Raw genomic sequence first — 115,343 nt, 5'->3', positions numbered from 1 at the left:
GAGGTGCTCAACCGGCAGCGTGAGGTCATCTACGGCGAGCGTCGCCGGGTCCTGGAGGGCGAGGATCTGCAGGACCAGATCCGCCACTTCATGGACGACACGATCGACGACTACATCCGCCAGGAGACCGCCGAGGGCTTCGCGGAGGAGTGGGACCTGGACCGGCTGTGGGGCGCGTTCAAGCAGCTCTACCCGGTGAAGGTCACCGTCGACGAGCTGGAGGAGGCGGCCGGCGACCGGGCCGGGATCACGGCCGAGTTCATCGGCGAGTCCATCAAGGACGACATCCACGAGCAGTACGACGAGCGCGAGAAGCAGCTCGGCTCGGACATCATGCGTGAGCTGGAGCGGCGTGTGGTGCTGTCCGTCCTGGACCGCAAGTGGCGCGAGCACCTCTACGAGATGGACTACCTCCAGGAGGGCATCGGCCTCCGTGCCATGGCGCAGAAGGACCCGCTGGTCGAGTACCAGCGCGAGGGCTTCGACATGTTCAACGCCATGATGGAGGGCATCAAGGAGGAGTCCGTCGGCTACCTGTTCAACCTGGAGGTTCAGGTTGAGCAGCAGGTCGAGGAGGTGCCGGTGCAGGACGAGGCCGAGCGGACCTCGCTGGCCAAGGAGGACGTCGTGCCGGCGGCGCGTCCGGAGATCCGGGCCAAGGGGCTCGAAGCCCCGCAGCGTCCGGACCGGCTGCACTTCTCCGCTCCCACGGTGGACGGGGAGGGTGGGGTCGTCGAGGGCGACTTCTCCAACGGTGACGGTACGGCCGGGTCCGAGTCCGACGGGCTGACCAGGGCGGAGCGGCGCAAGGCCCAGAAGAATGGTGGGGGCGGGCGGCGCCGTAAGAAGTAGCCGGTGCGGGAGGCGCGGGTGCCGGTGACGTCGGTGGACGTCGTTGCGGTGGTCGGGCTGTAGTTGGGTTGTAGCCGGGGTCGGGCGCGTGGTTTGGGCGTCCGGCCCCGGCGTTTTGGGTTTTGGGCCTGTGGGGGCGCGGGGGCCGTGGGGCGCGTGCGGGTGGGGTGCTTGGGAGTTGGGGTGGTGGGGTTTCTTGGCGTGGGTGGGTGGGTGGGCCGCTGCGCGGGGCCTGCCCCTCTCCGCCCCTTCCCGAAACCGGGGCGCTGCCCCGGACCCCGCCCCTCAAACGCCGGAGGGGCTGGGGGTGTACGCGGGGCTCTGCCCCCGGACCGCTGCTCCTCGATCGCCTGAGGGGCTGAGAGGGGCGGCGAGGGGCGGTGGGCCAGAAAGGGTCGGGGACGGGGATGGGGAAGCGGGGAGGGGCTGAGACGGGGCCGGAGGGGCTGGGAGGGGGCTAGAGAGGACGGAGGCTGCTGGGTGGGAGTCGGGGAGGGCTGAGGCGGGCCGGAGAGCTGAGAGGGGCCTGGAGAGGCCGAGAGGGCGAGACGGGGGCAGGAGGGGGAGAGCCGGTGTGGCTGGGTAGGGGGAGTGGAAAGAGGGCTGGGGAGAGGAATGTGGCTCGGGGGTCCCGTTGGCTTCGTTGCTTGAGCGCCATCGGGCTGGAAGAGGCTGGAACGGGGTCCGGGGGCGGGTCCGCTCTTGACGAGCTCGCCGCAGCTTCGGTTCCGTTTCGTGCTGCCCCCGATCCTGCCCCGGCCCTGCCCCGGCCTGTTCCGTAAGTTCTGCGTTCCGCAAGTTCTGCCTGCGCCGCGGCGTCCGGCACGCACGCTCGCATGCCGGACCGCATGCCGGACGCCGCGGCACTCCGTTTCCCGGGCGGGCGCGCTAGCGGGTTGGGGCTGTTTGTAGGTGTTCGTCGCCGAGTTCCACCGCTGAGCAGCGCCAGCGGAGGTCGGTGCCCTGTTCCAGGCGGAAGGCCATTGCCCGTACCTGTTCGCCCGCCGCGATGCTTGCGCAGGCCTCCACCACCCCGGGAGCCGGTTGGGTGCCGTGGCACATGCGGATGACGGGGCGGGCGCCGCGGGCCCTGAGGGGGGTGCGCGGGGCCAGTTCGGCCAGCTGGTCGTAGGCCTCGCCGATGGTGTGTCCGAGCATCCAGTGCACCGGGCGCTGGCCGCTGAGGACCGCCAGGAGGCGCTCGGCGAACCAGTGGTGCGGGCGGACGCGCCGGGGAGTCCGGGCGCGCTGCGGTGGTACGGCTTCGGGCCTGTGCTGGTCGCGTCGTCCAGTGGGCCGGGTCCTGTTCGTGCTCATCGATCATCGCCCCCGTGCTTCAGAGGCCCGGCCGAATACCGGGCGGTAACTTCTGCTGGGGACCTTCTACGGCGACGGTCGCGGCGGCCGCAAGCGGCGGCGGGGTGCCGGGAGCGATCGGGAGGAATCACCTATCCGGGTGATGCGCCCGCTGCCGGGCGGGGCGTGAGACGGGCGCAGGGAGGGTGAGGGTCGGTTGCCGGGTGGACGGCGGGGTATCGGTGCACGTGACCCCAAAGGGGGACGTCGCACGTATCCTGAGGGCGTTTCCGACTACGAAAGCGACCCGGCCATGCGCGTGTACGTCCCCCTGACCCTGTCCGGTCTCGCAGCGGCGCACCGGGCGGGCGAAATCGGCCCCGGCCCGCTCACCGCGTACGCGGTGACCCCCGCGCTGCGTGAGTGGTACGTCTCGGACGACATCGAGGAACTGGAGTACGCGGCGCTCAACCGGGCCGCCTCCGCCTCGCTGCGCATGATCGCGCAGAACCCCGACGCGGTGCGCAGGCGCGTCGTCGTGGCCGTCGAGGTGCCGGACGGCGCGGCCGTCGCCGACCCGGACCACAGCTTCGACCCGTCCTCGCTCGGCGAGGTGCGGATCGCTTCCCCCGTGGCGCTCGCCAAGGCCGCCGCGGTGCATGTCGACGCGGACGACGCGGAGAAGGACGTCACGGCGGCGGCCGCGGCGCTGGGGGCGGCGGACCTCGGTGACGACGACGCGCGGTTCACCGTGGATGGTGCCGAGGACCACGAGCTGCTGTGGTTCGGCATCCAGGAAATTCCGAACCTGATCGGCTGAAGGGGAGAGGCCGGAGCGGACCGGGAGCGGACGGGGCCGGCTTCGAACGGGTGTCGGAGGCGGCGGGTACTTTCTATGCATGGGGACGCATGGGAAGCACCGCACTCATCTGGTCTGGGACTGGAACGGCACACTGCTCGACGACAACGACGCGGTCGTCGGCGCGACGAACGCCGCGTTCGGCGAGGTCGGCCTGAAGCCGATCACGCTTGAGCAGTACCGCGAGATGTACTGCATCCCGATCCCCCGCTTCTACGAACGGCTGATGGGCAGGCTGCCCACGGAGGCCGAGTGGGAGCGGATGGACGGGATCTTCCACCGGTACTACACCGAGCAGCGGGCCGCCTGCGGGCTCACCGAAGGTGCCGAGGAGCTTCTCACGCAGTGGCAGCTGGCCGGGCGCAGCCAGTCGCTCCTGAGCATGTACGGGCACGACCAGCTGGTCCCCGTGGTGCGGGGGTACGGCATCGAGCGGCGCTTCGTGCGGGTCGACGGGCGTACCGGGCCTTCCGGCGGCAGCAAGGCCCGGCACATGGAGCGGCACATCGCCGCCCTGGACGGGATATCCGCCGAGCACACGGTGGTCATCGGCGATGCGGTGGACGACGCCGTGGCCGCGGCCCATGTCGGTGCGAAGGCCGTGCTCTACACCGGCGGATCGCACAGCAGGGCCAGTCTGGAGGCGGCCGGGGTGCCGGTGGTGGACAGCCTGGCCGAGGCCGCGCAGCTCGCCGAGCAGATGGCCGGATAGCAGCGATCCGGTGGCAGCGATCCGATAGTGGTGATCCGAGGTGGCGATCCGATAGCGGTGATCGGGTGGCAGCCATCGAACCGGGGGTGGAGGGTGAAGAGGGCGAGCGAGGCGGCCGGACGGGTCAGGTGGTGACCGGGGCCTTTGTGCGGAGGATCTTCAGGAATTCGCGCATCCACGCCGAGTGGTCCGGCCACGCCCGGGACGAGACCAGAGTGCCGTCGACCACCGCCTCGTGGTCCTCGAAGGTGGCGCCCGCCGTCTGCATGTCGAGCTCCAGCGCGGGGTAGGCGGTGACATGCCGGCCGGCCAGCGCGCCGACCGCGGCCGTCATCAGCGGGCCGTGGCAGATCTGGGCCACCGGCCGGTCCGAGTCGAAGAAGGCCTTGAGGATCTTGCGCAGCTCGGCGTCGTTGCGCAGGTACTCGGGCGCCCGGCCTCCCGGGACGACCAGCGCCACGTAGTCCCCGGCGTCGACCTCGGAGAAGGCCAGGTCGGCGGGCCAGGTGTAGCCGGGCTTCTCGGTGTACGTGTCGAAGCCGGGCTCGAAGTCGTGGACCACGAAGCGGAGCGTCTTGCGGGCGGGGGCCGCGATGTGGACGTCGTAACCCTCCTCGCGCAGCCGCTGGTACGGATAGAGGACTTCCAGGGACTCGGCGGCGTCGCCGGTGACGATCAGGATCTTCGGTGCCATGGCGGGGCTCCCACGGTTCGTCGGCCTGTTCCGACTACCAGAGTGCGGCAACACGGACCCGCGCGCTGTCCAGAGTGTCAAAGTTCGGGTCCATCTTTTTACACAAACGGCTCGTGACGGTCACGGGGTGGGGCGATATAGCCTGGACCCCGTGATCAGCGCGATACGCCTCGGGGGCAGCGAAGCCCCCGGCCTGCGCCCGGAGTGCCACAGCACCCGGGCCGTCGCTGATTCCCACAGCCCGGTCCGACTGCCAAAAATGGCCAATATGGTCCCGGGCGTCTCTCATAGCGGCATAGCGTCGACTCAGACCGGAAACCCCGTGTCGTGGCGGTACGTCGTCTTTTTCACCTACGTCTCGCAACGGCGCGTGACAGGAGCCAGAGGACATGCAGACCAAGCTGGACGAAGCCAAGGCCGAGCTGCTCGCACGGGCCGCCAAGGTAGCTGACAACAGCCCGGGCGGTGGTGTCGGTGGCCCGGGAGGTACCTCCCGGGTGCGTGTTGCGGCCGCCGGGGCCGAGCAGGAGCGTCCCGGACAGGACGTGCTCCTCTCCTACCTCCAGCGCTACTACCTGCACACCGCTCCGGAGGACATCGCGGGCCGCGACCCCGTGGACGTCTTCGGTGCCGCCTCCTCCCACTACCGCCTCGCCGAGACGCGCCCGCAGGGCACGGCGAACGTCCGGGTGCACACCCCGACCGTCGAGGAGAACGGCTGGACGTGCAGCCACACGGTCGTCGAGGTCGTCACCGACGACATGCCGTTCCTGGTCGACTCCGTCACCAATGAGCTCTCCCGGCAGGGGCGCGGCATCCACGTCGTGATCCACCCGCAGGTCGTCGTACGCCGCGACGTCACCGGCGAGCTCATCGAGGTCCTCTCCGAGGGCAACGGCATCGCGGCGGGCTTGCAGGGCCGCAAGGGCGGCGCGGGCGCCAGGGACGCGAAGAACGAACTGCCGCACGACGCGCTCGTCGAGTCCTGGATCCACGTCGAGATCGACCGCGAGACCGACCGCGCCGACCTTCAGCAGATCGCCGCCGACCTGCTGCGCGTGCTGTCCGACGTACGGGAGACCGTCGAGGACTGGGACAAGATGCGTGACGCCGCGCTGCGCATCGCCGACGACCTGCCCGGTGAGCCGCTCGACGACCTCGCCGACGAAGAGGTGAACGAGGCCAGGGAGCTGCTGCGCTGGCTCGCCGCCGATCACTTCACCTTCCTCGGCTACCGCGAGTACGAGCTGAAGGACACCGACTCGCTGGCCGCCGTCCCCGGCACCGGCCTCGGCATCCTGCGCTCCGACCCGCACCACAGCGTCGACGAGACGCACCCCGTCAGCCCGTCCTTCGACCGGCTGCCCGCCGACGCACGGGCCAAGGCCCGTGAGCGCAAGCTCCTCGTCCTCACCAAGGCCAACAGCCGGTCGACCGTCCACCGCCCCAGCTACCTCGACTACGTCGGCGTGAAGAAGTTCGACGCGGACGGCAACGTCATCGGTGAGCGCCGTTTCCTCGGACTGTTCTCCTCCGCCGCCTACACCGAGTCCGTGCGCCGGGTGCCGGTCATCCGCCGCAAGGTCGCCGAGGTGCTGGAGGGCGCGGGCTTCTCGCCCAACAGCCACGACGGCCGCGACCTGGTGCAGATCCTGGAGACGTACCCGCGCGACGAGCTCTTCCAGACGCCCGTCGACCAGCTGCGCTCCGTCGTCACCTCCGTGCTGTACCTCCAGGAGCGCCGCCGGCTGCGGCTCTACCTGCGCCAGGACGAGTACGGGCGCTACTACTCCGCGATCGTCTACCTGCCGCGCGACCGCTACACCACCGGTGTGCGACTCCGCCTGATCGACATCCTCAAGGAGGAACTGGGCGGCACCAGCGTCGACTTCACCGCCTGGAACACCGAGTCGATCCTCTCCCGGCTGCACTTCGTCGTCCGCGTCGCGCCCGGCACCGAGCTGCCCGACCTCACCGACGCCGAGGCCGACCGCATCGAGGCCCGGCTCGTCGAGGCCGCCCGCTCCTGGGCCGACGGCTTCCAGGAGGCGCTGGGCGCCGAGTGCGGCGAGGAGCGCGCCGCCGAGCTGCTGCGCCAGTACGGCCACTCGTTCCCCGAGGGCTACAAGGCCGACCACACGCCGCGCTCCGCCGTGGCCGACCTGGTCCATCTCGAAGCGCTCAAGCAGGACGAGACCGACTTCGCCCTCAGCCTGTACGAGCCGGTCGGCGCCGCCCCCGGCGAGCGCCGCTTCAAGATCTACCGGACCGGTGAGCAGGTCTCCCTCTCCGCCGTGCTCCCGGCCCTCCAGCGGCTCGGCGTCGAGGTCGTCGACGAGCGTCCGTACGAGCTGCGCTGCGCGGACCGTACGCACGCCTGGATCTACGACTTCGGGCTCCGGATGCCGCAGACCAACGGCAACGGCAACTATCTCGCCGACGACGCCCGCGACCGCTTCCAGGACGCCTTCGCCGCCGTGTGGACCGGTGAGGCCGAGAACGACGGCTTCAACTCGCTGGTGCTGGGCGCCGGTCTGAGCTGGCGCCAGGCGATGGTGCTGCGCGCGTACGCGAAGTACCTGCGCCAGGCCGGGTCGACGTTCAGCCAGGACTACATGGAGAGCACGCTCCGCAACAACGTCCACACCACCCGGCTGCTGGTCTCGCTCTTCGAGGCCCGGATGTCCCCGGAGCGGCAGAACGCCGGCACCGAGCTGACCGACGGCCTCCTCGAAGAGCTGGACGGGGCCCTGGACCAGGTCGCCTCGCTCGACGAGGACCGCATCCTGCGGTCCTTCCTCACCGTCATCAAGGCCACCCTGCGCACCAACTTCTTCCAGAGCGCAAGCGAGGGAAGCGACAAGAGGGGGCAGCGGGCGAACAGCGGCAAGCCGCATTCGTACGTCTCGATGAAGTTCGACCCGCAGTCCATCCCGGATCTGCCGGCGCCCCGCCCGGCCTTCGAGATCTGGGTCTACTCGCCGCGCGTCGAGGGCGTGCACCTGCGCTTCGGCAAGGTCGCCCGAGGCGGTCTGCGCTGGTCGGACCGGCGCGAGGACTTCCGTACGGAGATCCTCGGCCTGGTCAAGGCGCAGATGGTGAAGAACACCGTCATCGTGCCGGTCGGCGCCAAGGGCGGATTCGTCGCCAAGCAGCTCCCGGACCCGGCCGTCGACCGTGACGCCTGGATGGCCGAGGGCATCGCCTCGTACCGCACCTTCATCTCGGCGCTGCTCGACATCACCGACAACATGGTGGCCGGCGAGGTCGTGCCGCCCAAGGACGTCGTCCGGCACGACGAGGACGACACCTACCTGGTCGTCGCCGCCGACAAGGGCACCGCGAGCTTCTCCGACATCGCCAACGAGGTCGCTGTCTCGTACGGCTTCTGGCTCGGCGACGCCTTCGCCTCCGGCGGCTCCGCGGGCTACGACCACAAGGGCATGGGCATCACCGCCCGCGGCGCCTGGGAGTCCGTCAAGCGGCACTTCCGCGAGCTGGGCCACGACACCCAGACCGAGGACTTCACCGTCGTCGGCGTCGGTGACATGTCCGGTGACGTGTTCGGCAACGGCATGCTGCTCTCCGAGCACATCCGGCTCGTCGCGGCCTTCGACCACCGGCACATCTTCATCGACCCGACCCCGGACGCCGCCACCTCGTACGCCGAGCGGCGCCGCCTGTTCGACCTGCCGCGCAGCTCCTGGGCCGACTACAACAAGGGCCTGCTCTCCGCAGGCGGCGGCATCCATTCGCGCAGCGCCAAGTCCATCCCGATCAACGCGCACGTCCGCGAGGCGCTCGGCATCGAGCCGGGTGTCACCAAGATGACGCCCGCCGAGCTGATGCAGACCATCCTCAAGGCCCCCGTGGACCTGCTGTGGAACGGCGGCATCGGTACGTACATCAAGTCCTCCGCCGAGTCGAACGCGGACGTCGGCGACAAGGCCAACGACGCGATCCGCGTCAACGGCGAGGACCTGCGGGCCAAGGTCGTCGGCGAGGGCGGCAACCTCGGCGCCACCCAGCTCGGCCGGATCGAGTTCGCCCGGGGCGGCGGCCGGATCAACACCGACGCGATCGACAACAGCGCCGGTGTGGACACCTCCGACCACGAGGTGAACATCAAGATCCTGCTCAACGGCCTGGTCCGGGACGGCGACATGACCGTCAAGCAGCGCAACAAGCTGCTCGCCGAGATGACCGACGAGATCGGCCGTCTCGTCCTGCGCAACAACTACGCGCAGAACGTCGCACTCGCCAACGCCACGTCCCAGTCTTCCTCGCTGCTCCACGCCCACCAGCGCTTCATGCGCCGGCTGGGCCGTGACGGGGACCTCGACCGCGGGCTGGAGTTCCTGCCCAACGACCGCCAGATCCGTGAGCTGCTCAACGGCGGCAAGGGGCTCAGCCAGCCCGAGCTGGCCGTGCTGCTCGCGTACACGAAGATCACCGCGGCCCGGGAGCTGATCCGGACCAGCCTGCCGGACGACGAGCACCTGCAGAAGCTGCTGCACGCCTACTTCCCGCAGCAACTGCGCGAGCAGTTCCCCGAGGCGGTCGACGGACACGCGCTGCGGCGCGAGATCATCACCACGGTCCTGGTCAACGACACCGTGAACAGCGGTGGTTCGACCTTCCTGCACCGGCTGCGGGAAGAGACCGGTGCCTCGATCGAGGAGATCGTGCGGGCGCAGTTCGCGGCCCGCGAGATCTTCGGCCTCGGCCAGGTGTGGGACGCCGTCGAGGCGCTCGACAACCAGGTCGCCGCCGATGTGCAGACCCGGATCCGGCTGCACTCGCGCCGGCTCGTCGAGCGCGGTTCGCGCTGGCTGCTCGGCAACCGGCCGCAGCCGCTGGAGATCGCCGGGACGATCGACTTCTTCAAGGCGGGCGTCGACCAGGTCTGGGCCGAGCTGCCCAAGATGCTGATGGGCGCCGACCTGGAGTGGTACCAGTCGATCCTGGACGAGCTCACCGAGGCGGGCGTCCCGGGCGAGCTCGCCCAGCGGGTCGCCGGATTCTCCTCCGCCTTCCCGGCGCTGGACATCGTGGCGATCGCGGAGCGCACGGGCAAGGACCCGCTCTCCGTCGCCGAGGTGTACTACGACCTCGCGGACCGGCTGGGCATCACCCAGCTGATGGACCGGATCATCGAGCTGCCGCGGGCCGACCGCTGGCAGTCCATGGCCCGCGCCTCCATCCGCGAGGACCTGTACGCCGCGCACGCCGCACTCACCGCGGATGTGCTGTCGGCGGGCAACGGGACCTCGGCGCCGCAGGAGCGGTTCGAGGCGTGGGAGGAGAAGAACGCGGCGATCCTGACGCGGTCCCGCTCCACCCTTGAGGAGATCCGGGGGTCGGACGCCTTCGACCTGGCGAATCTGTCGGTCGCGATGCGGACGATGCGCACGCTGCTCCGTACGCACGCCTAGCCGGTCGGGAGGGGAGGCGGTCGCCGGGTCTTCCGGTGGCCGCCTCCCCTTCCTGTTGCCGCAAGATGCGCGGCCCCGTTGCCGCAAGGTGCGCGGCCCCCGGCGTCAGTACATGCGGGTTTCGCCCGCCGCGTCCGGCGGGGGCGGTTGGCGGCGCTGCCATTCCTGGGCCAGTTCGGTCGGGAAGCGGCGGCCGCTGCGGGCCAGGACCACGCCCTCGACCAGTTCGATTTCGTCCCCGCCGTGGTACTGCCGCTCGGCCGCGCCGAGCTTCTTCCACGGGCCCGGACCCGATGTCCCGGCCGTCGGGCGCCACCGGGTGCCGTAGGTGCTGTGGTCGCGTACGTGGACGATGCCGCCGGTCACCCGCAGCTCGACATGGGCGCGGCTGAGGCCGGCGGTGCGGCGCTCCGGCGGATCACCTTCAGAGCCACGGGCCAGCCGCCCCGGGTGTGCGAGAGATAGACGGTGCCCATCCCGCCCTCGCCCACCCGGGCCCGCAGGGCGTAGCCGGAGATCTCCCGCTTCTTGCCGGAGGTGAACTTCTCGTACGCCGCCGCGCCCTACTTCTTGCCGGAGGTGAACTTCTCGTACGCCGCCACGACCTCGTCCGCCGGACCGTCCATCCGCAGTGTTCCCGCCTCCAGCCAGATCGCCCGGTCGCAGGTCTCGGTGATCGACTTGTTGCTGTGGCTGACCAGGAAGACCGTGCCGGCCTCCTTGCGCAGCTCGATGATCCGTTCCTTGCTGCGCCGCTGGAACCTGGCGTCGCCGGTGGACAGCGCCTCGTCGATCAGGAGGACGTCGTGGCTCTTGGCGGCCGCGATCGAGAAGCGCAGCCGGGCGCCCATGCCGGAGGAGTACGTGCGCATCGGCAGGGTGATGAAGTCGCCCTTCTCGTTGATGCCGGAGAAGTCGACGATCCCCTCGTAGCGCTCGCGGATCTGGGCGCGCGTCATGCCCATCGCGAGGCCGCCGAGCACCACGTTGCGCTCGCCGGTCAGATCGCTCATCAGCGCGGCGTTCACCCCGAGCAGCGAGGGCTGGCCCTGGGTGTGCACCCGGCCCTTCGTGGCGGGCAGCAGACCGGCGATGGCCTTGAGCAGGGTCGACTTCCCCGAGCCGTTGGAGCCGATCAGGCCGATGGCCTCGCCCTTGTACGCCGCGAAGCTCACCCCCTTCACGGCGTGCACCTCGCGCACCCCGGGGGCCTGCCGGCGCGAGACGAGCCGGCTCAGCGCCGAGGTGGCGCTGCCCTTTCCGGTGCGGGCGCCGTTGACCTTGTACGTGATGTGGACATCGTCCACGACGACGGTCGGTACCCGCTCGTTGTTGTCAGCCATGTCGTCAGCCACGTCCGTACCGCTCCTCCGCCTGCCAGAAGTACACGAATCCGCCGACCCCGCACACCAGCGCCCAGCCCGCGGCGATCGCCCACACATGCGGCGGGAGGTGGGACGCGCCGAAGCTGTCGATGAGCGCGAACCGCATCAGATCGATGAAGACGGCGGCCGGATTGCACTCCAGCATCACCATCACGTAGTGCGGAACCCGGTCGCCCTTGAGCATCGTGTCCACGCTCCACATGACCCCGGACGCGTACATCCAGGTGCGCAGGATGAACGGCATCAGCTGGGCGATGTCCGGCGTCCGGGCGGCCAGCCGCGCCACCACCATGGAGACACCGGTGTTGAACACGGCCTGCAGGAGCAGCGCCGGGACGGCCAGCAGCCAGGACGGCTTGGGGAACTGCCCGAACCCCACCAGGATCAGCACCAGCGCGCCCAGCGAGAACAGCAGCTGCTGGAGCTGTTGCAGGGCCAGGGCGATCGGCAGCGAGGCGCGCGGGAAGTGCAGCGCCCGGACGAGCCCCAGATTGCCGCTGATCGCACGGGTGCCCGCGGTGATCGAGCTGCTGGTGAAGGTCCAGATGAAGACGCCGGTGACGAGGAACGGCACGAAGTCCTCGACGTTGCGCTTGGTGTTCATCAGGACGCCGAAGATGAAGTAGTAGACCGTCGCGTTCAGCAGCGGCGTCATGATCTGCCAGATCTGGCCGAGCTTCGCCTGGCTGTACTGGGCGGTCAGCTTGGCGGTGGCGAACGCCGTGATGAAGTGCCGGCGTCCCCACAGCTGCCGGATGTACGCCACCAGCGAGGGCCGGGCCCCGCTCATCGTCAGTCCGTGCCGGGCGGCGAGCGCGGCGAGCTCGCCCGGTGCGTACACCGGGAAGGGCGCACCGGCAGGGGTGTCGGCCGGGGCCGCTGGGGTTGCTGTCTGGCTCACCACGATCGCTTTCGACGGGAGGGCAGGAATGCGAAGACCGACGGAACGGGACCGTATCGTCGCAACGCCGAGGGTAGGACGCATTCACGTCGCAACGCAACCGTTTCGTCGTTACGGACTATGATTCGGCCATGACCACCGACCCGGGAACCCGCCGCCGTGTCCCCGCCGGAGCCGCCGTGCTGCGCGAGGACGTCACCGATGCGATTCGCGGCGCCGTCTTCGAGGAGCTGGCCGCGGTGGGCTTCGCCCGGATGTCGATGGAGGGGATCGCGCGGCGTGCGGGCGTCGGCAAGACCGCCGTGTACCGCCGCTGGAAGTCCAAGCTGGCCCTGGTCCTCGACCTGGTGTCCGCCGTCGCGGTCCAGGGCATGCCGGCTCCGGCCACCGGTTCGCTGTACGGGGACGTCCGGGCCGTGCTCGAACTCGCCTCCTACGCCCTGCGCCACCCCGTCGCCTCGCAGGTCATCCCGGACCTCTTGGTCGAGGCGGCCCGCAATCCGGAGATCTCCGACACGATCAAGGCCGCCCTGCTGGACCCGCAGCAGGGCATCGCCGCCGTGGTCGTACGGGACGCCGTGGCCCGCGGCGAGCTGCCCGAGGGCAGCGACCCGGACCGGGCGCTGGACCTGATCGTCGGCCCGCTCTACTGGCGGCTCGCCGTCGTCCGCGCCCCGCTGCCCAAGGGCTACCTCGACGACCTGGCGACCTCCGCGGTCGCCGCCCTCGAAGCGGCCTGAGGGACAGCCTTCAGCCTTCGGCCAGCAGCCGGTCCGCGACCCGGGCGGCCGCCCCGCCGTCGTCCAGGTCGCAGAAGTCCCGGCGGAAGCTCTCGTACGCCGCCGCGTGCCGGGCCGACGAGGCGTCCAGGGTGCCCGTGTCCCGCAGGTACACCGCGATCTCGTCCGCGTCGGCGAGCAGCGGGCCCGGCGCCCGGGTCTCGAAGTCCAGGCAGAAACCGCGCACCGTGTCGCGGTAGTGCTCCAGGTCGTAGGTGTGGAAGAGCATCGGGCGGCCCGTGTGCGCGAAGTCGAACATCAGGCCCGCGTAGTCCGTGACCAGCACATCGGCGATCAGCAGCAGCTCCGCGGTGTCCGGGTGCGCCGACACGTCGCGTACGCCCGGCCGCTGCGGCACGCTCCCGGTCACCCGGGGATGGCGGCGCACCAGCACCGTGTGGACGTCACCGATGGACCGCGCCAGTGCGGCCGGGTCCAGCGCGGGGTCCCAGCGGTAGCGGGGCCGCTCGTCGGTGCCGCAGGGATGGGCCAGCTGGTCGCGGTAGGTCGGCGCGTACAGCACGACCCGGCGGCCGTCCGGGATGCCGAGCCTGTGCCGTACCCGCTCCGCGGTCTTGGCGCGGTCGGCCGAGAAGAGCAGATCGTTGGCGGGGGAGCCCGCCTCCAGGACCTCGCCCCGGTACCCGAGCGCGCGCCGCAGCAGCGGGGTGGAGTGGCTGCTGGGGGAGACCAGGACGGACCACTGGGCCGAGCGGTGCGCCAGCGTGGCGAGCTGCTGGTGGTCGGCGTACAGGGTGCCGTCCAGGTCCGTGCCGAAGCGGCCGAGCGGGGTGCCGTGCCAGGTCTGCACGACGGTCTGGCCGGGGCGGCGCTCGAACCACTCGGGCAGCTGCTCGGCGGTGACGATGCGGCGGGACCGCGCCAGCGCCTCGTGCCAGGCGGCGCTGTGCTCGACGACCGGGACGGCGGTGGGCGGGACGTGTCCGTGGACTCCGTCGGTGACCCAGAGATGCTCCGACTCCACCCCCCGGCACAGGAGTTCGGCGTGGACGGCGCGCGGCGAGTCGCCGCCCGTGTAGAGGACCGCGTCCCGCAGCGGCATCGCGCGCCGGGCCGGATAGTACCTGGCGCGCAGTTCGGCCCGGCGGTACGCGCCGCGTTCGGCGAGTGCGAGCACCGGTCCGGCCAGTACGGTCAGCCGGTCGCCGGACCGGCGGTCCAGGGCGAACTCCCGGCCGGGCACGGGGGCCGCGGCGACCGGGACGCTCCGGCGAAGCGGCAGCCGGGCGGCGAGCGAGGTCAGCACCCGGACCGGCCGGCCGCCCAGATAGGCCTCCCAGCGGCCCTCGTGCAGCCCGGCCGCCACCGAGGGCGCCAGGAACGCGGAGAAGCGGCACCCCCCGCCGCCCCCTTCGCGTGCCTCGCCGCGCGCTCCCCCCGCGCGCCGCTCGTCGTGGGTGACGGGCACCGACACCGTCTCGCGCAGCGCCTCGTGCCGCAGGACGAGGCGGTCCGGGCCCTTGTCCTGCCGTACGCCCGTACCGGCGCCGGTCACCCCCTCCACCCGCAGCGCACCGTCCGGCGTCCACACGGCCCCGTCCACGAACGGCTGCCCGCTCAGGTCCAGCACCAGCTCGCCCGCCGCATCGGCCACGACCGGCGGAGCCGACTCCCCGGCCGCCGCGAGCGGTACCCGGGATCCGTCGGCCATGACCAGCCGCGCCCGCCATCGCCCGCCGGGCTCCGGCTCGACCTCGCGCGGCGCCCGGTGCGGCGCCGGTGGCGCGGCCGCCATCCCGGCGAGATCGGCGAGCGGGATCCGTACCGTGAAGCGGCCGTCCGGCCGGCACTCGACGGGATGGCCGAACTCCTGGTCCACCACCCCTTCGCAGGTCAGCACCAGGGCCTTCGGCCGGGCACCCCCGTACAGCCTGCCGGTCAGCTCCAGGTCCTCGCCGAAGCGATGGGTCTCGCAACGGGCGGGCAGCTGCACCAGGGTCAGCCGGAGCCGCCCGCCCCGGTAGTCGAGCACCGCCCGCCGTCCGTCGCCCAGGTCGTGGACGAGCGGCTGGACGGCCCCCGCCTCCACGGCGCGCACCGCCACCCGGCGGACCGTGCCCTGGGCGGCCACCATCATGCCCACCAGCCAGCCGCCGGGCCGCAGTCGGCGCGGGTCGAGGGTCATCTCGAAGCCGGAATGGTCGTAACCGTGCACCTGCTGGCCGGAGTCGACGGTCGCCTCGGGCGCGGGCACGCCGCGTACCGGCACCGTCCGCAGCTGCTGTCCGCCGGCCGCCCGCACCATGCCCACCTTCAGCGAGTGGCGCGGCGTCGCGGCCGGCAGATTGCGGATGTACGCGTAACCGCGCAGCCGCAGCTTCCCGTCGTCGCTCCACCGCGCCTCCAGCAGCCGTGCCACGGCCGGGAGATCGGCACGGGCCAGGCGGGTGGTGTCCGGGATGCCGGGGAAACCGGCCTGCCGCCGCCCCGGCACGCCGCCGACCATGAACGTCCCGGCGCCGTTGGCCCGTTCGAAGGCGAGCACCTCCAGCAGCTCCGGAAGCCGGCGTTCCTTCACCAGCCGCCACTTGATCCGCAGCTCCGCCGGCAGCTCGTGGGCCACGGCCCGGTCCGCGCGGCCCGCCCCGTCCATCCGCTCCATCCGGTCCAGGAACGCCCCGGCGTCCGCCATGAACGCCTCCCGGTACCCGGGCCCGCCCAGGGCGAGCCCCTCCAGGAAGTACACGAAGTCGTCGCGCAGGCACGAGAGGTCGTAGCGGCGCCGCGCACCGCCGTTCGCCACTCCGCCCCGGCCCGCCAGGAACGCGCTGACCTGCTCGCACGCCGCGATCCGGTCCCGTACGCCGGTCACGTCCGTACGACGCCGGGTGATCGAACCCTCCCGCACCCGCCAGTAGTAGACGTGCTCGTGCAGCACGTCCACCGAGCCGGCGAGGTAGTGCGCCGGGATCATCACCGGGGTGTCCTCGTAGAGCTTCCCCTCCGGGAAGGTGAAGGCGTGCCGGTCCCAGAAGGAGCGCCGGAACACCTTGTTCCAGGCGACCCGGTCGGCGAGCAGCCGCGGATCGCGGCTGATGTGGGTGCGCGCCCGGGTGCCGGTCAGCCACCGGTACTGCCAGGCCTGCTGGCGACCCTGCTCGTTCAGCCGCCACACATTGCCGGTCGCGAGGTCGGAGCCGGTCGACTCCAGCGAGGCCAGCATCCGCGCGTAGGCGTCGTGGACGACGATGTCGTCGCTGTCGACGAACGCCAGGTACGGCACGTCCGGCCTGGTGTGCCGCACCCCCGTGTTGCGGGCCGCGCTCAGCCCCCCGTTGGGGCGGCGCACGAAGCGGAAGCGGCGGTCGCGGGCGGCGAAGTCCTCGGCGATGGCCGTACTGCCGTCCGTCGAGCCGTCGTCCACGAGGACCACCTCGATGTCGGTGACCGACTGCCCGGCCACCGAGCGCAGGCAGTCCTCCAGATAGTCCTCGACGTTGTGGACCGGGACGACGACACTGAGGCGCGGCTTCATGCCCGGTCAACCGGGGCGGACGCCCCGGGTCACCGGGACTGCCCCGAACGGGTGAACACCGGTTCGGCGCACGGTGACGGCGCGATTACCCTCGGCTGCCATGCTTCTCAGTGTCGTCGTGCCCGTCCACCGGGTTCAGGGCTACCTCCGGGCGACCGTCGAGTCCGTGCTCGACCAGGTTCCCGGTGAGCCGGAGCTGCTCGTCGTGGACGACGGGTCCCGGGACGGCAGCGCGCGGATCGCGGCCGAGTTCGCGCGGCGCGACCCCCGGGTCAAGGTGATCACCCTTCCCGAGCACCTCGGCGCGGGCCCGGCCCGCAACGCCGGAGCGGCCGCGGCGCGCGGACGGTATCTGCTCTTCCTCGACGGCGACGACCTGCTGCGACCGGGCACGCTGGCGGCGATCTCCGGCCGGCTGACCACGAGCGATCCGGACGTCCTCCTGCTCGGACACGACCGCGTCGACTGGTGGGGCGAGGTCTCGGCCCCGCAGCCTGCGGGGTCCGGCCCCGCGGCCGACGGCCTCTCCACCGCCGTCCCGCGGCTCTTCCGCCGCGCCTTCTGGAGCCGGCAGGGGCTCCGCTTCACCGACGGCCCCTACGCGGACGTGCTCCCCGTCCACCGGGCCACCCTCCTCGCCGCCGACGCCGGCACGCTCGACACCCTCGACCGGGTCTGCGTCCGCCACCGGGTCCGCCGCTCCGGCACCCCCGCCACCACGCCGGGCCGCCACCACTTCGCGATCCTGGACGCGTACCGGCGGCTGCTCGCCGAGACCGGCGACGACCCCCGGATCCGGGCGGCGCGCACCCGCCATCTGCTCGCCGTCCTCGACGACCCCGGCCGGATCGCCCCCGGCGACCGCGCCGCCTTCCACCGCGCCGCCGAACTCCCCGGCAGCTACACCGCCCATCGCGTCCGGGAGGCCGCCGGGACCGGCCGCACCCGCACCCGGGCCGCCCTGGTCCGCGGCAGGAGAACGCTCCGGGCCGGCCTCACCCGCGCCGTCTACCGCACCGACCTGCTGCGCCCGCTGGACCCGAACCTCGCGGTGTACGGCGCCTACTGGAACCGCGGGGTCGCCTGCAACCCGGCCGCGATCCACGCCAAGGCCCTCGAACTCGCCCCGCACGTCCAGGGCGTCTGGGCCGTCTCCTCCCGGCACCGCGACCGCCTGCCGTCCGGCACCCCGTACGTCATCGAGGGGTCCCTCGCCTACTGGCGGGTCATGGCCACCGCCACGTACCTGATCAACAACTCCAGCTTCCCCGGCGGCTTCACCAAGCGCCCCGGCCAGTGCTACCTCCAGACCCACCACGGCACCCCGCTGAAGACCATGGGCCTGGACCAGCGCGGCTACCCGGCCCTCACCAACGGCATCAGCTTCGAGAAGATCGTCGCCCATGCCGACCAATGGGACTTCTCCCTCTCCGCCAACCCCCACACCACCGAGATCTGGGACCGGGTCTACCCCTCCGGGTACGAGCATCTGAACCTCGGCTACCCGCGCAACGACATCTTCTTCACCGCCACCCCCGAGCGGACCGCCGCGATCCGGCGGGAACTCTCCCTCGACCCCGACCGGACCGTGCTTCTGTACGCGCCCACCCACCGCGACTACCGCAAGGGCTTCGTCCCCCAGCTCCACCTGGAACGCCTGGCCCGCGAACTCGGCCCGCAGTACGTGGTGCTGGTCCGCGCGCACTACTTCTACGGCGGCTCGGCCCGGCCGGCCGGAGCCCGGGTGGTGGACGTGACGGAACATCCCTCCGTCGAGGAACTCTGCCTGGTCTCCGACGCGTTGATCACCGACTACTCGTCGCTGATGTTCGACTACGCCTGCCTGGACCGTCCGATCATCAGCCACGCCCCGGACTGGGCCGCCTACCGGGCCTCGCGCGGCACCTACTTCGACCTGCTCTCGGGACGCCCCGGCGACACCCCGGGCGCCGTCGCCACCACCGAGGACGAGCTGCTGGAGCTGTTCAGGACCGGCGAGTGGCGCTCGGCGCGGACGGCCCGGCTGCGGGCGGCGTTCCGGGAGCGCTTCTGCCCGTACGACGACGGGCACGCGGCCGAGCGCGTGGTGCGCCGGCTGTTCCTGGGCGAGACGGAGATCCCGATCGGGACGGAGTTCTCGGGCGACGCGGAGCGGGGCCGGCCGGCAACCGGGGCGCAGTCGATGTCACCCGTTCGGGAGAGACCGCGACCGGTGACCCCCGGCCCGTCACGGGGTTGAGCCATACGGCCAACCAGGCCCCGATGAACGGACGTGCTCAACATGTCGCCACGGCTCAGTGTCGTCGTACCCGTCCACAACGTCGAGCTCTACCTGACGGACTGCCTGAAGTCCCTCGCGGAGCAGACCATGGCCGACCTGGAGGTGGTGATGGTCGACGACGGGTCCACCGACGACAGCGCGGCCCTGGCCGCCGAGTTCGTCGAACAGGACAGCAGGTTCCGGCTGGTGAGCCAGGAGAACGGCGGGCTCGGCCACGCCCGCAACACCGGGGTCCGCAACTGCGACCCGGGCGCCCGTCATCTCGCCTTCGTCGACAGCGACGACGTGCTCCCGCCCCGCGCGTACGAACTCCTCGCCGGCGCCCTGGACGAGACCGGCTCGGACCTCGCGTCCGGCAATGTGCTGCGGCTGCGGACCGGCGGCCGGCTCCAGCAGTCGCCCAACTTCCGCAAGCCCATGGCGACCACCCGGCTGCGCACCCACATCTCCCGGGACTGGGACCTGGCCGCCGACCGGATCGCCTGCAACAAGGTCTTCCGCCGGTCCTTCTGGGACGAGCACGCCTTCGCCTTCCCGGTCGGCGCCCTCTACGAGGACATCCCGGTCGTCCTGCCCGCCCACTTCCTGGCCCGCTCCGTCGACGTGCTGAAGGACGCCGTCTACCACTGGCGCGACCGGCCGGGCTCGATCACCACCCGCCGCGCCGTCGTCCGCGGCGTCCAGGACCGGGTCTCGCACGTGCTGGGCGTCTCCGCCTTCCTCGACGAGCACCGCAGCGCCGACGACAAACGTCGGTACGAGTCGCATGTGCTCGCCAACGACCTCTGGTACTTCATGGAGGCGCTGCCCGACGGCGACGAGGAGTACCGGCGCGCCTTCGCCACGTACGCCAACGAGTTCACCGACCAGGTCGACCCGGCCGTCCTCGACGCGCTGCCGCTGCGGCTGCGGCTGATGTGGCATCTCGTGCGCGAACGGCGGACCGACGAACTGCTGGACCTGATCGCCTTCGACAAGGCCGAGCCGGGCGCGTTCGCGGTACGGGGCGTGCGCCGCCGCAGCGCCTCCTTCCCGGCCGTCACCCGGCCGGTGCCGCGCCCGGTGCTGCGGGTGAGCGACCGGGACCTGCCGCTCACCGCCCGGCTGCGGGACGCCTACTGGCAGGGCGGCAAGCTGCACCTCAAGGGGTACGCGTACATCCGCAACCTGCCCGCCGGCTCGCGCGCCGCCGAGTTCCGGGCCGGCTGGCTGCGGGCCGGGCGTCGGCACGTGGTGCCGCTGCGGCTGCGTACGGTCGACGAGCCGGAGGCCACCGCCCGGTCCCGGCAGAGCCTGCACGACTACGACCGGTCGGGCTTCGAGACCGTCGTCGACCCGGCCAGGCTCCGCATCGGTGCGGGCGGCAGCCTCGAACGGCTCACCTGGCGCCCGGAGATCGGCATCGCCGGACATGGCATGCTGCGCCGCTCCGAGCTCTCCACGGACGAGGCGGCCGCTCCGCCGCCCGTGCACCGCCCCGACGGCGATCACCGGATCGTGCCCGCCTTCGACGGCGGCAAGCTGGTGCTGCACGCCGAGCGGATCGACGCCCGCTTCGAGACGCACCGCGCGGGCGACACCGGCGACGGGTCCGCCGCCGTGGTCATCGACGGGATGATCCGCGACCGCCTCGGCAAGGGGCCGCTGCGCCTCGCGCTCACCCACCGTCCCTCCGGCACCTCCTTCGACTGTCCGGTGACGGTGCACGAGGGGGCCGTGCCCTCGGCGGCGGGATGGCGGCGGTTCACCGCGGACGTCCCGCTTGGCGCCTTCGCCGAAGCCCGGCCGGACACGGCACGGGGGGCGGGGCGCGCCCAGGTCCCGTACAGCCTGCACCTCGTCGGACCGGACGGGCGCCGGACGCCGGTCGACGTGCCGGGGCCGGTGCTGCCGGGCCGCTACCCGCTGGCCGGGAGCGGCGACGAACGGCGCGAACTCGGTCTCACCACCAGCTCCCGCGGCAATCTGCTGATCAGCGACCGCACGGTACAGCCCGCCGTCGGCCTGGCGACCTGGACGGAGGACGGACAGCTCCTCCTGGAGGGCGGCTTCCCCGGCCTCCCGGAACGGCCCGTCGAGCTGGTGGCCAGGCACAGCGGACACGGCGAGGAGGCCGTCCTCCCCCTCACCCTCTCCGGGGCCGCCGACGCCCGGCGGTTCAGGGCCGCGCTCCGGCCGGACGCCGTCGAGGGACCCGGCGGGAAACTGCCGCTGGGCCAGGGGAACTGGTACCTCTTCCTCCGCGAGCAGGGCGCCCGGGACGAGACGGACGACGCCCCGCTGCGCATCCCGGCCGCCCTCCACCGCACCCTGCCCGCCGCCCGCACTCTCGCCGGCCGGACGTACATCGTCGAGCGGCGCTTCCACGACCAGTTGCTGATCAACTGCGCGTCGGTGCTCACCGCCGGGGAACGCGGCCCGCGCGGCAAGCGGCTGCTGCGCGACGGGTACCGGACCCGGCGCACCGCACCGCTGCGCGACACGGTGCTGTACAGCAGCTTCGACGGCCGCCAGTACTCCGACTCGCCGCGCGCGATCCACGAGGAGGTGGTCCGGCGGGGCGCCGAGCTGGAGCATCTGTGGGTGGTGCGCGACCAGCAGGCCCGGATCCCGGCGGGCGCCACGGCCGTCGAGCACGGCTCCGCCGCCTGGCACGAGGCGCTGGCCCGCAGCCGGTACGTCGTCACCAACACCCAGCTCCCGGAGTGGTTCGAGCGGCGCGAGGGCCAGTGCGTCGTCCAGACCTGGCACGGCACCCCGCTCAAGCGCATCGGTCTCGACCTCGCGGGTACCGCGCGGGCCAACGCCTCCTACATCGCCACCATCGAGCAGCGCGCCCGCCAGTGGAGCTTCCTGGTCTCCCCGAACAGCTTCTCCACCCCCGTCCTGAGGCGCTCGTTCGGCTACCGGGGCGAGGTCCTGGAGTGCGGCTACCCGCGCAACGACCTGTTCCACGCCCCGGACCGGGCCAAGGTCGCCGCAGCGGTACGGGAGCGGCTCGCCGTCCCCGAGGGCAGGCGGATCGTGCTGTACGCGCCGACCTGGCGCGAGGACCAGCCGCGCGGCGGTGGCCGCTACGCCCTCGGCCTGCAACTCGACCTGGCCGCCGCCGAACGTGAACTCGGCCCGGACACCGTCCTGTTGGTGCGCCGCCACTACCTGGTGACCGACCGTCTCCCGGACAGCGGCAGCGGCTTCGTCCGGGACGTCTCGCGCTACGGGGACGTCGGCGAACTGATGCTGATCAGCGACGCCCTGGTCACCGACTACTCCTCGCTGATGTTCGACTTCGCCCAGACCGGCCGCCCGATGCTCTTCCACACCCACGACCTGGCGCACTACCGCGACACCCTGCGCGGCTTCTGCTTCGACTTCGAGACCCGCGCCCCCGGCCCGCTGATCCCCGGTTCCACCGGACTCGTCGAGGCGCTGCGCGACCCGGAGCGGGCCACCGCGGGACACGCGCAGGCGTACAAGGCATTCCGCCGGGACTTCTGCGACCTGGACGACGGGCACGCGGCGGCGGGCGTGGTCGACCGAATGCTGTAATCCGTGCCGCCCGGCCGGTGCCGCCCCGGCCGGGCGAAGGGACCGGAGTCACCGCGCCCTCCCTGGACCGTTCGAGTGATTCAAGGGTGCGAATGTTTGCGCGAATATGCAGCGCATTCAAGTAATGGTCCATACAAGTGCGGTCATCGTTGCGTTGCTCAGCGTCTTCTGGTTGCTACGTTCTGCTTTCATGGGTATCCGAATGCGATGCGAAACCTGGGACGTGCCACGCGCAAGGGCGGCGGTGCTCATTGCCGCGGCCGCGGGTCTTCTCACCCGAATGCTGATCGCGGCGAATATGCCGGGCCCGGCCGACGTGCGAATCTTTCATGGTTTCGCAAAGGCGATCGTGCGTTACGGGCCCATTCGGATTTACGAACAGCCGCTGCCGGGACTGCCCGTCTACAACCACCCGCCACTGGCCGGCTGGATGCTTCTCGGCCTCAATGAACTCTCCGAACTCGGCATCCCGTTCGGAACGCTGATCAGATCGCCCGCCTCGATCGCCGACTTCTTCTGCGCGCTCATCGTGTTCGAGATCGTGCGCCGGCGCGCTTCCCTCGGTGCCGCCGTCGCCTGCGGTGCGGGCGTGGCCGTCAGCCCCGTGCTGATCGCCACCTCCGGCTATCACGGCAACACCGACGCGGTCGCCATCACCTTCGCCCTGGCCGCCGCCCATCTGCTCGTCGACCGGAAGGCGCCGCTGGCCGCCGGGGTGGCCGCCGCGCTCTCGATCAGCATCAAGTTCATCCCCGTGGTGGTGATCCCGGCACTGTTCCTCGTCGCGCTGCGGGCGGGCCGGCCGGCGTTCGTCCGCTTCTCCGCCGGGTTCGCCGCCCTGGTCGCCCTCGTCTGGGGGCCGGTCCTGGTGGCCGTGCCGGAGAACCTCAAGGAGAACGTCCTGGAGTACGCGGGCGGCGGCTACCGGCTCTGGGGGCTCGTCCGCTTCGCCGACATGTTCGGCCTGCCGCAGTCCTTCATCACCTACATCGAGGGCGACGGCCACTTCTTCTTCGTACTGGCCTGCGTGGCGGCCGGGGTCTGGCTCGCCTGGCTGCGGCCCGCGCAGCTGCCCGTCGTCGTCGCCGTCACGATGAGCCTCCTGCTGCTGCTCTCCACCGCGTCCGCGCTGCAGTACCTGACCTGGGCCGCCGCCGGGCTGTTCGTCGTCGGGTTCTGGGAGGGCGCCGCGTACAGCTGCCTGCTCGGCCTGGTGGCGGTCCTCGGCTACCAGGGACGCTCCGCCGTGCGCTGGAGCGAAACGGTGCTGCACCTCGGCGAGGCCGGCTGGGTGGTTCTCGCCGTGGGTCTCGCCGACGGAATCCGCAAGATCCTCGCCACCCGGTCGGACCCGCCCGGACAGCCCCCCGTCGAGGGGACCCCGCTCATGGCGCCCCGCACCTCTCAGCCCACCGGTTCCGCCGTCAACTGACCGCCCCCGAGCACCGAGCACCGAGCACCGAGCACCAAGCACCGAGCGCAACTGGAGAACGCCCCGTGAAGGAAAGCCCGAGCCCCAGGATCGGCATCCTGGTGGTCGCGTACAACGCCGAGACGACGCTGGAGAGGACCCTCGACCGCATTCCGGAGGGCTTCCGGTCCAAGGTCGCCGAAGTCCTCATTCTCGACGACGCGAGCCATGACGCGACCTTCACCGCGGGCTGCCGCTGGTCGCAAACGGAGGGAATGCCGCGGACCGTGGTGATGCGGCACACCAAGAACCTCGGATACGGCGGAAACCAGAAGGCCGGATACGCGCTGGCCGCCGAACACGGACTGGACATCATCGTGCTGCTGCACGGCGACGGACAGTACGCCCCGGAATTCCTGCCCGACATGGTCGCGCCGATCGAACGCGGCGAATGCGAGGCCGTCTTCGGGTCGCGGATGATGAAATCCGGATCCGCGCTCAAGGGCGGCATGCCGATGTACAAATGGCTCGGCAACCGCATTCTCACCCGCCTGGAGAACACCCTTCTCGGCTCGCAGCTCACCGAATTCCACTCCGGATACCGCGCCTACAGCGTCGCGGCACTCAAGAAGCTGCCGATCCACCGGAACACCGACGCGTTCGACTTCGACACCCAGATCATCGTCCAGTTGCTCAACGAGGGGATGCGGATCAAGGAGATCCCCGTCCCCACGTACTACGGCGACGAGATCTGCTACGTCAACGGCATGAAGTACGCGAAGGACGTCGTCAAGGACGTCCTCGAATACCGGCTCGCCGTCAAGGGATTCGGCACCTGCGGCTGGATCCCCAAGCCCGTCGAGTACGCGTTCAAGGAGGGCGACGGCTCCTCGCACGCCGTCATCCTGGAGAAGATGCGCAGCCTCCCGCCCGGCCGGGTCCTCGACCTCGGCTGCTCCGGCGGTCTGTTCGCCCAGCGCCTCGAAGCCCTCGGCCACGAGGTGACGGGCGTGGACTACATCGAGGTCCCCGGCGTACGCGAGAAGTGCACCCGCTTCCACCTCGCCAACCTGGAGGAGGGGCTGCCGGTCGAGATCGGCGCCGATTACGACTACGTGGTCGCCGGCGACGTCATCGAGCACCTCTCCCGCCCCGAGCGGGTACTCGCCGAGGTCGCCGAGGTGCTGCGGCCCGGCGGCCATGTGCTGCTCTCCGTGCCGAACTTCAGCCACTGGTACTCACGGCTGCGGGTCGCGCTCGGAGTCTTCGGCTACGACCGGCGCGGCATTCTCGACGAAACGCATCTGCGCTTCTTCACCCGGGCCAGCCTGCGCCGCACGGTCAGGGACGCGGGCTACGACGTCCTCGACATCGCGTCGACCGGGGCCCCGTTCTGGGCGCTGCTCGGCGGCGGACCGCTCCCCGCGGTCCTGGGCGGAGTGTCGAAACTGCTCACCCGGATCCGGCCGACGCTGTTCGGCTATCAGCACGTCGCACTGCTCACCCCGCATGCGGCCGAGACGATCATCGCTGGAGAGCACGTCGATGTACAGGACATCCTCAACCGACAGTACGCCCCTGCCGACCGGGTCGGCGTCTGAGGCCGCCGTCCCCCGTCCCACCCCCACCCCGGAGTCGGAATCCCCGGCCGCCGCAGTCAGGAGCAAGGTCTTGACCCTCCCCAGTCTGATGCTGCTGCTGTTCGCCGTGTTCTCGTCGGCGGGCGGCCAGATCATGCTCAAGCACGGGATGAAGAGCGCCGCGGCCGCCGCGGGACACGGCGGCGGATCCATCGCCCTGCGTGCCGCGACCAGCCCCTGGGTCGTCCTGGGCCTGTTGGTCTTCGCGGTGTCCGCCCTCGCCTGGATGGCGACCCTGGCCAAGGTGCCGCTGTCCATCGCCTATCCGTTCAACGCCCTCGGGTATCTGCTGATCGTGCTGGCCGGGGCGACCGTGCTGCACGAGCGGACCTCGATGTGGACCTGGGGCGGCTCGCTGCTCGTGGTCATCGGCCTCGTCACGGTGATGGCGGGCCGGCAGGGCTGAGAGCCGGTCGAAGGTCACCCGACAGGCTCTGAGGCGCCGCCGTCGGACGGGCTGCCCCCTCAGGCCCGTCCGACGACCGGCTCCCCCAGCAGCACCTGCCGCACCACCCGCTCCGCGGCCAGCCCGTCGCCGTACGGACAGAACCGGGACCGGAACGCGGCCCGCAGCGCCTCGTTCTCCGGGCTCCGCCAGCTGCCGTCGAGGAAGATCCGGGCCAGCCCGTCCGTGGTCGTGGAGATCGCCCCGGGGGTGTCGCCGGGCGCACCGGACAGCAGATCGAAACAGACTCCCCGGACCGTGCGGTACGTCTCCCAGTCGGGGGCGTGCACCACGATCGGACGGTCCAGATGGGCGTAGTCGAACATCACCGACGAGTAGTCCGTCACCAGCGCGTCCGCCGCCAGGCACAGCTCCTCGATCCGCGGATGCTCGCAGACATCGATGAGCGAGGGGTGGTCCGGCAGCCCGGCACCCTCGTAGAAGTAATGGGCGCGGACCAGCACCACCGACTCCGGGCCCAGCGCCTCGCAGAACCGGGCCAGATCGAGCCGGCTGGTGAACGCCGTCTCGTAGTCGCGATGCGTCGGCGCGTACAGGATGGCGCGCTGTCCGGGTCGGACACCGAGGTCCCGGCGGATCGCCGCGATCCGTTCGCCCGGAGTCGTCGCGAGGACGTCATTGCGCGGATAGCCCGATTCGAGGGACCGCGCCGCGTTCGGATAGGCGCGGGCCCACACCTCGGTGGAGTGCGGATTGGCGGAGACGCTCCAGTCCCACCGGTCCACGCGCTGGAGCAGCCGGTCGAAGTTCAGCCCCTGGGCCGCCGCCGGGTAGTTCTGCTGATCGAGCCCCATGATCTTCAGCGGGGTGCCGTGATGCGTCATCACATGGACCTGGCCGGGGCGCTTGACCAGGTGGTCGGGGAAGTTGACGTTGTTGAAGAAGTACGTGGCCCGCGCCAGCACCTGCCAGTAGCGGCGGGTCCCCGGCACCACGTGGTCGACGCCCTCGGGCACCGAGCCCACCTGGTTCCGCGACACCACCCACACCCCGCGCACCTGCGGGGCCAGCTCCTGGGCCTTGCGGAAGATCGCCTCCGGATTGCAGCTCAACCCGCGGTTCCAGTACGCCGCGTAGACGGCGAGCCCGCCGTCCAGCGGGAGCCTGCGCTGCCACCAGTAGTAGCGCCCGGGGAGGCTGCGCCGGGCCCGCGCCCGGACCGCGTCGGGTGCCGCCCGGAGGTTCCGGCGCAGGGCCAGCACCGTGTCGAGCGCACCGAGCGCGGCGTACCGGCCGCCGCCCATCAGCCGGGGCCGAAGCCCCTGGGCGCCGCCCGGGAAGCGGTGCTCCTCGGGCCGGTGCGCACGGTGGAACGCCGCCACGGAGCGTACGTAGCGCCGGCGCCGCCGGGTCACCGACGGGTATCCGGCAAGGAGTTCCTGGACCGCCCGCTCGAAGAGCAGGGTCCGTACGGGAGCCAGTGGCGGCCGGTCCCGTACGAACTCCATCAGGGATGCGTACGCCTCCACGAGCTGGTGCGGTGCCGAGCCGTCCGCCGGTTCCGCCGCGTCGGCCCCGGGCAGCCGGCGCCGGACCCGGTGCTCGACGCAGGGCGTGGCGAGCACGGCGACGGACTCGGCGGCGGCGAGGGTCTGGAACGCGTACATCCGCTCCCCGTGCTGCCCGGGACCGAAGCTCAGCTTCTCGCCCTCGTGGAGGGTGCGGCGCACGGCGCGGTTCCAGGAGACCGGCGCGATGTCCAGCAGCACGGGGTGCTCGGCGAGGGTGAGCCGGCCCTCGGGCAGCCCGCCGAGCAGCTCCAGCGAACGGGTCGGCCGGGGGCGGCCGCGGAAGGGCCGCCGGTGGTGGCCGAACAGCAGCAGCTCGGGGTCACCGGTCGCGTCCAGATGGTCGGCGACGGCCTGGAGGGCGCCCGGCAGGTGGACGAAGTCGCCCTCCAGGAAGAGGAGGTAGTCCCCGAGGGCCCGCTCGGCCCCGGCATTGCGCCGCCCGTCCGCACCGGCCCCCGGCGGCAGATGGATGGCCTGCACCCGGCAGTCCCGGGTGGCGAACTCGTCGAACAGCAGCCCCGAACCGTCCGGCGCCCCGTCGTCGACCCCGATCACCTCGAAGTCCGTGAACGACTGGGTGAGCACCGACTCCAGGCACTCGCGCAGCTGGCCTCGGGCACGACGGACGGGGACGATGACACTCAGCCGGGGCATACGGGCTCTTTCTCGGACACGGATCCAGCGGATTCGACGGACCTGACGGATCTACGGCGCGCTCAGGGGTGGTTGGTGGGCCGGGCACCGGCGAGGCCGAGGTCCGCGGGCGCCTGCCGGTCCCCGGGCACCGCGGCGGTGGCCGGTACGGGGACCGGGAACCGCGCAGGGTTCCCCGCCGCCGGCGCGGGACGCCGCCGCTCCGGCGGAATCGCGGGCGGCTGCACGGCGGTGTCGCCGAGGAAGACCCGGCGTACCACCCGCTCCGCCGCGAGCCCGTCGTCGTACGGGCAGAAGCGCGCCCGGAACGCCGCCCGCAGTTGGGCGGAGCGGGCGCCGTACCAGTGGCCGGTGGCGAAGACGTCGAGCAGTTCGTCCTCGCTGTGCGCGATCGCGCCGGGCGGGCAGGAGTGCAGGTCGAAGTAGGTGCCGCGGGCCGCTTCGTACGCCTCGCCGTCGCCGCAGTGGAGGACGACGGGCCGGTCCAGATTGGCGTAGTCGAACATCAGCGAGGAGTAGTCCGTGATCAGCGCGTCCGAGGCGAGCGCGAGCGACTCGACGGAGGGATGGCCGCTGACGTCGATGATCCGGGGGTGCGGTTCGCGGTCCATCGGGGCGTCGTACGAGTAGTGCGCGCGGGTCAGGATCACGTAGCCCGGCCCCAGGACCCGCAGCACGCGCGCCAGATCGAGAGCGGGGCACTGGGCGCGGCGGTAGTCCCGGTGGGTGGGCGCGTACAGCAGGGCCACCCGGCCCTCCGGGATGCCGATCAGCTCGCGCAGCCGCGCCACGTCGGCGGCGGTGGCCCGCTGGTAGACGTCATTGCGCGGGTACCCGTACTCCAGCGTCACGCAGTTCGCGGAGGCCGACGGGTAGGCCTTCTCCCAGACGAGGGTGGAGTGCTGGTTCGCCGAGAGGGAGAAGTCCCACTTGTCGACATTGGCCAGCAGCCGGCCGAAGTCCGTCGCGCGGGCCGCCGCCGGACGGTCCTGGAGGTCGAGACCCATGGTCTTGAGCGGGGTGCCGTGGTGGGTCTGGAGCAGCACCTGGCCGCGCCGCTTGACCAGCCGCCGGTCGAAGTTGACGTTGTTCACCAGGTATCGGGAGCGGGCCAGCGCCCGCCAGTAGCCGTATGTCCCGGGGGCGAGGCTGCGGGTCGCGGTCGGCACGGTGTGCGCGTCCTCGGGGCGGCAGATCCAGGCGGTCCGCAGCCCGGGGACGAGCTCGCGGGCCTTCGCCTCGATCGCCGCCGGATTGCAGGCGTAGCCGCGGTGCCAGTACGCGGCGAACACCGCCCGGTCCGCCTGGACGGGCAGCGTCAACTGGACGCGGTAGTAGGCCTGGAGCGCGACCGCTCGCACCGTCCGCCGGACCGCCGCGGCGATCCGGCGCAGCCGGCCGCAGAGCGCCTGCGCGCTCCACAGCGCTCGGTACGTGCGGTGGGCGCCCAGCCGGATCAGGCCGTGGCGCAGCCGGGCGCGGAGCGGGACGGGGGCGCCCGGGGTCCGGTAGCGGCGGCAGTGGGCGCGGGCCCGGCGCAGGAACTCGCCGTGCCCGCCGCGCGGCAGCCGCCCCCGGGTGGTGAACAGCGTGGAGAAGTGGTCGAGCATCCTGCGGAAGATCACCGGCCGCCAGCGGGCGAGCGGGGGGCGGGCGTCGATGAACGCGAAGACCCGGTCGTACTGCTCGAAGATGTCGAAGTGGCTGCGGCTGGTGGTGGACAGGATGTTGCCCCGGCGCCGCTGCCGGTAGCCCACGCACACCCGGTCGAGGACCGCGATCGAGCCGGCGGCCATCAGCACCGGGTAGGTCCAGGGCGTGTCCTCGTAGTAGCCGGGCGGAAAGGTGAACCCCTCGGCCTGGACGAACGCGCGGCGGTACGCCTTGTTCCAGACGACCATCAGCACCTTCAGCAGCGCGGGCCGGTCGGCGAGCGTGAACGCGGGCGGGCCGGTCTCGGCGAGATGCTCGGCGTAGCTGTTGCGCACGCTCTCGCCCGTCCAGTAGGTCCGGGCGTAGTCGTAGACCAGTACGTCCGGTTCCCCGGTCGCCCCGATCCGGTCGGCGACGGCCCGCAGGGCGCCGGGGGTCAGGGTGTCGTCGCCGTCCAGGAAGACCAGGTAGTCGCCGGTGGCCTGCGCGATCCCCGCGTTACGGGCCCGGCCCAGGCCCACGTTCTCCGGCAGGTGAAGGGCCCGAACCCGGCGGTCGCGGGCGGCGAACTCGTCGATGACGGTGCCGCAGGCGTCCGGTGAGCAGTCGTCCACGGCGATGATCTCGAAGTCCTCGAAGGACTGGGTGAGCACCGAGTCCAGGCTCTCGTGCAGATACGCCTGAACCCGGTACGCGGGCACGATGACACTGAACCGGGGCACAACACATCCATGGGTCGTTCGCTGCGCGGGCGGGTGGTCCGCAAACGCCCCATGGAGTGACCGGGTTACGTCAAAACGTGGCAAATCCACGAAATGGCAGGTGGGGCGGGGTTGCCGTGATGAGCAACCCCGCCCCGTGTTGACGTACAGCCGTGCGCATTACGCCACCGCTTGCTCGCGGCTCACTTCACCGCGCCCGCCATCACGCCGGAGACGAACTGGCGCTGGAAGGCGAAGAAGACCGCCAGCGGAATCACCATCGACACGAAGGCGCCGGGCGCCAGCACGTCGATGTTGTTGCCGAACTGCCTGACCTGCTGCTGGAGGGCCACCGTGATCGGCGGCGAGTCCGAGTCGGCGAAGATCAGCGCGACCAGCATGTCGTTCCAGACCCAGAGGAACTGGAAGATCCCGAGCGAGGCGATCGCCGGACCGCCCAGCGGCATCACGACCCGGGTGAAGAGCCGGATCTCGCCCGCCCCGTCCAGCCGGGCCGCCTCCAGCAGCTCCCTCGGGATCTCCGCGAAGAAGTTCCGCAGCAGGAAGATCGCGAAGGGCAGACCGAAGGCCGTGTGGAAGATGACCACGCCGAAGGTCGTCTCGAAGATCCCGACCGCACCGAAGAGCTTGGAGACCGGGACGAGGGCGACCTGCACCGGGACCACCAGCAGCCCCACGACCACCAGGAACCACCAGTCGCGGCCGGGGAACTCCATCCAGGCGAAGGCATACCCGGCCAGTGAACCGATCACGACGACCAGGACGGTCGCCGGGACGGTGATCATGACCGTGCTCAGGAGGGAGTGGGTGATCGTCGGATTGTCCAGCAGCCGGGAGTAGTTGTCGAAGGTGAGCTGGGACGGGGCCGTGAAGACCTTCCACCAGCCGGTCGCCGCGATGTCGTCCGCGCCGCGCAGCGAGGACAGCAGCAGACCGATCGTCGGCATCAGCCAGAACAGGCCCACCAGCACGAGGAAGATCCGCATCGCCCCGCCGCCGGCGCGGGCGGCGAGGCGTGCGCCGAGGGACCGCTCGGCCTTCACCGGAATGTCTTCGGCCGTCGTGCTCGTGGCCGTGGTCGACGCTGTCGTCATCGGCGCCCCTCCTTCCGGATCCGGCGGATGTTGACGTACATCACCGGGAGTACCAGCAGCAGCAGGAGTACGGCGATGGCGCTGCCGATCCCGAGGTCCGCGTCCGTGCCGAACGAGGACCGGTAGAGCTGGAGCGCCAGCACGTTCGCGTCGTCCTGCGAGGACCCCGGCGCGATGATGAAGACCAGGTCGAAGACCTTCAGCACGTTGATCATCAGCGTGACCAGCACCACCACGAGCACGGGCGCGAGCATCGGCACCGTGATCCGGCGGAACACCTGCCACTCGTTCGCGCCGTCCACCCGGGCCGCTTCGAGGAGTTCACGGGGCAGCCCCGCGAGCCCCGCCGCGATCAGCACCATCGCGAACCCGGCCCACATCCAGACGTAGGAACCGATGATCCCGGGGGTGACGAGGGTCGGGCCGAGCCACTCGACGCCGTTGTACGGCTCCTTGAAGTTCGAGGCGGGGAGCCGGAGTCCGGCGCCGTCCGCCGACGCGGGCAGGGTGAACGTACCGTCCGCCGCCGCCGTCGCCGAGGCGACCACCTTGCCGCCCTTGACCGCCTCGACCTCGATGCCCTTGAGCCCCAGCTCCTTGGCGTCGATGACATTGGGCCGGCCGCCACCGCCCTTGGTGAAGTCCAGCCACGCGGTGCCGGTGATCTCGCCGTCCGCCGCCGCGGCGGCCTTCGCGGGCTTCGCGTCCTTCGGCATGTTCGCCGGAATCACACCGACCAGCGGCAGCTGCACGGGCTGCCCGGCCCGTACCGGCGCCTTGGTGACGAAGGAACCGCCGTCGCCCGCCTTGAGCGGGTGGACGGGCAGCGGATGTGCCTTCGGGTACCCCGCCGACTCGGAGAACGTGTCGTGCACACCCACCCATACGGCGTTGGCGACCCCGCGCTCCGGAGCGGCGTCGTACACCAGCCGGAAGATGATGCCGGCGGCGAGCATGGAGATCGCCATCGGCATGAAGACGACCAGCTTGAACGCCGTGCCCCAGCGGATCCGCTCCATGAGCACCGCGAAGATGAGCCCGAGGGCCGTGGAGACCGTCGGCGCGAGCACGACCCAGATCGCGTTGTTCTTGACCGCCGTACGGATGGTGTCGTCCGTGAACAGCGCCTTGTAGTTGTCGAGTCCGGCGAAGCCCGTACCCGCCTGGTCGAGGAACGACCGGTAGACGGAGTACACGATCGGATAGACCACGAGCGCGCCCAGCAGTACCAGCGCGGGTGCCAGGAAGAGGGCCGCGAAGAACCGGCGGGTGCCGGTCACGCTCCGGCGGCTGCGTCCCGGGCCGCCGGACGGCGGATCGGACGGCTTCCTGGGCGCGGGCACCGAGGGCTCCGCGGACGATTGCTTGTCGGCGGGGGGCACCGCGTCGGCGCCCCCCGCTGCGGCTGTCGTCATCCCGTCAGCTCTTGTACGCCTTGGCCGCGTCGGACTCCAGCTTCGCTTGAGTCCCCGCGATGTCCTTCGGGTTCTTCAGGAAGTCCTGGAGGGTCTTCCATTCGCCCTTGCCGGGCGTCCCGCCGAACGACTGCGGCGCCTGGTCGGACATGTCGAACCGGACGGAGTCACCGGCCGAGATCAGCGCCTGCGCCATCGTGCGCTGCACCTCGTTCGGGTACGCGGAGGCGTCCAGGGTCTTGTTCGGCGAGATGAACCCGCCCTGCTCGGCCATGATCTTCGCAGCGTCGGCCGAGGCCAGCCAGGTCAGCAGGGCCTGGGCGCCTTTGCCGTCCTTCAGCGCCACCGCGGCGTCGCCGCCGGTCACGACGGGGGACTCGGCGCCGACCGCCGGGAACGGGAACACCTTGGCGTCCGTCCCGATCTTCGCCTTCGTCTGCGCGATGTTGACGCCCACGAAGTCGCCCTCGAAGACCATCGCGGCCTTGGGCTGGTCACCGCCGGTGAACGTCTGGGTGACCGAGGCGGGGAACTCCGTCTGCAGGGCGCCGTCGGCGCCGCCCGCGATCAGCGAGGGCTTGCCGAAGAGCTGCGCGAGCGTGGTCAGCGTGTCCTTGACGGACGGGTCCGTCCACTTGATCTTGTGCTGGGCCAGCTGGTCGTACTTCTCCGGACCGGCCTGGGAGAGGTAGATGTTCTCGAACCAGTCGGTCAGCGTCCAGCCGTCCGCGCCACCGACCGAGACCGGGGTGACACCCGAGGCGGAGACCGTCTCGGCCGTCTTCAGGAAGTCCTTCCAGGTCTTCGGCTCGGCCGCGCCCGCGTTCTCGAACGCCTTGGCGTTGTACCAGATCAGGGACTTGTTGGCGGCCTTGAAGTAGATGCCGTACTGGGTGCCGTCGACCGCGCCGAGGTCCTGCCAGACCTTCGAGTAGTTCTTGGCCAGCTGGGCCTTGGCCTCGGGGCCGACCGGCTTCGCCCACTTCTTCTGGGCGGCCTGCTGGATCGCGCCGACCTGCGGGATCATCGCGACGTCCGGCGGCTGACCTCCCGCGATCTTCGTACCGAGGAAGTTGACGATCGGGTCCTGCGCCGGGACGAAGGTGACCTTCGCGCCCGTGCGGTTCTCGAACTCCTTGAGGACCTTGACGAAGTTGGCCTGCTCGGCACCGGTCCAGACGGCCGCGACCGAGAGCTTCTCGCCGTCCAGCTTGGGCAACACGACGCTGGAAGGGCTCCCCTTGCCGCTCCCCGAGCTCTTGGCCGGTTTGTCCTTTCCGCCGTCGTCACTGCAACCGGTGAGGGCCAGTGCGCCGACGGCGGTGAACACCGCGGCGGCCCTGCTGATCCGAAGGGTTGTGCGCATTGCTTCCCCGTCTCTCACATCGTTGTGTGCGCACAGTCCTACGCCCGGTGCACGGACGCCGCAATACCGCTTCTCGTGTCAACTCCTTGATCGTGATGGGCTCGTGACGCGATGTCAGTGGATGTCCGGACCCGGTCTCCCTCAGGAGTGGACGGGCCCGAACGGGGCTATCGGCTCGGCGTTCACCGAACGGGCCGCCCACTCCAGCGCACTGGCCAGCAGCGCCAGGTCGGTCGGTCCGTTGCCCAGCTCACGGACCGGGCGCCGGGTCGGCGGATCGCCCATCCGCTCCCACTCCAGCGGCACGACGGTGGGCCGCAGCGTGGCGGTGCGCGGGATGCGACCGGTCACCCGGCCGCCCTGGAACGGCGTCACCCGCCCGTCGGGATGCCCGAGCCTGCCCCGTCCGGGCGCCGGGCCCTCCGGCGACGGCGGGACCACCGGTGCGTCCAGCACGATGCGCAGCCGGGCCCCGTGGGCCAGGTCCGTGTCCTCCGTACGGTCCGGGCGGGCGGACGCCGCGACCAGGTGGACGCCCAGCCGGCCGCCCTCCCTCGCCACCGCCTCCAGGGCCCGCACCACCGAACCCGCGGCGGGGCGGCCGGGGCTGCCGAGCGCCGGGGCGACCAGCGCGTCGAAGTCGTCGACCAGGACGACGAGCCGGGGCAGCGGGGACGGCCCGGGGTCCGAGGAGCGGGCGGCGGGGCGCAGCCGGAGCGTCCCGCTCATCGGGGCGTCCACGTCACCGCGCTGTTCCGCGGTGGTCGGCGGGCGCTGGCCGACCATCCGCCGCGCCACCTCGTGCCGGTGGTGCCATTCGGCGAAGTCGTACGGGCCGAGCAGCTCGGCGCGGCGCTTCAGCTCACCGCCCAGCGCCTGGGCGAACTCCCGCATCCGCACCGGATCGGAGGCCACCAGGTGCGTGAACGCGTGCGGGAGCTCGGTGCAGGGGCGAAGGCCCTCGCCGCGGTCGCCGCCCGCGCCGTCGACCAGCAGGATGCCCAGCAGGTCGGGCCGGGCCGCCGCGGCGAGCGAGGCGGCGACGGCCCGCAGCAGCTCCGTGCGTCCGCTGCCGGCCGGTCCCTCGATGAGGAGGTGGGGACCCTCCTCCGCCAGATCCACGCTGACCGCGCCCCGCGGCCCGGCCCCGAGCACCACCACGGGCCGCCCGACGGCCGCGGGGGCGGCGGCGGGTGTGCCGGTGTCCGGGTCGGCGCCCGCGTCCGCTGCCGCCCCGGCGGCGGTGCGTCCGGCCGCGGCGGCGCTCTCGGCGCCTCGCGCGGCGACCCGGGGAGTGTCGCCGCCGCGCGGCCCGCTGACCCGGTTCGAGCCGCGTCCGGACCCGGCGGAACGGAGACTGTCGGCGCCCTGGACGTCGGCGGCGCGGTCACCGTCGCCGGCCCAGGAACCGGTCCCGGTCCCGGGTACGGTCCGCGAACTCGGGTTGTCCCCGGGCGAACTGCCGTACCGCTGCCCGCCGACCCGGCCCGCGGAACCGCCGGGATACGGGGCGCGCCCGGAGTCGGGGTACGGGGTGCGGCCCGAGTCCGGGTACGGGGTGCGGCCGGAGCCGGGGTTGTCGTGGCCGTCGCCGGGGGCGAGGGGGTGGCCAGGGGTGCCGATGTGGGTGGCGTTCTCGCTGCCGGGGTACGGGGTGCGGCCCGAGCCGGGGGCGTATCCGCCCGCGCCGTCCGGGCCCGGCGCGGCGCCCCTGCGCTGGGCGCCCACGCGGGGACCCGCGCCGCGCGGATACTCCGTACGGCCCGAACCGCGGGTGCCCGCATCGGCGCCGTCGTCCGCGCCGCCGCCCGCCGGTCCGCCCGTCCAGCGGCCCGAGCCGCGCACCGTGGCGCCGGGCTGGTCGTCCGCGGTGGAGGCCCAACGGGCCATCAGGGAGGCCGGGGTGGCACGGGCCAGGCCCAGCTCGTCCAGCAGACGGGCGGTGGTCGGCACCGAGGCCGTCGCCGATCGGCCGTGGGCCGTGGCCGAACCCTCCGTTCGCAACGGGGCCAGCGCCCGGCCGAACCGCTCGGCCCAGTGCGCCGACACCGCGTCCACCGCGGCGACCGTGCCGCGGCCCGCGGCCCGGCCGTCCGCCGTCCGCAGCAGCCGCAGGGCCGTCGCCACATCGCCGCTCAGCATCGCCACCGCCCCGCACTCGCGGAACGCGATCGAGGCGTGGCAGGCGGCCTCGTACGTCGCCGCGACCGGTGAGGTGGGTGTGGCGGCCGGGGTCTCGGCCAGACAGATCAGATGGATGCCGGCCGCGGCACCGGCGGCGGCCAGCCGGGCGGTGTTCTCGCGCAGCGCCGCCGAGCCCGGGTCGCCGTCGACGATCACCACGGTGTACGGACCCGTGTACCGCTCCGCGGCCTCGGTGACCGTACCCCGGTCCAGGCTCGCCCAGCCGGGCCCGAGCGGACCGTCGTCCAGTCGGCGCACCAGCTCCGTCACGCGGGCGGTGGCCTGTTCGCGGTCGTACGCGAGGAGCAGCCGGCAGTCCTGGCCGTGCATCGGCCGCAGATGGGGCAGCCAGCCGAGCCAGGCCCACTCGCGCCTGCGCTCGTCCGCGCCGCGGGCGCGGTCCGTGCTGATCAGGACGATCTCCAGATCGGCGGGGGAGTGCAGCGCGGCGAGCTGCGCCACCGTGGAACGGGCGAGTCCGGCCAGCCGGGTCCGCGGCCCGGCGAGCCCGAGCGAACCGGCCTCCCGCAGCCCCACCGTCACCGGCACGGCGGGCAGCTCGGCCCGGTCCGTCGTCCCGAGGCGCACCACGAGCGCCTCGGGGTGGGTGGTGCCGCGCTCCCACAGCCGGGGGCCGGGGCCGAGCGCGGTCAGCAGCACGGCCGCCGGGTCGGGCCAGACGCTCTGCGCGGCGGCCCCCGACGGCGCCGCCTGGGCGGCCGGGAACGGCGGCTCGGTCGCGCCCGCGCCGTCGGGCGTCGCCTCGTGCACGGGCTCGCCCCTGTTGCCCGCGAGTCTGCGCGCCCAGGCGCCTATCCCGCCCCGTCGCGGCGTCCCGTCGTCCGGGACGGGGGCGGGGTGCCCGGAGGAGGACGTCCGGCGGGCACCGGTCCGCCCGTCGTCGTCGCTCCCGTACGCGTGACCGGTGCCGGAATCCTCGTGGGGGACGGGCCCGGGGCCGGGGGAGACGGCCGGGGCGTATCCGTGACCGGAGCCGTCGTCGGCTGTGCCGGACACCCGCAGATGACCCTCGCCGTCCGGGGCCGTCGCCAGCGTCGGCGCGGGCGCGCCGGAGGTCAGCCGGAGCGTGGACTCGCCGAGCCGCAGCAGCGCACCGGGCTTCAGCCGGACCGGGCGGTCGCGGACCTCCGTACCGTCGAGCAGGGTGCCGTTGGTGGAGCCGAGGTCGGCCACCGAGACCCGGCCGTCGGTGGAGACCGTCACCGCGCAGTGCAGCCGGGACACATCGGGGTCGTCGAGCGGGACGTCCGCGTCGGTGGAGCGGCCGATCCGGATCCGGCCGCCGTGCAGCAGATGGACCCCGCCCGCGTCCGGCCCCGCGACCACGTGCAGCCGCGCCGGGACGGCGTCGTCCACCGCCTCGTCCTCGCCCGGGACCTGGAGCGAGAGCATCGCTCCGTCCACCAGCGGTGGTTCACCCAGCGCGCACCGCTGGGCATCGAGCCGCTCGCGCCCGGCGAACAGCACCACCGCGCCGCTGCCGAGCGAGCCGTCGGGCCCCAGGACGGCCGCGGCCAGGTTGGACGCCACGGTGGCGAGCGCCGTCCCCGACGGGGCGGTGACCAGCACGTCGCACGCGCGCGCCGGGGTCTGGCCGCTGCGCGGCGCGAGGACGGTCAGCCGGATCTGCATCGCCGTCAGCGGTCCCTTCTGCGCGGGGCGCCGGGCAGGGGAAACGCCCTGTGATTCCCCCCACCCGACACGGACGCGTCGTCCGGTACAGGTTCGTCACGTGCCGCAGGGCTCCCGGCCCCACAGTTCCGTGCTGGAGGCATCCTCGCACCTGCCACTGACAACACGCCCGGGGGTCACCGCTAAGTGATCTTGAAACGTCGGCTGTGCGCCCATAAGTGCCTGCTTGGAACGTCGTCCACGGGGACGGAACCGTTCCGGAAGGGCGTCCGAAACGGTTCGTCGCACACGGGTGCGGCAACCATCCGTCCGATGTGAGCGTCTTGTCCCGCGACCGGCCGGTGCCTCCTCGGGGCGGCATCCGGCCAACGGCGGACAGGGCGACGAAGGCAACCGGACGGAGCTGCCAGGCCCCGCCGGACAGGCCCTAGAGTAGGCGGAACTCCCGGGCGGATCCGGGAGCACCGCAATCACCACGATCTGCAGGGAGCGCATGACGTGCGGCCGGTAGGCAGCAAGTACCTCCTGGAGGAGCCGCTGGGACGCGGCGCCACGGGCACCGTCTGGCGTGCCCGCCAGCGGGAGACCGCGGGCGCCGAGGCGGCTGTCGCCGGCGAGCCCGGCGAGACCGTGGCGATCAAGGTCCTGAAGGAGGAGCTCGCCAACGACGCCGACATCGTGATGCGGTTCCTGCGCGAGCGCTCCGTGCTGCTCCGGCTCACCCACGAGAACATCGTGCGCACCCGCGACCTGGTCGTCGAGGGCGACCTCCTCGCCCTCGTCATGGACCTGGTCGACGGACCCGACCTGCACCGCTACCTCCGCGAGAACGGCCCGCTCACCCCGGTCGCCGCCGCACTGCTCACCGCGCAGATCGCCGACGCGCTCGCCGCCAGCCATGCCGACGGCGTCGTCCACCGCGACCTGAAGCCCGCCAACGTCCTGCTCGACGAGCGCGACGGCCAGATGCACCCGATGCTCACCGACTTCGGCATCGCGCGCCTGGCCGACTCCCCGGGGCTCACCCGGACCCACGAGTTCGTCGGTACGCCCGCCTACGTGGCGCCCGAGTCCGCCGAGGGCCGCCCGCAGACCTCCGCCGTCGACATCTACGGCGCGGGCATCCTGCTGTACGAGCTGGTCACCGGCCGCCCGCCGTTCGCCGGCGGCACCGCCCTCGAAGTGCTGCACCGGCACCTCAGCGAGGAGCCCCGCCGCCCCAGCACCGTCCCGGCCCCGCTGTGGACGGTGATAGAGCGCTGCCTGAGCAAGGACCCCGACCGGCGGCCCAGCGCCGAGAACCTGGCCCGCGGCCTGCGCGTCGTCGCGGAGGGCATCGGCGTGCACGCCAGTTCCGCCCAGATCGCCGCGGCCGACGGCGTGGGCGCCCTGCTCGCACCCGATCCGGCGCCCGCGGCCGTTCCGGAGACCCCCGGCACGGCGGACCCGACGCAGGTGCTGCCGAGCAACGCGGGCTCGTACGACCCCAACGCCGCCACCAGCCTCATGCAGCACGCTCCCGGCCAGGGCCAGGCGGGCGGGCACGCCGACCCGACCTCGGTCATGCCGCCCGTGCCGCCGCGCCCGGACGGCTCTCCGCAGCCCGAGGGGCCGCACCCCTGGCAGTCCCAGCTCCAGGCGGCCCGCGACCGTAACGAGCAGACCCAGGTCCAGTACCTCGACCCGGGCCAGGACCCGCTGCGCCGCCGCCCCCAGCGCGCCCAGCCTCAGCAACCACAGCACCAGCAGCCACAGCCGCAGCGGCGGCAGCCGCCTCCGCAGCATCAGCAGTACCAGCAGCCGCAGCAACAGCAGTACCCCCAGCACCACCACCAGCAGCAGTACCAGCCGCAGCCCCAACAGCAGCCCCAGCGCCAGCAGTACGCGCCCCCGCAGCAACCGGTGGCGCCCCAGCCGCCGGCCCCGCGTCAGCCCCGCGAGCCGAGGCAGCGCAGCGCCAACCCGATGAGGATCCCCGGCCTCGGCTGCCTCAAGGGCTGTCTGTTCACCGTGGTGCTGCTGTTCGTCGCGGGCTGGCTGATCTGGGAACTGACCCCGTTGCAGGACTGGATCGGCCAGGGCAAGAGCTACTGGCAGGCGATCAGCGACACGGTCTCCACCGTCACCGACTGGATCTCGAAACTGGGCGGCAGCAGCGACGGCGGCGGCAACACCAACCCCTGAGCAGCCGCACCACCATCAACTCTGTAGCTATATCGACTTCCGCGGGCCAGTTTCCACCGCATATCGCCCGCGGAAGTGAAGGTTGGCACCATCCCGGGCACTCAACCCCCCGGCCGACGCGTAACTTTGTCGACCGGGGGTCATGAGCGACGGTCCATCGCCAGCCGCTGAGGGAGCAGTCTTGGCACGGAATATCGGCAGCCGGTACACCGCACACCAGATCCTGGGGCGCGGCAGCGCCGGCACGGTCTGGCTCGGCGAAGGGCCCGAGGGCCCGGTGGCCATCAAGCTGCTCCGCGAGGACCTCGCGTCAGACCAGGAACTCGTCGGCCGCTTCGTCCAGGAGCGCACCGCCCTGCTCGGTCTCGACCATCCCCATGTCGTCGCCGTCCGCGACCTCGTGGTGGACGGCAACGACCTGGCACTGGTCATGGACCTGGTACGCGGCACCGACCTGCGCACCCGCCTCGACCGCGAACGCCGCCTCGCGCCCGAGGCCGCCGTGGCGATCATCGCGGACGTCGCCGACGGCCTCGCCGCCGCACACGCCGCCGGCGTGGTCCACCGCGACGTCAAGCCGGAGAACATCCTGCTCGACATGGAGGGCCCGCTCGGACCCGGCGGCTCGCACCCGGCGCTGCTCACCGACTTCGGCGTGGCCAAGCTGATCGACACCCCGCGCCGCACCAAGGCCACCAAGATCATCGGTACGCCGGACTACCTGGCCCCCGAGATAGTCGAGGGGCTGCCGCCGCGCGCCGCCGTCGACATCTACGCCCTCGCCACGGTCCTGTACGAACTCCTCGCCGGCTTCACGCCCTTCGGCGGCGGACACCCCGGCGCCGTCCTGCGCCGCCACGTCACGGAGGCGGTCGTACCGCTCCCCGGCATCCCCGACGAGCTCTGGCAGCTCCTGGTCCAGTGCCTGGCCAAGGCCCCCGCCTCCCGGCTGCGCGCCTCCGAGCTCGCGGCCCGGCTGCGCGAGCAGCTCCCGCAGCTGGCCGGCATCCCGCCGCTCGACGTGGACGAGCCGGACGCCGAGCCGGAACCCCAGGCGTACGACGAGCAGCAGTACACCCCCGCCCCCGAGGAACCCCGCCGCCGCGGCGCGGTCCCGCTGGTACCCGGCTCGTCCGCCGACTCCAACCGCGACACCCACACGAGCATGCGCGTCCCGGCCCCCGACGAACTCTCCGGCGGCCCCCGCGGCACGGCCAGGGCCCCCCGCTCCCCGGGCACGCCCCGCCCCGGCTCGGCCCGCAACAAGTCCGCCGCCGTCCGCAAGCGCCGCCTCACGCTGGGCGCCGCGGCCCTGGTACTGGTGGTGGCGCTGGGCGTGGGCGGCTGGCTGGCGCTGAGCGGCGACGACGAGGGCGCACCCGCCCAGGACACGGGGAACTCGGCGCCGGGCACGCCCTGACCCGAGGGCCCGCGAGGGCGCCGCGCACGTGATCGCCGGGACGTGATCATGCGGCCCGAGGAACGTCCGTGCCGACAGCCGTTACGCTGGACCCGTGGCAGTCGTCGATATTTCCGAAGAGCTGAAGTCCCTCTCCTCGACCATGGGGTCGATCGAGGCCGTCCTGGACCTGGATGCGCTGAGGGCGGACATCGCCGCGCTCGAGGAGCAGGCGGCCGCGCCTTCCCTCTGGGACGACCCCGAGGCGGCGCAGAAGATCACCAGCAAGCTTTCGCACCTCCAGGCCGAGGTCCGCAAGACCGAGGCCCTCCGCAACCGGATCGACGATCTCGAAGTCCTCTTCGAGCTCGCCCAGGACGAGGGCGACGCCGATGCCCTGGCCGAGGCGGAGTCGGAGCTGGAGTCCGTCCGCAAGGCGCTGGACGAGATGGAGGTCCGTACTCTCCTGTCCGGCGAGTACGACTCCCGCGAGGCCCTGGTCAACATCCGGGCCGAGGCCGGTGGCGTGGACGCGGCGGACTTCGCCGAGAAGCTCCAGCGCATGTACATCCGCTGGGCCGAGCGGCACGGCTACAAGACCGAGGTCTACGAGACGTCGTACGCGGAAGAGGCCGGCATCAAGTCGACCACCTTCGCCGTCCAGGTGCCGTACGCCTACGGCACGCTCTCCGTCGAGCAGGGTACCCACCGGCTCGTCCGGATCTCGCCCTTCGACAACCAGGGCCGCCGCCAGACGTCCTTCGCGGGCGTCGAGGTGCTGCCGGTGGTCGAGACGACCGACCACATCGAGATCGACGAGTCCGAGCTGCGCGTGGACGTGTACCGCTCCTCGGGCCCCGGTGGTCAGGGCGTCAACACCACGGACTCCGCGGTCCGTCTGACCCACCTCCCGACCGGCATCGTCGTCTCCTGCCAGAACGAGCGCTCGCAGATCCAGAACAAGGCGTCCGCGATGAACGTCCTCCAGGCGAAGCTCCTTGAGCGCCGCCGCCAGGAGGAGCAGGCCAAGATGGACGCCCTCAAGGGCGACGGCGGCAACTCCTGGGGCAACCAGATGCGGTCGTACGTCCTGCACCCGTACCAGATGGTCAAGGACCTGCGTACGGAGTTCGAGATGGGCAACCCGGAAGCGGTCTTCAACGGCGAGATCGACGGCTTCCTCGAGGCGGGCATCCGCTGGCGCAAGCAGCGGGAGAAGTAGGAAGAAACAAGCGTTCACGGCGGTGCCGGAAACCCCACGGGGTCTCCGGCACCGCCGTTTTCGTCGGGGCGACCTCATGACCCGGCCGCCCCCGAAGGGGAGTTGGGGCTCCTGGTTGCGCGGGAGCTGTGGCGAGTGCGTCACAGTCGTGATTCCGAATGAAGGTCAACTGCGAACAAACCAGTACATATTGCACGGAACGGCCTTGACGTAGTCCTTAACTGTGGACAGGGTGCTAGGGCAGCATGCGTATGTCTGGGACGGGTGTGAACGGGGGCGGGCGGCATGACCACGGCTCTGTGTGGCGCCGTTCGGAGCGAACTCCGGAGAGCCGGGGCCCGCATATGGCTGCTCCACTGACGAGAACAGCTACTGGGGGTAGCAGCACATGACGAAGAAGACGCGAGTCCGCGTCGCGCGGATCGCCGCGGGTGCGGTCATCGCCGCGGGCGCCTCGCTCACCGCCGCCGGTGCAGCTTCGGCGGTCGGCATTGGCGTCGACCTCGGCGTCGTGTCCACGAAGGCCGAGGTCGACGAGGGCGGTCTGGGCATCGACGCCGACATCAAGGGTCCGCAGGGCGATTCCGACGGCGGTGGCCCGGGCGGTGTCGACGAGGGACAGACGTCCGGCACCGGCACGTCGGGCACGGAGGGTTCTTCCGGCACCGAGGGCACGTCGGGCACGGAAGGCACGTCCGGCACGTCGGGTACGGAGGGTTCTTCCGGCACCGAGGGCACGTCGGGCACGGAGGGCACGTCCGGCACGTCGGGTACGGAGGGTTCTTCCGGCACCGAGGGTACGTCGGGTACGGAGGGTTCTTCCGGTAACTCGGGTACGTCCGGTAACTCGGGTACGGAGGGTTCTTCCGGTAACTCGGGTACGGAGGGTTCTTCGGGTAACTCGGGTTCTTCCGGTAACTCGGGTACGGAGGGTTCTTCGGGTAACTCGGGTACGTCCGGTAACTCCGGCACGGAGGGTTCTTCCGGTAACTCGGGTACGTCCGGCACGTCCGGCACGTCGGGCACCTCCGGCAACGGTGGCAACGGTTCCTCCGGCACCTCCGGCAACGGTGGTACCACCGGTAACGCCTCCACCGGCTCCACCACCGGCGGCGACGACGCCAACACCTGCACCGTCGACCTCGACGGCGCGAAGTGCGCGAACAACACCACCCCCGACTCCGCCGGCAACCAGCCGGTCGAGCAGGGCAAGGGCAAGGACGAGCTCGCCGAGACCGGTGCCGCCGAGACCACGTTCCTGCTGGTCGGCGCCGCGACGATGATCGCCGGAGGCATCGGCTTCCGGATCCTGCCGCGCCTGATGAACGGCCGTACGGTCGCCTAAGGGTCACCCGCGGTAACAACTGCACAGCTACGCACAGAGGGGCCCGGGACGCCGATCGGCATCCCGGGCCCCTCCGCGTACACGTACCGGCGCCTGCGGGCCGACAGGCTGGGCGCGCGGCTACACGGTCTGGTGCGCCAGCAGCGCCAGCGCGCCCAGCAGCACCACCAGCAGGGCCACGAGCATCACCGGGTTCAGCCCGGCGAACATTCCCTGCTCCTGTTCCTGCTGCAGCCGCGCGCGGCTTGCCCGGCAGACGGGGCAGCGGCCCTCGTTGACGGGCGCCGCGCAGTTCGCGCACACCAGTCGGTCATAGGTCATGCGCTTTCCTCCTCCCGCGCGGCGGAGCCGCATACGCTCTGTCTCCGCACAACGCTCATGGAAACGCAACCGTTCCCCCTACCACTGTGCCAGCTCGCGCGGATTTCGGCGCGGCCCGCCGGAGATCACCCGTTCCGTCGCACTTCGGACCCGCTATCGGCCGGTACCGTTCCGCCATAAATCGCCCATCCCCGGACGCGCGCCTGCACGCCTCAGTCCGGTTCGCGTATGGTCACGCACACCTACTCCCGGCCGACCGTGGTGCATCCGTGATCCGATTCGACAACGTCTCCAAGACCTACCCGAAGCAGAGCCGTCCCGCTCTACGGGATGTGTCTCTCGATATCGAGAAGGGCGAGTTCGTCTTCCTGGTGGGCTCATCCGGCTCCGGCAAGTCCACCTTCATGCGACTCATCCTCCGCGAGGAACGCGCCAGCCAGGGCATGGTTCACGTCCTGGGCAAGGACCTCGCGCGCCTGTCCAACTGGAAGGTGCCGCACATGCGCCGCCAGCTGGGCACGGTGTTCCAGGACTTCAGGCTCCTTCCCAACAAGACCGTTGCGGAGAACGTGGCGTTCGCGCAGGAGGTCATCGGCAAGCCGCGCGGTGAGATCCGCAAGGCGGTGCCCCAGGTTCTCGACCTGGTCGGCCTCGGTGGCAAGGAGGACCGGAGGCCCGGTGAGCTCTCCGGTGGTGAGCAGCAGCGCGTGGCGATCGCGCGGGCGTTCGTGAACCGCCCCATGCTGCTGATCGCGGACGAGCCGACCGGCAACCTCGACCCGCAGACCTCCGTCGGCATCATGAAGCTGCTGGACCGGATCAACCGGACCGGCACCACCGTGATCATGGCGACCCACGACCAGAACATCGTCGACCAGATGCGCAAGCGCGTCATCGAGCTGGAGCAGGGCCGTCTCGTACGTGACCAGGCCCGCGGCGTCTACGGCTACCAGCACTGAGCATCGAGCACTGAAAGGACGCCATGCGCGCCCAGTTCGTCCTGTCGGAGATCGGCGTCGGCCTCCGTCGCAACCTCACGATGACCTTCGCCGTCGTCGTCTCCGTCGCCCTCTCGCTCGCCCTGTTCGGCGGCGCGCTGCTCATGCGCGAGCAGGTCAGCACGATGAAGGACTACTGGTACGACAAGGTCAACGTCTCGATCTTCCTCTGCAGCAAGAGCGATGTGACCTCGACGCCCAAGTGCGCCAAGGGTGCTGTGACCGCGGAGCAGAAGAAGGAGATCGAGGGCGACCTCCACAAGATGGACGTCGTCGACACGGTCACGTACGAGTCGGCCGACCAGGCGTACAAGCACTATCAGGACCAGTTCGGCGACTCGCCCATGGCGAGCAACATCACGCCGGACCAGATGCAGGAGTCGTTCCGGGTCAAGCTCCACGACCCGAAGAAGTACAAGGTCGTCGCCACCGCCTTCGCCGGCCGTGACGGGGTGCAGTCCGTCCAGGACCAGAGAAGCATCCTGGACAACCTCTTCCAGCTGATGAACGGCATGAACGTGGCCGCCCTCTTCGTGATGGCGCTGATGCTGGTCATTGCGCTGATGCTGATCGTGAACACCGTCCGGGTGTCCGCGTTCAGCCGACGGCGCGAGACGGGCATCATGCGGCTCGTCGGCGCCTCCGGCTTCTACATCCAGATGCCGTTCATCATGGAGGCCGCGTTCGCCGGTCTCATCGGCGGTGTCCTGGCCTGTGTGATGCTGCTGGCCGGCCGGTACTTCCTGATCGACGGCGGACTGGCACTCCAGAGCAAACTGAACCTGATCGACTTCATCGGCTGGGACGCGGTCTTCACCAAGCTGCCCCTGGTCCTGGCAATCGGCCTGCTGATGCCCGCCGTTGCCGCGCTCTTCGCACTCCGCAAGTACCTCAAGGTGTGACATGCGCCCCCTGGGCGCGCGGCCAACCGGCCGTGCGCCCAGGGGGCGTTGTCCTAGACTCGGCGACATGTCGGGCCCCACGCAGTGTTTCGGGCCCCGCGGCGTGCGCCGCGGGGCGGCCCTGACATTGGTTTTCGCGAGCGTGCTGGCCACCGGAGCGGTCACCGGCGCGCTGCCACGCGGCAGCGCGAAGTCCGAGGACTTCGCGACCCGTTCCGTGGCCTCCACCGTCGACCGCGACGAGGTGGCCGACGCCGCCGCCCGAGCCGTGGCCGACGGCAAGTCCGGCAAGGAGGCGGCCGAGGAGGTCGTCAGCCGCAGCGGCGACCGCTGGGGCGCGGTGTACGACGAGCGGCAGTACGAGGAGTTCGAGCAGGCCCTGGACGGCTCGTACACCGGCGTCGGGCTCGCCGCGAAGCGCTCCGCCGACGGGCTGGTCGAGGTGGCCCGGGTGCAGCCCGGCGGCCCCGCCGACCGGGCCGGCATCGAGCCGGGCGACCTGCTCCGTACGGTCGACGGCCACCGGGTCGACAGGCGCCCCGTCGCCGAGGTCGTCGCCCTGCTGCGCGGAGACCGTACGGAGGCCGTCGCGGGCAGCACCGTCGTCCTGGGCGTCGAGCGCGGCGCCGGCCTGCGGACCGAGACGCTGCGCCGGGCCAGGCTCACCACCGAGGCCGTGACCGTGCGACGGATCGGACCGACCCGTTCCGTCTCCTCCTCCGCCTCTCCCGATTCCTCCGGCTCCTCCGATTCCTCCGGCTCCTCCGGGGCCGTCATGATCGAGGTCGACTCGTTCACCAGGGGCTCGGGCGCCAAGGTCCGTGACGCGGTCCGGGACGCACCGTCGGACGCCGGGGTGCTCCTCGACCTCCGCGGCAACTCCGGCGGACTGGTCACCGAGGCCGTCACCGCCGCCTCCGCCTTCCTGGACGGCGGCCTGGTCGCCACGTACGACGTGCACGGTGAGCAGCGCGCCCTCTACGCACAGCCGGGCGGCGACACCGACCGGCCCCTCGTCGTCCTGATCGACGGTGGAACGATGAGCGCCGCCGAGCTCCTCACCGGCGCACTCCAGGACCGGGGCCGCGCCGTCACCGTCGGCTCGCGGACCTTCGGCAAGGGTTCGGTCCAGATGCCCAGCAAGCTCCCGGGCGGCTCGGTGGCCGAGCTGACCGTCGGCCACTACCGCACCCCGGCGGGCAGAGGCGTCGACGGCCGGGGCATCACCCCGGACCTCGCGGTCGGCTCCGGGGCCGAGCAGCGGGCCGAGACAGTATTGAGTGGCCTCGGGGGTGGGTCGTAGTGCGAAAATGGCCGCACTATGGCTAAGGAAAAGGACACAGGGCGCAAGCTCATCGCGCAGAACAAGAAGGCGCGGCACGACTACCACATCCTCGACACCTACGAGTGCGGCCTCGTACTCATGGGCACCGAGGTCAAGTCGCTGCGGCTGGGCCGGGCCTCCCTGGTGGACGGCTTCGTCCAGATCGACAGGGGCGAGGCATGGCTGCACAACATCCACGTGCCCGAGTACGTGCAGGGCACCTGGACCAACCACTCGGCCAAGCGGAAGCGCAAGCTGCTGATGCACCGGGCCGAGATCGACAAGCTGGAGTCGAAGTCGGGCGAGACGGGCCACACGATCGTGCCGCTCGCGCTGTACTTCAAGGACGGCCGGGTCAAGGTCGAGATCGCGCTCGCCAAGGGCAAGAAGGAGTTCGACAAGCGGCAGACCCTGCGCGAGAAGCAGGACCTGCGGGAGACCAACCGCGCGGTCTCGGCGGCGCGCAGGCGCCAGCGGAGCGCGTAGGGCGGGGCTCCGCCGGGCGCCGGCAGGAATAGGCTGGCATCGTCGTGCGTTGGTCACGTACGATGGCACTGCACTCCACAGCGGGTGCGCGCATTTGATAAAACAACATGGGGATGATCGGTTTCGACAGCGGATGTCGAAGCAGGGGAAGCGTGTCGAGGAAGCGGCAATGATCTCGTAAACCATATGTCGCAACCAATAATCGCCAACACCAAGCGCGATTCCTTCGCCCTCGCTGCCTAAGTAGCGACTTGCGAAGTGTCAGCCCGGGGGTGATCCCGACCCGGATCCTGGCATCATCAAGGGATCTAAACTTCTAGACCCGGTCACGGGGCCTGGAAGGAAATCAAACAGTGGCTGAGCCCGTCGGAGACTTGTTCGCGTGATCTCCGGGGCTGAGAAAAGCGCAGCGAACTGCACACGGAGAAGCCCTGATTCTGCACCGTTGGACGCGGGTTCGATTCCCGCCATCTCCACAATTCCCATGTGAACGAGGACCCCGTTGCCCACCGGCAACGGGGTCCTCGTTCTTGTGCCGGTCATCGGCTCCGGGGAGTCCGGACCCCGGCCGCCGCGACGGTCAGGGCCAGTGCCGCCGCGCAGACCGGTACGACGTACCCCGTCACCTGTCCCGTGTGCTCCACCATCCAGCCGCCGGTCGCCGAACCCGCGGCGATGCCGCCCAGCAGTGCGGTCACGGCCAGCGTCATGCCCTCGTTCAACTGGCCCTCCGGGGTGAGGCGTTGCACCAGGGTCATGCCGGTGACCATGGTCGGGGCCGTCGCCGCGCCGGCCAGGAGCAGGGCGCCGGCGAGGGCGAGCAGGGAATCGGTCGAGGCGGTGGCGAGCAGGGGCAGGGACATCAGCGCCGTCATCCCCGTCAGGCAGATCAGCAGCCGGCGACGGATGTCCGCGGCCGGGCGCAGCGACCCGTAGAGCAGCCCCGCCACGCACGATCCGGCCGCCTGGAGGGCGAGGATCGCGCCCCCGGCGTGAGCGATGGTGATGACCTCCATCGCACCGAAGACCGCGCCGGTGGCGAGGAAGGCGGCGAGCAGCGCCGGCATGCCCCGGGTGCGGAGCGGGGAGCCCGCGTGGGTGCGGGGCGCCACCGGTGGTTCGGTGGCGCGCTGGGCGGCGAAGATCAGTACGCCGGTCATCAGCAGGATCGCCCCGACGAGTGTTCCGGCCTCCGGGAAGAGCGCCGCGCACAGCAGCGCGGCGAGGGCCGGGCCGAGCATGAAGCAGAGTTCGTCCGCGGCCTGTTCGAAGGAGTTCGCGGTGTGCAGGGCGGCCGGGTCGTCCCGGTGCAGATGGGCCCAGCGGGCCCGGGACATCCCGCCGGTGTTGGGCGTGGTGGCGGTCGCGGCGTAGGAGGCGAAGAGGGTCCAGGTCGGGGCGCCGTAGTGCACGCAGAGCAGCAGGGCCAGCGAGCCGAGCGCGGCGATCGCGGTGGCGGGCACCGCGACCCTGGCCTGTCCGTACCGGTCGACGAGCCGGGCCGTCCAGGGGGCGACCACCGCAGTGGCGGCGAGGCCGGTCGCGGTGACGGCTCCGGCCAGGGCGTACGAGCCGCGCGAACCGGCGATCATGATGACCGCGCTGACGCTGAACATCCCCATGGGCAGCCGGGCGAGGAGATTGCCCGCGGTGAAGGCGCGGGCGCCCGGGGTGGCGAGCAGCCTGCGGTACGGGTTGGTGGACGCCCGCCGGGCGGGGGCGGTGCGCGGGGCGATGACCAGCAGGTCACCGGAGACGGCGAGCATGGGGGCGGTGGACGGTGTTCTCTCGTACGGCATGGATCCACCCTCGGGGCGCACGGTCCGCGGGGTCCAACACCTTCTCCGTACCGATTAACGCATCTGTGTTGTAAATTCTGGGGGTGGCCTCCTTCGCTGCCGATGCGGGCACCCAGACGCATACCCATACCGATCCCCGGCTGCTCCGGGCCTTCGTCGTCGTCGCCGAGGAACTGCACTTCACCCGTGCCGCGGCCCGGCTCTACACCGCGCAGCAGGCGCTGAGCCGGGACATCCGCAGGCTGGAGCGCGAACTGGGCGCCGAGCTGTTCGTACGGACCACCCGGCAGGTCTCCCTCACCCCGGACGGTGACCGGCTCCTCCCTTACGCGCGGCGGGTGCTGGAGGCGCACGACGATCTCGCCGCCGCCTTCGCCGATCCCGCGGTCAGACCGCTCTTCGTCGACCTCAACACCGACGGCATGACGGCCGCCCGCGTCCTCGCCCGCGCACGGGAGCTGGCCCCGGCGTGCGAGCTGATGGCGCGCTTCGAGAGCGGACTCACCTGGGCCGCGGGGGAGATCCTCGCAGGGCGGCTCGACGTCTCGTTCGGCCGCGCCGCCGGACTCGACCCCGCGGTACGGGCACGGCTCGGCGTGCAGCCGGTGCGGTACGAGCCGATGGCCGTGCTGTTCCCCGCCGATCACCCGCTCGCCGCGCACGAGGCCGTCGCGTTGGACGATCTGGCGGGCGAGACCGTCTACGCGGGCGCCGGAAACCCCCGCACCCTGGAGTGGACGGACCTCGCCCGGCTGCTCTTCGCCGAATGGGGCATCGAACTGGCGCCGCCCGTCCCACTCGCGATCGGTGTGGCCGAGTTCCAACGGGTCATGGCCAAGTCGCCGCGCTACCCGATCCTGTGCGTGACCGACTTCCCTCCGATGCCCGGCACCGTGTTGCGACCGCTGGTCCGGCCCGTACCGCTCTCCCCGTTCCTGCTGGTCTGGCGCAAGGGGCTGCGCCACCCCGGCCTCGACGCCCTGCGCGAAGCCGCGGAACAACTGGGTGCCGAGGAGGGCTGGATGGTCCGTCCCGGCGGCAGCTGGCTTCCCGGGCCCGACGCGTCCCTGATGGTGAATCCCGCCTGACCGCGCCGGTCGTCGACCGGGGAGACCGTCAACCGCGCGTATACCTTCGCCGGGCCGGATCCCACCGGGCCCGTGCCCGGGAAGTCGCTGTTCAGCGGCGTCGGGGCAGGATCATGTCCGCTCGGTGTCAGGTGACGTAACGGGCGGGAAATACGGGTGAACCAGCCCTGTCACGCATCATTGGCAGGCTCGCCCCTCGGCATCATCGGGCAGCAGCGGGACGAGAGCCGGGAAGACCACATGCACGAGGACGAACAGCACGGGCCCCTCGCGGGCTTCACCGTCGGGGTCACCGCCGCACGGCGCGCGGAGGAGTTCGGCGCGCTGCTGGAACGACGGGGCGCCACGGTCCTGCACGCGCCCGCCCTGCGGATCGTGCCGCTCGCCGACGACGGCGAACTCCTCGCCGCCACCCGGGCAATCATCGAAACCGTCCCCGACGTGGTCGTCGCCACCACCGCGGTCGGCTTCCGCGGCTGGGTCGAGGCCGCCGGGGGCTGGGGCCTCGGCGACCGGCTGCTGGAGGCCCTGCACGGTACCGAACTGCTGGCCCGCGGCCCCAAGGTCAAGGGCGCCGTCCGGGCCGCCGGGCTGACCGAGGCGTGGTCACCCGCCTCCGAGTCCCTGGCCGAGGTGCAGGACCGGCTCCTGGACGAGGGCGTGGCGGGCCGCCGCATCGCCCTCCAACTGCACGGCGAACCCCTCCCCGGCTTCATCGAGTCGCTGCGCGCCGCGGGCGCCGAGGTCCTCTCCGTACCCGTCTACCGCTGGACGGACCCCGAGGACATCACCCCGCTCGACCGGCTGCTCGACAGCACCCTCGCCCGCGACCTGGACGCGCTCACCTTCACCAGCGCCCCGGCCGCCGCCTCGCTGCTCGGCCGGGCCGAGAAACGCGGACTGCTCCCGGAACTCCTGGGCGCGCTGCGCGACGACGTCCTCGTGGCCTGCGTCGGACCGGTCACCGCCCTGCCGCTGCAGGCCCGCGGCATCGACACCGTCCAGCCGGAACGCTTCCGGATCGCCCCGCTCGTCCAGCTGCTCTGCCAGGAACTCCCCGCCAGGACCCCCGCGTTGCCGGTCGCTGGACATCGGGTCGAGATCCGGGGGCACGCCGTGATCGTCGACGGCGAACCGCGCCCGGTGCCGCCCGCCGGAATGGCGCTGCTGCACACCCTGGCCCGCCGGCCGGGCTGGGTGGTGGCCCGCGCCGACCTGCTGCGCGCACTGCCCGGCGGCGGCACCGACGAGCACGCGGTGGAGACGGCCATGGCGAGGCTGCGTACGGCACTGGGCGCGCCCCGCCTCATCCAGACGGTCGTCAAACGCGGCTACCGGCTGGCGCTGGACCCGGCGGCCACGGACGGCCCGGATGCCGGTCCGGGGAGCGGTCCGGCCTGCTAGGCCCTGTTGTCAGTCCTCCTTGCTAGAACGGAGGCAGGCAGGAAAGGCCATGGAAAGACCAGTGGAAGGGGACCCCGTGGGTACCTGGGGCAGCGGGAATTTCGACAGTGACACGGCTGCGGATCATCTTTTGGGTATCACCGGACGGCTCGTCTCGGAGATCGAGGAGGCGATGGCCGACGACCCGGTCGTCCTGGAGGCCGACGAATACTGGGGCGTCGCCGTGCCGTGCAACGTCGAGCTGCTGTCACTGATCGCGGAGCAGGGCCACGTCGGCGCGAGCGTGCCGGAGGTGGCGGTGGTCGAGGGCTGGAAGAAGAAGTTCATGGACGTGTGGGAGCGGACCATCGACGACCTGGGGCCCAAGCAGGAGTACAAGGAGGACAGACGCGCCGAGCTGATCCGCACCTTCGACCGGCTGACGGCCCTCGCGGAGCGGGAGCACGCGGCGCAGTGAGGGGGCGCGGGGCAGGCGTGGGCCGGAACCGCACCGGCCGTGGGGCCGGAACCGCACCGGGATAGCGTGCGGGGATGATCCAAGACATCCACCGGCTCGACGCGGAGGTACGACTCCGTCCCGCCGCCCCGGCCGACGCCGAGTCCCTCGCCGTTTCGCTGACCCGCAGCCGCGCGTACATGCAGCCCTGGGAGCCCGTGCGGCCCGACTCCTTCTACGCCGAACAGGGGCAGCGGGAGCGGCTGGCCGGGATGTTCGCGGACCGTGACGCGGGGCGTGGGATGTCCTGGGTGCTCGCCGACGAGGCGGATCGCGCGATCGGCGGGTTCAACCTGAACAGCATCGTGCTCGGGCCGTTCCGCAGCGGGACGCTCGGTTACTGGGTCGATGTCGAGTACACGGGCCGCGGCCTGGCCACGACCGCCGTGCAGCGGATCTGCGAGGTGGCCAGGGACGGGCTGCGCCTGCACCGGGTCGAGGCGGGGACGATGGTGGACAACGTCGCCTCGCAGCGGGTGCTCGCCAAGTGCGGCTTCGAGCAGTACGGGACGGCCCCGCGCTACCTCCACATCAACGGAGAGTGGCGCGACCACTTCCTGTTCCAGCGGATCCTGCACGACGGTCCGCCGACGGGCTGAGCACCCGTGGACGGTTACCGGGCACCGGCACGCAGCCGCACATGCCGGTGCCCGTCCAGTGGCCACGGCGGTCGCGCCGGTAGCACCTCCACGAAGTCGTACCCGCTCTTCTCCGCGACCCGGCAGGACGCCTCGTTGCCCAGCTGGTGCATCAGCTCCAGCCGCATCAGCCCGTCCCCGGCGAACGCCTCGAACGCCCAGTCGCCGAGCGCCCCGAGCGCCAGCGGCGCGACCCCCCGGCCGCGGGCGGGCGCCGCCGTCCAGTAGCCGACCTCCCCGCTGCCGGAGCCCGGTGCGGGGTACTTGAGCGCCACGTTGCCGACCAAGGCACCACCGCGGTCGCGGTCCACCACCGCGAAACCGAAGCGGCTGCCGGACTCCCTGCCCTCCTGCTGCGCCCGCAGCCACTGCTCCGCCCCCGCCTCGTCCATGACCTGCGTCAGCAGCGTGGCGCGCATCGCGGGATCGCGGTACGCCTCGATCAGGGCCGGGGCGTCGTCGGCCCGCCAGGGCCGGAGCAGCAGCGGGCCGGCCGAAAGGACGGTGGTACCGAGATCGTTGCTCATGCGGCCACCGTACGGCCCCGCGCACGACGACCCGTGGGGCAGCAGGGGTTCCGGGCGGGCCCCGCGAGGGGCACCCTGGGGGAGACCCACCGGTGACCCGAGGCGGTGACATGCGCATGGCGGCCGGCAAGAGCTCGTGCGACTGGCGGTTCGACTCCGGTCGGCCCTGCCTCGACCTGGTGGCGACAGGGATCGGGACCACTGGCGCATGTGAACTGCTCGACGGCGCCGAGCGGCTCGCCGACTGGCTGGTCGCCGCCGGACTCGTACCGGGCGGCACCCGCCTCGACGCCGTGGACGAGTCCTGGGTGGTGCGCTTCCGGCAGTTGCGTACCGGCGTCGACCGGCTGCTGACGGCCGAGCTCGGCGGCCGCGGCGCCGGGAGCGCCCTGGAACGGGTCAACGCGCTCGCCGCCGGGGCGCCGCCGGGGCTGCGGGCCGTGCGCGGCAGGGGCGGCAAGCTGGTACGGACGCTGAGTGCCGATCCCGAGTGCGGGGCGCTGCTGGCCGCCGTCGCCCGCGACGTCGTGGAACTCCTCACCGACCCCGTGGCACGGGCCGGACTGCGCCGCTGCGAGGCCGACAACTGCCGCCGCTTCTACCTGGACACCTCACGCGGACGCCGTCGCCGCTGGTGCTCCAGCGAGGTGTGCGGCAATCGCGAGCGGGTGGCCCGGCACCGGCGCCGAACGGCGGGCGTGGCGGTGCCGGATGCGCCCGCAGCGGTGCTGGACGCGACCGTTCCGGTGGTGGACGCGACCGTGCCGTAAAGAATCCTGAGGCTGCTTTGAACGGATCGCGGCCCGCCCCCGTATTCGATGACCGAGGAGCTCCACAGGGCCGACCGGGAGGTGCGGGTGCGCAAGGAAGCGGCCGTGGCCGATGACCGTCCGCACAGGGCTCGACACCGCAGCGGGCCGCGCCCATCACCGCATCCGTCGCCGCATTCGTCACCGTCCCTGTCCCTGTCCCCGTCCCCGGAGCCTTCCGCCGTTCCGGACGAGGAGCTGATGCGGGCGCTCTACCGCGAACACGCCGGGCCGCTGTTCGCGTACGTGCTCCGCCTGGTCGCCGGCGACCGGCAGCGCGCCGAGGACGTGGTGCAGGAAACGCTCATCCGCGCCTGGAAGAACGCCGGGCGGCTGGGCGGCGCCACCGGATCGGTCCGCCCCTGGCTGGTGACGGTCGCCCGGCGCATCGTCATCGACGCCCACCGCAGTCGGCAGGCCCGGCCGCCCGAGGTCGATCCCTCGCCGCTGGAGGCCATTCCGGCGGAGGACGAGATGGACAAGGCGTTGTGGCTGATGACGCTCTCCGACGCGCTCGACGATCTGACCCCGGCACACCGGGAAGCCCTGGTCGAGACCTACTTCAAGGGCCGTACGGTCAACGAGGCGGCCGATGTGCTGGGCATCCCGAGCGGGACGGTACGGTCCCGGGTCTTCTACGCACTGCGTTCGATGAAGCTCGCCCTGGAGGAGAGGGGGATCACGGCATGAACGACGACCACGAGTGGGAGCCCTTCGGCCTCAGGCCGACCGCCCCCTCCGCCCCCTCCGCCCCTTCCAGCCCCCGCAGCCCCTCCAGCCCTCGCAGTCCCCGCAGCCCCGGCAACCCCTCCGGGCACGACGCCGCCGGTGCGTACCTCCTCGGTGTTCTCGACGATGCCGAGGCATCCGCCTTCGAGTCGCATCTGGCCGGCTGCGAGCTGTGCGCCGCCCGGCTCGACGAGCTCGCCGGCCTGGAACCCGTGCTCGCGACGCTCTCCGGGCCCCCGGCCGCCGTGCCGGGCGCCCGCCCCGTCCGCTACGTACCGGGCCCGCCCGGCCCCCGCGTGCTGGAGCGGCTCGTCGACGAGGTGGCGGCCGGGCGGGCCCGGCGCAGGCGCCGGTCCGGGTATCTGGTGGCGGCGGCGGTGGCGCTGATCATCGGCGGCCCGGTGGTCGCGGTCATGGCGGGCGGCAGCGACGGCCCGTCGACGCGGGCGGCAGGCCCGTACCCCACCGGCACCGACGAGGGCACCTCTCTCCGGCGCATGCCGGACAAGGTACGGGCCACCGACCCCGTCACCAAGGCCGACGCCACGATCGGCATGGAGAGGAAGCCCTGGGGCACCAGCACCGTGCTGGAGCTCAGGAATGTCACGGGTCCGCGGAAATGCCGCCTGATCGCGGTGTCGAAGACCGGCGAGGAGGAGGTCGTCACCTCCTGGTCCGTACCGGAGCGGGGATACGGCATCGAGGACTCCCGGCACCCGGGCGCGACATACCCGCTCCGTGTCCAGGGCGGCGCGGCCATGGACCGGGGCGACATCGACCACTTCGAGGTGCGTACGTTCGACGGCAGGCGGCTGGTCGAGGTCGATGCCTGACCGAGACCGTCGGCGGACCATTTCGATATGCGCGGCAGGTGCGCGGCGGGTCTCTCTTCGCATAAGGTTGACGGCTGCCCAATGCACGTCAGAAGGGGGCCTCGGTGGCCGCGCAGGATGCCGCTGTCGATTCGTTGCGGGACCGGGAAATCGGTGTCGAGCAGGAACATCTCGACCGTGTGTACCACCGCCTTGAGGAGAAGATCCACGAGGCGGAATTTCTCATGCATGACGCCGTCAAGCGCGGCCAGGTCGGTACCCCGGGAGCGCTCGCCGAGCGCGACGCCCAGGTGTTCCGGGCCGGAATCCACCTCAACCGGCTGAACAGCGAGTTCGAGGACTTCCTCTTCGGAAGGATCGATCTCCTGCTCGGCAAGGACGGCGAACGCGGCCCGGACGGCGCGTACACCTCCGTCGAACCCGCCGACGACGCGGTACGCGACGACAACTCGGCCGATATCGCGGAGACGCTGCACATCGGCCGGATCGGGGTCCTCGACTCCGACTACGCGCCGCTGGTCATCGACTGGCGCGCCCCGGCCGCCGCACCGTTCTACCGCTCGACGCCGAAGGAACCCGGCAGGGTCGTACGCCGCCGGGTCATCCGCTCCAAGGGCCGCAAGGCCCTCGGCGTCGAGGACGACCTGATGCGCCCCGAGCTGACCGCGTACCTGGGCGGCGACGAGCTGCCCGTCATCGGCGACGGCGCCCTGATGGCGGCGCTCGGACAGGCCCGCAGCCACACCATGCGGGACATCGTCTCCTCCATCCAGGCCGAACAGGACCTGGTGATCCGGGCCCCCGCCGCCTCCGTCACCGAGGTCTCCGGCGGCCCCGGCACCGGCAAGACGGCCGTCGCCCTGCACCGTGCCGCGTACCTCCTCTACCAGGACCGGCGGCGTTACGCGGGCGGGATCCTCGTCGTCTCGCCGACCCCGCTCCTGGTCGCGTACACCGAAGGCGTGCTGCCCTCGCTGGGCGAGGAGGGGCAGGTCGCGATCCGCGCGGTCGGCTCGCTCTCCGACGAGGCGGCGGGCGTCGAGGGCGCCACCACCTACGACGAGCCCGCCGTCGCCCGGATCAAGGGCTCCTCGCGGATGCTCCAGGTGCTGCGCAAGGCGTCCCGCGGCGCGCTGGAACAGCCCGGCACCGCACGCAGGGCGGCGGACCGGGACGGCCAGCTGTCCTTCGGCGACGCGGCGGACGGAGCGGACGGAGCCGGCAACGGCGACCGGGCCCCCGCCACCCCGACCCGGCTGCGGGTCGTCGCGTTCGGCGCCCGCGTCGAGCTGAACGCCGACGAGCTGCACCGCATCCGGCAGTCCGTCCTCGGCGGCACCGCGCCGGTCAACCTGCTGCGCCCGCGCGCCCGCAGGATGCTCCTGGACGCCCTGTGGAACAAGTCCTCGGGCCGGGGCCGCTACACCGACCCCGAGCTCGCCGCCGAACTGCGCTCCTCCTTCGACGAGGACGTCTCCACCGAGACGGACTTCCTCGACTTCCTGAACGCCTGGTGGCCCGAGCTCACCCCGCGCGGGGTGCTCGCCGCGATGGCCGACGAGAAGCGGCTCGGCCGCTGGGCCCGCCGGGTCCTCAACCAGGGCGAGGTGCGCCGCTTCGCCCGCTCCCTGAAGCGGCTCGACCGCGACGGGAACGGGCCGCTGTCCGTGCACGACGTGGCCATCCTCGACGAGCTGCAGACGCTGCTCGGCACACCGCACCGGCCGAAGAAGAAGCGCGAACTCGACCCGCTGGACCAGCTCTCCGGTCTGGAGGAGCTGATGCCGCAGCGCGAGGAGACCCAGCGCGAGCGTGCCGAGCGGCTGGCGGCGGAGCGTACGGAGTACGCGCACGTCATCGTCGACGAGGCGCAGGACCTCACACCCATGCAGTGGCGGATGGTCGGCCGCCGCGGCAGGCACGCCACGTGGACGATCGTCGGGGACCCGGCGCAGTCCTCCTGGTCGGACCCGGACGAGGCCGCCCGCGCGCGCGACGAGGCGCTCGGCAACCGGCCGCGCCGCCGCTTCACCCTCACGGTCAACTACCGCAACCCGGCGGAGATCGCCGAGCTGGCCTCGAAGGTCCTGGCGCTGGCGATGCCCGGAATGGAGTCACCGGCCGCGGTCCGCTCCACGGGCGTGAAGCCGCGCTTCGAGACCGTACGGGACGGCGATCTGGCCGCCTCGGTGCGCGAGGAGGCGCGGCGGCTGCTCGCCGAGGTCGACGGCACGGTGGGTGTGGTCGTCGCGATGAACCGCCGGGCCCAGGCCCGCGGCTGGCTCGCCGAGCTCGGCGAGCGGGTGGTGGCGCTGGGCAGCCTGGAGGCGAAGGGCCTGGAGTACGACGCCACGGTGGTCGTCTCGCCCGCGGAGATCGCGGACGAGTCCCCGGCCGGCCTGCGGGTGCTGTACGTGGCGTTGACGCGTGCGACGCAGCAGCTCACGGTGGTCTCGGGGGAGCGGGACCTGCCCGACGAGGACGGTGTCCCGGACCTGTTGAGGGACTGAGACGGGGCCGGGCAGGGGCGGCGAGGACCTGGGGCCTGTCCGGCGGATCAGGGTCGGACAGGCCCTGGGGCCTCTCGGGGCGGACTGTATTCGGGTCAACCTGTGCTGTGGGGAATCACTTCTTCGGGGTCTTTGTTAGCCTGGTGTCGGCACCGGCTCGATCCAAGCCCCCGGGCCCAACCTTCGTCGCTACGAGCGACCACTTGCCGCGAGGCGAGCATGGCGGGTCGGTGCTGCTTGACCAAGAAGACAGACCCGCGTCACCTTCCGGTGGCGCGGGTCTGTTCTTGTTTGCGGAGTCCGTTCCCGCGCAGGGGGCGCCCCCGTTCCCGCGCAGGTGGTGCCCCACCTCACGGCGATGGCCGGTATCGAATCCGGCCGGGGCCGGTTGGGGGTTCCGCTGAAGCGATCATATCTCGTATGGTGGAAAGTACTTTCCGAAGAGTGGCAGTCATTACCGGCTACCGGCCAGTAGGTGCGACGATCGGGAAGCGTGTCCGAGGCGAAGCGCCCCGGTCGCGCGGCAATGAAGCTAAGGAAAGCGAAGGACTCGGCCATGGCAACGGCGCCCAGCGTCTCGTACTCGATGACGGTCAGGCTGGAGGTGCCCGCGAGCGGCACAGCGGTCTCCCAGCTCACCACGGCCGTGGAGTCCTCCGGCGGATCGGTCACCGGCCTCGACGTGACCGCTTCCGGTCACGAGAAGCTGCGGATCGACGTCACCATCGCGGCCACCTCCACCTCGCACGCGGACGAGATCGTAGAGGGCCTGCGCGGCATCGAGGGTGTCGTCCTGGGCAAGGTCTCCGACCGTACGTTCCTGATGCACCTCGGCGGCAAGATCGAGATGGCGTCCAAGCACCCCATCCGCAACCGTGACGATCTCTCGATGATCTACACCCCGGGCGTGGCCCGGGTCTGCATGGCCATCGCCGAGAACCCCGAGGACGCCCGCCGCCTCACCATCAAGCGCAACTCCGTCGCAGTTGTGACGGACGGCTCCGCCGTGCTCGGTCTCGGCAACATCGGCCCGATGGCCGCCCTCCCGGTGATGGAGGGCAAGGCGGCCCTCTTCAAGCGGTTCGCCGGCATCGACGCCTGGCCGATCTGCCTGGACACCCAGGACACCGACGCCATCGTCGAGATCGTCAAGGCGATCGCCCCCGGCTTCGCGGGCATCAACCTGGAGGACATCTCCGCCCCCCGCTGCTTCGAGATCGAGGCACGGCTGCGCGAGGCCCTGGACATCCCGGTCTTCCACGACGACCAGCACGGCACCGCGATCGTCGTCCTGGCCGCGTTGACCAACGCGCTTCGCGTGGTGGGCAAGGGAATCGGGGATGTACGGGTCGTCATGTCCGGAGCCGGAGCGGCCGGTACGGCCATCCTGAAGCTCCTCATCGCCGCGGGCGTCAAGCACGCCGTCGTCGCCGACATCCATGGCGTGGTGCACGCCGGCCGTGAGGACCTCGTCTCCGCCGGCGCCGACTCGCCGCTGCGCTGGATCGCCGACAACACCAACCCGGAGTCCATGACCGGCACCCTCAAGCAGGCTGTCGTGGGCGCCGACGTCTTCATCGGTGTCTCCGCCCCGAACGTGCTGGACGGCGCCGATGTCGCCGCCATGGCCGACGGTGCGATCGTGTTCGCGCTCGCGAACCCGGACCCCGAAGTGGACCCGGCGATCGCACGTCAGACGGCGGCAGTTGTCGCCACCGGGCGCTCCGACTTCCCGAACCAGATCAACAACGTGCTGGTCTTCCCGGGTGTCTTCCGCGGCCTGCTGGACGCTCAGTCCCGCACCGTCAACACGGAGATGATGCTCGCCGCGGCGGGTGCCCTCGCCGACGTGGTCGCCGAGGACGAGCTGAACGCGAACTACATCATCCCGTCGGTCTTCAACGACCGGGTCGCGGGAGCGGTCGCCGGCGCCGTCCGGGGCGCCGCGAAGGCGGCCGGCGGCACCGCGAAGGCCTCGGGCGACCTCGGCTGACCCGCCTCCGCCGGCAGGACTCGGCACGCCTCCTGCCGGCGTCGTCCGCGCACCCGGCGCCGCACGTCGGTCCGGACTACGGCGCGTCGCGGGTCGCGGCGCCCCAAACGCCCCTTTAGGGTGGGCGGGCGGCGCGTCCCGCCGAGGACCGCATCCGCTGCGGAACGCTTTCGGAGAGTCGACGGAACGTCACCACGACGAGGGCAGTGGCGCTTTTCGTGTGACTCCGGAGGGTGCCGGATTGGCGTTACCGCCGCAGGTGGGGGCAGGATGCGTAATCGGGCGCGAGGGTCTGACGACAGACCCGGGTCCGGGGACTGTCCGAGGGCCCTGGCAGCATCGGCTTCGATCTCACGCCTCACAGGCAAGAAGAACACGGGAGTAACAACATGAACCGCAGTGAGCTGGTGGCCGCCCTGGCCGACCGCGCCGAGGTGACTCGCAAGGACGCCGACGCCGTGCTGGCCGCGCTCGCCGAGACCGTCGGTGAGATCGTCGCCAAGGGCGACGAGAAGGTCACCATCCCCGGCTTCCTGACCTTCGAGCGCACCCACCGTGCTGCTCGCACCGCTCGTAACCCGCAGACCGGCGACCCGATCAACATCCCGGCCGGCTACAGCGTGAAGGTCTCCGCGGGCTCCAAGCTCAAGGAAGCCGCCAAGGGTAAGTAAGCCCCACAGGCGCGACGAAGGGCGGTCACCCCACCAGGGTGACCGCCCTTCGGTGTACCGGCCCGAGAGGCCCCGTTCTGGGCCTCTACGGCCCGATATCGAGGAACCGGGCCCGGTCGACAAGGAAACGGGGGCCCGGGCAGCGCCCCGAACCCCCGTCAGCAGCCGTCCGGCGCCCGGTCCCCGGCAGGGCCCGGCCCGGTCCCGGGCCGGCGCCCCGCCCGGTCTCAGACCAGCGCCCCGCCCGGCAGCTCCACCTTCGCGCCCAGCTTCTCCAGCTTGTCCATGAAGTTCTCGTAGCCGCGGTTGATCAGGTCGATGCCGTGCACCCGCGACGTGCCCTGCGCCGCCAGCGCGGCGATCAGGTACGAGAAACCGCCGCGCAGGTCCGGGATGACCAGATCCGCGCCCTGCAGCCTCGTCGGCCCGGACACGACCGCCGAGTGCAGGAAGTTGCGCTGGCCGAAGCGGCAGTCGGAGCCGCCCAGGCACTCGCGGTAGAGCTGGATGTGCGCGCCCATCTGATTGAGCGCCGAGGTGAAGCCGAGCCGGGACTCGTACACCGTCTCGTGGACGATGGACAGGCCCGAGGCCTGCGTCAGCGCCACCACCAGCGGCTGTTGCCAGTCGGTCTGGAAGCCGGGGTGCACGTCCGTCTCCAGGGCGATGGCGTTCAGCGCGCCGCCCGGGTGCCAGAAGCGGATGCCCTCGTCGTCGATCTCGAAGGCGCCGCCGACCCGGCGGAAGGTGTTGAGGAACGTCATCATCGAGCGCTGCTGTGCGCCTCGTACGTAGATGTTGCCCTCGGTGGCCAGTGCCGCGGACGCCCAGGAGGCCGCCTCCAGGCGGTCCGGGATCGCCCGGTGCGTATAACCGTCCAGCCGGTCGACACCGGTGATCCGGATCGTCCGGTCGGTGTCCATCGAGATGATCGCGCCCATCTTCTGCAATACGCAGATGAGGTCCTCGATCTCCGGCTCCACGGCCGCGTTGGACAGCTCGGTGACGCCCTCGGCGAGCACCGCCGTCAGCAGCACCTGCTCGGTGGAGCCCACCGACGGGTACGGCAGCCGGATCTTTGTGCCGCGCAGCCGCTGCGGGGCCTCCAGGTACTGCCCGTCCGCCCGCTTCTCGATGGTCGCGCCGAACTGCCGCAGCACGTCGAAGTGGAAGTCGATCGGCCGGCCGCCGATGTCGCAGCCGCCGAGCCCCGGGATGAACGCGTGGCCGAGCCGGTGCAGCAGCGGGCCGCAGAAGAGGATCGGGATGCGCGACGAGCCCGCGTGGGCATCGATGTCGGCGACGTTCGCGCTCTCCACATGGGTCGGGTCCAGGATCAGCTCGCCCGGTTCGTCACCGGGCCGGACCGTCACACCGTGCAGCTGCAGCAGCCCCCGGACCACCCGCACGTCGCGGATGTCGGGCACGTTGCGCAGCCGACTGGGCCCGCTGCCGAGCAGCGCGGCGACCATTGCCTTCGGCACCAGGTTCTTGGCGCCTCTGACGCGGATCTCGCCCTCGAGCGGGGTTCCGCCGTGGACAAGCAGGACATCGTCTGTGCCGGTCATGAATCTCGCGTTCCGGAGTGGTCGGGCAGGGGGCCAAACGAAAGAGTAATGGCCCACTGCCCCCATTCCGTAAGAGAACAGGGGGTGTACGAACGTCATGAATCCGCCACAACACGCTCTGCTCCCCAGGTCTTGCGGAGGGTGACCGTCCGCATGGTTCTCCGGAATGCGCGCTCCCCGTGCACCCGTGCGCCCTGAGCTGCGCCGCGGCCCATCCGGGGACCGGGCCGCCCACGTGGTCCCCGCAAGGCGCGAAGATGCGGGATCATTTCTGCCATGACCGAGGTGTCCTCGCTCACAGGGCGACTGCTCGTGGCCACACCCGCGCTCGCGGACCCGAATTTCGACCGCGCGGTGGTGCTGCTCCTCGACCACGACGAGGAGGGCTCACTCGGCGTGGTCCTGAACCGCCCGACCCCGGTCGGCGTGGTCGACATCCTCACGCCCTGGGCCGGCCTGACCGGCGAACCGGACGTCGTCTTCCAGGGCGGCCCGGTCTCGCTCGACTCGGCGCTCGGCGTGGCCGTCATCCCCGGCGACGAGGGGCCGCTCGGCTGGCGCCGGGTGTACGGGGCGATCGGCCTGGTGGACCTGGAGGCCCCGCCGGAGCTGCTGGCCGCGGCGCTCGGCTCGCTGCGGATCTTCGCCGGGTACGCGGGCTGGGGGCCCGGTCAGCTGGAGACCGAACTGACCGAGGGCGCCTGGTACGTGGTCGAGTCCGAACCCGGGGACGTCTCCTCCCCGCGCCCGGAACACCTCTGGCGCGCGGTCCTGCGCCGTCAGCGCAGCGAACTGGCGATGATCGCCACGTATCCGGACGACCCTTCGCTGAACTGAAGCTCCGGGCTGTCGGTACCCTTGGCGGTTATGAGCACTCTTGAGCCCGAGCGCGGGGCAGGTACCGGAACCCTCGTGGAGCCGACGCCGCAGGTGTCGAACGGCGACGGCGACCACGAGCGCTACGCCCATTACGTCCAGAAGGACAAGATCATGGCGAGTGCCCTGGAGGGCACCCCCGTGGTCGCACTGTGCGGGAAGGTCTGGGTACCGGGGCGCGACCCCAAGAAGTATCCGGTCTGTCCCATGTGCAAGGAGATCTACGAGTCCATGGGCGCCGGTGGCGACAAGGACAAGGGCAAGGGCGGCAAGGACAAGAAGTAGTCCGGAGCCGTCCGGCGACCATTGCTTCGGGCCCCCGGGGCGCGCGTTGAAGCGCGCCCCGGGGGCCTTTTGCGCTGCATGGACTGCTTCCCCGGGTCACAGAGTGGTAGAGACCACTTGTCGGCGCCTGCGTGCGCACCTACTCTCCTGCCAGTTGTGCACAACGAAACGCATGTTGCGTATGTTGCAACGCCTACCGGTAGGGGTTCCCGGATGAAGCTGTCTGCCCGAATTGCCGCCCCGGCCGCGGCGCTTGTGCTGGCGGGTCTCACCGCCACCGCCTGTGCGCCGCAGACCTCCGACACCGGAGCCAAGGGGGACGAGAAGACCGGCACGCTGCGGGTCTGGCTGTTCCAGGAAGTCGGCAACAAGCCCAAGGAGCAGGTCGTCGACGCGGCGGTCGCCGACTTCAAGAAGGCCCACAAGGACGCGGAGGTCGAGATCGAGTACATACCGGTCGACACCCGGGCGCAGCGCATCAAGGCGGCGTTCAACGACCCCAGCAGCGCCCCGGACCTCATCGAGTACGGCAACACCGACACCGCCGGATACGTCAAGGACGCCGGACTCGCCGATGTGAGCGCCGAGTTCGCCGCCTGGGACGAGGCCAAGGACACCGACCCGACCGCCAAGCAGTCCGTGACGGTCGGCGGCAAGATCTACGGAGCCCCGCTCTTCGTCGGCGTACGGGCGCTGTACTACCGCACGGACGTCTTCGAGGAGCTGGGGATCGAGGCCCCCAAGTCCCAGGCCGAGCTGATCTCCACCGCGAAGAAGATCCACAAGAAGAAGCCGGACCTGTACGGACTGGCGGTCGGCGGCGCGTACACCTACGGCGCGATGCCGTTCATCTGGGCGGCCGGCGGCGAACTCGCCGACGAGAGCGGCGGTACGTACCAGGCGGCCATCAACAGCGACAAGGCCCGCAAGGGCATCGAGGCCTACACCTCGCTCTTCGGCGACGACAACTGTCCGGCCGCCAAGTGCGCGGCCATGGGCGGCAACGCGACCGTCACCGCGTTCGCCTCCGGCAAGGCCGCCATGGCGATCGGCGGCGACTTCAGCCACGCGGCCGTCGAGGCGGGATCGGTGAAGGGCACGTACGCGGTGGTGCCACTGCCCGGTGTCGCCGAGGGCTCCGTCGCCCCCGCGTTCGCGGGCGGGAACAACATCGGCGTGCTGAAGAGCAGCTCGCACCGCACCCTCGCCGTGGACCTGATGAAGTCCCTGACCGGCAAGCGGACGCAGACGAAGATGTTCGACGCGATGGGCTTCCTGCCGACGTACACCGACGTGCGGGCCGCGGCCGCGAAGAAGGAGCCGTTCGTCGAGCCGTTCGTCAAGACGCTCGGCGCGGGGGCGAAGTCCGTCCCGGCCTCGCCCGGCTGGGGCCGGATCGACTCCTCGCTGGTCCTGCCGACGATGTTCCAGGAGATCGTCAGCGGCCGTAAGGACGTGGCGAAGGCCTCGGACGACGCGGCGAAGAAGATGGACGCCGCGTTCGCCGACGCGGGCTGATCATGACCGCGAACAGTACGGCGTACAAAGCGCCCGGCACGTCCGGAGCGGGCGGCACGTCGGGAGCGGGTGGCACCTCCACCCGCCCGCTCCGGCGGCGCCGCCCGGCCCCGTCTGCACGCCGCTCCGGCTGGACCCCCTGGCTCTACCTCCTGCCCGCACTCGTCCTCCTCGGCGGGCTGCTCGTCTACCCGATCTACCAACTCGGCCTGATCTCCTTCCTGGAGTACACCCAGGCCCAGGTCAGCGGCGGTGAACCGACCACCTTCCAGGGGTTCGGGAACTACGCGACGCTCTTCGGCGACAGCCAGTTCTGGCAGGTGCTCCTGGCGACCGTGGTCTTCGCCGCCACCTGCGTACTGGCCACCCTCCTCGTCGGCTGCGCGCTCGCCGTCCTGCTGACCCGCATCCGGGCCCTGCCGCGGCTCGCGCTGATGATGGCCGCGCTCGGCGCCTGGGCGACCCCGGCGATCACCGGGTCCACCGTCTGGGTGTTTCTCTTCGACCCGGACTTCGGCCCGGTCAACCGGGTGCTGGGGCTCGGCGACTTCTCCTGGACGTACGGGCGCTACAGCGCCTTCGCCCTGGTGCTCCTGGAAGTCCTGTGGTGCTCGTTCCCGTTCGTCATGGTGACGGTGTACGCGGGCATCCGGGCGATCCCCACCGAGGTGCTGGAGGCGGCGGCGCTGGACGGCGCCTCGCAGTGGCGGATCTGGCGGTCGGTCATGGCCCCGATGCTGCGGCCGATCCTCGTCGTCGTCACCATCCAGTCGATCATCTGGGACTTCAAGGTCTTCACCCAGATCTACGTCATGACCAACGGCGGCGGCATCGCCGGCCAGAACCTGGTGCTCAACGTGTACGCGTACCAGAAGGCGTTCGCGTCCTCGCAGTACAGCCTCGGCTCGGCGATCGGCGTCGTGATGCTGGTGATCCTGCTGGCCGTCACGCTCGTCCATCTGCGCCTGATGCGGCGCCAGGGGGAGGAACTGTGAGCGCACGGAGCATGCTGCGCATCCGCCGGCCCGGCCGGCTGGCCGCCGAGGCCGCGGCCCTGCTGATCGCCGCCGCGGTCGCCTTCCCGCTGTACTGGATGGTGCTCTCCGCCCTCAAACCGGCTGGCGAGATCCAGTCCACCGACCCCCGCCCGTGGACGCTGTCGCCGTCCCTGGACTCGTTCCGCCGGGTCTTCGAACAGAACGATTTCGGGCGGTACTTCCTCAACAGTCTGCTGGTCGCCGGAACGGTCGTCATCGCCTCCGCGCTGATCGCCTTCCTGGCGGCGACGGCGGTGACCCGGTTCAGGTTCCGCTTCCGCACCACGCTGCTGATCATGTTCCTGGTCGCGCAGACGGTGCCGGTCGAGGCGCTGACCATCCCGCTGTTCTTCCTGATGCGGGACTTCGGCCAGCTGAACACGCTCGGCTCGCTGATCCTGCCGCACCTCGCCCTCTCGCTGCCGTTCGCGATCTGGATGCTGCGCGGCTTCGTCAAGGCCGTCCCGGACGCGCTGGAGGAGGCCGCCTACATCGACGGGGCGAGCCGCACCCGTTTCCTGTGGCAGATCCTCTTCCCGCTGGTCTTCCCCGGCCTCGTGGCGACCAGCGTCTTCTCGTTCATCTCCACCTGGAACGACTTCCTGTTCGCGAAGTCGTTCATCATCAGCGACACCTCCCAGTCGACGCTCCCCATGGCGCTGCTGGTCTTCTTCAAACCCGATGAGAACGACTGGGGAGGGATCATGGCAGCCTCGACGGTGATGACCATTCCCGTGCTGGTCTTCTTCGTACTCGTACAGCGCCGCCTGGTCTCCGGACTCGGCGGAGCGGTAAAGGACTGACGCCATGGACATGGACATGGACCCGACCACCGACCGGACTGTCGCCCCGGTCGCCGACCTGATTCCGGCACCCGTGCGCGTCGGTGGTGAAGGGCGGTGCGGCTTCCAGCTCGACCCGTCCACCACCATCACGGCGGCCCCCGGCACGGAGAGCACCGAACGCTGGCTGCGTACCGCGCTCGGCGCCGCCTTCGGCCTGCCGCTCGCCCCGCAGCCGGCTGTCCCGGGCGGTGAGCATGCCGCGAACGACGGGCTCGCAGCGAACGGTCAGCCCGGCACGAGCGGTGAGCCCGGCACGAGCGGTCAGCCCGCCACGAACACCGTCCGGCTGGCCATCGACCCGGCACTGGAGCCGGAGGGCTACCGGCTGAGCACCGGGACCGGCGGGATCGTCGAGATCACCGGAGGCAGCCCCGCCGGGGTCTTCTGGGGCGCGCAGACCCTCCGTCAGCTCCTGGGCCCCGAAGCCTTCCGCCGAGCACCCGTCAGCCCCGGCGCGCGGCGCGCGATCCCCTTCACGGACATCGAGGACAGCCCCCGCTTCGCCTGGCGCGGCATGATGCTCGACGTGGCACGGCACTTCATGCCCAAGGACGACGTCCTGCGCTATCTCGACCTCCTCGCCGCGCACAAACTGAACGTCTTCCACTTCCACCTCACCGACGACCAGGGCTGGCGCATCGAGATCAAGCGCTACCCGCGGCTCACCGAAATCGGCTCCTGGCGGCCCCGCACCAAGCACGGCCACCGGGCGTCCGAGCTGTGGGACGAGACCCCGCACGGCGGCTACTACACGCAGGACGACATCCGCGAGATCGTCGCGTACGCCGCCGAGCGGCATATCCGCGTCGTCCCCGAGATCGACGTACCGGGCCACTCGCAGGCCGCCATCGCCGCGTACCCCGAACTGGGCAACACCGACGTCATCGACACCACCACCCTCTCCGTCTGGGACACCTGGGGCATCAACGCGAACGTACTCGCCCCCACTGACAACACCCTGCGCTTCTTCGAAGGCGTCCTCGAAGAGGTGCTCGACCTCTTCCCCGCCGCCACCTCGCCGTTCGTCCACATCGGCGGCGACGAATGCCGCAAGGACCAGTGGAAGGAGTCGCCGGTCGCCCAGGCCCGGATCGACGAAGTCGGCCTGGCCAACGAGGACGAGCTGCAGTCCTGGATCATCCGGCACTTCGACACCTGGCTCACCGCCCGCGGACGCCGGCTGATCGGCTGGGACGAGATCCTGGAGGGCGGCCTCCCGGCGGGCGCCGCCGTGTCGTCCTGGCGGGGTTACGGCGGAGGCATCGCCGCCGCCGAGGCCGGCCACGACGTCGTCATGTGCCCGGAGCAGCACGTGTACCTGGACCACCGTCAGGACGGCGGCCCCGACGAGCCGATGCCCATCGGCTTCGTCCGGACCCTGGAGGACGTCTACCGCTTCGAACCCGTACCGGCGGGCCTCTCCGAGGACGCGGCCCGTCACATCCTGGGCACCCAGGCCAATGTCTGGACCGAGGTGATGCAGAACCGGGCCCGCGTCGACTACCAGGTCTTCCCGCGCCTCGCGGCGTTCGCGGAGGTCGCCTGGTCGCCGCTGCCCGCCTCCGGCGACCGGGACTTCGCGGGCTTCGAGTGCCGAATGACCACGCACTACGCCCGACTTGACGCCCTCGGTGTCGACTACCGTCCGCCGGGTGGTCCGTTGCCCCGGCAGCAGCGCCCCGGTGTGCTGGGACGACCCATCGACGGGGCGCCGCCGAACGTGTGATCCCGACCGCAGCCGGACTCCGGCCGGCGCGCCCCGAAGCGGGCGTGTCGGCCGGCAGTTTTTTGTCCGGAACTCGCCCTGCCGGAAAGGAACACCGCAACGGCCGCCGCAACGGAACAATCGACGGCAAGGCGTGACGAAGAGTCGCAATTCGCACTCTGCGCCGAAGCGGGCTGAAGCGGGCCGAAACGGGAACATTCCCCTGATCAGGGATGGATGCGCCCTTCGCGGACCCTCGCGTCGGTCCGATCCGAAGATGTGCCAGAGTTGCCACGTCCAGGCTATGAGCACGTACCGTACGGCGAAACAGCCGGACAGCCGGGACACCGGGAAGGGGCAGCTGGGTTGACCACGCACGCACCGCAGGCGACGCAGTCCGTGACGCTGCCGGCCTCGCTCGACGAGGCCGTGGCGGCGCTCGGCGCCATGCCCGCCGCCGTTCCTGTGGCAGGCGGTACAGACCTGATGTCGGCCGTCAACAAGGGGCTGCTGCGCCCCTCCGGCCTGGTCGGCCTCGGCCGGATCAGCGAGCTGCGCGGCTGGCACTACCAGGACGGCCACGCCCTGCTCGGCGCCGGACTCACCCACGCACGCATGGGGCGGCCCGACTTCGCCGCCCTCATCCCCGCGCTGGCCGCGTCGGCACGCGCCGCGGGCCCGCCCCAGATCCGTAACGCCGGAACGCTCGGCGGCAACATCGCCACCGCGGCCCCGACCGGCGACGCCCTGCCGGTGCTCGCCGCGCTGGAGGCCGAGCTGGTCATCGCGGGTCCGGGCGGCGCCCGCCGCGAGATCCCGGTCTCGCACCTGCTGGCCGGCCGCGACATGCTCGAACCCGCCGAACTCATCGGCTTCGTCCGGGTACCGCTGCTGCACGCCCCCCAGGTCTTCCTGAAGGCCACTGGCCGCACCGGTCCCGGCCGGGCCACCGCATCCGTCGCGATCGTCCTGGACCCGGCCCGGCGCGGGGTGCGCTGCGCGGTCGGCGCCATCGCCCCGATGCCGCTGCGGCCGCTGGAGGCCGAACGCTGGATCGCCTCACTGATCGACTGGGACGGCGAACGGGGCCTGGCTCCCGACGCGCTGGCCGCCTTCGGCGAGTACGTCGCCGCGGCCTGCATCCCGGACCAGGTACCGCCCGCCGACGGGGAAGAGGCGCCACCGCTGCCCCCCGCCGTACTGCATCTGCGGCGGACCGTCGCCGCGCTGGCCCGACGCGCGCTGGGGAGGGCACTGTCGTGAGCAACGAGGACCACAACGAACCGCACGGGCAGCAGGAGCACCTGCAGCACGGGAGCTGGCAGCCGACGCCGCAGGGCGGCGAGTACGACGCCGAGGCGACCGCCTTCGTCCACCTGCCGCCGGAGGACCTGGCGAACATCCCGCTGGCCGCGCCCGGTCAGGGCTACGTACCGCCGATGATCCTGCCGCTGACACCGGCGGCCGGGCTCGACCCGTCGGCCACGGGCAGCTGGGTCGTGCAGACGCAGAGCCAGCAGGAGCGCGGTACGGGAGCGGAGCAGCCGGCACCCGGGGCGGTGCACTGGCCGGACCCGAACCAGCAGCAGGGCCCGTACGACTACGGGTACGAGTACCAGCAGTCCCCTGGTGCGCCTCAGGTGCCGCAGGCCCCTCAGGCCCCTCACGATCCGTTCTCGCAGGAGCAGTACCGGGAGACGCCGGCGGCCACGGGCCAGTGGAACTTCACCGAGTCCACGGAGTTCGGCGTCCACACCGGTCAGGTCGGTCAGACCGGTCAGGCCGGTCAGGCCGGTCACGTGGGTCACGCGGGTCACGCAGATATCGCGGGCCAAGCCGACCAGGCTGACCACACCGGTCATGCCAGCCACGCCACCCACGCCAGCCACTCCAACCATGATGGCCACACCGGTCAGTGGACGATCCCGGTCGCCGACGGTGATCTCCCGGAGGAGTCCGGCGAGTTCGCCGCCTCGGCCCTGGCTGCCCAGTGGTACGGGGACCGGACTCCGCCGGCCACGCTGCCGGGCGGGGCGCCCGCACCGTGGGCGACGCAGCAGCCCGCCTCGGAGCCCGGTCCTGAGCCCGAGCTCGTGGCGGAACCGGCACCCCCGGCCGATATCGAGCCGGAGCACGCGCCGGGAGCCGAATTCGAGCAGGCCCCCGAGGCGGCACGGGCCCCCGAGGCAGCACCGGATACGGAGCCCGTCGAGGACGGCTCCGTATCCGCCCCCGGAGCGGACCTCGCGCAGGAGACGGCCCCCGACACCGCCCCGGCCACCGCCGCGGGCGAGGCTCCCTCCGAGCATCCGGCGGAGGCCGCGCCCGAGCCGTACCCGGCCGCACAGTCACCGGAGACGGCCCTCGACGAGTCGCACGTCGCCGCCGCCGCCACCGACGCCGACGCCGCCACCGAGTCCCCGGAATCCGGGCCGCCCGACACCGACTCCCCGGAGTCCCAACCGTCAGACTCCCGACCGGCAGACTCCCAGCCGGTCGAATCCGGACCGGTCGAATCCGAGCCGGTCGCAACCGGGCGGGCCGATTCCGAGCAGGCCGATACTGGGCTGCTCGGCGCCCCCAGCGAGCACCCCGCCGCCTCCTACGTCCTGCATGTGAACGGCGCCGACCGCCCCGTCACCGACGCCTGGATCGGCGAGTCGCTCCTCTACGTGCTCCGTGAGCGCCTCGGCCTCGCCGGTGCCAAGGACGGCTGCTCGCAGGGCGAGTGCGGCGCGTGCAACGTCCAGGTGGACGGCCGGCTGGTCGCCTCCTGCCTGGTCCCCGCGGCGACCGCGGCCGGCAGCGAGGTCCGTACGGTCGAGGGCCTCGCCGTGGACGGCGAGCCGTCCGACGTCCAGCGCGCCCTGGCCAAGTGCGGCGCCGTCCAGTGCGGCTTCTGCATCCCCGGCATGGCCATGACCGTCCACGATCTGCTGGAGGGCAACCACGCCCCCAGCGAGTTGGAGACGCGCCAGGCGCTCTGCGGAAACCTCTGCCGCTGTTCCGGCTACCGCGGCGTCCTCGACGCCGTCAACGAGGTCGTCGCAGGCCGCGAGGCGACCACCGACCCCGCCTCGTCGGACTCCACGTCCCCGGAGCCCGACGAGGCCCGCATCCCGCACCAGGCGGCCCCCGGCGCCGGTAGCGTCCAGTCGCACCCGCAGGACGGAGGCATGGCGTGAGCAACGACGCAGCCACCGCTGCCAACGCGACCAGCACACGGATCACCACCCCGGCGACCGAAGGCCCCGAAACCGAGCCGCCCGCACTCGGCCTCGGCGTCTCGCTGCCGCCCGCCGACGCGCGCGCCAAGACCGAGGGCACCTTCCCGTACGCCGCCGACCTCTGGGCCGAGGGCCTGCTCTGGGCGGCCGTCCTCCGCTCCCCGCACCCGCACGCCCGCATCCTGTCCATCGACACCTCGGCCGCCGTCGAGATGACGGGGGTACGGGCCGTCATCACGCACGAGGACATCCCGGGGGAGGGCTTGTACGGCCGCAGGGTCGTCGACCGCCCGGTCTTCGCGTCCGACCTGGTCCGCCACCACGGCGAGCCGATCGCCGCGGTTGCCGCCGACCATCCCGACACGGCCAGGCTCGCCGCCGCGGCCATCGCCGTCGAGTACGAGGTCCTCGAACCGGTCACCGACCCGGAGAAGGCCTTCGCCGCCGAACCGCTGCACCCCGACGGCAATCTGATCCGCCACATCCCGCTGCGCTACGGGGACCCGGACGCCACCGGCGAGGTCGTTGTCGAGGGCCTGTACCGCATCGGCCGTCAGGACCCGGCCCCGATCGGTGCCGAGGCCGGACTCGCCGTGCCCCGTCCCGACGGCGGGGTGGAGATCTACACCGCCTCCACCGACCCGCACACCGACCGCGATCTCGCCGCCGCCTGCTTCGGTCTCGAACCGGACCGGGTGAAGGTCGTCGTCACGGGTGTCCCCGGCGCGACCGGCGACCGCGAGGAACCCGGCTTCCAGCTTCCGCTCGGCCTGCTCGCCCTGCGCACCGGCTGCCCGGTCAAACTGGCCGCCACCCGCGAGGAGTCCTTCCTCGGCCACTCCCACCGCCACCCGACGCTGCTGCGCTACCGCCACCACGCGGACGCCGACGGGCGGCTGGTGAAGGTCGAGGCGCAGATCCTGCTCGACGCGGGCGCGTACGCCGACTCGTCGTCCGAGTCGCTCGCCGCGGCGGTCGCGTTCGCCTGCGGCCCGTACGTCGTCCCGCACGCGTTCATCGAGGGATGGGCGGTCCGTACGAACAACCCGCCCTCGGGCCATGTGCGCGGCGAGGGCGCGATGCAGGTCTGCGCGGCGTACGAGGGCCAGATGGACAAGCTGGCCGCCAAGCTCGGCATCGACCCGGCCGAACTGCGCCTGCGCAACGCTCTGTCCACCGGCGACATCCTGCCCACCGGCCAGACGGTGACCTGCCCCGCACCCGTCTCCGAACTCCTCACCTCCGTACGGGACTTCTCCCTCCCCGCCCTCCCCAAGGACGCCCCGGAGGGCGACTGGCTGCTGCCCGGCGGCCCCGAGGGCGCGGGCGAACCCGGTGCGGTGCGCCGTGGGGTCGGCTACGCGCTCGGCATGGTCCACATGCTCGGCGCGGAGGGCACCGACGAGGTCTCCACGGCCACGGTCAGGGTCCACGACGGCATCGCCACGGTCATCTGCGCGGCGGTCGAGACGGGCCAGGGCTTCTCGACCCTCGCCCGCCAGGTCGTCCAGGAGACCCTGGGCATCGAAGAGGTCCACGTGGCGTCCGTCGACACCGACCAGCCCCCGGCGGGTCCGGCGACGCACGGCCGCCACACCTGGGTGTCGGCCGGGGCGGTGGAACGCGCCGCCAAGATGGTCCGCACCCAGCTCCTCCAGCCCCTGGCCCACAAGTTCGGCATGTCCACGGAGCTGCTGCAGATCGCCGACGGCAAGATCACCTCGTACGACGGTGTGCTGTCCACGACGGTCACGGAGGCGATGGACGGCAAGGAACTCTGGGCCACCGCCCAGTGCCGCCCCCATCCGACCGAACCCCTCGACGAATCCGGCCAGGGCGACGCCTTCGTCGGCCTCGCCTTCTGCGCGATCCGCGCGGTGGTGGACGTCGACATCGAACTCGGCTCCGTCCGGGTCGTGGAGATGGCGATCGCCCAGGACGTCGGCCGGATCCTCAACCCGTCCCAGCTGACGACCCGTATCGAGGCCGGCATCACCCAGGGCATCGGCGCCGCCCTCACCGAGAACCTCCGCAGCGCCCGCGGCCTGATCCGCCACCCCGACCTCACCGGCTACGCGCTCCCGACCGCCCTGGATACACCCGAAATTCGCATCGTCAAACTCATCGAAGAGCGCGACGTGGTGGCCCCCTTCGGCGCCAAGCCCGCCTCGGCGATCCCCGTGGTGACATCCCCGGCAGCAGTGGCCGCAGCCGTACGCGCAGCCACCGGCCGCCCGATAAACCGCCTCCCCATCAGACCCCAGGCGGCGGTGGCGGCCTCCAACTCCTGAGCCCTGCACGGGTGGCGTGATCCGGGTTGCACATGCAACCCGGAGGTGCACCGTGTCACCACCGCTGACTAAAGTGAACCTCGAAGCGGCAAAAGGCTGTTGCCAATCGGGGGAGGGCACTGTGGGCCAGAGCGATCCGGGGGCGGAATCACAGGCGTACCCATGGGGCGTCATCGGTGCCGTAGGAGCAGCCGGGGCGATCTCCCCGGGCGCCGCGAGCGAACTGTTCACCGAACTCTCGTCGTTCACGAAGTTCCGCGACCGCATCGACGGACTCCTCCACGACCTCAGGGCCTCTCCGGCAGGCCCGGGGAAGGTCGGCGAGGACACGATGGGGCGGGACCGGTTCGGTGGCGGCAAGGGCGAGTGGGAGGAGGCGGACCTCCTCCATGGCTCGTATTCCAAGGTCATCAAGGAGCTGGAGGGGCTGTCCCAGCTGCTGTCCGACTCCATCGAGGGCATGAGTATCGCTGTCCTCGGAGCCCACAAGGGCTACGAGAACGTCGACTTGGACGTCCGCGACCGCATGCTCGCGATCCAGGGCAGTACGAACGCCCACCACAAGGCCGAACAGGCCGCGGCAGCGAAGCATGGCGAGGAGCATTCGGGTCGGCCGGAGAGGCCGACGACTCCGCCGGAGGACACGGCCGGCGGCGCGGGCACGTGATGCGTGACGAATTGCCCTGCACGGGGACTACGGGGACGGGAGAGGCAGCGACGTGAGCTCGATCTTTGACGGCATGAGCCACGAGCAGATGCTGGAGTGGCTGGACGCGGCCAACAGCGGCGAGATCCAGGGCGCGGCGGACCGCCTCTTGAGCGCGGCGTCGGAGATCCGCAAGATCGCCGAGGACCTGAAGATCCGCCCGCAGTGGGTGGAGTGGAAGGGTAAAGGGGCCGATGCATTCCGTACGTGGAGTGCAGATCTGGCCAATGCGACGCTGCGCCTGGGGGATTACAGCGAGGGCGCATCCAAGTGGCTGGGTGAGACATCGACCGCGATCGCGTCGGTGCAGGCATCGATTCCTCGGACGCAGGCGGGTGCACGGGCGAATCTGGAGGCCGCTCTCGCCGCGCGAAACGACCCTGATGCGTCGGCGGTGGCGAAGAAGTCCGCAGAGACGTTGATCACGGACAGGGAGAACAACCGCCAAGAGGCAGCTTTGCAGATGATGAAGCTGGCGGATACGTATGCCTTCTCTTCGTCGCAGATGAAGGCTCTGGAGAAGCCGGTGTTCCCGGCTATGCCGCAGGTGATTGCGCCGCAGTTTGCTGAAAGGCGCGACGGACAACAAGACAAACACATTGGGCCAGGGGCAGTGTCTGCCTCCAGCGGCACGGGTTACGCGGTTGCGCCGGGGCGCGAGGCCGAAGCAGCAACTAGTGTGACTGCGTCCGCTGGGGGCGTAGGTATCTCCCCGCGTGCCGGGGCGCCGTCAGTGTCGCGACCGGTGGACATGGGGATTGACGGACTGGCCGTGTTGCCGGATACACCGTCCGCCCCGGTTGCCAATCCGCTGCTGCCGTCGGCCGGGCCAAGACCCGACACCGTTCTCCCGCAGACGGTGGGCGTCATTCCGCCCGTATCCAACACTGGTACCTCCGCGCCGCGCGATACGAGTGGAGGGGGCAGAACGATAGGGATGCCACGTCCGCCAGTCTCTGCCCCAGGTGTGAATCCGGTTGGCCCTGGCCTCGTGGGCCGACCCTCCGGTCCCAACGGGATTACCGGTGGCCGCGTTGCGCCCCCGGGCCTAGGACGTCCCGCCGTCGGTATTCCGCGTGGGACAGTCGTCGGTAGCGAGAACGCCCACGGCTCAGCGCCCATGGGGCGGGCACCAGGGATGGGGGGTGGCATCGGCCCCGGCGTCTCCCCGAACGCAGTCGGCGGCGGCGGCCGTCGTTTGGCCGGTGAGGCAGGCGGTGTCGTCGGAGGATCGCAGCAGGGCCGTGCAAGTACACGCCCGTTCACTCCGGGAGGGTCAGGTCTGGTGAGAGGCAGCGCTCCGGGAGATCCTGACCGTGGCACAGGGCTAGCAGGACGGGGCGGCGGGCTCGCCCCTCAGGGGTCTCGGATGCACGCGGCAGGGCGTGACGAGGGTGACCGGCGTCCGGGCTATCTGGTCGAGGACGATGAGACCTGGCAACAGGGGGGCCGACGAGTTGTTCCGCCGGTCATTGACTGATCAATAGAGAACTCACGAAGGACTTGGATGCGCATCAGGGGCAGGGGACCGATACGACGGCGATCCACGATGGCGGCTGCGTTGGGCCTACTCCTGGTAGGCGGTTCTGCTGTGCCCGCGTTTGCCGACTCCACGCGTTCCATGCAGTGGCATCTCGATGCCATGAGGGCGGACGAGATGTGGAAGACGAGTACGGGTAAGGGCGTCGTCGTTGCTGTACTCGACAGCGGGGTAGACCCGGCCAATCCTGACCTGGTGGGACAGGTCCTCAAGGGGAAGAACCTGGAGCCGGATGTCGCGGGTGACGAGCACACCGACTATGACGGTCACGGCACGAGCATGGCCGGTCTGATTGCAGGAACGGGCCGGAGTAACGGAGGGAACGGTGCGTTCGGCCTTGCGCCAGGAGCGAAGATTCTGCCGGTCCGTATGCCCGATTCTGGAGTTGGGGCAACCCAGGCGGATGGGGACGCAAAGTTCAACAGAGTTGCTCCCGTAGCGATTCGGTACGCGGTAGAACATGGTGCAAAGGTCATCAATATTTCGCTGGGTGCACAGGCGGGTTCCCAGGCGCTCACGGATGCGGTGAAGTACGCGCTCGACAAGGGCTCGTTGATCTTCGCTGCGGCAGGCAATAGTGGCGAGGGGGCCAACCTGCTCGAATATCCGGTTGGAACACCAGGGGTTGTCGGTGTAGGCGCCATTGGCCACGACTCGAAGAAGACTGACGAGTCCCAGCACGGGCCGCAGGTAGATCTCACGGCGCCCGGAATCGACATGGTCCACCCCTGCACAGGCGGAACTCAGCTGTGCAAGACGAGCGGAACCAGCGACGCCACCGCCTTGGCCTCCGCCTCCGCAGCTCTTATCTGGGCCAAGCATCCCGACTGGACCAACAACCAGGTCCTCCGCGTCATGCTGAACACGGCCGGCGCCCCGACCAGCGGTGCCAAGCGCAACAACTACGTCGGCTACGGCATCGTCCGCCCCCGCATCGCCCTGAAGACCCCGGGCGACCCCGGCCCGCCCGACGTATACCCGCTCCCCGACCTCGCGGCGGCCGAGAGGTCGAGCCCCAGTCCGTCCGCCAAGCCTTCCAAGGCGACCGGGGGTTCAGCGGACGCCAACAAGCAGGGCGCAGCAGCCCCCGCTTCCGATGGAGGCAGCGGGAACACTGGTCTCTGGATCGGACTAGGCATTGGCGTGATCGCGCTAATCGGTGTAATCGCCGGTGTCTTGGTCGTTCGCTCTCGTCGGCGCTCCGATACCGCAGCCGCGTTGCCTGCGTCTACGTACGATCTTCCGAATCCCAACCCGCACCAGCCGGCCACGCCACCTTACTTCGGGGCGCCTTCCACACTCCCTCCTGGATCCAACTCACCGCATGGCGGCCCTCCATATGGGGGGGAGCCGGGGCGCTGATTCCATGCGGAAATTCTTGCTGTTCCCGTGAGTCTTCAGTCGGCAGATGAGATTTGGCAGCAGGGCGGTCGACGGATCGACTGACCAATAAGGAATAGCGATCGTCCTTGGTTCAGGTATCCCATGGATCTTGGGATGGTTCACTGCCCTCCTTGGCCCTGAGTACGCATACTCAGGGCCAAGGAGGACCCTGTGGTTAGCCTACGGATGTTCAAATTCTGAGGGGGTATGTATGTCCACACCGATCGGCGGCGGAACGCAGGGGTTCTGGATCGAACCAGGCGAGGTACGGAAAGCGGGTGACGCTGCACACAAGGTTGCCCAGGACATACCGGAAGACATCAAGGCTCTGTTCGTACCGACAGACGCGGCGGTCGCCGGGCTGGCCGGTTTTCAGTCCGCTCGAGCGATCGATGACTGTCTGGAAGCATGGACGAAGGCACTTCGTTCTTTGGCGGGGATGGTGGGCGGCGCTGCGGATGCGGTGAGCATCTCCAGTAAGGGCTTCACCCGAGAGGACCAGGAACGTCGCAATTCGTTCCTTGGCCTCAGCCCCTACACCCAGGGTTCCCCTGGCCCCTATGCTCCTGGACTCACGGTGCCACCGCTGGCGAACGGAGGAAGCTGACGCATGCGAGTCTCGGAACTCCGTGACGCCAAGCCGCTTCTGCTGACCGACGCCGGCGATGCCTGGGACAAGCTCGCAGAGCGCTTCACTACTCACGCAGGTGATTTCGGCAAGTATCTGCACCGGCCTATCTCGCAGGAAGGGATCTGGGGTGGGGTGGCTGCCGAGTCCGCCGCCGATCGGCTCGCCCGGATGCAGCGTGACCTGAACGTTGCCAAGCAAGAACTCGATGGTGTGGGTACCGTGCTGAGGGCCTGCGGTGAGGAGCTCGCCGCCCAACAGGGCCAGCTCAGGGAAGCCGTTGCAGACGCCACGGAGGCTGGTTACACGGTCGCCGACGATGGTGCGGTCACCGCCCCGACTATCGACATCAGCCACCTGGCGCCGGGCGACGTGGCGATGATGAACCGTGACCACGTTGCTCACGCCCAGGAATACGCCGACCGAATTGGCGATGCCCTAGGTACGGCGCAGGCAGCCGACAAGGAATACGCGGCGGCGATCAAGCTCTTCACTGATGCCGCCAAACGGTGCGCCAAAGGTGACTGGAGCGCTGGCCTGCTGGAGTTGGCGACCGCGAATGGACTCAACAGTGAGCTGTTGTCCGAGCTCGGAATGCCGCAAGAGAAGGCCTCACCCGAGGCCGTGCAGACATGGTGGGCGGGGCTCTCCCCCAGTCTGCAGGCCGAGCTGATCCACGACTACCCGCAGCAGATTGGGAACCGCGACGGGATTCCAGCAGTTGACCGCGACAAGGCCAATCGGACCTACCTGCCACTGCTGTTGAGCAGCTTGGAGGCTGACTATGCCGGGGCGGTCGGGGACGAGGAGGCAGCACTTAAAGACAAGATCGATGGTGTGAAAGGCATCCAGCAGCAACTGGACCGGGGCCGGGAGCCCCGCCCGTATCTGCTCGGCATTGGCTCGGAAGGCAACGGCCGTGCCATCGTGTCGTTCGGCAATCCGGACACCTCGAAGAACGTCTCTGCGTATGTGCCGGGCCTGAACACTAAGCTGAGCGGACATTTTGCGTCATCGGACGTGGACCGAGCCAGGAACGTGGCACACGCCGCGAACAAGATGTACCCGGATACCACGACTGCCTCTATCGTCTGGCTCGGCTACGACGCACCCCAGTTGGATGGCTTCAAGTGGTCGGCTACCGACGTGATGCGGGAGGGCGATGCCAAGGCCGGCGCCCCTGCCTACGACAGCTTCTTGAACGGTATTCGGGCCACCCATGAATCCGGCTCACCGCATGTGACGGCCATCGGGCACTCATACGGATCTTTGACCGTGGGTCAGGCCACTCAGCAACCTGGCGGAATCCCAGCCGACGACGTGGTCCTTGTCGGTAGCCCGGGCGTCGGCGTCGACAAGGCTTCCGACCTCGGGGTGGGGGCCAGCCACGTCTATGTCGGAGCGGCGGAGAACGATCAGGTAACCAACCTGCCCACGTCCAATCCTCTGGAGTACGTCGCTCCGGGGAGCGAGTACGGTCCTAAGAAGAACTGGTTTGGCACAGACCCCGCCGACAACCATTTCGGAGGCCATCACTTCAGCGTGGCCCCCGGTAGGGACACAGGCCTCGTTGGGCTCGCGACCGGAGACTTGCCTGCGCATTCGATCTACTTCGACCCGGTCGAAGGCGGCGATTCTCTGAACAACATCGCAAGCGTCGTGGCTGGCCACGGTGACAAGATCCAGACTGCGGCACCGAGGTGACGGGTGTGTTCGGACGGGCATGGCTGGTGGGCTGCGCGCTCATGGTTGCGGCGCTCGCCGCCTGTGGGGCCGGCGATGGGCAAAATGGCACAGAGGGTCAGGGAAAGAAGAAACAGAAGGCACCCACGATGGACATGCAGCAGGCTGGGCAGCGCTCGGAAGCGATTCTCGACGGCACGCTGGCGGCCATCCGTCCGCCTGTGAAATGGGCCTACGGTGCACCCGTGGAAGCGGCGTGCAGCACCGGTCTCAACGAGCCGACCGGCACCACTACCGTCACTCGCAGCAGGAACATCCTCACCGTGGTCTCCGAGCAGCGGCGCGGCAATCTGTTGGGACTCGTCCAGCGATATTGGGAGCGGCAGGGCTTCCGGATCGTCGACGTCAACTCCGACAAGGACATGCCACGGATCCGGGCCAGGGATGCTGAGGGATTCACCGTCTCCCTGGACGTCGGCAGCATCGGCAACGTCTCCGTCAGCGCGGGGCTCAGTTGTGCCGTGAACTCCGCGATGACCTATCCGACGGGGACGCCCGGACACCCCGGCGGGCCGAAGGCGGAGGAGTTGAGGCCGCGGGAGCGTTCTGACTTCTGGTCTTCCAGCGAGCCGTTCCGGCAGTAGGCGGGGAGAACGGCGGACGACGATGTGATGGTGCCTGCGTGCGGAGAAGGAAGAGGAGAACAAGCTGAGGCCGCCACGGGCCAAGGCATGGGGCCGGGTCGGCCGGACGCCGGTGGTCCGGGTACGGGGCCGGGGTTCCGGACGCGTCTCCAAGGCCGAGGAGCCGCTGGGCAACTTCCTGCAGGGCGTTGAGGAGGCCAACCATCGCGACGTGAACCAGACGCTCCTGGGGCACAGCTATGGGTCCCTGGTGGCAGGCCAGACGATGAGCACCCACATAGACCTGCCGGTCGACAACGCGACCATGGTGGGTAGTCCGGGCCCGGGCGGGGAACACGGGAAGGACCTGAACATCCCGGCGGACCATGTCGTCGCGGCCACGGCCAAGAACGACCTCATCAACCTCGCACCGCCCCCGGCAGGCCCCCTGGCTCCCCTCAATCCGAAGGCTTACATGGAGCTTTTCGATATCCGGGCGCGATCCCACAAGGCTCGTTTGCCGGGGTGATACGCGCGGTGCCTGCAGGGATGCGGACCACCCGGTTCCTGCGCCAGGCGACGGGGGCGCGGTCTGCGACGGCTCTCGTGCCGCCGTGCACGCCGGCCGCGACCTCCGTCCGAGCCGGTCGATCGTGCAGCACTGCGTCGAGGACTACGCCGCGACGGCCACAGCACCGCAGGGGGATTCCTCGCGTACGCGTGAACATGCAGAGAGTGATGGTTTCGTCGCTGTGCTATGCGACGTTATTTCCCGCCATGTGAATGGGACTTCGCTTCATCAGATGAGTCGGGGCGCGCTGGCCGGTGGTTCGTCGGCGGTACGTCCACCGTTCATGTCGCGCGATATTCCCCCTACCCATCCGAGGTCAACTGAGCCATCACCAGCCCGTACAGCAGCTCCACGTCAACGAACTCCCCTTCCTGCGGCGCCCCGCACCGCCAGCTCAGCGGATAGGTGTTGCCGTCCGGTGCGGGGATGCCCACGTACTGGTCCCGGGCAGCCGGCCCGAAGCACCTGGCGCCCGGCGGCCAGTCGTACTCCTTGCTCGACCCGGGCGGGATCAGGAAGTACGTCCACCGGGCGCCCGCGATCTCCCGTACGACCGGGCCCGGTTCGCCTTCGGTGAGCGTTCCGAGGTGCTGCAGTACGGCCTCGCCCCGTACGCCCCGCAGCCGGATGGCGTCGAAGTGGATGCCGGTCAGGTGGAGTTGGTGTCCGGCGGCGGGTACCCATTCGGGGAGTCTCTTGCTCGTCATGACTCCAAGGATTCCGACGGCTGCGTAGCGTGACCAGAAGGACACGGTCCACATCGACGGGATGTGGTGAGGGTGGTGGTGACTGTGGGGACAAGTAGTGCGCCGTCGCAGGTGCGGCGGCTCGTGGGCGAACTGATCCGTATCCATCGGGTGCGGGCCGGGCTCACGCAGAAGGACGCGGCGGACAAGCTGTTGATCTCGGAGTCGCTGATGGGGGCGGTCGAGCGGGCGGAGCGCATTCCGTCGCTGGAACTGCTAGCCGACGCGGACCGGGTCTTCGTCGCGGGCGGTGCGCTGAAGGCGTGCATCGAGTTGATCGACGAGGAGAAGTACCCGGCGAAGTTCCTGGACTGGGCGCGGCTGGAGCGGCAGGCGCGGGTCATCAGCGCGTACGAGACGATGCTGATCCCGGGGCTGCTCCAGACGGAGGCATACGCGTACGCCCTGTACCGGGCACGCAAACCCGCGTACACCGAGGACGAGATCGTCCGGCACGTCGAGGCGCGGCTGGAACGGCAGGCAGTGCTGATGCGTACGCCTCCGCCGTACGTCGGGTTCGTCATCGAGGAGTCGGTCCTGGAGCGGACGCTCGGCGGTGCGGAGGTGTTGAAGGAGCAGTTGCTGCATCTGCTGGAGTGCATGCGGCGGATGAACCACCTCACGGTGCAGGTGATGCCCTCGGCTCAGCACACGCATGCGGGATTGAACGGGCCGATGCAGTTGATGTGTACGGCGGAAGGCCGCAATCTGGTCTTCGCGGAGAGCCAGGGCGGCGGTAGGTTGATCGCCAGGCCGGAGCAGGTGGGTGACACGTTCGACCTCTTCGGCATCCTGCGGGCCCAGGCGCTCAACCCCTGGAAGTCGGCGGAGATCATCGAAACGAAGGCGAGGCAACTGTGACCACCGGGCCCGAGCTCTCCTGGTTCAAGTCCACCTACAGCAACAACGAGGGCGAGGCCTGCGTCGAAGTCGCCTACGACTGGCGCAAGTCCAGCTACAGCGGCAACGAGGGCGGCGCCTGCGTGGAGGTCGCCACCTGCCCCTACACCGTCCACGTCCGCGACTCCAAGGTCGTCGACGGGCCGACCTTCGCCGTCGCTCCCGCCGCCTGGACCGCCTTCCTGGCGGGTGCCGTCGCGGGCTGATCGCGGGCCTGTTTCGAGCCGCTGATCCCGGCAGCGGGCATGCATGCATGCGCCTGCCTGACTTGATGCGGATGGCACGGGACGAGGCGTACCGGAATCAGCTGCCGGTGCATATCTGCGGCCGGCTTGTGTGTGGAGAAGCTGAAGGTCGCCGCCCCGCCACGGAGTCCAGCGGCGCCGACTGCTGCTGGCCCGAACGACCTTCCAAGCCTCAGGAGAGAGCGCGGTGATTCCTGCACACGGCCAACGGGATCCGAACAGTGATGAGCCCGGTCCCGCGGTCGTCCTCATTACCGGTGTGATGGCGTCCGGGAAGTCCACCGTTGCCCAGGCCCTTGCCGAGCGGTTGCCGCGGGCGGTGCATGTGCGCGGGGATGTCTTCCGGCGGATGGTGGTGTCCGGACGGGCCGAGATGGTGCCGGGGGCGTACGAGGAGGCCGTGGCTCAACTCCGGCTCCGGTACCGGCTGTCCGCGATGACGGCCGATGCGTACGCGGGTGAGGGCTGGACCGCCGTGGTTCAGGACGTGGTGCTGGGGGAGGAGCTGGCCGGGTACGTCGAGCTCGTGCGGACGCGGCCGCTGTACGTCGTCGTGCTCGCCCCGGAGCCGCATGCCGTTGCCGAGCGGGAGGCCGGGCGGGGCAAGAGCGGTTACGGAGCCGGGTGGACGGTCGAGGCGCTGGACCGGGTGCTGCGGGAGGAGACGCCGCGGATCGGGCTCTGGCTGGACACGACCGGGCAGACCGTGGAGCAGACCGTCGACACGGTCCTCGCGCAGCTCGAACGGGCGCGGGTGGTGGGAGCGGCGGAGAGCTGAAGTGGCTGGAGGGCCGATACATTCGGACCTAATGTCTTATTTAACAACAGTTCCTCTATGGTTGGTGCGGTAACGCACCAACCGGAGGAGTCAGCCGAATGAGCAACCTGTTCGTCATCGCCTACGACGATCTCGCCACCGCCGACCAGGTCCGGGACAAGCTGCTGTCCATGAACCGCGAGCACCTCGTCGAGCTGGAGGACGTCGTCGTCGTCGAACGGCGTGAGAAGGACGGCAAGATAAAGCTGCATCAGGCCGTCAACCACGTGGGTAACGGTGCCGCGGGCGGCGCGCTGTGGGGGAGTGTCATCGGGCTGCTCTTCCTCGCGCCGTTCCTCGGTGCCGCGGTGGGCGCCGCGGCCGGCGCCGCCGGAGGGTCCGCCGTCGACACCGGTGTCAATGACGACTTCATGAAGGAGCTGAGCGCCAATCTCCGGCCCGGCGCCGCCGCTGTCTTCGTGCTCGTCAAGACGTCCGCCCGCGACAAGGTCATCCCCGAGATCGCCAAGTTCGGTGGTCAGCTCGTGCAGACCTCGCTCAGCAAGGAGGACGAGGCACACCTGCGGGAGATGGTGAAGGAAGCGCTCAAGGAAGAGACGACGATCGCCTCCTGATCTTCGGACCGTACGAGAGAAGGCGACTGCCCGCGCCGCGCGCAGGGTGGCCGCCTTTCGTATGTGGGGACCCGGTGCAGATCAGGGTTCCCCACGGAAGTACCCCGTCCTTGTCAAACTCGGCGAATCCAAGCCGGTACCCGAGGGCGTCGACGACCGCCGCAAAGCACTGAAGGAATTCATCAACGGTTTCGTACCGTCCGCGCTCAAGGCCCAGGGCTGTTCCTGAAAAACGCCTACGCCCGCCCGGCGCGACAGATGACGCGTACTGGGCGGGCGTACCGCATGGAGGCCGTGACCGGATTCGAACCGGTGTAACTCGAGTTGCAGTCGAGCCCCTGAACCACTCGGGCACACGGCCGTGTGTTCCTCGTCGTGGTTCGACCGTAGGGCCGGGTGTCCCGGGTGCTCAAGAGTGCGGGGCGGGGTGCAATGCGACTGCCATACGGCGTTCACGATCGGCGTCGCGGTCCTACGACCAATGGAGGACCGGTGGACCGTCTCGCGACAGGGTTCAAATGAGATCTTGCCCCTTACTCTTGGGCTCATGAGTGCCCTGGAACCGCGTGACGACATCGATGCCCCGCCGCTTGCCGCGGAGGCTCCTGTCGCCGTCGAATCCGGAGGGGTGCTCGGGCGGACCTATCGGGCGCTGAGCATCGGCATCGTCTCCGTCGTGTTCCTGATCGCCTTCGAGGCGACCGCCGTGGGGACCGCGATGCCGGTCGCCGCGCGTGAGTTGCACGGCATTCCGCTGTACGCGTTCGCGTTCTCCGCGTACTTCACGACCAGTCTCTTCGCCATGGTGCTCTCCGGGCAGTGGGCGGACCGGCGCGGTCCGCTGGGGCCGCTCGCCGCCGGGATCAGCGCGTTCGCGGCGGGGCTGCTGCTCTGCGGGACCGCCGGGACCATGTGGATCTTCGTTGCGGGGCGGGCCGTCCAGGGGCTCGGCGGCGGGCTGGTGATCGTGGCGTTGTACGTGGTGATCAGCCGGGCCTATCCGAAGCGCCTGCAGCCGTCGATCCTGGCCGCCTTCGCCGCGAGCTGGGTGATCCCGTCGGTGGTCGGGCCGCTCGCCGCCGGGAGCGTGACCGAGCACCTGGGGTGGCGCTGGGTCTTCATCGGCATCCCGGTCCTCGTGGTGTTCCCGCTGGCGCTCGCGCTGCCCGCGATCCGGCGGCGGGCGTCCGGGCCCGCTGACCCCTCGGCGCCCGTCGAGCCGTACGACCGGCGGCGCATCCTGCTCGCGCTCGGGATCTCGCTGGGTGCGGCGCTGCTCCAGTACGCCGGGCAGGAGCGGAACTGGTTCGCGCTGCTGCCGGCGGCCGTGGGTGTCGCACTGCTCGTGCCCGCCGTGCGGGGGCTGCTGCCCCCGGGGACCGGCCGCGCGGCGCGCGGGCTGCCCTCGGTGGTGCTGCTGCGCGGGGTGGCAGCCGGGTCGTTCATCGCCGCCGAGTCGTTCGTACCGCTGATGCTGGTGACCCAGCGCGGGCTCAGCCCCACGATGGCCGGGTTCTCGCTCGCGGCCGGGGGCGGGACCTGGGCGCTCGGTTCGTACGTGCAGTCCCGGCCGCGCCTGGAGCCGTACCGGGAGCGCCTGATGGTGGGCGGCATGGTGCTGGTCGCCGCGGCGATTGCGGCCGCGCCGTCCGTGCTGATCGACTCGGTGCCGGTCTGGACCGTGGCCGTGGCCTGGGCCTTCGGGTGCTTCGGCATGGGCGTGGTGATCGCGTCGACGAGCGTGCTGCTGCTGAAGCTGTCGGCGCCGGAGGAGGCGGGGGCGAACTCGGCCGCCCTCCAGATCTCCGACGGGCTGTCGAACGTGCTGCTGCTGGCCGCGGGCGGGGCGGCCTTCGCCGCGCTCGGCGGCGGTGCGGTGGGGGCCGTGCACGAAGCGGCGGAGGCGGGGGCCGCGGGGTCTCATCCGGGGGCGTTCGCGGTGGTCTTCCTGCCGATGGCCGGGGTGGCGCTGGTGGGGGCGTGGGTGGCGGCGCGGGTGCGGACGCGGTAGCTAGTACCGAGTTGGCCCCAATGGTGGTACCTTTTTGGTATGGCTATGAATCTGCGTCTGCGTGACGACCAGCAAGAGGCGCTCAAGCTCCGTGCGGAAGAGGAGGGGCGAAGTATGCACGCCATAGTGCTTCAGGCGATTGATCGGTACCTGGAACAGGAGGCGGACAGGCATGAGGTCCGCAGGCTCGGGGCCAAGTACGCGGTGCGTCACGCCGACCTGCTTCGGAGGCTGGGGGAGTAGTGAAGTACTTGACGGTCCAGGAGGTCCTGGACCTGGCGGAGCTTGCCTGTGGGGGGCAGCAGGTCGCGGTCCGTGATCTGGGGCTGCTCAGCTCGGCGGTTCACCGTCCCCAGTCCCAGATGTTCGGCATCGAGGCGTACTCGGATCTCTTCGAGAAGGCTGCTGCACTGCTTCAGTCGCTTGCCGTGAACCACCCCTTGGTGGATGGGAACAAGCGCATGGCCTGGATGTGCACAGTCGTGTTCCTCGACTTCAACGGTTCGGACATGGTCGACGTCGATCAGGACGAGTCGTACAAGCTCGTCATCGAAGTGGCGATGGGCAACCTCGATGACGTCGGGCACATCGCTCAGCGCCTGCGTTCTCTGCACGCGGGCGTGTGAGCTGAGTCGCACCCGCGCGGAGCCTCGGTTCGTTCGTACGAGGTTCCGCGCGGCGCGCCGGTAGGGTGGCCCGGTTGTCCTACGGACAGCGCCCCACGTACCCGAGAGACCCGAACCGGAGACCGTGACTACTACCGCCTCCCACCACCTCTCACCCGCCTTCCCCGGCCGCGCCCCCTGGGGCACGGCCGGCAAGCTGCGAGCCTGGCAGCAGGGCGCAATGGAGAAGTACATCCAGGAGCAGCCGCGCGACTTCCTCGCGGTCGCCACCCCCGGCGCGGGGAAGACCACCTTCGCGCTGACCCTCGCGTCATGGCTGCTGCACCACCACGTCGTGCAGCAGATCACCGTCGTCGCGCCGACCGAGCACCTGAAGAAGCAGTGGGCCGAGGCAGCGGCCCGGATAGGGATCAAGCTCGACCCCGAGTACAGCGCGGGCCCGCTGAGCAAGGAGTACGACGGCGTCGCGGTCACCTACGCGGGTGTCGGCGTCCGGCCGATGCTGCACCGCAACCGGTGCGAGCAGCGCAAGACCCTCGTGATCCTCGACGAGATCCACCACGCCGGTGACTCGAAGTCCTGGGGCGAGGCGTGCCAGGAGGCCTTCGACCCGGCCACCCGGCGCCTCGCGCTCACCGGTACGCCGTTCCGGTCCGACACCAACCCGATCCCCTTCGTCGTGTACGAGGAGGGCAACGACGGCATCCGGCGTTCCTCGGCCGACTACACCTACGGCTACGGCAATGCGCTCGCCGACGGCGTCGTCCGGCCCGTGATCTTCCTCAGCTACAGCGGCAACATGCGCTGGCGCACCAAGGCCGGTGACGAGATCGCCGCCCGGCTCGGCGAGCCGATGACCAAGGACGCCATCGGACAGGCCTGGCGCACCGCCCTGTCGCCCACCGGCGAGTGGATCCCCAATGTGCTGAGCGCCGCCGACAAGCGGCTGACCGAGGTGCGCAAGGGCATTCCGGACGCGGGCGGCCTGGTCATCGCCACCGACCAGGAATCGGCGCGCGAGTACGCCAAGATCCTCAAGCGGGTCACCGGCGAGAAGGCCACCGTGGTCCTCTCCGACGAGAAGGCCGCTTCGAAGAAGATCGACCAGTTCAGCGCGGACGAGTCCCGCTGGATGGTCGCGGTCCGCATGGTGTCGGAGGGCGTCGACGTGCCACGCCTCGCCGTGGGCGTGTACGCCACCACCATCTCCACGCCGCTGTTCTTCGCGCAGGCCGTCGGGCGTTTCGTGCGCTCGCGCAGGCGCGGCGAGACCGCTTCCGTCTTCGTGCCGACCATTCCGATGCTGCTCGACTTCGCCAACGAGATGGAGGTCGAGCGGGACCACGTCCTCGACAAGCCCAAGAAGGGCAGCGACGAGGAGAACCCGTTCGCGGAGGAGGACAAGCTCCTCGCCGACGCCGAGAAGCTGGAGGACGAGGAGACCGAGGAGCAGCTGCCCTTCGAGGCCCTCGAATCCGACGCGGTCTTCGACCGGGTGCTGTACGACGGTGCCGAATTCGGCATGCAGGCGCACCCCGGCAGCGAGGAGGAGCAGGACTACCTGGGGATTCCGGGGCTGCTGGAACCCGACCAGGTGCAGCTGCTGCTCCAGAAGCGGCAGTCCCGGCAGATCGCGCACAGCCGCCAGAAGCCGGCCGGGGAGGCCGACCTGCTGGAGAAGCCTGCCGAGGCGCGGCCGGTGGTCACGCACAAGCAGTTGCTCGGGCTGCGCAAGCAGCTCAACACGATGGTGTCGGCGTACACGCACCAGAGCGGCAAGCCGCACGGAGTGATCCACACCGAGCTGCGGCGGGTGTGCGGCGGGCCGCCGAGCGCGGAGGCCACGGCCGGGCAGATCCAGCAGCGGATCAAGAAGGTCCAGGAGTGGGCCACCCGCATGACGTGAGCGCGCCCTCTCGTACGGAGCGAGTGGGCGTGCGGGTGCCGGCCCGGGGCGGGGACAGCGGTCCTCGCCCCGGGCCGACGTCGTACGTGCGGATGAGGGGGGTGGCGCGGCTACCAGACGAACGGGGCGGACTGGTTCGCCGTGGCCACACACGGAACCGTGGCCGACGTCGGGGACGAGGCCACGATCTGCAGTGACCAGTTGGTGGCGCTCGGGGGAGAGGGCAGCACCACGGAATTCGTGCTGTCGCCCGCCGCCAGGGTGCCGGAGGTGAGCTTCAGCGGGCCCAGGGTGATCGGGTTGCCGCCGCTCAGGCCGGGGTTGGTCTTTCCGGAGAACTGCACCTGACTGGTGACGCCGCCCGAGGTCTTGGTGAGCTTGAGCGTCGTCGTGATGCTGTTCGGGTCGGCGCTGGTACCGGTCGGCATGGTGATCGCGGTGGACGTGATCTTGATGGTCTTGGACGTGCCCGAGTCGGTGGCGGTCAGGGTGGCGAGACCGCTGCCCCAGGTGCCGCAGTCGTACGTGGCCGTCGCGGTGAGCGGAGTCACCGCATGGGCTGTCGGGGCCAGCGCGAGCGCGCCGGCCACGGAACAGGCCGCGGCCAGTACCAGGGGGATGTGTCTTCGATTCGACGACATGACGGGGGGAACTCCTTCCGGTTCTGAATTCCGCAGATTCACCGAAGAACTGAAGAGGTGGATCTGCGTGCCGGGCCCGGCATGTCGGGTGCAGTGAAACTGTGATCTTCGGAGAAGTCAAGAGATGTCAACAGGCACCCTTGAAATTCCCACAGAAATGCTTTCCGGGCATTTCAGATAAGGATCAATCAGTTAAGGATCAATCAGTTCTCTCTTGACTTCTCTGCACCCGCCCTCCTCAATGTGCGCAATCAATGGGCCATGGAGGGGTGTCTGGTGATACGACGACGAAGACCCGGCGTGACCGGTCTGCTCGCTGCCTGCTTCGTGATGTCGCTGAGCTGCGCCGGGGCCACCGCCCAGGCCGCACCGCCGGCCGGAGGGCAGGCCGCCGGTACGGTCACCCCGACCGTCCACTGCACCCTGCCCGCGGGCCAGGGCGAGGCGACCGGGCCGCAGCAGATGACCGTCGAACTGTCGCCCGCGGTCGTCGCCCCGGGCGGGAAGGTGCATGCCAAGGTCACTCTGGGCCCGTCCCCGGCCACCAGTGCGCTCGCCCTGGAGGACGTACCGACCATCCCCAGCCTCGACCTCGCCATGTCCGGCGGGGCGACCGGCACCGTCACGGTGCGGGGCGCCGAGTTCACCATGGACATCCCGGCCGGCAAACCCATCGAACTCCCGCCGTACGAAGGCGACTTCCTGGTCCCGGCGGATGCCTCCGGGGATCTCTCGTTCACCCCGCTCCGCACGCTGACGCAGACCAAGGTGCTCGGCTCGGTCTTCGAGACACCGTGCGACGTCGTCGGCGGCGGCGGCAGCATCGGCACCGTCACGGTGGAGGGCACCGGCTCCGAGCCCGCCACCCTGAGCGCGCCCGCCGACCCCGTACGCCCCAACACCGCCGTGACACTGGGCGGTTCGGGCTGGGCGCCGGGCGGTGCGCCGGTGCCCTCGCTCTGTGCGGTGGGCGGTGGCGGCTGCGATCCGCTGAAGTTCAAGAGCCACACGCTCGCCATCGACGGTTCCGGGACGCTGCACGGCACGGCCACCCTCGCGGAGGCCGGTGCGGTGCCGGACGGCGCGTACGAGGTGAAGGTCAACGACGGCACGAAGGAGGCCACGGCTCCCCTCACCGTCAGGGCCGTCGCGGCCGGCGACCGCGAGATCTCGCTGTCGCGGAGCAGCGGCCCGGTCGGCAGTGTGATCACGGTCAGCGGCAAGAACTACAACCCGGACCGCTGGATCAATGTCATCGGCCTCGACGCGACGGGCACCGGGCTCGACGACAGCGCGGTCTACGTCAAGAGCGGCCCGGACGGCACCTTCGCCGTCGAGTTCACTGTGATCTCCGACGCCGTCGTCGCCGTCCAGGCGGACGAGGGCAACGACCCGGCGACCGTACGGACCGCCCCGTTCACCGTCTCCACGGGTGAGGGAGGCGGCGGCAGCGTCGACCAGAAGCTGAACACCTCGGTCAGGGCCGGGACGCTGTCCATGGTCCAGGACGGCGACACCGTCGACTTCGGTACGACGGTCCTGGGCACCGGCAGCGGTGTGCAGCGCTCCCGGCTCAACCGGGTCGAGGTGGAGGACGCCCGCGGCGTGGACAGCGGCTGGTCCCTGACCGCCACCCTGACCGGCTTCACCGGCACCGACGGCGGCACCATCCCGGCCGACGCCGTCCGCTGGACGCCCAGGTGCACGGCGCAGAGCGGCAGCGTCGGGGTGCCGGTGGCCGGGTCGCCCGCCGCGCTCGGGAGCGAGGCCGCGAGCCTCTGCCGGATGGATCCGGACGGCTCCCGCCCGTTCACCGGCGGCCGGTTCGACGCCGACGCCGATCTCACCCTCACGGTTCCCGGATTCACCCGGCCCGGGGATTACAGCGCCACTCTCACCCTCACTCTTCTCTGAGAACCGGCAGGAAGAACGTCGGGGAGAACCGCCAAGGAAAGTCCCGGAGGCGGGGGGCCCCCCCCCCCCCCCCCCACCCCACCCACACCCCCCCCCCCCCCCCCCCCACCCCCCCCCCCCCCCCTCTCCCCCCCCCCCCTCCTCCCCCCCCCTCGGGGTCGGCCCCCCGCCGCCCTTTCGAATTCGGAGAATTCCCGCAGCCGTGTTTCAGCCGCGGACGACACCCATGGAGGAGCAACATGCCCGCCCGACAACCGAGAAGAACCGAAAGACCGGGTGCGGTGTTACGCCGTGCCGTGGCCCTCACCGCCGGGGCCGTGCTCGTCTGGACCGGTGGCACCGTCGCACTCGCGCCCGCCGCCGAGGCCGGCACCGTCACCCCGACCGTCCACTGCTCCCTGCCCGCCGGACAGGGGGAGGCGACCGGGCCGCAGCAGATGAGCGTCGACCTCTCGCCGTCGATCGTCGACCCGGGCGGCAAGGTCCACGCCAAGGTCACCCTCGGTCCGTCCCCCGCCACCAGCGGCCTCAGCCTGAGCGATGTGCCCACCACCCCCAGCATCGACTTCGCCATGTCCGGCGGCGCCACCGGCACGGTCACCGTCACCGGCCCCCAGATCAACCTCGACATCCCGTCCGGCAAGCCGATCGAAATCCCGCCGTACGAAGGGGACTTCATCATCCCCGCCGACGCGAGCGGCCCGATCTCCTTCACCCCGGTGCGCAATCTGACGCGTACGAAGGTGCTCGGCTCCACCTACGAGACCCCGTGCGACGTGGTGAGCGGCGGCGGGTCCATCGGCACGGTGACCGCCGAGGGCACCGCGGGCCATCCGGCCACCCTGAACGCGCCCGCCACCGCCGTCCGGCCGTCCACCTCCGTCACCCTGTCCGGCAGTCTGTGGACCGCGGGCGCCACTCCCGTACCGTCGCTGTGCGCGGCGGACGGCGGCGGCTGCGACCCCGGCAAGTTCGTCTCCGGCACGCTCGCGATCAGCGGCTCCGGGGAACTGTCCGGCAGCGCGGTGCTTGCCGCCGCGGGCGCCGTGCCCGACGGCTCGTACCTGGTGAAGGTCGGCGACGGTACGAAGGAGGCGACCGCGCCCCTGACCGTCAAGGCCTTCGTCCCCGACGGGCCGCGGGCCATCGCGCTCTCCCGCGCCGGCGCCCCGCTCGGCAGCGTCATCGAGGTCACCGGCAGCAACTACTTCCAGGACCGGTGGATCAACACCGTTGCCCTGGACGCGAGCGGGGCGACGCTCGACGACACCGCCGTCTATGCGAAGAGCACCCCCGACGGCACCTTCAGCGCCGAATTCACCGTCTCCGACCCGGCCATCGCCTCGATCCAGGTCGACGAGGGCAACGATCCGGCCACTGTGCTGACCACGCCGTTCACCGTGACCGACGCCTCCGCGACGCTCTCCGCGGGCGCGGCGAAGGTCAGGCCCGGTGGGACGATCGCCCTCTCCGGCGGCGACTGGCCGACCGGCACCACGCCCACCGCCACGCTCTGCGGCGCCGACGGCGGCTCCTGCGACAGCGCCCGGATCAGCGGCTCCACCCTCCGGATCGGCGCCGACGGAACGCTCGCCGGTACGGTCACGGTCGCCGGATCCACTCCGCGTGCCGAATACGCGCTCCAGGTCACCGCCGGAGGAGCGCAGGCCCTCACCCCGCTGACCGTCGCCCCGTCCTTCGTCGTGCTCACCCCGTCGGCCGGTCCGAAGGGCACCGCCGTCACCGTCATCGGGCAGGGCTTCGCGAAGGTGGCGACCGTGTCCATCGTCGGGCTGCGGGCCGACGGATCGCAGACGTCCGATCCGGCGAGGACGAAGGTGGTCGGGCTGGACGGGGCGTTCTCGCAGACCTTCAAGGTCGACGCCGCCGACACCGTCGCCATCCGGGTCCGGGAGGTCCTCGTCAACCCGCGTACCGAGACGGCGGCGTTCACCATCCAGGACGGGACCGTCCCCGCCGGACCCTCCTTCGCGCTCTCGCCGCCCGAGGGGCCCGTCGGTACGGCGGTCCAGGTGACCGGTCGCGGATTCGCCCCTGTCGCCACGGTCTCGGTGACCGGCCGCACCGCGGACGGGAAGCGGACCGCCGACCCGTACGTCACCCGGGTCATCGGACTCGACGGAACCTTCGCCCTCGACTTCACCGTCCGCGACCCGGCGACGAGAGCGATCCGGGCCTGTGAGGTGCTCGTGAACGGAAAAATTGTGCAACAGTCATTCACGGTGAGTTAACGACTGTTCACTTCTGGTGCGCGAAGTGCTGAAGGCGTCGGTCGACCTGGACGCGCGTAGACCTCCGGGCTTCGGCCGACGCCGCGCTGACCGGCACTTATGCTGCTTCAAGACAACCTTGCCCCGGTCAACGCCCGGATTCTGGACGAGGCCTTCCGCTGAGCGGACTCGCTCGCTACTGTCCCAAAAAATGAACGCCCCGTGGCAGAGCCGCCCCGGGGCGCAGCCGGTGCCTGGACAGGCCGGCGGCCTCTCCGTGCGTCGCCGCTGGGACCGGCGGCGCACATTCCTGGGAACCAGCCGCTGCCGCTCATCAAAGAGGAGAGGGCGTCGTGACCGCGGAAACCTCCCAGACGCTCGACCGGGGCCTGAGGGTCCTCAAACTGCTTGCCGACACCGACCACGGTCTGACCGTCACCGAGTTGTCCAACAAACTCGGTGTCAACCGGACCGTGGTCTACCGTCTGCTCGCCACCCTGGAGCAACACGCCCTGGTGCGCCGCGACTTGGGCGGCCGGGCCAGAGTGGGCCTGGGTGTGCTGCGCCTGGGCCGCCAGGTGCATCCGCTCGTCCGGGAAGCCGCGCTGCCCGCGCTGCGGTCGCTCGCCGAGGACATCGGGGCCACCGCCCATCTCACGCTGGTCGACGGCAGCGACGCGCTGGCCGTCGCGGTCGTCGAGCCCACCTGGACGGACTACCACGTGGCCTACCGGGCGGGTTTCCGCCATCCGCTGGACCGGGGCGCCGCGGGCCGGGCGATCCTCGCCGCACGCCAGAAGCCGGTCGGCGAGACCGCCTTCACCCTCACCCACGGCGAACTGGAGGCCGGGGCGAGCGGGGCCGCGGCGGCGCTGGTGGGGGTGACCGGGGTCGAGGGCAGCGTGGGCGTGGTGATGCTCGCGGACTCCGTGCCCGAGCGCGTCGGCCCCCGTGTGGTGGACGCCGCCCGCGAGGTCGCGGACGCGCTCCGGTAGCGCGGGCTCGGCGGGGCGCCTTGCAGGGGTCCTGGCGCGCCGGGAGCCCCTGGCGCCCCGGCCCCGCCGCACGGGTTCCGCCCTCGAACGCCGGGCGGGCCGAAAAGATGCCCTCAATCGCCGGGCGGGCTGGATGTGTCACCGGGCGGGCCGGGTGCGGCCCCGGGGCGGGGCACTCGGTGACCGGGGCCGGTTAGATTGGGCGGGTGCTCACTCGTCTCTCGCGCCCCCGTGCCCTCGTCCTGTGCGCCCTGCCCGTCCTCGCCCTGTTCGGCGTGGCCGCCTTCGCACCGCTGCCGTTCACCCTGGCGCAGCCCGGCTCGACGGCGAACGTGCTCGGGGACGATCACGGCACGCCCGTGATCAGCATCAAGGGCGCGCCGACCCGCACCACCGAGGGTGAGCTGCGGATGACGACGATCGTCGCGACCGGGCCGAGCGCCGATGTCGGCATCGGCGATGTGATCGACAGCTGGTTCCGTACGGACCGGGCGGTCCTGCCCCGTGACTCCGTCTACCCGACCGGTGGCTCCGAGAAGGAGATCGAGAAGCACAACCTCGACGACATGGTGAAGTCGCAGGACTCCGCGGTCGACGCCGCCCTGAACTATCTCGGGAAGAAGCCCGGCTCGGTCGACGTGACCCTGCATCTCGCCGACGTGGGCGGCCCCAGCGCCGGCCTGTTCTTCGCCCTCGGCATCGTCGACAAGCTCGACGGCGACGGCTCCGGCGGCGATCTCACCGGCGGCCGCACCGTCGCGGGCACCGGCACGATCCAGGCGAACGGCGAGGTCGGCGCGGTCGGCGGGGTGTCGCTGAAGACCCAGGCCGCACGCCGCGACGGGGCGACCGTCTTCCTCGTGCCGAAGGCGGAGTGCAGGGAGGCGGGCGCCGAGCTCCCCAAGGGGCTGCGGCTGATCCCGGTCACGACCCTGAAGAGCGCGGTGTCCTCGCTCCGGGCACTGGAGCAGGGGCACAAGGTCCCGAGCTGCTGATCTCCCCGGCCGGTGACGGTGCTGGCGCGCGGCCCACCTCGGCCACCGCCACCGCCCCGTCCATCGTGCGCCACGCCGGGAACACCAGCGGGCTCAGCGTCGCCAGCAGGTACACCCCGCCCATCGCCAGCAGCGCCCCCTTCACGCCCGCGCTCTCCACCAGCAGGCCGGCCGTGAGTCCGCCCACCGGCATGGCCAGTTCGCCGCCCGCCGTGAGGACCCCGGAGACCCGGCTGCGCAGCTCGTCGGGGACCGTTCCGTAGATCACCGTCGTCAGGATCGGGTTCAGCACCCCGCCCGCGAGACCACTCAGCGCCATGGTCACGGCGAGCGGCAACGTCGTCCCGGTCAGCGCCGCGACCACGTACCTGGGCGCACCGCACAGCACCACGCACACCGTGAACACGGCCCGCCGCGAGAAGCGGTGCCCGACCGCCCCGTACAGCAGCGCCCCGGTCAGCCCGCCCGCGCCGAACAGCGCGGTGAGCAGCCCGATGTCCCTGGCCCCGCCCAGTTCGGCGGAGGCGTGCACCGGCAGCAGGACGGCGTTCCAGCCCTGGTCGGTGCCGTTCATGAACAGGACCATCACCACGACGGCCAGCAGCAGCCGGTTGCCCAGCAAGTAGGCGAAGCCCTCGCGTAGTTCGGTGCGGTACGCCCGCAGCGAGACAGGCGCCGCGGCCTTGCGCGGCTCGGCCGCGCGCACCCCTCGTACGCCTGCCGCGATCAGCAGCGCGGACGTCAGGAACGTCGCCGCGTCCAGCAGCAGTACGCTCTCCGCGCCGACGAGCGCGATCAGCACGCCGGCCAGCGCGGCCCCGACCATCCGGGCGCCGCGCGAGACGGCGTCGAAGAGGCTCGCGGCGCGGGCGAGGGTGGTGCCGGCGTGTTCGGCGAGATCCGGCACCAGGACGTAGCGCGCGGAGTTGCCCGGGGTGTGCGCGAGCCCGCCGATCGCCATCAGCGCGCACAGCATCCAAAAGGCGAGGGCGTCCGCGTAGTGCAGCAGCGGAATGGCGGCGACGGCGAGGCCGCACACCAGGTCGGAGGCGACGGAGACCCGGCGCCGTCCGATCCGGTCGATGACGGGACCGCCGATCAGGGCGGAGACGACGATCGGCAGGGTCGCGCAGAAGGCGACGACCCCGGCCCGGCCGGCACTTCCCGTGGTCTCCAGGACGAACCACGGCACCCCGATCAGGGTGAGTGAAGTACCGGCCGTGGATATGGAGTTGGCGGACAGTACGGCGATGAGCGGGATACGGCTGCGGTCCCCCCGCCCGTTCACGCCGTACCGGCTGCGAAGGGAGTGCGGCCGGGGTGGCGGGGCAGGACGCGTAGTCCCAGGTCGACGAGGGCCCAGCCCAGCCGGGTGCGGAGTCCGCCGCGCGACGCGGTCGGCGCGAGGCCGAACTCGGTTGCCTGCCGCAGCAGTTCGGCGGAGCGCAGACGGTGCAGCAGCAGATGTGTGTCGGAGTGCATGACGGTGTCCTTCCGGTCAGGAGGGGCTCGTTGCCCACAGGGTCGTCGCGCTGCGGGCTTGTGCTCCGCGGGCTGGTTACTCCGCGGGGCGCGGGAAGAAGTGCACATGGCTGCGGACGTTGGCCGATCCCTCGGTGTCTTCCGGGACCCGGCCCCGGTAGCTCTCGATGAGGTCGTGGATCTTCCGGATCAGCTCCTCGGAGAGATCCGGCGTGAGACGCACCTGGAAATCGCTGACGTCCCAGCCCTCGCGCCATTCGTCGGGCCATTCGCGCATGGTGCCGATCCAGGTGTTCAGCTCCTGGGCGTGCGTGGTGGCCATCTCGTGGAGTACGACGTCGACCGCACCGCGCACCTCGGGGTCCGGGTGGCTCAGGAACCTGCCGCTGTCGAAGATGGTGCCCCGGTGCACGGCCCGCCACCAGCGCTCGCGGCCCTTGCCGCGTTCCGGGTCGTCCTCGACGAAGCCGTACGCCCCCAGCTGTCTGAGGTGGTAGCTGGTGGCGCCGCTGGACTCGCCGAGCCGGTCGGCGAGACCGGAGGCGGTGGCGGGGCCGTACTCCCGCAGTGCGGCCAGCAGGCGCAGCCTCAGGGGGTGGGCCAGTCCGCGCAGGGTGCGGGCATCGACCTTGTGGATGTTCTCGGCTTCGGCGGGGGTCTCGGCGCCGTCCTCTGGTGCGGGCATAAGTAAACGGTAGAGTTACAAAGCTCTCTTTGCAACATGTTCGTTGCAATGGAATCTTTGCGAGTGACGGGAAGTGCCCGGGAGGGCCGCGACGCGGATTCCCGGCTCACCCCTGCTTGATGAACCCCTCCTGGATCAGCCAGTCCTTCGCCACCTCGTGCGGGTCCTGCCCGTCCACGTCCACCTTGGCGTTGAGCACCTGGGCGACCTCGGTGGTCAGCTTCTTGCTGACCGGGTCGAGCAGCCCGGCGATCTCCGGATACTTCTCGAAGGTCTTGGTGTGGATGACCGGCGCCGCGTTGTAGTTGGGGAAGAAGTGCTTGTTGTCCACGAGCACGTCGAGGTTCATCGCCTTGATCCGGCCGTCCGTGGTGAACACCTCGCCCAGCAGACAGGAGTTGGACTTCGAGACCTGGGTGTAGATGATCCCGGCGTCCATCTTCTTGATGTTGGCGGCCGGGAGCGACATCCCGTAGGCCTTCTCCATGCCCGGCAGCCCGTCGTCGCGCGAGGCGAACTCGTTCTCCACGCAGATCGTCACCGCCGACGGGACCTTCTTCGCCAGCGCCGCGACATCGGAGAGCGTCTTCAGGTGGTACTTCGCGTTGTTCTTCCGGCTGATGGCGAGCGCGTAGGTGTTGTTGAGCGTGGACGGCGTCAGCCAGGTCACCCCGGTTCTGCGGTCCTGGTCGCGGACCGCCGCCCACTGCTTCAGCGGGTCGGGGATCGGTTTCGCGTGGCCCAGGTAGGTGATCCAGCCGGTGCCCGTGTACTCGTACATCGCGTCCGCGTCACCCTTGACGATCGCCTCGCGCGCACTGATCGAGCCGGGCAGGTTCGTCCGGTCCAGGACCTCCGCGCCGGCGGCCTTGAAGACCAGGCCGATCATCTGGCCCAGGATGATGTTCTCGCTGAAGTTCTTCGAGGTGACGGTCAACGAGGCACCGTCCAGCGGCTTCCCCCGGCCGACCGAGCCCGGCTCCACGTCGTCCACCATCGGCGAGCCGCTCTTCAGCCCGCACCCGGAGAGCAGCAGCGCCAGCGCCACCGCCGTCCCCACCAGGCCGGCCCGTACCTTCCGCGGACCCATCACCCCACCTCCAGTCCGCGCGGCGTCAGCGCCACCTCGACCAGTGAGGCCAGCCAGTCCACCAGCAGCGCCAGCACCACCGTCAGCACGGAACCGAGCACCAGCACCGGCATCCGCTGGGTCTGGATGCCCGAGGTGATCAGGTCCCCGAGGCCACCGCCACCGACGAAGGTGGCCAGGGTCGCCGTGCCGACATTGAGCACCAGCGCCGTGCGCACCCCGGCCAGGATCAGCGGGACGGCGAGCGGCAGTTCGACCTTGGTGAGCGTCCCCGTCGCCGACATGCCGATGCCGCGCGAGGCCTCGACCAGGTTCGGCTCGATCGCCTTGAGACCGGCCACCGTATTGGAGAAGACCGGCAGCACCGCGTAGATCACCATGCCGATGATCGCCGTGGAAGGACCGATGCCCAGCCAGATCACCAGCAGCGCCAGCAGGCCGATCGCCGGTGTCGCCTGCCCGATGTTGGCGACCGCCGTGACCACCGGGGCGCCCTTGCGCAGCCCGCGCCGGGTCAGCGCGATCCCCAGCGGAATGGCGATGATCAGCACCCAGAACGTCGAGATCGCGGTCAGCCGCACATGCTGCCACCAGCGCAGCTGCACATTGCCGCCGGTCAGCGAGTTCCGCGCGATCGAGTCGAGATGGACATGGGTGATCCACAGATACGTGATGACCAGCACGATCGCGAGTGCGAGCGGCATCACCACCAGCTTGCGCCAGGTCAGCCGGCGCGGCGGACCGGCCGGTGGCGGGGCGGGCTCCTCCTCCTCGTCCCGGAAGGCATGGCCCTTGACGTCGTGCTCGCCGGGCGGGCGGTCCTTGTCGGAGGACGGCACGGGCGGCTCGGAGCGTGCCCGGCGGGAGGATTCGTGGTTCAACGGTGAGTTGGGGGTCATACGCCCGCACCGCCCTCCAGCTCCGCCTCGGTCTGGTGGCTGCGCAGCTCCTCCAGGTCGTGCTGGTGCTCGATGGCGGCGAGCCGGTCGGCCTCCAGCAGTTCATGGACGGAGTTCATCAGGGTCTGCATGTCGACGACCCCGATGAACTCGCCGCGCCGCCCGGTCACCGCGACCCGCCCGCCGCTGTCGATCAGCACCGCTTCCAGCGCGTCGTGCAGCGTCGCGTCGCGCGTCACCGTGTCGTGGACCAGCTGCCCGGCCCGTGCCAGCGAACCCCGGGCCCGCATCAGGTCGCCGCGCCGCAGCCACTTGTACGGGCGGTTCCTGCGGTCCAGCATCAACAGCTCGTTGTGCGGGCCGCTGCGCAGCTTGTTGAAGATCGACTGGAGCGGGTCGTCGACCGTCACCGTCGGGAACGCGGCCATCTCCACATCCCGTACGCGGGTGAGGTTGAGCCGCTTCAGCGCCGCGCCGGCCCCGACGAAGCCCGAGACGAAGTCGTCCGTCGGATTGGTGAGGATCGCCTCCGGGGTGTCGAACTGCGCGATGTGCGAACGCTCCCGCAGCACGGCGATCCGGTCACCCAGCTTGATCGCCTCGTCGAAGTCGTGGGTGACGAAGACGATCGTCTTGTGCAGTTCGTGCTGGAGCCGGATCAGCTCGTCCTGCAGGTGGTCACGGGTGATCGGGTCGACCGCGCCGAACGGTTCGTCCATCAGCAGCACCGGCGGATCGGCCGCCAGCGCCCGCGCCACGCCCACCCGCTGCTGCTGACCGCCGGAGAGCGCGCGGGGATAGCGCCCGTGGAACTCCCGCGGATCGAGCCCCACCAGATCGAGCATCTCCTCGACCCGGTCCTTCACCTTCGACTTCGACCAGCCGACCATCTTCGGCACGAGGGCGATGTTCTCGGCGACCGTCATGTGCGGGAAGAGCCCGGACGACTGGATCGCGTACCCGATCTTGCGGCGCAGCTTCACCGGATCGATGTCGGTGACGTCCTCGTCGTTGATCCTGATCCGCCCGGACGACGGCTCGATCAGCCGGTTGATCATCTTCAGGGTGGTGGACTTCCCGCAGCCGGACGGCCCGACGAAGATCACCGTCTCGCCGGCCTTGATGTCCATCGAGACGCTGTCCACCGCCGGGTTCGGGTTGCCCGGGTAGTGCTTGGTCAGGTCCTCCAGCTGGATGGTGGCACCGGAGGTGGTCCTCTCCGCTCCGGCGCCGTCGGTGTCCGTGCTCCCGGTGGCGGTCTCAGACACGAATCCCCCTTGGAATGGTGAGCCGCCCGAGCAGTACGTACGCGGCGTCGAAGAGCAGAGCGAGGATGACGATGCCGAGCGTGCCCGCGAGGACCTGATTGATCGCGTTGGCGCTGCCCAGCGAGGCGATGCCGCGGAAGATCTCGTTGCCCAGGCCGGGCCCCGAGGCGTACGCGGCGATGGCGGCGATGCCCATCAGCATCTGTGTGGAGACCCGGATCCCGGTGAGGATCGGCGGCCAGGCGAGCGGCAGTTCCACCCGGCACAGCCGGGCCAGCCGCGACATCCCGATGCCCTTCGCCGCGTCGACCAGTGCCGGATCGACGCCGCGCAGCCCGACGATGGCGTTGCGGACGACGGGCAGCAGCCCGTACAGCGTCAGGGTGATCACCGTGGGCGCGACCCCGAGGCCGACGAGCGGGATGAGCAGACCGATCGCGGCGAGGGAGGGGATGGTGAGGATCGTCGCCGTCGACGTGATGGCCAACGACCCGGCCCAGCCGCTGCGATAGGTGACGACCCCGATCAGGATGCCCAGCACGGTGGCGATGACCATGCACTGGAACACGGCGCTGACATGCTGGTACGCGTCGGTGAGCAGCTGTTGGTGGCGGTTGCCCAGGTACTCCCAGAAGCTCACGCGTCACTCCTCGGCTCAGTCGTTGTCCTCCGCGGCCTGCTCGACGAGCGGGATGATCCGCAGCGGGACCGGGTTCTCCATGACGATGGCCGTGGAGGCCCGGACGATGCCATCAAAACCGACAACCCGGTCGATCACCCGTTGAAGATCGGCGTTGGAACGCGCGACGAGACGGCAGAGCATGTCGCCGTGCCCGGTGGTGGTGTGCAGCTCCAGTACTTCCGGTACGCCGGCCAAGTGGGCCCGTACGTCGGAGCCTTGGCCCTGCTTGATCTCCAGCGTGGCGAACGCGGTGACGGGATAGCCGAGCGCCGCCGGATCGACCGCCGGGCCGAATCCGCGGATGACTCCATTCGACTGAAGCCGGTCGAGCCGGGCCTGCACCGTCCCGCGGGCCACACCGAGTCTGCGCGATGCTTCCAGGACGCCGATGCGGGGCTCGCGGGCCAGCAGCACGATGAGCCGCCCGTCCAGATGATCGATCGCCATGGTCTTCTCCGGAGGGCCGACGTGATGGTCATCATGTACAGATAGCCCGCTCATCATCCCTATCCGCTGTACAGATTGCCCAGCAGATTCGCAAACTATTGCGCACCTTGCGAAGCGGCGAGAGCCTTCGGACATGACTGAGACTCTGCACACCACCCCCGAAACAGCCCGGCAGGCCGACTCCTTCCCGGTCAAGGGAATGGACGCGGTCGTCTTCGCCGTCGGCAATGCCAAGCAGGCCGCGCACTACTACTCGACGGCGTTCGGCATGAAGCTGGTGGCCTACTGCGGACCGGAGAACGGCAGCCGCGAGACGGCGAGTTACGTACTGACCAACGGATCGGCCCGTTTCGTCTTCACCTCCGTCATCAAGGCCGCCACCGACCACGGCCGCTTCCTCGCCGCCCATGTGGCCGAGCACGGCGACGGCGTCGTCGACCTGGCCATCGAGGTCCCGGACGCCCGCGCGGCCTACGCGTACGCGGTCGAACACGGCGCCCTCGGCCTCGACGAGCCGCACGAGGTCAAGGACGAGCACGGCACCGTCGTGCTCGCCGCCATCGCCACGTACGGCAAGACCCGCCACACCCTCGTCGAGCGCTCCGGCTACGAGGGCCCCTACCTCCCCGGCTACGCCGCCGCCGACCCGATCGTCGAGCCCCCGGCCAAGCGCACCTTCCAGGCCGTCGACCACTGCGTCGGCAACGTGGAACTCGGCCGGATGAACGAGTGGGTCGGCTTCTACAACAAGGTCATGGGCTTCACCAACATGAAGGAGTTCGTGGGCGACGACATCGCCACCGAGTACTCCGCGCTCATGTCGAAGGTCGTCGCCGACGGCACCCTCAAGGTCAAGTTCCCGATCAATGAACCCGCGATCGCCAAGAAGAAGTCCCAGATCGACGAGTACCTGGAGTTCTACGGCGGCGCCGGCGTCCAGCACATCGCGCTCGCCACCAACGACATCGTCGCCTCGGTACGGGCGATGCGGGCGGCGGGCGTCCAGTTCCTGGACACGCCCGACTCGTACTACGACACCCTCGGCGAGTGGGCGGGCGAGACCCGCGTACCCGTGGAGATCCTGCGCGAGCTGAAGATCCTCGTCGACCGCGACGAGGACGGCTACCTGCTGCAGATCTTCACCAAGCCGGTCCAGGACCGCCCGACCGTCTTCTTCGAGATGATCGAGCGCCATGGCTCGATGGGCTTCGGCAAGGGCAACTTCAAGGCCCTGTTCGAGGCGATCGAGCGCGAGCAGGAGAAGCGCGGCAACCTCTGACCCTCGGGTCGGCGCGCCACAGGCTCCGGGCTCCTCAGCGGCTGCCCGGGGCCTGTGGCGTTGTCGCGGGCTTCTGCGGCCCGGATTTCTGCGGCTCCGGCTTCTGTGGTTCCGCTTTCTGCGGTGCGGGAGCCTCGGCCGCGGGCACCGGCTCGGGCTCGGGCTCCTGGACGGGCCGCATGTCGTGCGGGGCGACCGGCGGGGGAGGCGTCAGGCTGTCCAGGGCCTCCCGGGCGGCCGGACCGGCCAGCGGCGAGAACCGCGGGTTGGAGCGCAGGGCCTCCTCCAGATTGCGGCGCGCCGGACCGTACTCCCGCAACGCCTTCTGGATCACGCCCAGGTGGTACGCGTACGAGGCGTTCTGCCCGCCCGTGTCGACCGCGTGGGCCGCGTACTCCAGCGCGGCGGACGGGTCGCCGGAGCGGTGCAGGGCCCAGCCCAGCGCGTCCGCCACCGCCGCGCTGCGGTGCGAGCGCGCCCACGCGGCGTCCAGCAGCTCGACCGCCGCGTCCGGGTCCCCGTGATCGGCCTCGTAACGGCCGCGCAGGAGCGCGTTGTCCACGCCCTGGGCATCGTCCCGGGCGAGCGCCTCGCGGAGCCGTTCGTACTGGCTGCGGGCCTCGCCGTCCAGCCCCAGCGACTCGTACAGCTCGCCCAGCTCCACCATGTATTCGGGCCGGGGGAGCTGCGCCAGCGCGGCCCGGTAGTCGCGCTGCGCCTCGTCCGTACGGCCGAGCGCCGCCAGTGCCCTGGCCCGGCCCGCGAGCGACGGATGGTGGGCGCGGTCGGTCCGCAGCGCCGCGCTGTACTGCGCGACCGCTTCCTGCGGCTCGCCCCGCTCCCAGGCCAGTTCGCCCAGCAGGGCCAGGCATTCCGCCTTCTGCGCGGGTGTGGCCGCCCGGTCCGCCGCGTCCTGCGCGTTGGCCAGCGCGTCCTCGCGCCAGCCGCGGGCCAGGTACATCCGTGCCGTCTGCAGGAGCGCCGGGACCCCCGCACGCAGCGCCGTGAACCTCGCCACCGCCGTGTTCACGGACTTGTAGTCCCCGAGACCGCTGTACGCGTCGATCAGCGCCGGATACACGGTCCACTGCTTCGGCTGCCGCGCCCGTACCGTCTCGCCCCACTTCTTCGCCGTGGCGAAGTCGTGCCGGGCGTCGGCGAGCTCCGCGAGTCCCACCCAGGCCGCCGTGTTCCCGTTCTCACCCGGCCGGACATTCAGCGAGCGCTTCAGCGCCTGCTCGGCCCGTCCGTAGTACGCCGTGTCCGCGGAACGCCGCGCCCACTCCACGTAGGCCGTGCCGAGCACCGCCCAGGACCGCGCGTCGGACGGATGCGTGCCCACCCACTGCTGCTGGTCCCCGATCAGCGCCGTCAGGTCGGAGAGCGAGGCCGGGGAGCCCGCGGCCGTCGCCGTCAGCGCACGCGAGACCGGGCCGGGCACGGGCGGCGTCGAGGCCTTCTTCCCGTCCTCCGGAACGGCCACCACCGCACCCGTCACCAGCACCGCACCCGCCACCACGCCCAGGGCCGCCCTGCGCAGCGTCGTACGCAGCGAGAGGGGCGGGAGCTCGGCCGGTGACGCCAGCTCGGAGAGCGCGGAGGCGCCGGAGAAGCCGTAGAGCGCGGGGTCGTCAAGGGGAGGGCGGCTCGGTTCGGGGGGCTGCGGAGGCTGCTGCGGCATGACATCCATGCCGATCACTCTGCGTCAGTAATAAGAGCACACCGCGTCTTGCGAAGGCTGCCGCGGACGGGTTCACACCAATGGGCCCGGGTGTCACGCTTGGATCATGAACGGTCTTCTCGAACAACTGCGTGCGGGACTGCCCGCCGAGGCACTGATCACGGATCCCGACGTCACCGCCTCGTACGCCCACGACATGGCGAGCTTCTGCGACGCGGGCACGCCCGCGGTCGTCGTGCTCCCGCGCACGGTCGAGCAGGTCCAGCACGTCATGCGCACCGCCACCGCGCTGCGCGTCCCGGTCGTCCCGCAGGGAGCCCGCACCGGCCTGTCGGGCGCGGCCAACGCCTCCGACGGCTGCATCGTGCTGTCCCTGGTCAAGATGGACCGGATCCTGGAGATCAGCCCGGTCGACCGGATCGCAGTCGTCGAGCCCGGCGTCATCAACGCGGCGCTGTCCCGGGCGGTCGACGAACACGGTCTCTGCTACCCGCCGGACCCCTCCAGCTGGGAGATGTGCACCATCGGCGGCAACATCGGCACCGCGTCCGGCGGCCTGTGCTGCGTGAAGTACGGGGTCACCGCCGAATACGTACTCGGCCTGGAGGTCGTCCTCGCCGACGGGCGTCTGCTCACCACCGGCCGCCGCACCGCGAAGGGCGTCGCCGGGTACGACCTCACCCGGCTCTTCGTCGGCTCGGAGGGCAGCCTCGGCATCGTCGTCAAGGCCGTGCTCGCGCTGAAGCCCCGGCCGCCGCAGCAGCTGGTCCTGGCCGCGGAGTTCCCGAGCGCGGCGACCGCCTGCGACGCGATCTGCCGGATCATGGAGCGTGGTCACACTCCGTCACTCCTCGAACTGATGGACCGTACAACGGTCCAGGCCGTCAACAAGATGGCCAACATGGGCCTCCCCGACACCACCGAGGCGCTCCTGCTCGCCGCTTTCGACACGCCGGACCCGTCGGCCGATCTGGCCGCCGTCGCCGAGCTCTGCACCGCGGCGGGCGCCACCGACGTGGTCCCCGCGGAGGACGCCGCCGAGTCCGAGATGCTGCTCCAGGCCCGGCGGATGTCGCTCACGGCGCTGGAGACCGTCAAGTCGGCCACGATGATCGACGACGTCTGCGTACCCCGCTCGAAGCTCGGCGCCATGCTGGAGGGCACCGCGGCCGTGGCCGAGAAGTACGGCCTCACCATCGGCGTCTGCGCGCACGCGGGCGACGGCAACACCCACCCCGTCGTCTGCTTCGACCACACCGACGCCGACGAGTCCCGGCGGGCCCGCGAATCGTTCGACGAGATCATGGCGCTCGGCCTGGAACTCGGCGGCACGATCACCGGTGAACACGGCGTCGGCGTCCTGAAGAAGGAGTGGCTCGCGCGCGAGCTCGGCGAGGTGAGCGTCGAACTGCACCGAGGCATCAAGCAGGCGTTCGACCCGCTGGGGCTGCTCAACCCCGGCAAGGTGTTCTGACGGTCGGCGTGCCGGCGGCCGGGCGGAACCGCGCCGGCTCACGCCTCGCCGTCCTGCGACTCGTCCGACGGCCACGGGTCGCGCATCCACAGGTCGTCGGCCGGCAGCGGCGCGAGCAGCTCGGCGAGGCCCTCGTCGATCCCGAGCAGCTCGGCCTCCGTGCCGGGCGGGACCACCCGCAGCGTCCGCTCCACCCAGGCGGCCACCGCGGCGGACGGCACCTCCAGGAGCGCGTTCCCGTCGGGCGAGGTCAGCGCGACGAAGATGACGTTGCGCCGTTCGACCTTGGTCGGCCAGATCCGGACGTCCCCGTGACCGCACGGCCGGAACACCCCCTCGACCAGCAGATCGCGGGCGAACGTCCAGTGGACCGGGAAGTCGGAGCCGATGTGAAAGGCGACGTGCACGGCGTACGGGTCCTCCGTGCGGTACGTCAGACGGGCGGATACGGGGATGCTGCGCTCGGGCGACAGGACCAGCTTGAGTTCCAGCTCGCGTTCCACGACGGTGTGCATGAGTGCGTCCTTCCGGTGCCTGTGGGCCGGTCCCATGACCGGCCCGCACAAGGAGAGAGCGCCCTCCCCGCCATCTATTACGCGACTTCCGAAAAATATTTCCGGGCGAAGGGAAAGCGGCCCAAACCCCTGGAGTGGCCCAGGGGTACGCGGGCGTCTGGTAGATGTGGACCCGTTGCATTCAGGCCTCGAAGAGATACGGGACCACGGTGATGAGCGCCCCAACCCCGGCACCCGGTGACGAAAGCCCCCGCGAGGGGTACTACCCCGACCCGTCCATTCCCGGATATGTCCGGTACTGGAACGGTGCTTCGTGGGTGCCCGGCACGAGCCGCCCCGCTCCTCAGCAGGGCGAGTCGATGCCTGTGGCGCCTTCCGGAGCAGAGCCCTCCGCCCCGGCGGCCGAGCCGCAGCCGCAGCCGCTCCCGGCGGTCCCGGCACCGGTGGACGAGACCGGCCCGGTCTTCCTCGACGAGGAGCGGCACGCGGGCAACCGCCCCGAACCGGCCACCGCCTGGCAGGCCGACGCCTCCCGGCAGACCGGATTCGGCGGGGAACGCGACCGCCGGGTCTCCTGGGGCGGCCCCGGCCGGCCCGATGAACAGGGCGGCCAGGGTGAACAGGCCCGGCCGTCGGGGCCGGAGTCCGGAGCCGGTACGGAGCCCGGCCACGATCCGCGCATGCCCGCCGACCTCGTCCCGGTGAACCCCGTCCCCGTGAACCCCGTCCCGGCCGCCCAGGTGCCGGACGACCGCGCTCCCGCGGTCCGTGCCCCCGCGGACCCGCGACGGCCCGCCGCCGCTCCCGTTCCTTCTCCCTCCGAGTCGGCGGACGGTGTGCTGCCGGGCGTGCGGGACGCCGGTGGCCAGGTCCCCGAGAACACCGTGGCGATCCGGGTCGACCGTCGGCTCGCTCGCCGGACGCCGGAACCGGCGGCCACGGAGGGGACGATGGCGATCCGCGCGATTGCCCCCGGCACGGGCGCACAGGCCCCCGTCCCGGCCCCGGCACAAAACCCCGTCCCGATCCCGGCGCAGAATCCCGCCCCGGCCCCCGCGCAGAACCCCGCCCCCTGGACGCAGCAGTCCAATCCGCCCGCCCAGCCCCAGCTCCCGGCCCAGCAGCAGCACCAGCCCCAACTCCCGGCCCAGCAGCACCAGCCGCAGCCCCAGCCCCAGCTCCCGGTCCAGCAGCACCAGCCTCAGCCTCCGCCGCAACTCCAGCCCCAGCAGCCCCGCCCGCAGTTCGGTGCGCAGGGTGCCCAGCCGGACCAGCCCGTCGTGCCCTGGAAGCCTCCGGTCGACGACCCCTTCCAGCAGCTCGCGCAGGCCCAGGCGGCGGCCAGGCCCGCCGGGCTCGGCAAGCGGTTCGCCGCCCGGCTGATCGACACCGTCGTGCTGATGGCGCTCGTCGGCGGGGTCGGCTTCCCGCTCGTCTCGCAGGCACTGGACCACATCGACGAGAAGATCAACGCGGCGAAGCTGTCCGGTGAGACGGTCACCGTCTGGCTGGTGGACTCCACCACGGCCGGTCTGTTCGGCGGGGTGCTCGGCGCGTTCCTCGTGCTCGGCGTCCTGCTGGAGGCGCTGCCGACGGCCAAGTGGGGGCGCACGCTCGGCAAGAAGCTCTGCGGACTCGAAGTGCGGGACATCGAGTCCCACGGCGCCCCGGCCTTCGGCGCCGCGCTGCGCCGCTGGCTGGTCTACGGCGTGCTGGGCGTCCTCGTGATCGGCGTGGTCAACGTGCTGTGGTGCCTGTTCGACCGGCCGTGGCGCCAGTGCTGGCACGACAAGGCGGCACACACCTTCGTGGCGGGCTGACTGCACTCATCCGGCCGACGGCCCATCGGGTGAGGGGCCGTCGGGCCGCCCCGTTCCCCCGAACGCACCTGAGCCGTTGCGGGCACCCCCGGGGCGGGGTGCACTGCCCCCATGAGCAACGATCAGCCGACGTCCGGTCAGCCGCCCGAGGACGACCCGTTCCTCAAGAAGCCGCACGAGCCGCCGCCGTCATCGGGTTCGCCGTACGACAGCGCTCCGCCGCCCCCGCCGCCGTACGATCCGGGCCCCTTCGGTGGCGGCGGACCGTACGGCGGTGTGGATCCGCTGGCCGGCATGCCCCCGCTCGCGGAGCCGGGCAAGCGCATCCTGGCCCGGCTGATCGATTTCCTGATCATCTCGATCCCGCTCTATCTGATCTCGCTGCCGTGGGGCGGCGCGGTCGAGATGTCGGACAACAACGGTAGCGGCAACGGCAACGGCAACGGCGTCGGCGACGTCTTCAGTCAGACGTACAGCGGGCACCAACTGCTGTGGTCGCTGATCGGCCTGGTCGTCTACGTCGCGTACGACACGTACTTCACGCACAAGGACGGCCGGACCCTCGGCAAGCGGCTGCTGAAGCTGCGGGTCGCGATGCTCAACGACGGCCGGGTGCCGGACACCGGTGCGTCGTTCCTGCGGGCCGTGGTGCTGTGGCTGCCGGCGCTGCTGTGCTGCCCGTGCCTGTGGTGGCTGATCAACATCGTGCTCATGTTCACGGACAAGCCGTACCGGCAGGGCCTCCAGGACAAGGCGGCGAAGACGGTGGTCGTGCAGATCAACTAGGGTCCGTCCGACCCTGATCCGCCGGACAGACCCCAGGCCCCGGCCGCCCCTGATCCGCCGTACCGGACTTGGTTCCGGAAGCCGTGTGCGGTCGCGGTACGGCGGTTCAGTGCCGCAGGGAGTGCTGGCCCACGCGCGCGTCCGCGGCGGGCGCGGAAGGCTGTGCGGCCTTGCGGGGCGTGAGGATCGGGGACTGGACCCCGTCGCGGGCGGGGCCCTCGGCCTCGACGGCCGCGGAGACCGCGTCCTGGTTCACCCGGACCGTGGAGCGGGCCCTCGCCTGCTTCGCGGTTTTCGCGCGTGACGGCTGGGGTACGGTCACGGCCACCAGCAGACCGAGCGCGAGCGCCGCGGTTCCGATGACGGCGATTCCGACGCCCGAACCCGTACGGGAAAGCAGCAGCATCGCGAGGGTCGCGAAGACGACGGTGACCGAACCGTAGGAGAGCTGTGCGGCAGTGGGACGCGGCATGGCGGTATCCGTCCTCGGGGCATCGGATGGGCAGTCTCTCAACACGGTCGCACTGTCAAGCGACTCTACGACGGTGGATGCCCGAGAGGGACCACTGGTAAGCACGACCTAACCCACGGTACTGGTGCACGGGGGGCGCACGGAGTCATACTCCGCTCCAACCGTGGTCCATGACGCACCGGTTGCCCGCTCGATGAACGTCCGGATAACGGAAGCGTTCTCCTACATAGTGCACTTGGCCTGTTCAAGTCAAGATCTGTCTTTTCTCGCGTAACTCCGGTCGAATGTCGTCACTTGTGACGCGTATTCGCGCGCGGCCCCACATTCCCCTGGCCGCAGCGGCGAGTGCCGGGGAGGACTGCATCAAGTGACCAAGAACAGACGGGCGCTTCGCGCTGCAGCGGTTGTCGTGGCCATGGCCGCCACAGCCGCCACGGCGTCAGCTTTTGCCACGGCCCAGGCAGATGACAAGACGCCCGCAGCCAAGAGCACCACCATCGACCGCCGCGACCCGGGGTCGGCCAAGGGCAACGAGCACGACCTGAAGGGCCCGTTCAGCAAGCGGCAGGACGCGCAGCGTCAGGCCGCCCTGGAGCAGGTCATATCGGGCGACAAGAAGGTCTCGAAGCGGGGCGGCTCCAAGGTCGTCAAGCTCGACGACAAGAAGTACGTCGAGCTCGGCCGCGAGAAGACCGACAAGATCTTCACGATCCTGGTGGAGTTCGGCGACAAGGTCGACAACACCACCATGTTCGACCCGGACGGCGACGGTCCCAAGCCGGCCGTTCCGAAGTACGGGGGCACGCCCGGCCCGCTGCACAACAAGATAGCCAAGCCGGACCCCAAGAAGGACAACAGCACCGCCTGGCAGGCCGATTACAACCAGGCGCACTTCCAGGACCTCTACTTCGGTTCGGGTGCCGGCAAGGACTCGCTGAAGACGTACTACGAGAAGACGTCCTCCGGGCGCTACTCGGTCGACGGCGAGGTCTCCGACTGGGTCAAGGTGCCGTACAACGAGGCCCGTTACGGCTCCAACTTCTGCGGCGCGACCAACTGCGCCAACGCCTGGGACATGATCCGGGACGGCGTGAACTCCTGGGCCGCCGACCAGAAGGCCAAGGGCCGTACGCCCGAGCAGATCAAGACGGATCTCGCCAAGTACGACCAGTGGGACCGTTACGACCACGACAACGACGGCAACTTCAACGAGCCCGACGGCTACATCGACCACTTCCAGATCGTCCACGCCGGTGAGGACGAGTCCGCGGGTGGCGGCGCCGAGGGCAAGAACGCCATCTGGGCCCACCGTTGGTACGCCTACGGCACCGACGCCGGCGCGACCGGCCCGGCCGACAACAAGGCCGGCGGCACCCAGATCGGTGACACCGGCATCTGGGTCGGCGACTACACCGCGCAGCCCGAGAACGGCGGCCTGGGTGTCTTCGCCCACGAGTACGGCCACGACCTGGGCCTGCCGGACCTCTACGACACCACCAACACCGCCGAGAACTCGGTCGGTTTCTGGTCCCTGATGTCGGCCGGCTCCTGGCTCGGCACCGGCAAGGACTCGATCGGTGACCTGCCCGGCGACATGACCGCCTGGGACAAGCTCCAGCTGGGCTGGCTCGACTACGCCGAGGCCAAGGCCTCGACGAAGTCCACCCACAAGCTGGGCGTGTCGGAGTACAACACCAAGAACAAGCAGGCGCTCGTCGTCACGCTGCCCGAGAAGCCCGTCACCACCGCCGTCACGAAGCCGGCGGAGGGCTCCAAGCAGTGGTGGAGCGACATGGGCGACAACCTCAGCAACACGCTGTCCCGTTCGGTCGACCTGACCGGCAAGTCCAAGGCCTCCCTGGACCTTGCGGGCTGGTGGGACATCGAGAAGGACTACGACTACCTCTACACCGAGGTGTCGGAGAACGGTGGCACCAGCTGGACCGCGATCGACGGCACGGCCGACGGCAAGGCGATCCCGCGCGACGCCAGTGACAAGCCGGCCCTGACCGACGTCTCCGGCAAGTACCAGAAGCTCTCCTTCCCGCTGGACGCCTACGCGGGCAAGAAGATCGACATCCGCTTCCGTTACGCCACCGACGGCGGCGCCGGCGGCATCGGCTTCGCGGCCGACACCATCTCGGTCAACGCCGACGGTGCCGTGCTCTTCACGGACAACGCCGAGGGCGACGACAACGGCTGGACCGCCAAGGGCTTCTCCCGCGTCGGCGAGTCGTTCGAGAAGGACTACCCGCAGTACTACATCGCGGAGAACCGCCAGTACGTCAGCTACGACAAGACCCTCAAGGTCGGCCCGTACAACTTCGGCTTCTCCAAGACCCGTCCCGACTGGGTCGAGCACTACCCGTACCAGAACGGTCTGCTCGTCTGGCTCTGGGACAAGTCCCAGAAGGACAACAACGTCTCGGTCCACCCGGGCCAGGGTCTGATCCTGCCGGTCGACTCCCACGCCAAGCCCCTGAAGTGGGCCGACGGCTCGATCATGCGCAACAAGATCCAGCCGTTCGACGCGCCCTTCAGCTGGTACGCGACCGACGCCTTCACGCTGCACAACGCGGACGCACCGGTCCGGATCAAGTCGCAGCACGGTGTCCCGGCCTTCGATGACCACAAGGGCACCTACTGGTACAAGGAGAACCCGACCGGAAGTGTTCAGGTCCCTGACACGAACACCCGGATCTCGATCGTCAAGGAGCCGCGCAGCGGCTCGACGATCACCGTCAAGGTCGGTCCCTCGCACAAGTAGTCTCGTATAACCGCAGGTCAGAGCATGATCGGCCGTCGCCCTCTAGCGGGCGGCGGCCGATCGTGTTTAGGTGCGTCTTGTTCGGATTCTTATTGACACGACGTCTCACGGGGGAGCGTGGAGCATGGCTGGCGGAGGATTCTGCAAGTTGCCGAACGGCAGTGTGGTGGTGGCGATCACCCTGCCCAGTCCGACGGACGGAGCGGGTCCGGGCACGCCGGTCCGGGTCCTGGTGCACGCGGCCAACCGGGCCCGTGCCCTGACCCGGCTGCGCAACGCGGGCCTGCGCGCGGTCTACCTCCGCGGCAACGCCGAGCCGCCCACACCCGACGAGATCACCGCGGTGCTGCACCACCCCGACGGGCTGCTGTGGCGGGCGAGACCGGAGAAGGCGCAGGAGCTCTGGCACCCGATCCGGGCCCTGGTACGCCCGGCCATATCCGTACGACGGCCGGCCTGAGGCGCGGGGCCTGCGCGGATCGGGGATCGCGAAGCGCGGGCCCGTGCTGCTACACCACCGGCTTGCCGGACAGCTTCACGCCCACCCTGCGGAGCTCCTCCAGGGCCCGCTCCGTGGTCTCCTCGGCGACCCCCGCGGTCAGGTCGAGCAGCACATGCGTGGTGAAGCCCGCCCGGACCGCGTCCAGCGCCGTCGCCCGCACACAGTGGTCGGTCGCGATGCCGACGACGTCGACCTCGGTGATCCGGCGGTCCCGCAGCCAGTCGGCCAGCCCCACACCGTTCTCGTCGAGGCCCTCGAAGCCGCTGTACGCCGCGGCGTAGGCACCCTTGTCGAACACCGCTTCGACCGCACCCGAGGCGACCGCGGGCGCGAAATTGGGGTGGAAGCCGACACCCTCCGTGCCGGCCACGCAGTGCGCCGGCCAGGACTGCTCGAAGTCCGGCTGGGCGGAGAAGTGATTGCCCGGGTCGATGTGGTGGTCGCGGGTGGCCACCACATGGCGGTACCCGGCCTGGGCCTCCCCGATCAGATCGGTGATGGCGGCGGCGACATCGGCGCCCCCCGCCACGGCGAGGCTGCCGCCCTCGCAGAAGTCGTTCTGAACGTCGACGACGATCAAGGCGCGGTGCATAGCGGGTGTCCTTCGGTGGGGGACGGTCGACGGTCGTGGGGGGTGTGATTCGAGCCTAGAGACTCCGGCCCCGGATAGGGAGGGGACGGAACGGAGCCCGCGCGGCGCCCGGGGACGCGGTGGTGGCC

91 protein-coding genes, 1 tRNA gene and 1 other RNA gene (1 of these 93 cut by a window edge) are annotated in these 115,343 nt (G+C 70.7%); 62 read left to right on the top strand and 31 right to left on the bottom strand.

The window, feature by feature from the left end; all coding sequences use genetic code 11:
- Window positions 1-852: the end of a preprotein translocase subunit SecA gene (gene secA / locus ACFVX4_RS05070; protein WP_389971999.1), read on the top strand. It extends 1,968 nt beyond the left edge of the window; the window shows 852 of its 2,820 coding nt (coding positions 1,969-2,820); the start codon falls outside the window, past its left edge; the stop codon is at window positions 850-852.
- Between the two features lie 888 nt (window positions 853-1,740).
- On the opposite strand, the gene ACFVX4_RS05065 is transcribed toward secA, so the two are convergent.
- Window positions 1,741-2,169 (bottom strand): Rv3235 family protein, encoded by a 429-nt coding sequence (locus ACFVX4_RS05065; RefSeq protein WP_389971997.1) that lies wholly within the window; start codon window positions 2,167-2,169, stop codon window positions 1,741-1,743.
- Between the two features lie 292 nt (window positions 2,170-2,461).
- Here ACFVX4_RS05065 and ACFVX4_RS05060 point away from each other — a divergent pair, with 292 nt between their 5' ends.
- Both ACFVX4_RS05060 and ACFVX4_RS05055 read left to right on the top strand, forming a co-directional pair.
- Window positions 2,462-2,968, top strand: a complete 507-nt coding sequence (locus ACFVX4_RS05060; RefSeq protein WP_389971995.1) for a DUF6912 family protein — start codon at window positions 2,462-2,464, stop codon at window positions 2,966-2,968.
- 79 nt (window positions 2,969-3,047) lie between these two features.
- Window positions 3,048-3,719 (top strand): HAD family hydrolase, encoded by a 672-nt coding sequence (locus tag ACFVX4_RS05055; RefSeq protein ID WP_389971993.1) that lies wholly within the window; start codon window positions 3,048-3,050, stop codon window positions 3,717-3,719.
- 124 nt (window positions 3,720-3,843) lie between these two features.
- Here the strand turns inward: ACFVX4_RS05055 and ACFVX4_RS05050 are convergent, their stop codons facing one another.
- Window positions 3,844-4,413, bottom strand: coding sequence for a DJ-1/PfpI family protein (locus ACFVX4_RS05050; RefSeq protein WP_266418515.1), 570 nt, complete (start codon window positions 4,411-4,413; stop codon window positions 3,844-3,846).
- Between the two features lie 389 nt (window positions 4,414-4,802).
- On the opposite strand from ACFVX4_RS05050, the gene ACFVX4_RS05045 reads away from it, so the two are divergent.
- Window positions 4,803-9,848, top strand: a complete 5,046-nt coding sequence (locus tag ACFVX4_RS05045; protein ID WP_389971990.1) for an NAD-glutamate dehydrogenase — start codon at window positions 4,803-4,805, stop codon at window positions 9,846-9,848.
- Between the two features lie 105 nt (window positions 9,849-9,953).
- Here ACFVX4_RS05045 and ACFVX4_RS05040 read toward each other — a convergent pair whose 3' ends face one another.
- The 3 genes from ACFVX4_RS05040 to ACFVX4_RS05030 form a co-directional block, all read right to left on the bottom strand.
- Window positions 9,954-10,214, bottom strand: a complete 261-nt coding sequence (locus ACFVX4_RS05040) for a hypothetical protein (RefSeq protein ID WP_389971988.1) — start codon at window positions 10,212-10,214, stop codon at window positions 9,954-9,956.
- 197 nt (window positions 10,215-10,411) lie between these two features.
- Window positions 10,412-11,191 (bottom strand): ABC transporter ATP-binding protein, encoded by a 780-nt coding sequence (locus tag ACFVX4_RS05035; protein WP_389972118.1) that lies wholly within the window; start codon window positions 11,189-11,191, stop codon window positions 10,412-10,414.
- Window positions 11,192-11,195: 4 nt separating this feature from the next.
- Window positions 11,196-12,137, bottom strand: coding sequence for an ABC transporter permease (locus ACFVX4_RS05030; RefSeq protein WP_266418525.1), 942 nt, complete (start codon window positions 12,135-12,137; stop codon window positions 11,196-11,198).
- A 128-nt stretch (window positions 12,138-12,265) separates the two neighbouring features.
- Between ACFVX4_RS05030 and ACFVX4_RS05025 the strand changes: the two genes are divergently transcribed.
- Window positions 12,266-12,874: a TetR/AcrR family transcriptional regulator gene (locus ACFVX4_RS05025; protein ID WP_389971986.1), complete on the top strand. Its 609-nt coding sequence runs from the start codon at window positions 12,266-12,268 to the stop codon at window positions 12,872-12,874.
- A 10-nt stretch (window positions 12,875-12,884) separates the two neighbouring features.
- Here ACFVX4_RS05025 and ACFVX4_RS05020 read toward each other — a convergent pair whose 3' ends face one another.
- Entirely contained in the window at window positions 12,885-16,409 is a 3,525-nt protein-coding gene (locus tag ACFVX4_RS05020) for a CDP-glycerol glycerophosphotransferase family protein (protein WP_389971984.1), read from the bottom strand.
- Between the two features lie 100 nt (window positions 16,410-16,509).
- Between ACFVX4_RS05020 and ACFVX4_RS05015 the strand changes: the two genes are divergently transcribed.
- The 5 genes from ACFVX4_RS05015 (at window position 16,510) to ACFVX4_RS04995 (ending at window position 25,696) form a co-directional block, all read left to right on the top strand.
- A complete protein-coding gene (locus tag ACFVX4_RS05015) occupies window positions 16,510-18,648 on the top strand; it encodes a CDP-glycerol glycerophosphotransferase family protein (RefSeq protein WP_389971982.1) in 2,139 nt (712 codons plus the stop codon).
- A gap of 42 nt (window positions 18,649-18,690) precedes the next feature.
- Entirely contained in the window at window positions 18,691-22,239 is a 3,549-nt protein-coding gene (locus ACFVX4_RS05010; protein WP_389971980.1) for a CDP-glycerol glycerophosphotransferase family protein, read from the top strand.
- A gap of 349 nt (window positions 22,240-22,588) precedes the next feature.
- On the top strand, window positions 22,589-23,671 hold the full coding sequence (locus ACFVX4_RS05005) for a glycosyltransferase 87 family protein (protein ID WP_389971978.1): 1,083 nt from the start codon (window positions 22,589-22,591) through the stop codon (window positions 23,669-23,671).
- Between the two features lie 65 nt (window positions 23,672-23,736).
- Window positions 23,737-25,251, top strand: coding sequence for a methyltransferase domain-containing protein (locus ACFVX4_RS05000; RefSeq protein WP_389971976.1), 1,515 nt, complete (start codon window positions 23,737-23,739; stop codon window positions 25,249-25,251).
- A 70-nt stretch (window positions 25,252-25,321) separates the two neighbouring features.
- Window positions 25,322-25,696: a hypothetical protein gene (locus ACFVX4_RS04995; protein ID WP_389971974.1), complete on the top strand. Its 375-nt coding sequence runs from the start codon at window positions 25,322-25,324 to the stop codon at window positions 25,694-25,696.
- A 59-nt stretch (window positions 25,697-25,755) separates the two neighbouring features.
- Here the strand turns inward: ACFVX4_RS04995 and ACFVX4_RS04990 are convergent, their stop codons facing one another.
- The 6 genes from ACFVX4_RS04990 to ACFVX4_RS04965 form a co-directional block, all read right to left on the bottom strand.
- Entirely contained in the window at window positions 25,756-27,921 is a 2,166-nt protein-coding gene (locus ACFVX4_RS04990; RefSeq protein WP_389971972.1) for a CDP-glycerol glycerophosphotransferase family protein, read from the bottom strand.
- Between the two features lie 62 nt (window positions 27,922-27,983).
- Complete coding sequence (locus tag ACFVX4_RS04985) at window positions 27,984-30,296, bottom strand: CDP-glycerol glycerophosphotransferase family protein (protein WP_389971970.1); 2,313 nt, start codon at window positions 30,294-30,296, stop codon at window positions 27,984-27,986.
- Between the two features lie 182 nt (window positions 30,297-30,478).
- Window positions 30,479-31,390: a carbohydrate ABC transporter permease gene (locus ACFVX4_RS04980; RefSeq protein ID WP_389971968.1), complete on the bottom strand. Its 912-nt coding sequence runs from the start codon at window positions 31,388-31,390 to the stop codon at window positions 30,479-30,481.
- Window positions 31,387-32,805 (bottom strand): carbohydrate ABC transporter permease, encoded by a 1,419-nt coding sequence (locus tag ACFVX4_RS04975; protein WP_389971966.1) that lies wholly within the window; start codon window positions 32,803-32,805, stop codon window positions 31,387-31,389. Before ACFVX4_RS04975 ends, ACFVX4_RS04980 begins: the two co-directional genes overlap by 4 nt.
- Before the next feature lie 4 nt (window positions 32,806-32,809).
- Window positions 32,810-34,171 (bottom strand): ABC transporter substrate-binding protein, encoded by a 1,362-nt coding sequence (locus tag ACFVX4_RS04970; RefSeq protein WP_389971964.1) that lies wholly within the window; start codon window positions 34,169-34,171, stop codon window positions 32,810-32,812.
- Window positions 34,172-34,312: 141 nt separating this feature from the next.
- Window positions 34,313-38,008: an FHA domain-containing protein gene (locus tag ACFVX4_RS04965; protein WP_389971962.1), complete on the bottom strand. Its 3,696-nt coding sequence runs from the start codon at window positions 38,006-38,008 to the stop codon at window positions 34,313-34,315.
- 498 nt (window positions 38,009-38,506) lie between these two features.
- On the opposite strand from ACFVX4_RS04965, the gene ACFVX4_RS04960 reads away from it, so the two are divergent.
- From ACFVX4_RS04960 to ACFVX4_RS04945, 4 genes are all read left to right on the top strand, one after another.
- Window positions 38,507-40,192 carry a serine/threonine-protein kinase gene (locus ACFVX4_RS04960; protein WP_389971960.1) on the top strand — a complete coding sequence of 562 codons (1,686 nt, stop codon included), beginning with the start codon at window positions 38,507-38,509 and terminating at the stop codon, window positions 40,190-40,192.
- Between the two features lie 181 nt (window positions 40,193-40,373).
- Window positions 40,374-41,612 (top strand): serine/threonine-protein kinase, encoded by a 1,239-nt coding sequence (locus ACFVX4_RS04955; RefSeq protein WP_389971958.1) that lies wholly within the window; start codon window positions 40,374-40,376, stop codon window positions 41,610-41,612.
- A 94-nt stretch (window positions 41,613-41,706) separates the two neighbouring features.
- Window positions 41,707-42,813: a peptide chain release factor 2 gene (gene prfB, locus ACFVX4_RS04950; RefSeq protein WP_389971956.1), complete on the top strand. Its 1,107-nt coding sequence runs from the start codon at window positions 41,707-41,709 to the stop codon at window positions 42,811-42,813.
- Between the two features lie 388 nt (window positions 42,814-43,201).
- The gene (locus tag ACFVX4_RS04945) at window positions 43,202-44,158 is read left to right on the top strand and encodes a hypothetical protein (RefSeq protein ID WP_389971954.1); all 957 of its coding nucleotides are present in this window, start codon (window positions 43,202-43,204) and stop codon (window positions 44,156-44,158) included.
- Window positions 44,159-44,278: 120 nt separating this feature from the next.
- Here ACFVX4_RS04945 and ACFVX4_RS04940 read toward each other — a convergent pair whose 3' ends face one another.
- Complete coding sequence (locus tag ACFVX4_RS04940) at window positions 44,279-44,479, bottom strand: hypothetical protein (RefSeq protein WP_389971952.1); 201 nt, start codon at window positions 44,477-44,479, stop codon at window positions 44,279-44,281.
- Window positions 44,480-44,748: 269 nt separating this feature from the next.
- Here ACFVX4_RS04940 and ftsE point away from each other — a divergent pair, with 269 nt between their 5' ends.
- From ftsE to ssrA, 5 genes are all read left to right on the top strand, one after another.
- On the top strand, window positions 44,749-45,438 hold the full coding sequence (gene ftsE, locus ACFVX4_RS04935; protein ID WP_266746501.1) for a cell division ATP-binding protein FtsE: 690 nt from the start codon (window positions 44,749-44,751) through the stop codon (window positions 45,436-45,438).
- Between the two features lie 23 nt (window positions 45,439-45,461).
- Window positions 45,462-46,379, top strand: coding sequence for a permease-like cell division protein FtsX (gene ftsX, locus ACFVX4_RS04930; protein ID WP_385323756.1), 918 nt, complete (start codon window positions 45,462-45,464; stop codon window positions 46,377-46,379).
- 67 nt (window positions 46,380-46,446) lie between these two features.
- Window positions 46,447-47,682: a S41 family peptidase gene (locus tag ACFVX4_RS04925; protein ID WP_389971949.1), complete on the top strand. Its 1,236-nt coding sequence runs from the start codon at window positions 46,447-46,449 to the stop codon at window positions 47,680-47,682.
- 18 nt (window positions 47,683-47,700) lie between these two features.
- Window positions 47,701-48,189 (top strand): SsrA-binding protein SmpB, encoded by a 489-nt coding sequence (gene smpB, locus ACFVX4_RS04920; RefSeq protein ID WP_389971944.1) that lies wholly within the window; start codon window positions 47,701-47,703, stop codon window positions 48,187-48,189.
- 109 nt (window positions 48,190-48,298) lie between these two features.
- Window positions 48,299-48,668, top strand: a transfer-messenger RNA (tmRNA) gene (gene ssrA, locus ACFVX4_RS04915).
- A gap of 60 nt (window positions 48,669-48,728) precedes the next feature.
- On the opposite strand, the gene ACFVX4_RS04910 is transcribed toward ssrA, so the two are convergent.
- Complete coding sequence (locus ACFVX4_RS04910; RefSeq protein WP_389971943.1) at window positions 48,729-49,988, bottom strand: MFS transporter; 1,260 nt, start codon at window positions 49,986-49,988, stop codon at window positions 48,729-48,731.
- An 83-nt stretch (window positions 49,989-50,071) separates the two neighbouring features.
- Between ACFVX4_RS04910 and ACFVX4_RS04905 the strand changes: the two genes are divergently transcribed.
- The 4 genes from ACFVX4_RS04905 (at window position 50,072) to ACFVX4_RS04890 (ending at window position 53,575) form a co-directional block, all read left to right on the top strand.
- The gene (locus ACFVX4_RS04905) at window positions 50,072-51,076 is read left to right on the top strand and encodes a LysR family transcriptional regulator (protein ID WP_389971941.1); all 1,005 of its coding nucleotides are present in this window, start codon (window positions 50,072-50,074) and stop codon (window positions 51,074-51,076) included.
- Between the two features lie 240 nt (window positions 51,077-51,316).
- The gene (locus ACFVX4_RS04900) at window positions 51,317-52,480 is read left to right on the top strand and encodes a uroporphyrinogen-III synthase (RefSeq protein WP_389972116.1); all 1,164 of its coding nucleotides are present in this window, start codon (window positions 51,317-51,319) and stop codon (window positions 52,478-52,480) included.
- Window positions 52,481-52,610: 130 nt separating this feature from the next.
- Window positions 52,611-52,937: a DUF4259 domain-containing protein gene (locus tag ACFVX4_RS04895; RefSeq protein ID WP_389971939.1), complete on the top strand. Its 327-nt coding sequence runs from the start codon at window positions 52,611-52,613 to the stop codon at window positions 52,935-52,937.
- 74 nt (window positions 52,938-53,011) lie between these two features.
- A complete protein-coding gene (locus ACFVX4_RS04890) occupies window positions 53,012-53,575 on the top strand; it encodes a GNAT family N-acetyltransferase (RefSeq protein ID WP_389971937.1) in 564 nt (187 codons plus the stop codon).
- Between the two features lie 14 nt (window positions 53,576-53,589).
- On the opposite strand, the gene ACFVX4_RS04885 is transcribed toward ACFVX4_RS04890, so the two are convergent.
- Window positions 53,590-54,141: a GNAT family N-acetyltransferase gene (locus ACFVX4_RS04885; RefSeq protein ID WP_389971935.1), complete on the bottom strand. Its 552-nt coding sequence runs from the start codon at window positions 54,139-54,141 to the stop codon at window positions 53,590-53,592.
- A 116-nt stretch (window positions 54,142-54,257) separates the two neighbouring features.
- Between ACFVX4_RS04885 and ACFVX4_RS04880 the strand changes: the two genes are divergently transcribed.
- The 6 genes from ACFVX4_RS04880 (at window position 54,258) to ACFVX4_RS04855 (ending at window position 61,686) form a co-directional block, all read left to right on the top strand.
- Window positions 54,258-54,911 (top strand): CGNR zinc finger domain-containing protein, encoded by a 654-nt coding sequence (locus tag ACFVX4_RS04880; RefSeq protein ID WP_389972114.1) that lies wholly within the window; start codon window positions 54,258-54,260, stop codon window positions 54,909-54,911.
- 48 nt (window positions 54,912-54,959) lie between these two features.
- A complete protein-coding gene (locus ACFVX4_RS04875; RefSeq protein WP_389971933.1) occupies window positions 54,960-55,640 on the top strand; it encodes a sigma-70 family RNA polymerase sigma factor in 681 nt (226 codons plus the stop codon).
- Window positions 55,637-56,512, top strand: coding sequence for an anti-sigma factor family protein (locus tag ACFVX4_RS04870; RefSeq protein WP_389971931.1), 876 nt, complete (start codon window positions 55,637-55,639; stop codon window positions 56,510-56,512). Before ACFVX4_RS04875 ends, ACFVX4_RS04870 begins: the two co-directional genes overlap by 4 nt.
- Window positions 56,513-56,616: 104 nt before the next feature.
- On the top strand, window positions 56,617-59,022 hold the full coding sequence (locus tag ACFVX4_RS04865) for a HelD family protein (RefSeq protein WP_389971929.1): 2,406 nt from the start codon (window positions 56,617-56,619) through the stop codon (window positions 59,020-59,022).
- A gap of 556 nt (window positions 59,023-59,578) precedes the next feature.
- The gene (locus ACFVX4_RS04860; protein WP_389971927.1) at window positions 59,579-61,015 is read left to right on the top strand and encodes an NAD-dependent malic enzyme; all 1,437 of its coding nucleotides are present in this window, start codon (window positions 59,579-59,581) and stop codon (window positions 61,013-61,015) included.
- A 389-nt stretch (window positions 61,016-61,404) separates the two neighbouring features.
- Complete coding sequence (locus ACFVX4_RS04855; protein WP_003968811.1) at window positions 61,405-61,686, top strand: HU family DNA-binding protein; 282 nt, start codon at window positions 61,405-61,407, stop codon at window positions 61,684-61,686.
- A gap of 227 nt (window positions 61,687-61,913) precedes the next feature.
- Here the strand turns inward: ACFVX4_RS04855 and murA are convergent, their stop codons facing one another.
- Complete coding sequence (gene murA / locus ACFVX4_RS04850; RefSeq protein WP_266418585.1) at window positions 61,914-63,254, bottom strand: UDP-N-acetylglucosamine 1-carboxyvinyltransferase; 1,341 nt, start codon at window positions 63,252-63,254, stop codon at window positions 61,914-61,916.
- Window positions 63,255-63,530: 276 nt separating this feature from the next.
- Between murA and ACFVX4_RS04845 the strand changes: the two genes are divergently transcribed.
- The 15 genes from ACFVX4_RS04845 (at window position 63,531) to ACFVX4_RS04775 (ending at window position 82,130) form a co-directional block, all read left to right on the top strand.
- Entirely contained in the window at window positions 63,531-64,091 is a 561-nt protein-coding gene (locus ACFVX4_RS04845) for a YqgE/AlgH family protein (protein ID WP_266418587.1), read from the top strand.
- A gap of 30 nt (window positions 64,092-64,121) precedes the next feature.
- Window positions 64,122-64,415 (top strand): DUF3039 domain-containing protein, encoded by a 294-nt coding sequence (locus ACFVX4_RS04840; RefSeq protein ID WP_072484142.1) that lies wholly within the window; start codon window positions 64,122-64,124, stop codon window positions 64,413-64,415.
- 213 nt (window positions 64,416-64,628) lie between these two features.
- Window positions 64,629-65,933, top strand: a complete 1,305-nt coding sequence (locus ACFVX4_RS04835) for an extracellular solute-binding protein (RefSeq protein ID WP_389971924.1) — start codon at window positions 64,629-64,631, stop codon at window positions 65,931-65,933.
- A gap of 2 nt (window positions 65,934-65,935) precedes the next feature.
- A complete protein-coding gene (locus tag ACFVX4_RS04830; protein ID WP_389971922.1) occupies window positions 65,936-66,928 on the top strand; it encodes a carbohydrate ABC transporter permease in 993 nt (330 codons plus the stop codon).
- On the top strand, window positions 66,925-67,773 hold the full coding sequence (locus tag ACFVX4_RS04825; RefSeq protein ID WP_389971920.1) for a carbohydrate ABC transporter permease: 849 nt from the start codon (window positions 66,925-66,927) through the stop codon (window positions 67,771-67,773). The genes ACFVX4_RS04830 and ACFVX4_RS04825 overlap by 4 nt, the downstream gene beginning before the upstream one ends.
- A 4-nt stretch (window positions 67,774-67,777) precedes the next feature.
- Window positions 67,778-69,541, top strand: coding sequence for a beta-N-acetylhexosaminidase (locus ACFVX4_RS04820; RefSeq protein ID WP_389971918.1), 1,764 nt, complete (start codon window positions 67,778-67,780; stop codon window positions 69,539-69,541).
- 345 nt (window positions 69,542-69,886) lie between these two features.
- Window positions 69,887-70,783, top strand: a complete 897-nt coding sequence (locus ACFVX4_RS04815) for an FAD binding domain-containing protein (RefSeq protein WP_389971916.1) — start codon at window positions 69,887-69,889, stop codon at window positions 70,781-70,783.
- Window positions 70,780-72,705 (top strand): 2Fe-2S iron-sulfur cluster-binding protein, encoded by a 1,926-nt coding sequence (locus ACFVX4_RS04810; protein ID WP_389971914.1) that lies wholly within the window; start codon window positions 70,780-70,782, stop codon window positions 72,703-72,705. Before ACFVX4_RS04815 ends, ACFVX4_RS04810 begins: the two co-directional genes overlap by 4 nt.
- Window positions 72,702-75,038 carry a xanthine dehydrogenase family protein molybdopterin-binding subunit gene (locus ACFVX4_RS04805; protein ID WP_389971912.1) on the top strand — a complete coding sequence of 779 codons (2,337 nt, stop codon included), beginning with the start codon at window positions 72,702-72,704 and terminating at the stop codon, window positions 75,036-75,038. Before ACFVX4_RS04810 ends, ACFVX4_RS04805 begins: the two co-directional genes overlap by 4 nt.
- Before the next feature lie 121 nt (window positions 75,039-75,159).
- Complete coding sequence (locus ACFVX4_RS04800) at window positions 75,160-75,705, top strand: hypothetical protein (RefSeq protein ID WP_389971910.1); 546 nt, start codon at window positions 75,160-75,162, stop codon at window positions 75,703-75,705.
- A 1,546-nt stretch (window positions 75,706-77,251) separates the two neighbouring features.
- Entirely contained in the window at window positions 77,252-78,646 is a 1,395-nt protein-coding gene (mycP, locus tag ACFVX4_RS04795) for a type VII secretion-associated serine protease mycosin (protein WP_389971908.1), read from the top strand.
- A 232-nt stretch (window positions 78,647-78,878) separates the two neighbouring features.
- A complete protein-coding gene (locus ACFVX4_RS04790) occupies window positions 78,879-79,274 on the top strand; it encodes a hypothetical protein (RefSeq protein WP_389971906.1) in 396 nt (131 codons plus the stop codon).
- A gap of 3 nt (window positions 79,275-79,277) precedes the next feature.
- Window positions 79,278-80,999 carry an alpha/beta hydrolase gene (locus ACFVX4_RS04785; protein ID WP_389971904.1) on the top strand — a complete coding sequence of 574 codons (1,722 nt, stop codon included), beginning with the start codon at window positions 79,278-79,280 and terminating at the stop codon, window positions 80,997-80,999.
- Between the two features lie 5 nt (window positions 81,000-81,004).
- Window positions 81,005-81,622 carry a hypothetical protein gene (locus tag ACFVX4_RS04780; protein WP_389971902.1) on the top strand — a complete coding sequence of 206 codons (618 nt, stop codon included), beginning with the start codon at window positions 81,005-81,007 and terminating at the stop codon, window positions 81,620-81,622.
- A gap of 112 nt (window positions 81,623-81,734) precedes the next feature.
- Entirely contained in the window at window positions 81,735-82,130 is a 396-nt protein-coding gene (locus tag ACFVX4_RS04775) for an alpha/beta hydrolase (RefSeq protein ID WP_389971900.1), read from the top strand.
- Between the two features lie 344 nt (window positions 82,131-82,474).
- On the opposite strand, the gene ACFVX4_RS04770 is transcribed toward ACFVX4_RS04775, so the two are convergent.
- Window positions 82,475-82,879, bottom strand: coding sequence for a hypothetical protein (locus ACFVX4_RS04770; protein WP_389971898.1), 405 nt, complete (start codon window positions 82,877-82,879; stop codon window positions 82,475-82,477).
- 123 nt (window positions 82,880-83,002) lie between these two features.
- On the opposite strand from ACFVX4_RS04770, the gene ACFVX4_RS04765 reads away from it, so the two are divergent.
- From ACFVX4_RS04765 to ACFVX4_RS04750, 4 genes are all read left to right on the top strand, one after another.
- Window positions 83,003-83,779 carry a Scr1 family TA system antitoxin-like transcriptional regulator gene (locus tag ACFVX4_RS04765; RefSeq protein ID WP_389971896.1) on the top strand — a complete coding sequence of 259 codons (777 nt, stop codon included), beginning with the start codon at window positions 83,003-83,005 and terminating at the stop codon, window positions 83,777-83,779.
- Window positions 83,776-84,024 carry a DUF397 domain-containing protein gene (locus ACFVX4_RS04760; RefSeq protein ID WP_389971894.1) on the top strand — a complete coding sequence of 83 codons (249 nt, stop codon included), beginning with the start codon at window positions 83,776-83,778 and terminating at the stop codon, window positions 84,022-84,024. Before ACFVX4_RS04765 ends, ACFVX4_RS04760 begins: the two co-directional genes overlap by 4 nt.
- A 229-nt stretch (window positions 84,025-84,253) precedes the next feature.
- Window positions 84,254-84,841, top strand: coding sequence for an AAA family ATPase (locus tag ACFVX4_RS04755; RefSeq protein WP_389972112.1), 588 nt, complete (start codon window positions 84,254-84,256; stop codon window positions 84,839-84,841).
- Window positions 84,842-84,939: 98 nt separating this feature from the next.
- Window positions 84,940-85,455 carry a DUF1269 domain-containing protein gene (locus ACFVX4_RS04750; RefSeq protein ID WP_389971892.1) on the top strand — a complete coding sequence of 172 codons (516 nt, stop codon included), beginning with the start codon at window positions 84,940-84,942 and terminating at the stop codon, window positions 85,453-85,455.
- A 286-nt stretch (window positions 85,456-85,741) separates the two neighbouring features.
- Here ACFVX4_RS04750 and ACFVX4_RS04745 read toward each other — a convergent pair.
- Window positions 85,742-85,816, bottom strand: a tRNA-Cys gene (locus tag ACFVX4_RS04745).
- A 186-nt stretch (window positions 85,817-86,002) separates the two neighbouring features.
- Here ACFVX4_RS04745 and ACFVX4_RS04740 point away from each other — a divergent pair.
- The 4 genes from ACFVX4_RS04740 to ACFVX4_RS04725 all read left to right on the top strand — a co-directional run bounded on the left by ACFVX4_RS04740 (window position 86,003) and on the right by ACFVX4_RS04725 (window position 89,998).
- Window positions 86,003-87,466, top strand: coding sequence for an MFS transporter (locus ACFVX4_RS04740; protein WP_389971890.1), 1,464 nt, complete (start codon window positions 86,003-86,005; stop codon window positions 87,464-87,466).
- Window positions 87,467-87,511: 45 nt separating this feature from the next.
- Window positions 87,512-87,709: an Arc family DNA-binding protein gene (locus ACFVX4_RS04735; RefSeq protein ID WP_383927505.1), complete on the top strand. Its 198-nt coding sequence runs from the start codon at window positions 87,512-87,514 to the stop codon at window positions 87,707-87,709.
- Window positions 87,709-88,092 (top strand): type II toxin-antitoxin system death-on-curing family toxin, encoded by a 384-nt coding sequence (locus ACFVX4_RS04730; protein WP_389971888.1) that lies wholly within the window; start codon window positions 87,709-87,711, stop codon window positions 88,090-88,092. Before ACFVX4_RS04735 ends, ACFVX4_RS04730 begins: the two co-directional genes overlap by 1 nt.
- Before the next feature lie 124 nt (window positions 88,093-88,216).
- Window positions 88,217-89,998, top strand: a complete 1,782-nt coding sequence (locus ACFVX4_RS04725) for a DEAD/DEAH box helicase (RefSeq protein WP_389971886.1) — start codon at window positions 88,217-88,219, stop codon at window positions 89,996-89,998.
- A gap of 110 nt (window positions 89,999-90,108) precedes the next feature.
- Here the strand turns inward: ACFVX4_RS04725 and ACFVX4_RS04720 are convergent, their stop codons facing one another.
- On the bottom strand, window positions 90,109-90,639 hold the full coding sequence (locus ACFVX4_RS04720) for a hypothetical protein (RefSeq protein WP_389971884.1): 531 nt from the start codon (window positions 90,637-90,639) through the stop codon (window positions 90,109-90,111).
- A 300-nt stretch (window positions 90,640-90,939) separates the two neighbouring features.
- On the opposite strand from ACFVX4_RS04720, the gene ACFVX4_RS04715 reads away from it, so the two are divergent.
- The 4 genes from ACFVX4_RS04715 to ACFVX4_RS04700 all read left to right on the top strand — a co-directional run bounded on the left by ACFVX4_RS04715 (window position 90,940) and on the right by ACFVX4_RS04700 (window position 96,774).
- Entirely contained in the window at window positions 90,940-92,553 is a 1,614-nt protein-coding gene (locus ACFVX4_RS04715; protein ID WP_389971882.1) for a hypothetical protein, read from the top strand.
- Window positions 92,554-92,834: 281 nt separating this feature from the next.
- Window positions 92,835-94,805, top strand: a complete 1,971-nt coding sequence (locus ACFVX4_RS04710; protein WP_389971880.1) for a hypothetical protein — start codon at window positions 92,835-92,837, stop codon at window positions 94,803-94,805.
- A gap of 332 nt (window positions 94,806-95,137) precedes the next feature.
- A complete protein-coding gene (locus ACFVX4_RS04705) occupies window positions 95,138-95,779 on the top strand; it encodes an IclR family transcriptional regulator (RefSeq protein ID WP_124723277.1) in 642 nt (213 codons plus the stop codon).
- A gap of 206 nt (window positions 95,780-95,985) precedes the next feature.
- Entirely contained in the window at window positions 95,986-96,774 is a 789-nt protein-coding gene (locus ACFVX4_RS04700; protein ID WP_389971878.1) for a S16 family serine protease, read from the top strand.
- On the opposite strand, the gene ACFVX4_RS04695 is transcribed toward ACFVX4_RS04700, so the two are convergent.
- The 8 genes from ACFVX4_RS04695 to ACFVX4_RS04660 form a co-directional block, all read right to left on the bottom strand.
- Window positions 96,704-98,062, bottom strand: coding sequence for an MFS transporter (locus tag ACFVX4_RS04695; protein ID WP_389971876.1), 1,359 nt, complete (start codon window positions 98,060-98,062; stop codon window positions 96,704-96,706). The two genes, ACFVX4_RS04700 and ACFVX4_RS04695, sit on opposite strands and share 71 nt — an antisense overlap.
- Window positions 98,059-98,256 carry a hypothetical protein gene (locus ACFVX4_RS04690; protein WP_389971874.1) on the bottom strand — a complete coding sequence of 66 codons (198 nt, stop codon included), beginning with the start codon at window positions 98,254-98,256 and terminating at the stop codon, window positions 98,059-98,061. The genes ACFVX4_RS04695 and ACFVX4_RS04690 overlap by 4 nt, the downstream gene beginning before the upstream one ends.
- Before the next feature lie 76 nt (window positions 98,257-98,332).
- Entirely contained in the window at window positions 98,333-98,941 is a 609-nt protein-coding gene (locus ACFVX4_RS04685) for a helix-turn-helix domain-containing protein (RefSeq protein WP_389971872.1), read from the bottom strand.
- Between the two features lie 106 nt (window positions 98,942-99,047).
- Window positions 99,048-100,031 (bottom strand): glycine betaine ABC transporter substrate-binding protein, encoded by a 984-nt coding sequence (locus ACFVX4_RS04680; RefSeq protein ID WP_389971870.1) that lies wholly within the window; start codon window positions 100,029-100,031, stop codon window positions 99,048-99,050.
- Window positions 100,031-100,930, bottom strand: a complete 900-nt coding sequence (locus tag ACFVX4_RS04675) for an ABC transporter permease (RefSeq protein WP_389971868.1) — start codon at window positions 100,928-100,930, stop codon at window positions 100,031-100,033. Before ACFVX4_RS04675 ends, ACFVX4_RS04680 begins: the two co-directional genes overlap by 1 nt.
- Complete coding sequence (locus tag ACFVX4_RS04670; protein WP_389971866.1) at window positions 100,927-102,198, bottom strand: ABC transporter ATP-binding protein; 1,272 nt, start codon at window positions 102,196-102,198, stop codon at window positions 100,927-100,929. The genes ACFVX4_RS04675 and ACFVX4_RS04670 overlap by 4 nt, the downstream gene beginning before the upstream one ends.
- The gene (locus ACFVX4_RS04665) at window positions 102,191-102,838 is read right to left on the bottom strand and encodes an ABC transporter permease (protein WP_266418664.1); all 648 of its coding nucleotides are present in this window, start codon (window positions 102,836-102,838) and stop codon (window positions 102,191-102,193) included. The genes ACFVX4_RS04670 and ACFVX4_RS04665 overlap by 8 nt, the downstream gene beginning before the upstream one ends.
- Before the next feature lie 15 nt (window positions 102,839-102,853).
- Window positions 102,854-103,327, bottom strand: a complete 474-nt coding sequence (locus ACFVX4_RS04660; RefSeq protein WP_266418666.1) for an Lrp/AsnC family transcriptional regulator — start codon at window positions 103,325-103,327, stop codon at window positions 102,854-102,856.
- A gap of 133 nt (window positions 103,328-103,460) precedes the next feature.
- On the opposite strand from ACFVX4_RS04660, the gene hppD reads away from it, so the two are divergent.
- Window positions 103,461-104,606: a 4-hydroxyphenylpyruvate dioxygenase gene (gene hppD, locus ACFVX4_RS04655; protein ID WP_389971863.1), complete on the top strand. Its 1,146-nt coding sequence runs from the start codon at window positions 103,461-103,463 to the stop codon at window positions 104,604-104,606.
- A gap of 34 nt (window positions 104,607-104,640) precedes the next feature.
- Here hppD and ACFVX4_RS04650 read toward each other — a convergent pair whose 3' ends face one another.
- Window positions 104,641-106,296: a tetratricopeptide repeat protein gene (locus ACFVX4_RS04650; RefSeq protein ID WP_389971861.1), complete on the bottom strand. Its 1,656-nt coding sequence runs from the start codon at window positions 106,294-106,296 to the stop codon at window positions 104,641-104,643.
- Window positions 106,297-106,393: 97 nt separating this feature from the next.
- Here ACFVX4_RS04650 and ACFVX4_RS04645 point away from each other — a divergent pair, with 97 nt between their 5' ends.
- Window positions 106,394-107,761 (top strand): FAD-binding oxidoreductase, encoded by a 1,368-nt coding sequence (locus ACFVX4_RS04645; protein ID WP_389971859.1) that lies wholly within the window; start codon window positions 106,394-106,396, stop codon window positions 107,759-107,761.
- A 38-nt stretch (window positions 107,762-107,799) separates the two neighbouring features.
- Here the strand turns inward: ACFVX4_RS04645 and ACFVX4_RS04640 are convergent, their stop codons facing one another.
- Window positions 107,800-108,276 carry an SsgA family sporulation/cell division regulator gene (locus tag ACFVX4_RS04640; RefSeq protein ID WP_389971857.1) on the bottom strand — a complete coding sequence of 159 codons (477 nt, stop codon included), beginning with the start codon at window positions 108,274-108,276 and terminating at the stop codon, window positions 107,800-107,802.
- 212 nt (window positions 108,277-108,488) lie between these two features.
- On the opposite strand from ACFVX4_RS04640, the gene ACFVX4_RS04635 reads away from it, so the two are divergent.
- The gene (locus tag ACFVX4_RS04635) at window positions 108,489-110,096 is read left to right on the top strand and encodes an RDD family protein (RefSeq protein ID WP_389971855.1); all 1,608 of its coding nucleotides are present in this window, start codon (window positions 108,489-108,491) and stop codon (window positions 110,094-110,096) included.
- A gap of 111 nt (window positions 110,097-110,207) precedes the next feature.
- Window positions 110,208-110,882, top strand: a complete 675-nt coding sequence (locus ACFVX4_RS04630) for an RDD family protein (protein WP_389971853.1) — start codon at window positions 110,208-110,210, stop codon at window positions 110,880-110,882.
- Window positions 110,883-110,988: 106 nt separating this feature from the next.
- Here the strand turns inward: ACFVX4_RS04630 and ACFVX4_RS04625 are convergent, their stop codons facing one another.
- Window positions 110,989-111,354, bottom strand: coding sequence for a hypothetical protein (locus tag ACFVX4_RS04625; RefSeq protein WP_389971851.1), 366 nt, complete (start codon window positions 111,352-111,354; stop codon window positions 110,989-110,991).
- A gap of 367 nt (window positions 111,355-111,721) precedes the next feature.
- Between ACFVX4_RS04625 and ACFVX4_RS04620 the strand changes: the two genes are divergently transcribed.
- Both ACFVX4_RS04620 and ACFVX4_RS04615 read left to right on the top strand, forming a co-directional pair.
- Window positions 111,722-114,121 (top strand): immune inhibitor A domain-containing protein, encoded by a 2,400-nt coding sequence (locus ACFVX4_RS04620; protein ID WP_389971849.1) that lies wholly within the window; start codon window positions 111,722-111,724, stop codon window positions 114,119-114,121.
- Window positions 114,122-114,245: 124 nt separating this feature from the next.
- Complete coding sequence (locus ACFVX4_RS04615; protein ID WP_389971847.1) at window positions 114,246-114,581, top strand: hypothetical protein; 336 nt, start codon at window positions 114,246-114,248, stop codon at window positions 114,579-114,581.
- Window positions 114,582-114,630: 49 nt separating this feature from the next.
- On the opposite strand, the gene ACFVX4_RS04610 is transcribed toward ACFVX4_RS04615, so the two are convergent.
- A complete protein-coding gene (locus ACFVX4_RS04610; protein ID WP_389971845.1) occupies window positions 114,631-115,215 on the bottom strand; it encodes an isochorismatase family protein in 585 nt (194 codons plus the stop codon).
- Window positions 115,216-115,343: the final 128 nt, after the last annotated feature.

Source organism: Streptomyces sp. NPDC058240, assembly GCF_042882135.1.
Classification (GTDB): domain Bacteria; phylum Actinomycetota; class Actinomycetes; order Streptomycetales; family Streptomycetaceae; genus Streptomyces.
Note: the sequence above shows the minus strand (reverse complement) of the source record. Positions and strands in the feature narration are given on the sequence as shown.

What these genes read in the sequence shown, in the direction of transcription:
- ACFVX4_RS04610 (WP_389971845.1), bottom strand. Translation starts at nt 115,215, where the DNA reads ATGCACCGCGCCTTGATCGTCGTCGACGTTCAGAACGACTTCTGCGAG.
- ACFVX4_RS04855 (WP_003968811.1), top strand. Translation starts at nt 61,405, where the DNA reads ATGAACCGCAGTGAGCTGGTGGCCGCCCTGGCCGACCGCGCCGAGGTG.
- ACFVX4_RS04680 (WP_389971870.1), bottom strand. Translation starts at nt 100,031, where the DNA reads ATGGGTCCGCGGAAGGTACGGGCCGGCCTGGTGGGGACGGCGGTGGCG.
- ACFVX4_RS04650 (WP_389971861.1), bottom strand. Translation starts at nt 106,296, where the DNA reads ATGGATGTCATGCCGCAGCAGCCTCCGCAGCCCCCCGAACCGAGCCGC.
- ACFVX4_RS04720 (WP_389971884.1), bottom strand. Translation starts at nt 90,639, where the DNA reads ATGTCGTCGAATCGAAGACACATCCCCCTGGTACTGGCCGCGGCCTGT.
- ACFVX4_RS04675 (WP_389971868.1), bottom strand. Translation starts at nt 100,930, where the DNA reads ATGACCCCCAACTCACCGTTGAACCACGAATCCTCCCGCCGGGCACGC.
- ACFVX4_RS05020 (WP_389971984.1), bottom strand. Translation starts at nt 16,409, where the DNA reads ATGAAGCCGCGCCTCAGTGTCGTCGTCCCGGTCCACAACGTCGAGGAC.
- ACFVX4_RS04970 (WP_389971964.1), bottom strand. Translation starts at nt 34,171, where the DNA reads ATGCGCACAACCCTTCGGATCAGCAGGGCCGCCGCGGTGTTCACCGCC.
- ACFVX4_RS04640 (WP_389971857.1), bottom strand. Translation starts at nt 108,276, where the DNA reads ATGCACACCGTCGTGGAACGCGAGCTGGAACTCAAGCTGGTCCTGTCG.
- ACFVX4_RS04690 (WP_389971874.1), bottom strand. Translation starts at nt 98,256, where the DNA reads ATGCACTCCGACACACATCTGCTGCTGCACCGTCTGCGCTCCGCCGAA.
- ACFVX4_RS04750 (WP_389971892.1), top strand. Translation starts at nt 84,940, where the DNA reads ATGAGCAACCTGTTCGTCATCGCCTACGACGATCTCGCCACCGCCGAC.
- ACFVX4_RS04635 (WP_389971855.1), top strand. Translation starts at nt 108,489, where the DNA reads ATGAGCGCCCCAACCCCGGCACCCGGTGACGAAAGCCCCCGCGAGGGG.
- ACFVX4_RS04975 (WP_389971966.1), bottom strand. Translation starts at nt 32,805, where the DNA reads ATGACGACAGCCGCAGCGGGGGGCGCCGACGCGGTGCCCCCCGCCGAC.
- ACFVX4_RS05055 (WP_389971993.1), top strand. Translation starts at nt 3,048, where the DNA reads ATGGGGACGCATGGGAAGCACCGCACTCATCTGGTCTGGGACTGGAAC.
- ACFVX4_RS04840 (WP_072484142.1), top strand. Translation starts at nt 64,122, where the DNA reads ATGAGCACTCTTGAGCCCGAGCGCGGGGCAGGTACCGGAACCCTCGTG.
- ftsX (WP_385323756.1), top strand. Translation starts at nt 45,462, where the DNA reads ATGCGCGCCCAGTTCGTCCTGTCGGAGATCGGCGTCGGCCTCCGTCGC.
- ACFVX4_RS04980 (WP_389971968.1), bottom strand. Translation starts at nt 31,390, where the DNA reads ATGACGACAGCGTCGACCACGGCCACGAGCACGACGGCCGAAGACATT.
- ACFVX4_RS04940 (WP_389971952.1), bottom strand. Translation starts at nt 44,479, where the DNA reads ATGACCTATGACCGACTGGTGTGCGCGAACTGCGCGGCGCCCGTCAAC.
- ACFVX4_RS04885 (WP_389971935.1), bottom strand. Translation starts at nt 54,141, where the DNA reads ATGAGCAACGATCTCGGTACCACCGTCCTTTCGGCCGGCCCGCTGCTG.
- ACFVX4_RS04880 (WP_389972114.1), top strand. Translation starts at nt 54,258, where the DNA reads ATGGCGGCCGGCAAGAGCTCGTGCGACTGGCGGTTCGACTCCGGTCGG.
- ACFVX4_RS04845 (WP_266418587.1), top strand. Translation starts at nt 63,531, where the DNA reads ATGACCGAGGTGTCCTCGCTCACAGGGCGACTGCTCGTGGCCACACCC.
- ACFVX4_RS04990 (WP_389971972.1), bottom strand. Translation starts at nt 27,921, where the DNA reads ATGCCCCGGCTGAGTGTCATCGTCCCCGTCCGTCGTGCCCGAGGCCAG.
- ACFVX4_RS05025 (WP_389971986.1), top strand. Translation starts at nt 12,266, where the DNA reads ATGACCACCGACCCGGGAACCCGCCGCCGTGTCCCCGCCGGAGCCGCC.
- murA (WP_266418585.1), bottom strand. Translation starts at nt 63,254, where the DNA reads ATGACCGGCACAGACGATGTCCTGCTTGTCCACGGCGGAACCCCGCTC.
- ACFVX4_RS04965 (WP_389971962.1), bottom strand. Translation starts at nt 38,008, where the DNA reads ATGCAGATCCGGCTGACCGTCCTCGCGCCGCGCAGCGGCCAGACCCCG.
- ACFVX4_RS04820 (WP_389971918.1), top strand. Translation starts at nt 67,778, where the DNA reads ATGGACATGGACATGGACCCGACCACCGACCGGACTGTCGCCCCGGTC.
- ACFVX4_RS04870 (WP_389971931.1), top strand. Translation starts at nt 55,637, where the DNA reads ATGAACGACGACCACGAGTGGGAGCCCTTCGGCCTCAGGCCGACCGCC.
- ACFVX4_RS05010 (WP_389971980.1), top strand. Translation starts at nt 18,691, where the DNA reads ATGTCGCCACGGCTCAGTGTCGTCGTACCCGTCCACAACGTCGAGCTC.
- ACFVX4_RS05015 (WP_389971982.1), top strand. Translation starts at nt 16,510, where the DNA reads ATGCTTCTCAGTGTCGTCGTGCCCGTCCACCGGGTTCAGGGCTACCTC.
- smpB (WP_389971944.1), top strand. Translation starts at nt 47,701, where the DNA reads ATGGCTAAGGAAAAGGACACAGGGCGCAAGCTCATCGCGCAGAACAAG.
- ACFVX4_RS05065 (WP_389971997.1), bottom strand. Translation starts at nt 2,169, where the DNA reads ATGAGCACGAACAGGACCCGGCCCACTGGACGACGCGACCAGCACAGG.
- ACFVX4_RS04770 (WP_389971898.1), bottom strand. Translation starts at nt 82,879, where the DNA reads ATGACGAGCAAGAGACTCCCCGAATGGGTACCCGCCGCCGGACACCAA.
- ACFVX4_RS04790 (WP_389971906.1), top strand. Translation starts at nt 78,879, where the DNA reads ATGTCCACACCGATCGGCGGCGGAACGCAGGGGTTCTGGATCGAACCA.
- hppD (WP_389971863.1), top strand. Translation starts at nt 103,461, where the DNA reads ATGACTGAGACTCTGCACACCACCCCCGAAACAGCCCGGCAGGCCGAC.
- ACFVX4_RS04925 (WP_389971949.1), top strand. Translation starts at nt 46,447, where the DNA reads ATGTCGGGCCCCACGCAGTGTTTCGGGCCCCGCGGCGTGCGCCGCGGG.
- ACFVX4_RS04645 (WP_389971859.1), top strand. Translation starts at nt 106,394, where the DNA reads ATGAACGGTCTTCTCGAACAACTGCGTGCGGGACTGCCCGCCGAGGCA.
- ACFVX4_RS04630 (WP_389971853.1), top strand. Translation starts at nt 110,208, where the DNA reads ATGAGCAACGATCAGCCGACGTCCGGTCAGCCGCCCGAGGACGACCCG.
- ACFVX4_RS04860 (WP_389971927.1), top strand. Translation starts at nt 59,579, where the DNA reads ATGGCAACGGCGCCCAGCGTCTCGTACTCGATGACGGTCAGGCTGGAG.
- ACFVX4_RS04685 (WP_389971872.1), bottom strand. Translation starts at nt 98,941, where the DNA reads ATGCCCGCACCAGAGGACGGCGCCGAGACCCCCGCCGAAGCCGAGAAC.
- ACFVX4_RS05050 (WP_266418515.1), bottom strand. Translation starts at nt 4,413, where the DNA reads ATGGCACCGAAGATCCTGATCGTCACCGGCGACGCCGCCGAGTCCCTG.
- ACFVX4_RS04625 (WP_389971851.1), bottom strand. Translation starts at nt 111,354, where the DNA reads ATGCCGCGTCCCACTGCCGCACAGCTCTCCTACGGTTCGGTCACCGTC.
- ACFVX4_RS04875 (WP_389971933.1), top strand. Translation starts at nt 54,960, where the DNA reads ATGACCGAGGAGCTCCACAGGGCCGACCGGGAGGTGCGGGTGCGCAAG.
- ACFVX4_RS04835 (WP_389971924.1), top strand. Translation starts at nt 64,629, where the DNA reads ATGAAGCTGTCTGCCCGAATTGCCGCCCCGGCCGCGGCGCTTGTGCTG.
- ACFVX4_RS05060 (WP_389971995.1), top strand. Translation starts at nt 2,462, where the DNA reads ATGCGCGTGTACGTCCCCCTGACCCTGTCCGGTCTCGCAGCGGCGCAC.
- ACFVX4_RS05035 (WP_389972118.1), bottom strand. Translation starts at nt 11,191, where the DNA reads ATGGCTGACAACAACGAGCGGGTACCGACCGTCGTCGTGGACGATGTC.
- ACFVX4_RS04735 (WP_383927505.1), top strand. Translation starts at nt 87,512, where the DNA reads ATGAATCTGCGTCTGCGTGACGACCAGCAAGAGGCGCTCAAGCTCCGT.
- ACFVX4_RS04830 (WP_389971922.1), top strand. Translation starts at nt 65,936, where the DNA reads ATGACCGCGAACAGTACGGCGTACAAAGCGCCCGGCACGTCCGGAGCG.
- ACFVX4_RS04945 (WP_389971954.1), top strand. Translation starts at nt 43,202, where the DNA reads ATGACGAAGAAGACGCGAGTCCGCGTCGCGCGGATCGCCGCGGGTGCG.
- ACFVX4_RS04740 (WP_389971890.1), top strand. Translation starts at nt 86,003, where the DNA reads ATGAGTGCCCTGGAACCGCGTGACGACATCGATGCCCCGCCGCTTGCC.
- ACFVX4_RS04910 (WP_389971943.1), bottom strand. Translation starts at nt 49,988, where the DNA reads ATGCCGTACGAGAGAACACCGTCCACCGCCCCCATGCTCGCCGTCTCC.
- mycP (WP_389971908.1), top strand. Translation starts at nt 77,252, where the DNA reads ATGCGCATCAGGGGCAGGGGACCGATACGACGGCGATCCACGATGGCG.
- ACFVX4_RS04615 (WP_389971847.1), top strand. Translation starts at nt 114,246, where the DNA reads ATGGCTGGCGGAGGATTCTGCAAGTTGCCGAACGGCAGTGTGGTGGTG.
- ACFVX4_RS04660 (WP_266418666.1), bottom strand. Translation starts at nt 103,327, where the DNA reads ATGGCGATCGATCATCTGGACGGGCGGCTCATCGTGCTGCTGGCCCGC.
- ACFVX4_RS04785 (WP_389971904.1), top strand. Translation starts at nt 79,278, where the DNA reads ATGCGAGTCTCGGAACTCCGTGACGCCAAGCCGCTTCTGCTGACCGAC.
- ACFVX4_RS04890 (WP_389971937.1), top strand. Translation starts at nt 53,012, where the DNA reads ATGATCCAAGACATCCACCGGCTCGACGCGGAGGTACGACTCCGTCCC.
- ACFVX4_RS04900 (WP_389972116.1), top strand. Translation starts at nt 51,317, where the DNA reads ATGCACGAGGACGAACAGCACGGGCCCCTCGCGGGCTTCACCGTCGGG.
- ACFVX4_RS05045 (WP_389971990.1), top strand. Translation starts at nt 4,803, where the DNA reads ATGCAGACCAAGCTGGACGAAGCCAAGGCCGAGCTGCTCGCACGGGCC.